The 115343-nt window shown below is 47.4% G+C and carries 109 protein-coding genes and 3 pseudogenes (2 of these 112 cut by a window edge); 62 read left to right on the top strand and 50 right to left on the bottom strand.

The features are described from left to right. A protein-coding gene (dnaK, locus tag NC994_RS00805) for a molecular chaperone DnaK (RefSeq protein ID WP_190427811.1) crosses the window boundary here: on the bottom strand, positions 1-562 show its 5' end (the start). It extends 1397 nt beyond the left edge of the window; only the first 562 of its 1959 coding nucleotides appear in the window; it begins with the start codon at positions 560-562; the stop codon falls past the left edge of the window. 145 nt (positions 563-707) lie between these two features. Further along, entirely contained in the window at positions 708-1487 is a 780-nt protein-coding gene (gene grpE, locus NC994_RS00800; RefSeq protein ID WP_190427797.1) for a nucleotide exchange factor GrpE, read from the bottom strand. An 839-nt stretch (positions 1488-2326) separates the two neighbouring features. Here grpE and NC994_RS00795 point away from each other — a divergent pair. The 4 genes from NC994_RS00795 to NC994_RS00780 all read left to right on the top strand — a co-directional run bounded on the left by NC994_RS00795 (position 2327) and on the right by NC994_RS00780 (position 7657). After that, positions 2327-4318 (top strand): GspE/PulE family protein, encoded by a 1992-nt coding sequence (locus NC994_RS00795; protein WP_190436264.1) that lies wholly within the window; start codon positions 2327-2329, stop codon positions 4316-4318. Positions 4319-4425: 107 nt separating this feature from the next. Then, complete coding sequence (locus NC994_RS00790) at positions 4426-5532, top strand: type IV pilus twitching motility protein PilT (RefSeq protein ID WP_190413828.1); 1107 nt, start codon at positions 4426-4428, stop codon at positions 5530-5532. 184 nt (positions 5533-5716) lie between these two features. Continuing rightward, on the top strand, positions 5717-6943 hold the full coding sequence (locus NC994_RS00785; RefSeq protein WP_190436261.1) for a type II secretion system F family protein: 1227 nt from the start codon (positions 5717-5719) through the stop codon (positions 6941-6943). A 126-nt stretch (positions 6944-7069) separates the two neighbouring features. Beyond that, positions 7070-7657: a hypothetical protein gene (locus NC994_RS00780; protein WP_190436259.1), complete on the top strand. Its 588-nt coding sequence runs from the start codon at positions 7070-7072 to the stop codon at positions 7655-7657. Positions 7658-7716: 59 nt separating this feature from the next. Here NC994_RS00780 and NC994_RS00775 read toward each other — a convergent pair whose 3' ends face one another. After that, a complete protein-coding gene (locus NC994_RS00775) occupies positions 7717-8739 on the bottom strand; it encodes a saccharopine dehydrogenase-like oxidoreductase (RefSeq protein WP_190436256.1) in 1023 nt (340 codons plus the stop codon). Between the two features lie 365 nt (positions 8740-9104). Here NC994_RS00775 and NC994_RS00770 point away from each other — a divergent pair, with 365 nt between their 5' ends. Genes NC994_RS00770 through NC994_RS00760 form a run of 3 tightly spaced genes read left to right on the top strand, consistent with a single transcriptional unit; the run spans position 9105 to position 10206 of the window. Further along, positions 9105-9314 (top strand): DUF2997 domain-containing protein, encoded by a 210-nt coding sequence (locus NC994_RS00770; RefSeq protein ID WP_190413832.1) that lies wholly within the window; start codon positions 9105-9107, stop codon positions 9312-9314. Positions 9315-9361: 47 nt separating this feature from the next. After that, positions 9362-9748, top strand: coding sequence for a DUF1257 domain-containing protein (locus NC994_RS00765; protein ID WP_190413833.1), 387 nt, complete (start codon positions 9362-9364; stop codon positions 9746-9748). Further along, on the top strand, positions 9748-10206 hold the full coding sequence (locus NC994_RS00760; protein ID WP_190436254.1) for a ferredoxin: 459 nt from the start codon (positions 9748-9750) through the stop codon (positions 10204-10206). Before NC994_RS00765 ends, NC994_RS00760 begins: the two co-directional genes overlap by 1 nt. 105 nt (positions 10207-10311) lie before the next feature. Here the strand turns inward: NC994_RS00760 and NC994_RS00755 are convergent, their stop codons facing one another. Beyond that, on the bottom strand, positions 10312-12900 hold the full coding sequence (locus NC994_RS00755; RefSeq protein WP_190436251.1) for a DUF3769 domain-containing protein: 2589 nt from the start codon (positions 12898-12900) through the stop codon (positions 10312-10314). 120 nt (positions 12901-13020) lie between these two features. After that, positions 13021-13137 (bottom strand): photosystem II reaction center protein I, encoded by a 117-nt coding sequence (locus NC994_RS00750; RefSeq protein ID WP_190413836.1) that lies wholly within the window; start codon positions 13135-13137, stop codon positions 13021-13023. Positions 13138-13781: 644 nt separating this feature from the next. Here NC994_RS00750 and glgP point away from each other — a divergent pair. Next, a complete protein-coding gene (gene glgP, locus NC994_RS00745) occupies positions 13782-16415 on the top strand; it encodes an alpha-glucan family phosphorylase (RefSeq protein ID WP_190436248.1) in 2634 nt (877 codons plus the stop codon). A 33-nt stretch (positions 16416-16448) separates the two neighbouring features. Here the strand turns inward: glgP and NC994_RS00740 are convergent, their stop codons facing one another. Continuing rightward, a complete protein-coding gene (locus NC994_RS00740; RefSeq protein ID WP_190436603.1) occupies positions 16449-17219 on the bottom strand; it encodes a DUF429 domain-containing protein in 771 nt (256 codons plus the stop codon). Between the two features lie 425 nt (positions 17220-17644). Here NC994_RS00740 and NC994_RS00735 point away from each other — a divergent pair, with 425 nt between their 5' ends. The 7 genes from NC994_RS00735 to NC994_RS00705 all read left to right on the top strand — a co-directional run bounded on the left by NC994_RS00735 (position 17645) and on the right by NC994_RS00705 (position 25989). Beyond that, positions 17645-18388, top strand: coding sequence for an O-acetyl-ADP-ribose deacetylase (locus tag NC994_RS00735; RefSeq protein WP_347276599.1), 744 nt, complete (start codon positions 17645-17647; stop codon positions 18386-18388). A gap of 410 nt (positions 18389-18798) precedes the next feature. Then, positions 18799-19806 carry a tryptophan--tRNA ligase gene (trpS, locus tag NC994_RS00730; protein ID WP_190436245.1) on the top strand — a complete coding sequence of 336 codons (1008 nt, stop codon included), beginning with the start codon at positions 18799-18801 and terminating at the stop codon, positions 19804-19806. A gap of 50 nt (positions 19807-19856) precedes the next feature. Then, positions 19857-20864: a methylenetetrahydrofolate reductase gene (locus NC994_RS00725; RefSeq protein WP_190436244.1), complete on the top strand. Its 1008-nt coding sequence runs from the start codon at positions 19857-19859 to the stop codon at positions 20862-20864. Further along, positions 20818-21876, top strand: a complete 1059-nt coding sequence (locus NC994_RS00720) for a cysteine hydrolase family protein (protein WP_190436241.1) — start codon at positions 20818-20820, stop codon at positions 21874-21876. Before NC994_RS00725 ends, NC994_RS00720 begins: the two co-directional genes overlap by 47 nt. 129 nt (positions 21877-22005) lie before the next feature. Then, a complete protein-coding gene (locus NC994_RS00715) occupies positions 22006-23352 on the top strand; it encodes an ATP-binding protein (RefSeq protein ID WP_190436236.1) in 1347 nt (448 codons plus the stop codon). Continuing rightward, complete coding sequence (locus tag NC994_RS00710) at positions 23352-24608, top strand: tetratricopeptide repeat protein (RefSeq protein ID WP_190436234.1); 1257 nt, start codon at positions 23352-23354, stop codon at positions 24606-24608. The genes NC994_RS00715 and NC994_RS00710 overlap by 1 nt, the downstream gene beginning before the upstream one ends. A gap of 109 nt (positions 24609-24717) precedes the next feature. Next, entirely contained in the window at positions 24718-25989 is a 1272-nt protein-coding gene (locus NC994_RS00705) for a tetratricopeptide repeat protein (RefSeq protein WP_190436231.1), read from the top strand. A gap of 198 nt (positions 25990-26187) precedes the next feature. On the opposite strand, the gene NC994_RS00700 is transcribed toward NC994_RS00705, so the two are convergent. Both NC994_RS00700 and NC994_RS00695 read right to left on the bottom strand, forming a co-directional pair. Next, a complete protein-coding gene (locus NC994_RS00700) occupies positions 26188-26958 on the bottom strand; it encodes an anti-sigma factor (RefSeq protein ID WP_190436228.1) in 771 nt (256 codons plus the stop codon). 7 nt (positions 26959-26965) lie between these two features. Next, positions 26966-27556, bottom strand: coding sequence for a sigma-70 family RNA polymerase sigma factor (locus tag NC994_RS00695; RefSeq protein ID WP_190413845.1), 591 nt, complete (start codon positions 27554-27556; stop codon positions 26966-26968). A 288-nt stretch (positions 27557-27844) separates the two neighbouring features. Between NC994_RS00695 and NC994_RS00690 the strand changes: the two genes are divergently transcribed. The 4 genes from NC994_RS00690 to NC994_RS00675 all read left to right on the top strand — a co-directional run bounded on the left by NC994_RS00690 (position 27845) and on the right by NC994_RS00675 (position 31010). Next, positions 27845-27982 carry a hypothetical protein gene (locus tag NC994_RS00690; RefSeq protein WP_190668214.1) on the top strand — a complete coding sequence of 46 codons (138 nt, stop codon included), beginning with the start codon at positions 27845-27847 and terminating at the stop codon, positions 27980-27982. A gap of 111 nt (positions 27983-28093) precedes the next feature. Then, positions 28094-28996: a poly(R)-hydroxyalkanoic acid synthase subunit PhaE gene (locus tag NC994_RS00685; protein WP_190436225.1), complete on the top strand. Its 903-nt coding sequence runs from the start codon at positions 28094-28096 to the stop codon at positions 28994-28996. Positions 28997-29003: 7 nt separating this feature from the next. Then, entirely contained in the window at positions 29004-30056 is a 1053-nt protein-coding gene (gene phaC, locus NC994_RS00680) for a class III poly(R)-hydroxyalkanoic acid synthase subunit PhaC (RefSeq protein WP_190436222.1), read from the top strand. A 237-nt stretch (positions 30057-30293) separates the two neighbouring features. Further along, entirely contained in the window at positions 30294-31010 is a 717-nt protein-coding gene (locus NC994_RS00675) for a Crp/Fnr family transcriptional regulator (RefSeq protein WP_190436219.1), read from the top strand. A 102-nt stretch (positions 31011-31112) separates the two neighbouring features. Here NC994_RS00675 and NC994_RS00670 read toward each other — a convergent pair whose 3' ends face one another. After that, the gene (locus tag NC994_RS00670) at positions 31113-31301 is read right to left on the bottom strand and encodes a hypothetical protein (protein ID WP_190436216.1); all 189 of its coding nucleotides are present in this window, start codon (positions 31299-31301) and stop codon (positions 31113-31115) included. 453 nt (positions 31302-31754) lie between these two features. Here NC994_RS00670 and NC994_RS00665 point away from each other — a divergent pair, with 453 nt between their 5' ends. Then, entirely contained in the window at positions 31755-32291 is a 537-nt protein-coding gene (locus NC994_RS00665; protein ID WP_190436213.1) for an HAD-IIIA family hydrolase, read from the top strand. Positions 32292-32306: 15 nt separating this feature from the next. Continuing rightward, positions 32307-32552, top strand: coding sequence for a hypothetical protein (locus NC994_RS00660; protein WP_190429206.1), 246 nt, complete (start codon positions 32307-32309; stop codon positions 32550-32552). Between the two features lie 105 nt (positions 32553-32657). Here NC994_RS00660 and NC994_RS00655 read toward each other — a convergent pair whose 3' ends face one another. The 5 genes from NC994_RS00655 to NC994_RS00635 all read right to left on the bottom strand — a co-directional run bounded on the left by NC994_RS00655 (position 32658) and on the right by NC994_RS00635 (position 36542). Beyond that, complete coding sequence (locus NC994_RS00655) at positions 32658-34289, bottom strand: NAD(P)/FAD-dependent oxidoreductase (protein WP_190436210.1); 1632 nt, start codon at positions 34287-34289, stop codon at positions 32658-32660. A 287-nt stretch (positions 34290-34576) separates the two neighbouring features. After that, a complete protein-coding gene (locus NC994_RS00650) occupies positions 34577-35047 on the bottom strand; it encodes a DUF4383 domain-containing protein (protein WP_190436207.1) in 471 nt (156 codons plus the stop codon). Between the two features lie 98 nt (positions 35048-35145). After that, positions 35146-35352 (bottom strand): chlorophyll a/b-binding protein, encoded by a 207-nt coding sequence (locus NC994_RS00645; protein WP_190413854.1) that lies wholly within the window; start codon positions 35350-35352, stop codon positions 35146-35148. A gap of 186 nt (positions 35353-35538) precedes the next feature. Beyond that, complete coding sequence (locus NC994_RS00640) at positions 35539-35919, bottom strand: hypothetical protein (protein WP_190436203.1); 381 nt, start codon at positions 35917-35919, stop codon at positions 35539-35541. Positions 35920-36302: 383 nt separating this feature from the next. After that, positions 36303-36542 (bottom strand): hypothetical protein, encoded by a 240-nt coding sequence (locus NC994_RS00635; RefSeq protein WP_190436200.1) that lies wholly within the window; start codon positions 36540-36542, stop codon positions 36303-36305. Between the two features lie 310 nt (positions 36543-36852). Between NC994_RS00635 and NC994_RS00630 the strand changes: the two genes are divergently transcribed. Further along, positions 36853-37086, top strand: a complete 234-nt coding sequence (locus NC994_RS00630) for a hypothetical protein (RefSeq protein ID WP_190436197.1) — start codon at positions 36853-36855, stop codon at positions 37084-37086. Positions 37087-37133: 47 nt separating this feature from the next. Here NC994_RS00630 and NC994_RS00625 read toward each other — a convergent pair whose 3' ends face one another. Both NC994_RS00625 and NC994_RS00620 read right to left on the bottom strand, forming a co-directional pair. Next, a complete protein-coding gene (locus tag NC994_RS00625; RefSeq protein ID WP_190436195.1) occupies positions 37134-38096 on the bottom strand; it encodes an aldo/keto reductase in 963 nt (320 codons plus the stop codon). 122 nt (positions 38097-38218) lie between these two features. Continuing rightward, positions 38219-38725 (bottom strand): N-acetyltransferase, encoded by a 507-nt coding sequence (locus NC994_RS00620; RefSeq protein ID WP_190436192.1) that lies wholly within the window; start codon positions 38723-38725, stop codon positions 38219-38221. Positions 38726-38846: 121 nt separating this feature from the next. Here NC994_RS00620 and NC994_RS00615 point away from each other — a divergent pair, with 121 nt between their 5' ends. After that, positions 38847-39272 carry a nuclear transport factor 2 family protein gene (locus NC994_RS00615; protein WP_190436189.1) on the top strand — a complete coding sequence of 142 codons (426 nt, stop codon included), beginning with the start codon at positions 38847-38849 and terminating at the stop codon, positions 39270-39272. 208 nt (positions 39273-39480) lie between these two features. Here NC994_RS00615 and NC994_RS00610 read toward each other — a convergent pair whose 3' ends face one another. The 3 genes from NC994_RS00610 to NC994_RS00600 all read right to left on the bottom strand — a co-directional run bounded on the left by NC994_RS00610 (position 39481) and on the right by NC994_RS00600 (position 41742). Further along, entirely contained in the window at positions 39481-40509 is a 1029-nt protein-coding gene (locus tag NC994_RS00610) for a chemotaxis protein CheB (protein ID WP_339380190.1), read from the bottom strand. 408 nt (positions 40510-40917) lie between these two features. Continuing rightward, on the bottom strand, positions 40918-41115 hold the full coding sequence (locus NC994_RS00605; RefSeq protein WP_190436185.1) for a hypothetical protein: 198 nt from the start codon (positions 41113-41115) through the stop codon (positions 40918-40920). 93 nt (positions 41116-41208) lie between these two features. Then, on the bottom strand, positions 41209-41742 hold the full coding sequence (locus NC994_RS00600) for a vitamin K epoxide reductase family protein (protein WP_190430598.1): 534 nt from the start codon (positions 41740-41742) through the stop codon (positions 41209-41211). A gap of 405 nt (positions 41743-42147) precedes the next feature. Between NC994_RS00600 and NC994_RS00595 the strand changes: the two genes are divergently transcribed. Beyond that, positions 42148-42555 (top strand): response regulator, encoded by a 408-nt coding sequence (locus tag NC994_RS00595; RefSeq protein ID WP_190436182.1) that lies wholly within the window; start codon positions 42148-42150, stop codon positions 42553-42555. A 46-nt stretch (positions 42556-42601) separates the two neighbouring features. On the opposite strand, the gene NC994_RS00590 is transcribed toward NC994_RS00595, so the two are convergent. Both NC994_RS00590 and NC994_RS00585 read right to left on the bottom strand, forming a co-directional pair. Beyond that, entirely contained in the window at positions 42602-43828 is a 1227-nt protein-coding gene (locus NC994_RS00590; protein ID WP_190436179.1) for a sensor histidine kinase, read from the bottom strand. 417 nt (positions 43829-44245) lie between these two features. Continuing rightward, on the bottom strand, positions 44246-44527 hold the full coding sequence (locus NC994_RS00585) for a hypothetical protein (RefSeq protein WP_190430600.1): 282 nt from the start codon (positions 44525-44527) through the stop codon (positions 44246-44248). A 364-nt stretch (positions 44528-44891) separates the two neighbouring features. On the opposite strand from NC994_RS00585, the gene phaA reads away from it, so the two are divergent. The 5 genes from phaA to NC994_RS00560 all read left to right on the top strand — a co-directional run bounded on the left by phaA (position 44892) and on the right by NC994_RS00560 (position 50489). Next, positions 44892-46082, top strand: coding sequence for an acetyl-CoA acetyltransferase PhaA (gene phaA, locus NC994_RS00580; RefSeq protein ID WP_190436176.1), 1191 nt, complete (start codon positions 44892-44894; stop codon positions 46080-46082). 336 nt (positions 46083-46418) lie between these two features. Continuing rightward, positions 46419-47456: a hemerythrin domain-containing protein gene (locus tag NC994_RS00575; protein ID WP_190436173.1), complete on the top strand. Its 1038-nt coding sequence runs from the start codon at positions 46419-46421 to the stop codon at positions 47454-47456. Positions 47457-47650: 194 nt separating this feature from the next. Next, the gene (gene phaB / locus NC994_RS00570) at positions 47651-48373 is read left to right on the top strand and encodes an acetoacetyl-CoA reductase PhaB (RefSeq protein WP_190436171.1); all 723 of its coding nucleotides are present in this window, start codon (positions 47651-47653) and stop codon (positions 48371-48373) included. A gap of 83 nt (positions 48374-48456) precedes the next feature. Then, a complete protein-coding gene (locus tag NC994_RS00565) occupies positions 48457-49311 on the top strand; it encodes an alpha/beta fold hydrolase (RefSeq protein ID WP_347276597.1) in 855 nt (284 codons plus the stop codon). Between the two features lie 158 nt (positions 49312-49469). Continuing rightward, positions 49470-50489: an SDR family oxidoreductase gene (locus tag NC994_RS00560; RefSeq protein ID WP_190436165.1), complete on the top strand. Its 1020-nt coding sequence runs from the start codon at positions 49470-49472 to the stop codon at positions 50487-50489. Here NC994_RS00560 and NC994_RS00555 read toward each other — a convergent pair. Continuing rightward, positions 50473-50700 carry a hypothetical protein gene (locus NC994_RS00555; RefSeq protein WP_190436162.1) on the bottom strand — a complete coding sequence of 76 codons (228 nt, stop codon included), beginning with the start codon at positions 50698-50700 and terminating at the stop codon, positions 50473-50475. The genes NC994_RS00560 and NC994_RS00555 overlap by 17 nt on opposite strands. Positions 50701-50812: 112 nt before the next feature. Beyond that, on the bottom strand, positions 50813-51301 hold the full coding sequence (locus NC994_RS00550; RefSeq protein WP_190412138.1) for a DUF6335 family protein: 489 nt from the start codon (positions 51299-51301) through the stop codon (positions 50813-50815). 508 nt (positions 51302-51809) lie between these two features. On the opposite strand from NC994_RS00550, the gene NC994_RS00545 reads away from it, so the two are divergent. Next, complete coding sequence (locus NC994_RS00545; RefSeq protein WP_190436160.1) at positions 51810-52820, top strand: SDR family oxidoreductase; 1011 nt, start codon at positions 51810-51812, stop codon at positions 52818-52820. Positions 52821-52916: 96 nt separating this feature from the next. Here the strand turns inward: NC994_RS00545 and NC994_RS00540 are convergent, their stop codons facing one another. From NC994_RS00540 to NC994_RS00530, 3 genes are all read right to left on the bottom strand, one after another. Continuing rightward, entirely contained in the window at positions 52917-54047 is a 1131-nt protein-coding gene (locus NC994_RS00540) for a CO2 hydration protein (RefSeq protein ID WP_190412140.1), read from the bottom strand. 156 nt (positions 54048-54203) lie between these two features. Next, positions 54204-55715, bottom strand: a complete 1512-nt coding sequence (locus NC994_RS00535; protein WP_190412282.1) for an NADH-quinone oxidoreductase subunit M — start codon at positions 55713-55715, stop codon at positions 54204-54206. Between the two features lie 90 nt (positions 55716-55805). Beyond that, positions 55806-57677 (bottom strand): NAD(P)H-quinone oxidoreductase subunit F, encoded by a 1872-nt coding sequence (locus NC994_RS00530; RefSeq protein WP_190436600.1) that lies wholly within the window; start codon positions 57675-57677, stop codon positions 55806-55808. A 673-nt stretch (positions 57678-58350) separates the two neighbouring features. Here NC994_RS00530 and NC994_RS00525 point away from each other — a divergent pair. From NC994_RS00525 to NC994_RS00490, 8 genes are all read left to right on the top strand, one after another. Next, positions 58351-58659, top strand: coding sequence for a carbon dioxide-concentrating mechanism protein CcmK (locus NC994_RS00525; RefSeq protein WP_190412141.1), 309 nt, complete (start codon positions 58351-58353; stop codon positions 58657-58659). Between the two features lie 132 nt (positions 58660-58791). After that, the gene (locus NC994_RS00520) at positions 58792-59133 is read left to right on the top strand and encodes a BMC domain-containing protein (protein ID WP_190412142.1); all 342 of its coding nucleotides are present in this window, start codon (positions 58792-58794) and stop codon (positions 59131-59133) included. A 101-nt stretch (positions 59134-59234) separates the two neighbouring features. Next, positions 59235-59537, top strand: a complete 303-nt coding sequence (locus NC994_RS00515) for a EutN/CcmL family microcompartment protein (protein ID WP_190412143.1) — start codon at positions 59235-59237, stop codon at positions 59535-59537. A 31-nt stretch (positions 59538-59568) separates the two neighbouring features. Continuing rightward, the gene (locus tag NC994_RS00510; protein ID WP_190436158.1) at positions 59569-61596 is read left to right on the top strand and encodes a ribulose bisphosphate carboxylase small subunit; all 2028 of its coding nucleotides are present in this window, start codon (positions 59569-59571) and stop codon (positions 61594-61596) included. A 29-nt stretch (positions 61597-61625) separates the two neighbouring features. After that, a complete protein-coding gene (locus NC994_RS00505; RefSeq protein WP_242030607.1) occupies positions 61626-62408 on the top strand; it encodes a carbon dioxide concentrating mechanism protein in 783 nt (260 codons plus the stop codon). A 102-nt stretch (positions 62409-62510) separates the two neighbouring features. Then, a complete protein-coding gene (locus NC994_RS00500; protein ID WP_347275941.1) occupies positions 62511-63275 on the top strand; it encodes a BMC domain-containing protein in 765 nt (254 codons plus the stop codon). Positions 63276-63571: 296 nt separating this feature from the next. After that, positions 63572-64495, top strand: coding sequence for a LysR family transcriptional regulator (locus NC994_RS00495; RefSeq protein ID WP_190412145.1), 924 nt, complete (start codon positions 63572-63574; stop codon positions 64493-64495). A gap of 148 nt (positions 64496-64643) precedes the next feature. Beyond that, entirely contained in the window at positions 64644-65684 is a 1041-nt protein-coding gene (locus NC994_RS00490; protein ID WP_199299638.1) for a leucine-rich repeat domain-containing protein, read from the top strand. A gap of 46 nt (positions 65685-65730) precedes the next feature. On the opposite strand, the gene NC994_RS00485 is transcribed toward NC994_RS00490, so the two are convergent. Next, positions 65731-67263 (bottom strand): mercuric reductase, encoded by a 1533-nt coding sequence (locus tag NC994_RS00485; protein WP_190436155.1) that lies wholly within the window; start codon positions 67261-67263, stop codon positions 65731-65733. Next, a complete protein-coding gene (locus NC994_RS00480; protein ID WP_190436152.1) occupies positions 67263-68006 on the bottom strand; it encodes a TVP38/TMEM64 family protein in 744 nt (247 codons plus the stop codon). The genes NC994_RS00485 and NC994_RS00480 overlap by 1 nt, the downstream gene beginning before the upstream one ends. Before the next feature lie 452 nt (positions 68007-68458). Between NC994_RS00480 and NC994_RS00475 the strand changes: the two genes are divergently transcribed. Together NC994_RS00475 and NC994_RS00470 are read left to right on the top strand one after the other, a co-directional pair. Continuing rightward, on the top strand, positions 68459-68680 hold the full coding sequence (locus NC994_RS00475) for a hypothetical protein (RefSeq protein ID WP_190436149.1): 222 nt from the start codon (positions 68459-68461) through the stop codon (positions 68678-68680). 121 nt (positions 68681-68801) lie between these two features. After that, positions 68802-69503, top strand: coding sequence for a methyltransferase (locus NC994_RS00470; RefSeq protein ID WP_190436146.1), 702 nt, complete (start codon positions 68802-68804; stop codon positions 69501-69503). Between the two features lie 50 nt (positions 69504-69553). Here NC994_RS00470 and NC994_RS00465 read toward each other — a convergent pair whose 3' ends face one another. Together NC994_RS00465 and NC994_RS00460 are read right to left on the bottom strand one after the other, a co-directional pair. Beyond that, positions 69554-70054 carry an ureidoglycolate lyase gene (locus NC994_RS00465; protein WP_190436143.1) on the bottom strand — a complete coding sequence of 167 codons (501 nt, stop codon included), beginning with the start codon at positions 70052-70054 and terminating at the stop codon, positions 69554-69556. 200 nt (positions 70055-70254) lie between these two features. Further along, a complete protein-coding gene (locus NC994_RS00460) occupies positions 70255-70677 on the bottom strand; it encodes a DoxX family protein (RefSeq protein ID WP_190412286.1) in 423 nt (140 codons plus the stop codon). Between the two features lie 198 nt (positions 70678-70875). Between NC994_RS00460 and NC994_RS00455 the strand changes: the two genes are divergently transcribed. The 4 genes from NC994_RS00455 to NC994_RS00440 all read left to right on the top strand — a co-directional run bounded on the left by NC994_RS00455 (position 70876) and on the right by NC994_RS00440 (position 75309). Further along, positions 70876-71940 (top strand): BMP family protein, encoded by a 1065-nt coding sequence (locus NC994_RS00455; protein ID WP_190436141.1) that lies wholly within the window; start codon positions 70876-70878, stop codon positions 71938-71940. An 89-nt stretch (positions 71941-72029) separates the two neighbouring features. Beyond that, positions 72030-73538 carry an ABC transporter ATP-binding protein gene (locus tag NC994_RS00450; protein WP_190436138.1) on the top strand — a complete coding sequence of 503 codons (1509 nt, stop codon included), beginning with the start codon at positions 72030-72032 and terminating at the stop codon, positions 73536-73538. A 62-nt stretch (positions 73539-73600) separates the two neighbouring features. Then, positions 73601-74260, top strand: coding sequence for a DUF1877 family protein (locus NC994_RS00445; protein ID WP_190436136.1), 660 nt, complete (start codon positions 73601-73603; stop codon positions 74258-74260). An 8-nt stretch (positions 74261-74268) separates the two neighbouring features. Continuing rightward, a complete protein-coding gene (locus NC994_RS00440; RefSeq protein ID WP_190436134.1) occupies positions 74269-75309 on the top strand; it encodes an ABC transporter permease in 1041 nt (346 codons plus the stop codon). 7 nt (positions 75310-75316) lie between these two features. On the opposite strand, the gene NC994_RS00435 is transcribed toward NC994_RS00440, so the two are convergent. Next, positions 75317-76513, bottom strand: coding sequence for a histidine kinase (locus tag NC994_RS00435; protein ID WP_190436131.1), 1197 nt, complete (start codon positions 76511-76513; stop codon positions 75317-75319). 114 nt (positions 76514-76627) lie between these two features. Here NC994_RS00435 and NC994_RS00430 point away from each other — a divergent pair, with 114 nt between their 5' ends. The 3 genes from NC994_RS00430 to NC994_RS00420 all read left to right on the top strand — a co-directional run bounded on the left by NC994_RS00430 (position 76628) and on the right by NC994_RS00420 (position 80107). Next, the gene (locus NC994_RS00430) at positions 76628-78340 is read left to right on the top strand and encodes a DUF2079 domain-containing protein (protein ID WP_190436128.1); all 1713 of its coding nucleotides are present in this window, start codon (positions 76628-76630) and stop codon (positions 78338-78340) included. A 9-nt stretch (positions 78341-78349) separates the two neighbouring features. Further along, positions 78350-78472, top strand: a complete 123-nt coding sequence (locus NC994_RS00425) for a hypothetical protein (RefSeq protein WP_277877544.1) — start codon at positions 78350-78352, stop codon at positions 78470-78472. A 444-nt stretch (positions 78473-78916) separates the two neighbouring features. Beyond that, entirely contained in the window at positions 78917-80107 is a 1191-nt protein-coding gene (locus tag NC994_RS00420) for a glycosyltransferase family 4 protein (RefSeq protein ID WP_190412157.1), read from the top strand. Between the two features lie 16 nt (positions 80108-80123). On the opposite strand, the gene NC994_RS00415 is transcribed toward NC994_RS00420, so the two are convergent. From NC994_RS00415 to NC994_RS00400, 4 genes and pseudogenes are all read right to left on the bottom strand, one after another. After that, positions 80124-80276, bottom strand: a complete 153-nt coding sequence (locus tag NC994_RS00415) for a hypothetical protein (protein ID WP_190436125.1) — start codon at positions 80274-80276, stop codon at positions 80124-80126. Further along, a pseudogene (locus NC994_RS00410) lies at positions 80203-80398 on the bottom strand (serine/threonine protein phosphatase); the annotation flags it as partial. The gene NC994_RS00415 and the pseudogene NC994_RS00410, both read right to left, overlap by 74 nt. Positions 80399-80483: 85 nt before the next feature. After that, positions 80484-83186 carry a TIGR03960 family B12-binding radical SAM protein gene (locus NC994_RS00405; protein WP_190436123.1) on the bottom strand — a complete coding sequence of 901 codons (2703 nt, stop codon included), beginning with the start codon at positions 83184-83186 and terminating at the stop codon, positions 80484-80486. 116 nt (positions 83187-83302) lie between these two features. Then, complete coding sequence (locus NC994_RS00400) at positions 83303-83641, bottom strand: STAS domain-containing protein (protein ID WP_190412160.1); 339 nt, start codon at positions 83639-83641, stop codon at positions 83303-83305. Between the two features lie 538 nt (positions 83642-84179). Here NC994_RS00400 and NC994_RS00395 point away from each other — a divergent pair. Continuing rightward, positions 84180-84374 (top strand): hypothetical protein, encoded by a 195-nt coding sequence (locus tag NC994_RS00395; protein WP_190412161.1) that lies wholly within the window; start codon positions 84180-84182, stop codon positions 84372-84374. Positions 84375-84531: 157 nt separating this feature from the next. Next, positions 84532-85286, top strand: a pseudogene (locus NC994_RS00390) (aminotransferase class I/II-fold pyridoxal phosphate-dependent enzyme). Here NC994_RS00390 and NC994_RS00385 read toward each other — a convergent pair. Next, complete coding sequence (locus tag NC994_RS00385) at positions 85274-85657, bottom strand: hypothetical protein (protein WP_190412162.1); 384 nt, start codon at positions 85655-85657, stop codon at positions 85274-85276. The pseudogene NC994_RS00390 and the gene NC994_RS00385 overlap by 13 nt on opposite strands. Positions 85658-85945: 288 nt before the next feature. Here NC994_RS00385 and NC994_RS00380 point away from each other — a divergent pair. After that, a pseudogene (locus NC994_RS00380) lies at positions 85946-86113 on the top strand (tetratricopeptide repeat protein); the annotation flags it as partial. Between the two features lie 10 nt (positions 86114-86123). Continuing rightward, a complete protein-coding gene (locus NC994_RS00375) occupies positions 86124-86552 on the top strand; it encodes a DUF29 family protein (protein ID WP_190436120.1) in 429 nt (142 codons plus the stop codon). Between the two features lie 129 nt (positions 86553-86681). Here NC994_RS00375 and mutY read toward each other — a convergent pair whose 3' ends face one another. The 3 genes from mutY to NC994_RS00360 form a co-directional block, all read right to left on the bottom strand. Further along, positions 86682-87806 (bottom strand): A/G-specific adenine glycosylase, encoded by a 1125-nt coding sequence (gene mutY, locus NC994_RS00370; RefSeq protein WP_190436117.1) that lies wholly within the window; start codon positions 87804-87806, stop codon positions 86682-86684. Positions 87807-87836: 30 nt separating this feature from the next. After that, positions 87837-88184, bottom strand: coding sequence for a DUF760 domain-containing protein (locus NC994_RS00365; protein WP_190412166.1), 348 nt, complete (start codon positions 88182-88184; stop codon positions 87837-87839). A gap of 355 nt (positions 88185-88539) precedes the next feature. Further along, on the bottom strand, positions 88540-89499 hold the full coding sequence (locus tag NC994_RS00360) for an RNA polymerase sigma factor, RpoD/SigA family (RefSeq protein ID WP_190412167.1): 960 nt from the start codon (positions 89497-89499) through the stop codon (positions 88540-88542). A 729-nt stretch (positions 89500-90228) separates the two neighbouring features. On the opposite strand from NC994_RS00360, the gene NC994_RS00355 reads away from it, so the two are divergent. Then, positions 90229-90873: a histidine phosphatase family protein gene (locus NC994_RS00355; RefSeq protein ID WP_190436114.1), complete on the top strand. Its 645-nt coding sequence runs from the start codon at positions 90229-90231 to the stop codon at positions 90871-90873. 4 nt (positions 90874-90877) lie between these two features. Beyond that, a complete protein-coding gene (locus NC994_RS00350; protein WP_190436112.1) occupies positions 90878-91924 on the top strand; it encodes a glucokinase in 1047 nt (348 codons plus the stop codon). 113 nt (positions 91925-92037) lie between these two features. On the opposite strand, the gene NC994_RS00345 is transcribed toward NC994_RS00350, so the two are convergent. Further along, positions 92038-93372: an ABC transporter substrate-binding protein gene (locus NC994_RS00345; protein WP_190436107.1), complete on the bottom strand. Its 1335-nt coding sequence runs from the start codon at positions 93370-93372 to the stop codon at positions 92038-92040. Positions 93373-93807: 435 nt separating this feature from the next. On the opposite strand from NC994_RS00345, the gene NC994_RS00340 reads away from it, so the two are divergent. The 3 genes from NC994_RS00340 (at position 93808) to NC994_RS00330 (ending at position 96981) form a co-directional block, all read left to right on the top strand. Beyond that, positions 93808-94581, top strand: a complete 774-nt coding sequence (locus NC994_RS00340; protein WP_190412171.1) for a YebC/PmpR family DNA-binding transcriptional regulator — start codon at positions 93808-93810, stop codon at positions 94579-94581. A 203-nt stretch (positions 94582-94784) separates the two neighbouring features. After that, complete coding sequence (locus NC994_RS00335; RefSeq protein WP_190412172.1) at positions 94785-95240, top strand: orange carotenoid protein N-terminal domain-containing protein; 456 nt, start codon at positions 94785-94787, stop codon at positions 95238-95240. 394 nt (positions 95241-95634) lie between these two features. Further along, positions 95635-96981 carry an FAD-dependent hydroxylase gene (locus NC994_RS00330; protein WP_190436104.1) on the top strand — a complete coding sequence of 449 codons (1347 nt, stop codon included), beginning with the start codon at positions 95635-95637 and terminating at the stop codon, positions 96979-96981. On the opposite strand, the gene NC994_RS00325 is transcribed toward NC994_RS00330, so the two are convergent. After that, a complete protein-coding gene (locus tag NC994_RS00325; RefSeq protein ID WP_190412174.1) occupies positions 96947-97780 on the bottom strand; it encodes a slipin family protein in 834 nt (277 codons plus the stop codon). The genes NC994_RS00330 and NC994_RS00325 overlap by 35 nt on opposite strands. Positions 97781-98428: 648 nt before the next feature. Between NC994_RS00325 and NC994_RS00320 the strand changes: the two genes are divergently transcribed. Both NC994_RS00320 and NC994_RS00315 read left to right on the top strand, forming a co-directional pair. Next, entirely contained in the window at positions 98429-99838 is a 1410-nt protein-coding gene (locus NC994_RS00320; protein ID WP_190436101.1) for a hypothetical protein, read from the top strand. 356 nt (positions 99839-100194) lie between these two features. Then, entirely contained in the window at positions 100195-101601 is a 1407-nt protein-coding gene (locus tag NC994_RS00315; RefSeq protein WP_190436098.1) for a CHAT domain-containing protein, read from the top strand. Positions 101602-101613: 12 nt separating this feature from the next. Here the strand turns inward: NC994_RS00315 and NC994_RS00310 are convergent, their stop codons facing one another. After that, positions 101614-103203 (bottom strand): glycoside hydrolase family 57 protein, encoded by a 1590-nt coding sequence (locus tag NC994_RS00310; RefSeq protein ID WP_190412177.1) that lies wholly within the window; start codon positions 103201-103203, stop codon positions 101614-101616. Between the two features lie 194 nt (positions 103204-103397). Here NC994_RS00310 and NC994_RS00305 point away from each other — a divergent pair, with 194 nt between their 5' ends. Continuing rightward, on the top strand, positions 103398-104180 hold the full coding sequence (locus NC994_RS00305) for a hypothetical protein (RefSeq protein ID WP_190436095.1): 783 nt from the start codon (positions 103398-103400) through the stop codon (positions 104178-104180). A gap of 210 nt (positions 104181-104390) precedes the next feature. Then, the gene (locus tag NC994_RS00300) at positions 104391-105629 is read left to right on the top strand and encodes an EcsC family protein (protein ID WP_199299635.1); all 1239 of its coding nucleotides are present in this window, start codon (positions 104391-104393) and stop codon (positions 105627-105629) included. A gap of 145 nt (positions 105630-105774) precedes the next feature. On the opposite strand, the gene NC994_RS00295 is transcribed toward NC994_RS00300, so the two are convergent. Next, the gene (locus tag NC994_RS00295; RefSeq protein WP_190412179.1) at positions 105775-105999 is read right to left on the bottom strand and encodes a hypothetical protein; all 225 of its coding nucleotides are present in this window, start codon (positions 105997-105999) and stop codon (positions 105775-105777) included. 235 nt (positions 106000-106234) lie between these two features. Here NC994_RS00295 and NC994_RS00290 point away from each other — a divergent pair, with 235 nt between their 5' ends. Then, the gene (locus tag NC994_RS00290; RefSeq protein ID WP_190428855.1) at positions 106235-107026 is read left to right on the top strand and encodes a cobyrinic acid a,c-diamide synthase; all 792 of its coding nucleotides are present in this window, start codon (positions 106235-106237) and stop codon (positions 107024-107026) included. A gap of 205 nt (positions 107027-107231) precedes the next feature. Here NC994_RS00290 and petA read toward each other — a convergent pair whose 3' ends face one another. Both petA and petC read right to left on the bottom strand, forming a co-directional pair. Continuing rightward, positions 107232-108221: a cytochrome f gene (gene petA, locus NC994_RS00285; RefSeq protein WP_190436093.1), complete on the bottom strand. Its 990-nt coding sequence runs from the start codon at positions 108219-108221 to the stop codon at positions 107232-107234. Between the two features lie 178 nt (positions 108222-108399). Further along, positions 108400-108939: a cytochrome b6-f complex iron-sulfur subunit gene (gene petC, locus NC994_RS00280; RefSeq protein ID WP_190412182.1), complete on the bottom strand. Its 540-nt coding sequence runs from the start codon at positions 108937-108939 to the stop codon at positions 108400-108402. Positions 108940-109175: 236 nt separating this feature from the next. Here petC and NC994_RS00275 point away from each other — a divergent pair, with 236 nt between their 5' ends. Continuing rightward, positions 109176-109493 (top strand): DUF3067 family protein, encoded by a 318-nt coding sequence (locus NC994_RS00275; protein WP_190412183.1) that lies wholly within the window; start codon positions 109176-109178, stop codon positions 109491-109493. 552 nt (positions 109494-110045) lie between these two features. Here the strand turns inward: NC994_RS00275 and tatC are convergent. The 5 genes from tatC to NC994_RS00250 form a co-directional block, all read right to left on the bottom strand. Beyond that, positions 110046-110849 (bottom strand): twin-arginine translocase subunit TatC, encoded by an 804-nt coding sequence (gene tatC / locus NC994_RS00270; RefSeq protein WP_190436090.1) that lies wholly within the window; start codon positions 110847-110849, stop codon positions 110046-110048. A 235-nt stretch (positions 110850-111084) separates the two neighbouring features. After that, entirely contained in the window at positions 111085-113349 is a 2265-nt protein-coding gene (locus NC994_RS00265) for a transglycosylase SLT domain-containing protein (RefSeq protein WP_190436086.1), read from the bottom strand. Then, positions 113346-113555, bottom strand: a complete 210-nt coding sequence (locus tag NC994_RS00260) for a hypothetical protein (RefSeq protein ID WP_190436084.1) — start codon at positions 113553-113555, stop codon at positions 113346-113348. The genes NC994_RS00265 and NC994_RS00260 overlap by 4 nt, the downstream gene beginning before the upstream one ends. Before the next feature lie 72 nt (positions 113556-113627). Then, positions 113628-113750 (bottom strand): hypothetical protein, encoded by a 123-nt coding sequence (locus NC994_RS00255; protein ID WP_277878931.1) that lies wholly within the window; start codon positions 113748-113750, stop codon positions 113628-113630. 560 nt (positions 113751-114310) lie between these two features. Further along, positions 114311-115343, bottom strand: the 3' portion of a protein-coding gene (locus NC994_RS00250; protein WP_190436080.1) for a transglycosylase SLT domain-containing protein. Its footprint extends 1199 nt past the window's final position; the window shows 1033 of its 2232 coding nt (coding positions 1200-2232); its start codon lies off the right edge, out of view — the gene reads right to left on this strand; its stop codon occupies positions 114311-114313.

Here is a 115343-nt window from a genome sequence, read left to right as displayed (position 1 = left end):
TGCACTGCTCTTCATCTTGTTTATCCAAGCCGTAGGCAAGAGCAGCTGCCGTGGGTTCGTTGATGATCCGTAAAACTTCCAGTCCGGCAATGGTACCGGCATCTTTTGTCGCCTGCCTTTGGGCGTCTGTGAAGTAGGCAGGTACGGTGATGACTGCCTGGTCTACCTGTTCGCCAAGAAAGTTTTCTGCATCCTGCTTTAGCTTTTGCAGGATCATCGCTGAGATTTCTTGGGGGGTGTAGTTGCGTCCCCGAATTTGGACATCGACGGTATCATCGCGACCTTTGATACAGGTGTAGGGCACGCGCGATCGCTCTACTTCGGTGTCATCCCAGCGGCGACCGATAAAGCGTTTAATGCTGTATACCGTATTTTCGGCATTGGTGACAGCTTGCCGTTTTGCTAGCTGACCCACTAGGCGATCGCCGCCCTTGCCAAATCCCACGATACTTGGGGTCGTTCTCCCTCCTTCTGTGTTAGAGATGACGATGGGTTGACCCCCCTCTAAAACAGCCACGCAACTATTGGTCGTGCCCAAGTCGATGCCAATGACTTTTCCCATAGCTAGCTGTAGTAAAGGTTTACAGGATTTGTTAAGTAGCCGTCGAATTGCTTGTCCGAAATGGTTCGGACCCGGCACCAGATTTCCATCAATTTGATTGTAATTTCTGACGCCTTCAACCGTCGATGCAGTGCATCAAACTCCATTAACTTTCGCCAGAAAGCGGATGACCTTCCTCTGAGGTTACCACGGGCTCCATACCAGCAGCAACTTTGACTAGGGCGTGGCGCAAGACGCGATCGCCCAAGAAATAGCCGCGCACCAGCTGTTCGATCACGGCTCCTTCTGGATATTCATTCGTTGGTTCCCGCATCACGGCTTCGTGGAGATTGGGATCGAAATCTTGACCCTCCGGACGCATGGGAGATACTCCGATGCGCTTGAGAGCGTCTGCCAGCTGTTTGTAGACACTCTGGTAGCTTTTGTGGATGCTCCATTCTCCATCAGTTTGCGGCTTGATCTGCGATCGCGCTCGCTCAAAATTATCCACTACGGGCAGTAACTCAGTAATGGTTGTGCACTTGATCTGCACCTCCGAGTCTTCCTTCTCTTTGAGAGTCCGCTTGCGGAAATTTTCAAAATCTGCGGCTATCCTCATGTACTGAGTTTTGAAAGAGTCACACTGTTGCGTGCGCTCTTCCACTTGCGCTTTTAAAGCCTCCACTTCCCGCGTCAATGCTTCTACAGCCGCTGTGTTGCTGGCTGCTTCTGCGTTACTTTCGTCTCCGCTGGCTCCGGAGGTTGCACTGGCATCTGATACCGCATCAGATGTTTGGCTTGTGCCATACACTGACGCCTCCCCTAATGGTTCTCCATTCAAGGTTCCCGTTTCAGATAATGGTTCATTCCCCATTTCCTGTGCCACCGCCTGGTTATCAACCATTGGAGGTGAAGTATTGTCTTGCTGATTTTCTTCCTCGTTCATTGGGCTATCATCCCAGCTAAGAGACTGCTCGCGCTCATTTTAATGGGTAGTCCTGTCGATGTCGCCACTACCACCTCCCCTTCTGTATCAGGTTGGTGTCTCACCACTCCCTGAGTTAGGGATGGAGAGAACCGGCGCATTGCCACAAAACTTTCCCCTTTCTAGAATCATAGTGTGCCCAGGCATCCTACCAATACTCTTTAAAGCTTTTGGCTTAACTTTCTGACAAGGCTTGGGTGGGAAAACCGTATCAACACGCCAACCCTACCTTAACCCTACATTGTGCCAAGCTATGCCATCTGCTGGCATTTGCACAGAAATTTCTTTATAGAAGCAATTGCCTACTTTCCGATTGTAACGTCATCTTCACGAATTTCAGGATAGCCATTGAGCGAGTGGGCGTGCCAGACATCAGAATCTAGACAGTAGACGATGTATGAATCGCAAAATAAATTAAGACAATCCTACGCCTAAGACTTGGTTAAGGCTATTATCGTGAATGTTCCCTACCACGTTCAGCCTTACACGCTCCTTGTCATTAACCAAGTCGTGTCCGAGTCTTCTAAGGCTCCGGCAGGTCTTCAATCTTAAAACTTACAGCATCGTTGTACGGATATTACTGCTTGCGGCTAGTGAGGAGCAAATTGGCTTATCGCGTCAATTTTGCCTTTAAAATCGCCACAACGGCTCAACATAAATGATGAAACGGTCTGGTGGTACTGCGGGGGCGCAAGCCCAAGTCGGTTATCTAAACCGTAAAAATTTAGTTTTTGGCTGACGATAGCAATTTTGCTTCATGGTTTTGGGAACAATTTGTAAAGAGGTATTCTCACGGATCTATGACTCAATCCTCACCACGAAATCGCGCCCTTGCTGTCCGCAATGAGTTTTCGCCCTTCGGCAACCAGCTGATTCAGGCAGGCTATGTTGACACCGACCAAATGCGGCAGGCTATGGTAGAAAGCCGCAAGTCTGGTAGACCCTTAACCGAGGTTCTAGAAACGATTACTGGGCGATCGCTTCCCCCAGATTTGCTACGTCAGTATAAAAAACAACAGCTTTTTGAACTCAAAATTCTTTACGGAGTTGAATCTCTAGATCCGGAAATCAGCCAAATTCCCACTTCTCAGATTGGGTCTTTGATTGAAACCCTGATTCCGATCGATATCTGTAGCCGCTATAAACTAGTACCCTTAACGAAAAATGACACCCAGCCCCCCTCGGTACTGGTGGCAATGGTCGATCCAGATAATTTAGCGGCTCAGGACGATCTCAACCGCATCTTGCGACCCCAGGGCATCGCCTTGCAGCGAATGGTGATCACGCTGGAAGACTGTTTGAATCTAATTAACCAATACAAGGATGAGCAAACTAGGAAAGAGGAAGTAGCGCGAATCCAAAAGTCTGTGGATGTCTCAGACGTTCTGGATAATTTGAACGACTTAGGCGATGCGCCTCCTGAAATTGAAGATGACCTGAATGTAGAGGATGCACAGGGCGCTCCCGTCATCAACCTGGTTAACAGAATCCTCCTCAAGGGTCTGCAAGAGCAGGTTTCAGACATTCACATTGAACCCCAAGAAGAATTCTTACGCATTCGCTTCCGGAAGGATGGGGTGCTACAACAAGCCTTCGATCCGTTTCCGAAAAAAATCATCGCAGCCGTCACAGCTCGCTTCAAAATTATGGCTGAGCTAGACATTGCCGAGCGACGGATGCCCCAGGATGGTCGTATCCGGCGGGTGTTTGAAGGGCGTAAGGTTGACTTTCGGGTGAATACCTTACCCAGCCGCTACGGCGAAAAGGTGGTCTTGCGAATTCTCGATAACTCTTCAACCCAGCTAGGTTTGGATAAGTTAATTTCCGATTCAGAATCGCTAGAAATTGTCAGAGAAATGGCAAGCCGTCCCTTTGGCTTGATTTTGGTGACCGGGCCAACTGGGTCTGGTAAATCTACCACCTTGTACTCAGTTCTGGCAGAACGGAACGATCCGGGAATTAATATCAGTACGGCAGAAGACCCGATTGAGTATGCCTTGCCTGGGATTACTCAGGTACAGGTAATTCGAGAGAAAGGAATGGATTTTTCCTCGATCTTAAGAGCCTTCATGCGCCAAGACCCGGATGTGATTCTGGTAGGTGAAACGCGGGACAAAGAAACGGCAAAAACCGCAATTGAAGCAGCACTAACCGGACACTTGGTGCTGACAACCCTGCACACCAACGATGCCGCCGGTGCGATCGCCCGCTTAGATGAAATGGGCATCGAGCCATTCATGGTATCGGGTTCGCTGATTGGCGTTCTGGCACAACGTCTGATGCGGCGTGTTTGTAGCGAGTGTCGCCTTTCCTATTCACCCACTTCACAAGAACTCGGTCGGTTTGGTTTATCAGCTTCTGGGGACGGGGATCTTACCTTCTACAAAGCCAATACTTTACAACCCGATGAAGCGAAGGAAGCCAAAAGCAGAAATGCTCTGTGCCAAAAATGCAATGGCATTGGCTATAAGGGACGTGTAGGTGTTTATGAGGTCATGCGCGTGACCGAACGGTTGCAAAATTTAATCAGCCAAGGTGCCCCCACCGAGCGCATTAAAGAAGCAGCCGTGGAAGAAGGGATGAAGACATTGCTGGCATACAGCTTAGACCTGGTACGCCAAGGTTATACCACTCTCGAAGAAGTAGAACGGGTGACATTTACAGATTCTGGTCTTGAGGCAGAACTCAAAGCCAAGCGTAAGAGCGGTCTAGAATGTGTCACTTGCACTGCTGAGTTAAAACCAGAGTGGCTAGATTGTCCTTACTGCATGACGCCTCGCTTTTCAGAATAAATGTCAATCGTCAATCGTTAATGGCGAATGGCAATCACCCAAGCTACGCCCTTAGTCACGGAAAATTAGCAACTGAGAAATCAAGAATCACCCCAGGAGACAGCCTCATGGAATTAATGATTGAAGACTTGATGGAGCAACTCATTGAAATGGGCGGCTCAGATATGCACATCCAGGCAGGAGCGCCGGTTTACTTCCGCATCAGTGGGAAACTCAATCCCATCGGTGACGAACCGCTTCCTCCCCAGGAGTGTCAGAAACTCATCTTCAGTATGCTGAACAACACGCAGCGTAAGGAATTAGAGCAAAACTGGGAACTTGACTGCTCTTATGGGGTTAAGGGATTGGCTCGCTTCCGCGTCAATGTGTACAAAGAGCGGGGCTACTATGCCGCGTGCTTAAGAGCGTTGTCTTCTAAAATTCCGAACTTCGATCAGTTGGGTCTACCAGACGTCGTGCGGGAATTGACTCACAGACCGAGAGGAATGGTGTTGGTGACGGGGCAAACGGGTTCTGGGAAAACCACCACTCTGGCTGCGATGCTCGACTTGATCAACCGGACGCGGGCAGAACACATCCTGACGGTGGAAGACCCGATTGAATATGTTTACCCAAACATCAAGAGCTTGTTTCACCAGCGTCAAAAAGGCGAAGATACTAAGAGCTTTGCGAATGCGCTGAGAGCCGCGCTCCGAGAAGACCCGGATATTATCCTGGTAGGGGAAATGCGCGACCTAGAAACCATTGGTCTGGCGGTGTCAGCGGCTGAAACGGGTCACTTGGTGTTCGGCACCCTGCACACCAGCTCAGCCGCAGGTACTATCGACCGGATCTTGGACGTGTTTCCTCCAGAGCAACAGCCCCAAATCCGCGCTCAGTTGTCTGGTTCGTTATTGGCAGTCTTTAGCCAATGCTTGGTGCCCAAACATAATCCGAAACCCGGTGAATATGGTCGGGTGATGGCTCAGGAAATCATGTTAGTAACGCCAGCGATCGCTAACTTGATTCGAGAAGGAAAATCTGCTCAAATTTACTCTGCTATCCAGACTGGAGCAAAATTGGGAATGCAGACGATGGAACAGGCTCTAGCTGGCTATGTCAAAGCTGGTGCCATCTCCTTTGAGGCGGCGATGGGCAAATCATCTAAACCTGAAGAATTACAGCGTATCCTGGGGACATCGCCAGCGACAGGGGCAAAAGCTGGCGCTCGGTAGGTTCGAGGCGGTGTAAAACCTATTGCACTAAGCTTGTATGATGCCAGGTAGTCCAGACCGATGTTTCGGTCTGGACTACCTGGCAGCCCTCAGCAGAAATTGTCAAAAACCTCCCCGGAAGACACCTTCCCATTACAAAAATTTTCCTTTTAAAAGCCATTCTTCTTTCACTTAGAGGTGAGGTATGCCTACCTATATTGCTGATGTTCGGGACTCTAAAGGAGCCGCCAAGAAAGACAAAATTGTTGCCGACTCCCTTGGCAGTGCCCGCGACGCCCTGCGCGAAAAATGGGTTTCTGTTGCAAATATCAAAGAAACCCAAACCTTTGACCTGAGCAAATTAAACCTAAAAGACATTCAAACTTCTTTAGCGAAGGTTACAGTCAAGGACAAAGCCGTCTTTTCTCGTCAATTTGCTGCGATGGTCAATGCGGGTGTGGCGATTGTTCGATGCTTGGGTGTGCTTTCCGAGCAATGTACCAATCCCAAGCTCAAAAAAGCGCTTGTGGAAATTAGCTCTGAGGTTCAACAAGGTGTGAATCTCTCAGATGCTATGCGTAAACATCCAGAGTGTTTTGATAATCTCTACGTCAGTATGGTTCAAGCTGGAGAGGTCGGCGGTGTCCTCGATGAGGTACTCAACCGATTAGCCAAAGTCTTAGAGGATATGGCGCGCCTGCAAAACCAAGTCAAAGGGGCAATGGCATACCCTGTGGCGGTGGGCATCTTGGCAATCATTGTCTTTATTTGTATGACGGTGTTTTTGATCCCGATCTTTGCTGGCATTTTCCAAGATTTGGGGACAGAATTGCCGGCTCTAACCCTGTTCATGTTGTGGATCAGCGGTATCCTCAGAAGTTGGAGGATCATCATCCCAATCATCACTTTCATCGTTGCCTCTTTTCTTTACAGGCAGTATTACAAGACGCCAGTTGGTCGTGTAACGATGGATCGCTTTTTCTTAAAAATGCCGCTATTAGGCGACTTGAATGAAAAATCATGTGTTGCTCGCTTTTGCCGCATTTTTGGAACCTTGACTCGTTCTGGAGTGCCCATTCTCACTTGCATGGATATTGTGAGAGATACGGCGGGGAACCAAGTAATTGCCAACGCAGTGGAGGCAGCCAAGCAAGACATTCAACAAGGTGGGATGATGAGCTTAGCTTTGCAAAAAGAGCAAGTTTTCCCAATCCTGGCCATTCAGATGATTAGTATTGGGGAAGAGACAGGTCAGTTAGATGCCATGATGATGAAAGTGGCAGATTTCTATGAAGATGAGGTTGAGCAAGCGGTGAAAGCACTCACCAGCGTTCTTGAACCCATCATGATGGTGGTATTAGCGGGGATGGTAGCGGTAATTTTGCTTTCAATGTATCTCCCTATGTTTGCCGTGTTTGACAAACTAGGCTAATCAATTTCAGGTTTTGGATTTTTCTCATTCCCAGACAAAGCTGGGAATGAGATTTGGGATGTAGGGCTTATGGTACTTAACGATGACCTAATCTCCAATCTAAGATTGAAAATTTAAAATTAAAATATGTTTGTTAAGCAATCCTATTACGAAGCTAGCTTGGCGGAGTACAGTAATCTGCCTGGAGCGATCGCATTGCTCAAGCAGCACCGACCTTATCTGGAGATGATTCCTAGTATGCGCCGGTCTGAGGAGAGCGCGATCGCCATTCCTTTGCCGGTGGTGCGGATTCGCCATGCCTTATCTAAAGCAGAAAGCGCTAGCGTTGTTACATCTAGAGGAGAAGCCATTCGTTTGCCCTGTGATGTGGCAATTTTAATGTGTGACCCCGAATGGAAAATCAAAATGGGGGTGGAGATTTTTGTCTTTATTCACCGTCCCCAAGAAGACTTCTCCGACTTGTTGAGTCGCTGGCGGCAGACCCAAGTGTGGCTGGACAAAGAATATGAGTGGTTAATGCCGCCTCGCCATCAACACATTTTCAGCGAGGGCGCTGACAAGCTATATCCTTTGTTTGTTGTATTTCCAGAGACGCCAGAACGAATTAAGCGAGGCTTAATGGGAGCCTGTCTCCCCTTTGTCATCCAGACCCCAATGTTGGATGTTGAGGAACAGGCACAGGAATCTTTTTTGCCTGAAAGTCCCAACGTTTGACGGTTGAAGCAGGTTGAAGTGTAATCAACCTGCTAACGTACCCATTTTCAACCTGTTAACTACTTGACAAACTGCGGCATGACTTCGGCGGCGGTCAACAAACCGTAGATGCCTCGACGATGGAGTGCGACTCCGGCTTTGAGATAGCCGAAGGCAGGGCCGCAGACATTGGCTGCCATACTGGTTTCATCGCCAAGGGTGAAGGTATGGGTAGAAATCTTGCCTTCAAAGGTGCGACCTGTCACTTGGACATTCGTGCTGAGTGGTTTTTTGGGATTGCGGGTATCAACGACGCCGCCGACCGTAACGCGATCGCGCGGACAAATTCCAGCTAGCTCTAGCATCACATCATCAGCGTGTTCCATATTCTCCAGAGCCAGGATGCCGTTGGTTTGATCCAGCAATGCTTCCACTTCGGCATCACTCATGGCTCTGGCGCGCTCCACATCGTATCCGGGTAGATGGGCAATATCTTCCCGAATCGTCGCTCGGTAGGCTTCCCAATTTGCAATCCCTACCCCAAACGTAATCTTGACGCTATGGATTTCGGCATAACTTTGGGCAGCAAGAGCCGCGGCTGCCGTCAACAACCCAGGCGTCGCCCCACAGCCAGTCAGATAAGTAATTCCTGCTGCAAGAAGTTCCTCTTGCAGATCCAATAGCTGCTCGACAGCGCTGGTACGTTTCAGGGCGTCTACCAGAACCCCCCGCCAGCCAGATTGAATAAATTGCCGCGCGACGGACGCCATAAAGGTGTTGGGCAGATTAGGCAGTGCCAGGAAATATCCATCTACCGGCTTAGCTCGTTCGATTAAGTCTTGGATGCTCTGGCTGCTGAGGGTGCCTGTCGGCTCTAAATAGCCAAGAGAACCCCTTGTTTGGTAAATCGCAATGCTGGCATCTGGATCTAACCCTTGGGCGGCGTAGGTATAGCCTTTCTGGTCAGCAGCTGCAACCCAGATCATCTCGCGTTTTGGCGCAAGCACTCTGGCGGCAGCCTGCCCCAGTCCACCAAAGCCTAAGACGCCCACTCGAATGGGGGTTGGGGAGTTGATTGAACCTGTGACTTGCTCTGCACTCATAGCGTCTTCTTGCAATTGAACAAACTTTAATTATCCAGGCTCCTGGACGCGCCGGTTCGTTCACTTTTGAGAGCTTGAGCGATCGCTCAAGAAGTCTGTTGGCTTTTTTGCTCAATTTCGGATAATTTCTCTATCTTGACGCAGATGTAAAGTTAAGCGACACTGACAAATAATCAAAGTAAGACTCGCCTAATTAATTAAGTTTTGTTACGTTTTAACTCGTTGTGACTCAATTGCTCAACATTTGAGCAACATTAATTTATTAATATCCCAGCGAGTCAGTTCTAAGAAAGATGTCTTATCCGGCAGCATCAGCAGTATGGTTCGTGCCGCCGCCTAACTTGAGCAATCCCTAACCAATGAGCATGGAAACGCTAGAGTTTATCATTTATCCGGATGGTCGGGTGCAGGAGAAAGTCACCGGAATTACTGGGAAATCCTGTGCCGAAGTGACTGCCGCTATTGAAGCCCAATTGGGTCTGGTACTAACTCAGGAACCGACTTCTGAATTTTTTGCCTCAGTGATTCATCAGAGTGCGACGGCGACAGCCGGGGCAACTTATAGCGAGTGGTAAGGTAAGTTTTTTTTTGAGTCCAACTTTATTTATTTGAAAAAATCGTCATGTCACACTTTAGCAACATCAAAACTCAAATCCGCAATCTTGTCTCGTTAGAAGCCGCTTTGACCGACTTAGGAATAGATTGGAAATCTGGCCCGCAAACAGTGCGCGGCTATCGCGGTCAAACCCTTACGGCTGATGTTGCCATTGAGCAAAAAAATGGTTATGACATCGGTTTTCGTTGGAACGGTCAGGAATACGAACTTGTTGCTGACCTACAGTATTGGCAGCAAACGGGTTCTGTAGAGCGGTTTCTCAACCGAGTGACTCAGCGTTATGCTTACCACACGGTTGTCAAAGAATCTGCAATGCAGGGCTTCCAAGTTGCCGAGCAAAAACAGAATGAAGATGGTTCAATCCGCCTAGTAGTGCAGCGCTGGAGTGCCTAATGTCTGATTACCCAACTCCTGAACAGCCAACTCCCGAACGTTCTGGCTTGGAGCCAGAGTTAGGTGGTATTTGGCGGGATGCCCCGGAACGTTCGGGTTTGGAGCCGGAGTTGGGTGGCACCCTGCGGCAAAAAGGCGTCTATGTTGATGAAATAACCTGTATTGGCTGCAAGCACTGTGCCCATGTTGCTCGCAATACTTTTTATATTGAGCCAGATTATGGGCGATCGCGTGTAGTTCGGCAGGATGGAGACTCGGAAGAAGTCATTCAAGAAGCCATTGACACCTGTCCGGTCGATTGTATCCACTGGGTCGATTACACGGAATTGAAAAAGCTTGAACAAGAGCGGCAATATCAGGTGATTCCATTGATCGGATTCCCTGCTGACCATGCGATTACGGCTGTGAAGCAGCGGCAAAAGAAGGTTAAGAGAAAGCAACCGAAACCCATAGACTAAAGGTTCGCTGGTATAAAAAATGCCCGTCTGTACGGGCTAAATAAATAAAACCCCCAACAGCTGCCTGCTATTGGGGGTTTTATTTAAAGCGTTGCACTCTCGCTTCTAACGAGAAACCCCTTGCACGACTGGACGCACACCAGAGCCAGGGAACGGTTCCGGAGTACCCAACCAGTTAAAGTCATTCAGCCGAAAACTGATGGAACCCAGCTGCAAAACAGGGTTGTAACGCAGGACAATGTTGTAGGTGCGGCGGCTGTATTCCAGAAAGTAGTCAGTGCTGATGTTCTCCTTAGTATTTAAATTGACCGAGGTTTGAAAACCCAGGCGAAACGGGCCATAAATCTGTTGGGTAATGCCAGCGGAAAGGACGTTGGTATCCACGAGGCGGTCAAATAAGAAAGGTGATATACCACCACGAGCAACTTGAGAGTAGGTAACATTAAACCCGGTGTAATCTAAAAAAGGTCGGGAGAAATGACCGAATTGCCCTTGCACCCCAATGCTCCCGCTCAGGGATTCCTGGCTATCCCCGCTACTGTAACCACTATAAACGCCGGTGATGCCCGTCGTTAATTGTACATAGGGAACAACTGGCACGGGTGTGTAGCGCAATCCTTCGGTGGGGGTGGCAGGCAAAGCTTTACCCCGCCAAAGTAAAAAGTTGCGGTTGAGGGAGGCACTCGCTTGATAGCGACTGAGACTGACGCGATTGTTGGTTTGCCCTGGTTCGAGCAAGTCTAAACGGTCTGTATCTGCGTTAATGAACTGGGCACCCGCTTGATAAGTGAGGTTGATGCCAGTATTCCCTAAGGGAATGACCGGAGATGTCAGAACTGCGCCTAAACTACTCTGGACGGTTTGATAGCCGAGGGAGCCGTTGAACAGGCGATCGCGGTAGCTATATTCTAAATTCAAGGTATGGGGTAGCCGGGTGCCGATAATCTGGCGCAGTCGCAGGCTCGCTCTTAGCTGGTCGTCTGCGATCTCTTCCGGATCTAGACTGGTGAAAACAGCCGACCCTCTCAGGGTCGTGGTGGGGCTGAGGGTGGCATCTAGTCTAGTCCTGAGACCAAACACAGAGGGATCGATAAAGCTTCCCTCAGAAACGGCTTTTTGAAGAAAATATTGCGGGGTCACGCGCAATCGCACGCGGTTGGTAGAAATCAATTGAAAGGTCCGTTCCGCAAACACACCGCCCCGGTCTTCAGCATCATACCCGAAGGTGACGAGACCCGGTTCGGTTTCGCTCCGGTCAATCACTCTACGATCTTGAAAAATCGGAATTGAAAAACCCTGGTCAAAAACAACGCGAGAGCGGGTGGTGGTAATTTCATCTACCAGGGGCGAAATCCGCCTGAATCTGGCTGTATCTGCCCGTACCTCAAGTTCTGGTGGCGAAAACGGGTCGTTGGTGAGGCGAACATTGGTGGCAAAGGCTCCTTCGGAGTCGAAATCCACCCGATCGGCTTGAAAACGCAGCCGGTTGATTGCGCCCCCTTCCTGAAACGACTGCTGGTTTTGGATGTTCTGACCAGCCCCAAAGACCACTCCGTAGCCGCCGGGACTGGTGATATTCGAGACGGGTTGGTTGGCGGTAATGCGATCGCTTAACGGTCGTACTGAGGCAGCCGCAGCACTGGCATCATTGGGTAAAGGACTCGAAAAATCTGCCCCTGCTGAAGGCTGGTAAATCTCGCCACTGGCATTTAAGAGGAAACCGCTATCCTGGGCAAAATAATACTCAACGCGATCGCCCCGCAGCACTTGTTCGCCTCGCGTCATGGCAACATTCCCGTCGCCCACTACAACGCGATTCGGCAAGTTTACCTGTAGCCGATCGGCATCTACTACCGCACCCTGGTAGCGCAAAACAACATCGCCTTCTGCTGTAACGACTTGTCGATCTACGTCGTATTCTTGCTGGTCAGAAGTTAATTCCACAACGCCTCCCGTACCGCCAGAAGTCGTAGGCGGAGGTGGCGTCGTACCGGGGGCGGGGGCGGGTGCTGGTTGATTTTCTGGGGTGGGAGGTGCGGGTGCTGATGCCGGTGCCGGTGCCAATTCTTCTTCAGGCCAAGGCTCACCCTCCGACACGGGCGCTGGAGGAGCCGATTCTATCGGAGTTTCACTCGGCGAAGATTCCAGAGCTTCCGGAGATTCTGAGGGTTCTGGAGGCTGTTGCTCGACACTCGGCAGCTGCTTTTGCAACATAGGAGTTGCCGTGCGTTCTTTTACGATCGCAGCCTGACTTTCAGCGTTCTCTTCCCTAGGTTCTGACTCTTGATTTTCTACCGACGAAGCATCAAATTCAGCAACGTTCGGAAAATCCTGATCTGGGTATGCGTAAGGGCGAAGCCGTTGTGCTGACAATGCAGGGTCGTCGTCATTCTGGTCTGTCTGCACAGATGCTTCTTCCCTACCACTCCCATTCCTGACGATTGGATGACCCACTGAAATGGGGGCACCAAGGGGGGCAGCTTTTCTGGTGGGGATAGAAATTACAGAGAGCGAGGAAGAAGACTCCGGCGCAAACGTTTCCGGCTGCGTCGGGGCAGCAAGGGTCTCAGGTTGCAGGGTTCGCTGGGAATCCGATGCAATTGTTTGAGCGGAGACAGCTAGAGAAGTGACATCCTCTGGCGGCAACGTGTTGATAATCGCAGGCGGTGGGGGCGGCGGAACTGGTTGGGGCATCTTCTAGCAACAGGAGTTGAGCGGACAGCACCAATGCCTATCCTCAACTGCACTCTGAGTAGGGTGCCTCGCAGTGGACTGCTGCCCCGACATCGGCCTGAGGCATAAAGCGATCGCTGTTTATTCCAGATCCCGGCGTTTTGGGTTACGGGAAGGATCGCTGGACAAAAATCCAAACACAAAGAGCAGGCTGAAGAAGGCAACGACTATATAAACGACAATTTTGAGAGTCACCATACCGATATCTACTCCAGACGGGAAAGGCTGAATGTTGCTGCCTTAAAGGCAGAACAACTTTCTCATAATACCGAAATATTGCTTCATTTTTGCCTTGAGTCTGGAGTGATTGTTGACCTCAAGCGGTCAGTCCAGCCGTCGTTTGAGCTGCTTAAACTGCTCTGACGATTGCCAGAGCGCGAAGTTTCCCTAGCGATCGCTTAGTTGTTATACCACGAGATCGCACCCGGTTCCTGGGTTTTAACTTTTCCCTAGCTCAAAATCAAGGAAATTGGAGAACCTGGGAAATACTGAAATCCTTGCTAGGGTGCGATCCCAGATAGCTAAGGTGTTTGGACGCCAGGAGGATAAACACGCGAATGCCACTAAATGCCACTAATGGTGCCCAAGGGCAGCGTTGCAAGAGACGCGATGTTCACCGCTTTTAGGCGATCGCTCCCGTGCTAGGAGCGCTTTTCTAAACAAATTTTCTCAATATTCCCTGGAAAAACTAGGATTTTAGATTGAAAGCGGCAGCTTGCTAAGGGCAGCTAGCTGGATAAAGGGATCAACATTTCCAGTCCAAAAAAAGAGTATAAAGAGCATCCAACTTGTAGCGGAAGTAAGTACACAATAGCTCTATTAAGACTTTAGAGGCTTTGTCAATGCAGCCGATTCGAACATTTAACGTTTCCCCCGCCTTGCCGTCAAGACTAGAACCCTTACGAAAACTGGCATATAACCTGCATTGGGATTGGAACTTTGAAACTAAAGAGTTATTTCGCCGCCTAGACCGCGATTTGTGGGAATCCAGCCGTCACAATCCAGTGCTAATGCTGGGAACTATTTCTCAAGCGCGGCTACAAGAAGTTGCTGAAGATGAAGGCTTTGTTGCCCACATGGAACGAGCCAGCCGCCAGCTAGACGACTACCTGCAAGAACGGACGTGGTATCGCAAACACAGGAATGAGGTGAACGGTCAGAGGACTGAGAAGAAACAAGAAAATTCTTCTGCTTTCTCGCTCAGTCCTCCGTCCTCCGTCCTCAGCACCCAGGAGTGTTATGCCTATTTCTGCGCGGAATTTGGTCTAACCGACTGCCTGCCCATTTACTCTGGTGGCTTGGGCGTTCTCGCGGGAGACCATCTGAAATCAGCCAGTGACTTAGGCTTACCGCTGGTTGCCGTCGGCTTACTCTATCAGGAAGGGTATTTTGCCCAGTACCTCAATGCCGATGGTTGGCAGCAGGAACGCTATCCGGTTAACGATTTCTACAATATGCCGTTGCACCCGGAGCAAAATCCTGACGGTTCGGAACTGCGGATTTCTGTAGAGTATCCAGGGCGCACCGTCTATGCCCGTGTCTGGCGCGTGCAAGTGGGAACTGTGCCCCTATACCTGCTCGATACCAACATTGAGCCAAACAATCCCTACGACCACGACATCACCGACGAGCTGTATGGTGGTGACTTGGATATGCGGATTCATCAGGAGATGATGTTGGGCATCGGGGGCTTCCGGATGCTGAAGGCGCTGGGATATAAACCCACTGTTTACCATCTGAATGAAGGTCACTCAGCGTTTCTGATTCTGGAACGCATCCGGATGCTGATGCAGGAAGAGAAACTGGATTTTGCCGCCGCTAAACAAGTGGCGCAAGCAAGTCAAGTTTTCACGACTCACACGCCTGTCTCTGCTGGGTTCGATTTGTTCCCCCCGGATAAGGCTCTTTATTACGTGGGGCACTATGCCGATATTTACGGACTTTCCCACGAAGAGTTTCTCGGCTTAGGACGGGAGGACACTGGGGATTTGGCGTCACCGTTTAGCATGGCAGCACTGGCGATGAAGACATCGAGCTTTGTCAATGGGGTTGCTCAGCTGCACGGGTTGGTGTCGCGGAAGATGTTTCAGAGTCTCTGGAAAGATTTTCCACTCAATGAGGTGCCGATTACCGCGATTACGAATGGAGTCCACGCCCGCACTTGTGTAGCGAAGTCAACGCAGGAGCTGTATGACCGCTACCTTGGCCCTCAGTGGTCTGACGCGCCAGTAGACGATCCGTTGTGGGAGCGGGTGCAGTCGATTCCGGATGAGGAGTTGTGGCGCAATCACGAGCGTCAGCGGTCAGAACTGGTGGTGTTTGTGCGCGATCGCCTAGTGAGAAAGTTGCGCGATCGCGGTGCTTCTCCCTCTGAAATTGACCAAGCGCAGGAAGTATTAGATCCAACGGTGCTGACAATCGGGTTTGCGCGTCGTTTTGCGACTTATAAGCGAGCAACTCTGTTTTTGCGGAACCTAGACCGGATCAAGAAAATCTTATTGGGCGATCCAAATCGGCGGGTGCAGTTCGTGATTGCTGGAAAAGCTCATCCCAAGGATATGCCTGGGAAGGAACTGATCCGGGATATCATTCATTTCTCGCGGGAAGAAGGAATGAATGCCAGTGTGGTGTTTATCCCGGACTACGATACTTATGTTGCCCGGTTAATGGTGGCGGGTTGTGATGTTTGGCTGAACACCCCCAGGCGTCCGCGAGAGGCATCTGGCACCAGTGGAATGAAGGCGGCGATGAATGGTTTGCCAAATCTGAGCGTGCTGGATGGCTGGTGGGATGAAGCAGATTATGTCCGCACTGGCTGGCCCATCGGTCACGGGGAAGACTATGAAGACCTCAATTATCAAGATGATGTGGAAGCGAATGCTTTGTACGACTTGCTAGAACAGGAAGTCATGCCGCTGTTCTATAACCGGGATGGAGCTGGAATTCCCCGTAAGTGGACTGCCAAAATGAAGGATTCGATTCGGTTGAATTGTCCGTTCTTCAATACGTCGCGGATGGTGCGGGAGTATGCAGTGCGGGGATATTTCCCGGCAAGCGATCGCTACTCTACAATGACCGCAGACAACTACGCCCCCGCCAAGGATATAGCCGCCTGGAAGCAACGAATCTTCGAGCAATGGTACAACATTAAAATCGAAGAAGTTGATGTCTCAGAACCGGCTGGGATTATGGTCAACCAAACCGTTAGCGTCAAAGCACGGGTTAATCTGGGGGAACTCAGCTCCGATGATGTTCAAGTTGAACTTTATCAGGGTGCAGTTGGTGTCGATGGGGAAATTGTCAACGGCATTCCCGTAGTGATGGATTACCAAGGCAAAGATCAACAAGGATGTAGTATTTACACTGTTGATATTCTTTATACCTCCAGTGGTTTGCAGGGTTTCTCTTTACGGGTTTTGCCAAAACACGACAATCTATCAAGCCCCTACGAATTGGGGCTGATTCTTTGGGCTTAGATAGTTTTGAGTTTTGAGTTATTAATTCAAAATTTAAAACTCAAAATGATTCTTGGGGACGACAATATATCCGGTGGTGTCATCTCCCAGCACCAGATTTCTTTCTAATCCCCAGTACCACCAGTAAGCGCCTACATAGGCACAGATGAGGCTATCTAGCTTATCTTCTAAGGCTTTAAAGGTGGCAAGGGTACTGGGGATTCCTAAGAGAAACGAACCGCCAAGACGCAGAGGACGCAGAGAGGAAGAGGCAGAAGAGACATCTAGTTTTGGTGTCAGGTTGGGTAGGCTATTTACAATATACTGGCGGAGTTTTATGAGTTCTATTTGACGTTCTGCTAGTTTTCCTTTTTTGTATTTAAGAATCCGCTCTAAGCTGAATAAATTTACGATGGCTGGGTGGGGAAATACTTCGATTTGATAGCGTCCCGGTTGTTGGGGTTCGATCGTTGGTGCGTGAGCAAATCCACGGGATTTGAGGCTGAGTCCAAATCCTACGGTGCGTTGGGCGAAGGGGAGTCCTAGATTAGCAGGGTAGCAACCCGCGTGATAACGACCAAAATATTTGTGGGTAAGTTTATCAGGTAGTCGCGTCCCAGTGGTATTAGGAATCAGTGTCGGGGCATCGACGGCAATCATCGCTGGTTCTGCTGCGGGTGCCCAAGTATCAATCCAGTTGAGAATTTCTTCTATTGTTTCGAGTCTATCTAAATCCAGCAGATGCAACAGCCCATCTTCCCAAGCGAGGCAGCATAATCCACTGGGTTGCGATCGCCATCCCAAATCAATGCCTAAAAATTTTATCACGCTGAAATTTTATTATCTATCTTGGTGTTTCGTGCCGCTCATCTTATTCAAATCTGCGAATCAAATTCAAAAATGGTTCAATTCTGTTGCATAGAAACACATAGTTATGAGGTAAATGAAGCGATGCTTTATAGCTTCTGAATTCGTCTCGAAGTCAATAGATTAGCTGTTTGGAATTTACTTTGCAAAATAATTTTAATATAACTTGTTAATAGCCCAAACAAATTAAAGTATTTACAAACCGTGTTGCTGATGCAACTAATAATTCTGTTAAGGAGTCCCTTTTAAGCAGCAACTAGGCTGTTAAATATGCAAAGTATCTGAATTCACATGGCTATGATAATATAGAAATCTAGTTACTGGCATACATTATTATTTTTGACTTTCAATCAAGTAGTATTTATTACACCCAAGTAGTGATTATGAATGATTATAAAGGATGCAATTACTGTCTGCATTATCGCCCTGATGGAACCTGTGTTGCTTTTGACCCTGATTTTATTCCAATAACGATTGCTTCAGGACAAACAAAACATATCCAACCTTTACCAAATCAGGGAAATACAATTGTTTATAAGCCAGCCGGAAAATCTATATTCTCCAGGCTGGATGAGTATCGGATGAATAACAAGCTGATGCGTGAAAGAATAGAGATTATAGAAGGCGACATTACTCAGCAACAAGTGGATGCCATCGTCAATGCTGCGAATGAATCCCTAATGGCTGGTGGTGGGGTTTGTGGAGCTATCCATCGTGCTGCTGGGTTAGGGCTTGAGGAAGAATGTCTACAACTGAAGGTTTGCACGGAAGGCGATGCCAAAATAACAAAGGGCTACAACCTCCCAGCAAAGTGGGTTATTCACACGGTTGGACCAGTATGGGAAGGTGGCAGGTATGAAGAACATAAAGTGCTGGCTCAGTGCTATCGCAATTGCTTTGCTTTGGTAGAGCAATATAAAATTAAAACGGTAGCATTTCCATCTATCAGTACAGGAGCCTATGGCTTCCCGGTAGAGAAAGCAGCAAAAATCGCAGTTTCTGAAGCTAGACGTTTTCTGGAGCGAAACACCTCAGTTGAGAAGATAATGTTTGTTTGCTATGAAAAGCAGACTTATGACCACTACACTACCAATCTAGATGAAATTCTGCCAGCCAAACCCGAGTGAATTACTTCAGAAAAATATTTACAATTGCCATCTAATCGCCTATTTATTTCATAAATAATCAATTTCTTCTAGAGCGGCTACGAGGGGAAAATTATCAAGAGATAACTCGCAGGAAATTCATAGCCAAAAATCTAAACATTTAAGCTAGCTACGTTGTGCAATCAACAAAACTCCTGAAAAGCGCGATCGCATTCTGAGTAGGGTTGGTTATTTTCCATCCCAGCAAAAAAACTGATTATGGGTAAAATGGAGCGTTTAGGTAACGAATAATTGCAAAAGACGCGATCGCTCCTTTACTTCTGGGCTGTTAAAATAACGCCGCGCTGATGCCATAAAATGTCAAACTAGATAAATAAGTTTTGTTAACGCAGCCATCAAAACTGCGCTTCTAGATAGCTAAATTGAAATTCATGGTTAAGCAACGCATTCTCTCTGGGGTTCAACCAACTGGTAATCTGCATCTGGGTAACTACTTGGGAGCAATCCGCAACTGGGTAGAAAGGCAGAGTCAGTACGAAAATTTCTTCTGTGTGGTGGATTTGCACGCGATTACCGCGCCCCACGATGCCAGTACGTTAGCTGAAAATACTTATAAAATTGCTGCTTTGTATTTGGCTTGTGGGATTGATTTGGAAGATTCTAGTATTTTCGTACAATCCCACATCCCGGCTCACAGCGAACTGACTTGGCTGCTTAACTGTATTACTCCCCTCAACTGGCTGGAAGATATGATCCAGTTTAAGGAAAAGGCAGTTAAGCAGGGGGAAAATGTCAATACTGGCTTGCTAGACTATCCAGTGCTGATGGCGGCAGATATTTTGCTCTACCAGGCGGATAAAGTGCCGGTGGGAGAAGACCAGAAGCAGCACTTAGAATTAACCCGCGATATTGCGAATCGGTTTAATTACCAATTTTGCCGGGAAAAGCCGGTGCTGAAACTGCCAGAGCCGCTGATTCGGGCTGAGGGTGCTAGAGTCATGAGTCTGACAGATGGCACTCGGAAGATGTCAAAATCCGATCCTTCGGACATGAGCCGAATTAACCTGCTCGATACCCCAGAGCAAATCCAAAATAAGATTAAACGCTGTAAAACTGACTCAGTACGCGGTCTAACTTTTAATGATTCGGAAAGACCCGAAGCCCGAAATTTGCTGACGCTATACATGGTGCTTTCGGGCAAACCGAAGGAAGAAGTCGCAGCAGAGTGTCAGGATATGGGCTGGGGACAATTCAAGCCATTGCTGACGGAAACCACGATTAACGCCCTGAAACCGATTCAGGAAAGGTATCAAGCGGTGATGGATGACAAAGGCTATTTGGAGTCCGTGTTGCGCGATGGTAGGCAGAAAGCGGAAGCGATCGCGTCCGTTACTCTCGCCCAAGTGAAAGCTGCCCTCGGTTATTCGGTTCCCCTTTAACCAGATATAAGTTATCAAGGATGGAAGCGATTAGTGATTGATGCTTCAGAATGAGTTATTTAATTCAAAATTCAGCAGGAACGCGGGAACCCCGCCCCTACAAGAGCAATTTGCGTACTGCTGTGGAATCGGGTGAATTTTTAGTGACCGCCGAGGTTGCACCCCCCAAGGGCGGCGATCCCTCCGAGATGCTGAAAATGGCGCAAACCCTCGAAGGTCGGGTTCATGCGGTCAATATTACCGATGGCAGTCGGGCGGTGTTGCGGATGTGTTCGATGGCGGCTTCGGTGATATTGCTCCAGCATGGAATCGAGCCGATTTGTCAGATTGCTTGTCGCGATCGCAACCGCATCGGATTGCAAGCTGACTTGATGGGTGCCCATGCGTTGGGAATTCGCAATATCTTAGCTTTGACTGGCGATCCTGTAAAAGCTGGAGATCATGCCGATGCTAAGAGTGTATTTGACCTAGAATCCGTGCGGTTGCTGGGATTAATTAAAAAAATGAATCTCGGCTTCGACTGGAACGACAAACCCTTGAGTGATGGGGCGACTGACTTGTTCGTGGGTGCTGCTATCGATCCGCAATTAGCTAGCTGGTCGGGGTTGCAAAGTCGATTTGAGCGGAAATTAGCAGCAGGGGCGCAGTTTTTCCAAAGCCAGCTGATTTGCGATTTTGACCGCCTAGAAAAATTTATGGATCAAATCGCGGCTGGCTGTGGAAAGCCAATTTTGGCAGGAATTTTTCTGCTTAAATCTGCTAAGAATGCCCAATTTATCAATCGATGCGTACCTGGAGTAAATATTCCCGACCACATTATTGATAGACTCGCCGCTGCTTCAGATCCCTTGCAAGAAGGGATGTTAATTGCCGCCGAACAAGTCAAATTAGCTCGTCAACTCTGCCAAGGGGTTCATATGATGGCAGTGAAACGAGAAGATTTGATTTCGCAAATCCTCGATTTAGCCGGAATTCCACCGCTGACTCCGGTGGCGACAGCAGGAGAAAATAATGAACGCACAAACAACAAAGCAGTTGCCGATTCCGCCTCACTTTGATGCCAAAAAGGTCGGGGAAGTCTGGCGGGTGCCTTATCAGCAACGGGCAGCGGATGCGAGGGAGTGGGCGAAAAAACACCAGATTTCAGCGGCGGCTGAGGACAAAACTCGCATTTGCCTATTGTTAATCGATGTCCAGAATACGTTTTGCATCCCCGATTTTGAATTATTTGTCGGTGGGAGAACGGGTACGGGTGCGGTAGAAGATAATCGGCGGCTGTGTGAATTTATTTATCGGAATTTGGGAGTCATTAGCGCGATCGCTCCCACAATGGATACTCACACGGCAATGCAAATTTTCCACCCCATCTTCTGGATTAACAACGCCGGAGAACATCCCACCGCCGCCGTCACGATGATTACACCGGAGGATGTTCACCAAGGCGTGTGGAAGGTGAATCCAGCCGTTGCTGGAATTGCCGCTGTCGATTACGTCGAACTTTCCTCACACGCTTTGCATTATGTCAAGCATTTGAGTGAAGCGGGTAAATATCCGCTGACGGTGTGGCCTTATCATTCCATGCTGGGTGGAATCGGTCACGCTTTAGTGTCAGCGGTAGAAGAGGCACTCTTTTTCCACTGTATTGCCCGGAATAGCCAAACGCAGTTTGAAATTAAAGGCGACAATCCTTTAACTGAAAATTATTCTGTCCTTCGGGCGGAAGTTTTGGAAAGTACAAATGGACGCCCGATTGCTCAGAAAAATACCAGCTTGATTCAACAGTTACTCGCGTTTGATGCGGTGATTATTGCTGGTCAAGCCAAGAGTCACTGCGTTGCCTGGACAATTGATGATTTGTTATCAGAAATAACAGCAAAAGACGCTAATCTGGCGAAAAAGGTGTACTTGCTAGAAGATTGCACCTCACCTGTTGTCGTTCCTGGAGTGGTGGATTACACGGATGGAGCAGAAGAAGCTTTTGCTAGATTTGCCGCAGCAGGAATGCATCTGGTTCAATCCACTCAACCCCTAGAAACCTGGACTGACTTTCCTAAAATTGGGAATGGGTAAGTGAGTTTTGAGTTTTGAGTAACAAAAGAGTTTTGAGTAACAAGAGAGTTTTTTAATCTGAAAATTAAACCTTAAAAATTATTACCAATTACCGTTCACCAATCGCCAATTACCCCTTACCAATTACCGATGACTAGCAGCAACGATGCAATCCAGGCACTGCGCGAGGCTCTCCGATTTTCTCCGGATAATGTACCCTTGCGACAACATCTTGCAGAGACACTTTTGAGCCTGGGTCAGGCAGAGGAAGCCGAGCAAGAATACCGCCTCGCCTTAGCGCGATCGCCCGAAAATCAGCAGTTGAAATTGGGATTAGCTCGTGCCTTCTATCAACAAGGAAAGCATCCCCAAGCACTGGTTATTGTGGAAGATCAAATAAAGCGCTTGGATTGTCCAGCGGGTGCTTTTCTGCTTCATGCGCGTCTTCTTCTCAACACGGGGGCTGTGGAACAAGCTGTCCGTCAGTATCGCAGGGCAGTCGAAGTCGATCCATCTGTCAAAGATGCTGATTTTGCCGAAAGGTTGGGAATTGGGGCACAGGAGGACGTTCAAGAGGTCGTAGACGGGAAAATTCGGGCAGGGGTGGGAGACTTTCCGAACTCAGAAGAAGATACTCCAGTCGAAAAACCCGCGATCGGATTCCGAGATGTTGGCGGTATGGAAGCGGTCAAAGACGAAATTCGGATGAAAATTATTTATCCCCTGAAACAGCCGGAACTGTACAAAGCATACGGTAAGCCAATTGGGGGCGGAATTTTAATGTACGGCCCTCCGGGTTGCGGTAAAACTTATCTGGCTCGTGCGACAGCTGGCGAAATTAATTCTAGTTTCCTGTCTGTTGGAATTAACGATGTATTAGATATGTGGTTGGGCAACAGCGAACGTAATTTGCACGACCTTTTTGAACAAGCTAGACGCAACCAACCTTGCGTATTATTTTTTGATGAAGTTGATGCTTTAGCTGCCAGTCGTGCGGATTTGCGACAAAATTCTAGCCGCATGGTAATTAACCAATTCCTGTCAGAATTGGACGGCGTGAGGAGTTCTAATGAAGGGGTATTAATCCTAGCTGCAACGAACGCCCCTTGGCACTTAGACTCAGCCTTCCGTCGTCCGGGACGCTTTGACCGCATCTTGTTTGTACCGCCGCCTGATGCAGAAGCAAGGGCGGCGATTTTGCGCTTGCTGTGTCGGGGTAAGCCAGTGGAGGATATTGACTACAACCACTTAGCCAAGAAAACTGAGAATTATTCAGGCGCAGACTTAATGGCAGTGGTGGATGTGGCAGTAGAAAAGAAGTTAGCGGAAGCGATGAAAGTAGGTATCCCGAAGCCACTGACTACCAAAGATTTAGCCTCGGCGGCGGGAAGCGTGAAACCTTCGACAAAAGAATGGTTTTCAACGGCTCGGAACTACGCCTTGTATGCGAATGAGAGCGGTTTGTACGATGACATCCTGAAATATCTGAAACTCTGATGGGCGTACATTTGGAGCGTGCCGAAATCCTCATGGCTCAATCGCGTTATGAGATGGCGGCGCAGGAATTGCAGCAGGAATTAGCAGTCGATCCAGATAGCGCCCAGGCTTATGCGTGGCTAGGCTGGTGCTTGAGGTTTCTCAAGAAGTACGAGGAAGCAATAAAAGAAGCTGAGCAAGCAATTAAGCTGGCACCAGATTGGGAGAATGGTTATTACGTTCTGGGTTGGATTCTCTGCGATCGCAATCAGCTTCTGGAAGCTGAGAACGTAACCAAAGAGGCAATTCGCCTAAATCCTGAAAATGCCAACCATTTCATCCTACTATCAAACATTCGAGTTAAACAAAAGCGATGGCAGGAGGCACTAGAAGCAGCGACGCAGGGGCTTAACATAGAGCCAGAGAATGTTGACTGTTTGAATAACAAAGGGATTGCCCTATTCGAGTTGGGTCGAACAGAGGAGGCAATCGCTACGACTGAGCAAGCGATCGCGCTTGACCCGGAGAATGCCCTCAACTACAACAACTTGGGATGGATGATACTGAATCGGGAAGGAAGCCCCACGAAAGCTTGGGAGTATTTCCGCCAAGCACTCCGACTCAACCCCAATTTGGAATCTGCACAGGATGGACTCATCCAAGCGATCAAGTTAAAAAACCCACTATACAGACCAGTTTACAGGTGTGTAATATTCCCGTACCGCCGTTTAAAACTAGGCAGATTTTTGAGCGGGAAAGCTTTGTTGGGCTTCTTTGCGTGCTTGTGTTTGGGATTCCGTATATTGCTGAATCTTGCTGCAACTAATCCCAATCCTTTGATTTGGTTAGCGCTGATTGTTTTGTTTTGGTTAATCTTTTTGCCTTGGTTTGTAGACCTCTTGATAACCCTATTACTCGAATTGAAGTTTAAGCAATCCTATTGGCTCACGACTTTAGTTTGGGCAATAGTAAGCGCATTTTATTTGTGGTTAATGACCGGAAATTCTAAAACTCTGTTTGCTCCCGTTTTATTCGGATTGTTGCTTCTGCCTGTATCGGCAACGTTCCGATCTTCAGCGGGGTGGCACAGCAGCCTCATGGTGGGATATACAACCATCATGGGGTTAGTTGGGCTGGCAGGGCTAGTTCTTCCATTACCAGGGCTACCTTTTGTAAGTGTTGACGTTTGGTTCTGGTTGACTTGGTTCATCGTTCTCGCATTGGGAACGCTTTTTTCCTTTTTTTTGAGCAGAAGAAGCTCTCCCAAGTTAAAGTAGTGCCTGAAAAAGAATGGTTTTTGATGCTCGTAATGATGCCTTATATGCGAATAAGAGCAGTTTGTACGACGACATCCTGAGATGACATCCTGAAATATCTGAAACTCTGATGGGCATACATTTGGAGCGGGCACAGCTGCTGATTGAGCAGTCGCGGTATGAAATGGCAGAGAAAGAACTGCGACAGGAACTCGCAATGGAGCCAGATAGCGCGATCGCGCATACTCTGCTCGCCCTGTGCTTGAATTATCGCCAAATGTACTCGGAAGCCACCCAGATGGCTCAGCGAGCGATTCGCTTGGCTCCCGATTGGGGGTACGCTCACTACGTCTTGGCCTATATTCTGTGCGATTACAACCAGCTTCTAGAAGCGGAAACGGTACTCAAAGAGGCTTTGCGGCTGAGTCCCGATAACCCCAGCTACTTCGCCCTACTCTCGCGCATCCGATATAATCTACAGCTTTGGCACTCAGCACTTGAAGCGGCAACCCAAGGGCTTGTCGTTGACCCAGAGGACGTGGAGTGCCTAAATTACCGAGCGATGTGTCTGATGCAACTCGGTCGCTTACCAGAAGCTCAGGCGGTTATTGAGAGTGCGATCGCGCTTGACCCAGAATATGCAGGAAGCTATGCCAACCGCGGCTGGATACTCCTGGCGCAGGGAGGATATCCCGCTAAAGCCTTAGAGTGTTTCCGCGAAGCACTACGGCTTCAACCAACCTTTGAGTGGGCGCGACGGGGAATCGTCGAAGCGCTCAAGGCAAAGAACCCGCTCTACAGGCTGATGCTGCGCTACTTCCTGTGGAGTTCTAGGCTGAGTAACGGAGCTAGGTTGGGCTTCAGTATCGGCTTGTACTTCGCTTTCCGCCTGCTAGTGGGCGGCATCGCTGCAAGTAGCAACCCTTTGCTGTGGTTCGTGGTGATTGCCTACTGTCTGTTTGTCCTGCTTACCTGGATTGCTGACCCCTTATTCACCTTATTACTCCGGTTTGACCGCTTCGGGCGATTAACCCTTTCCGAACAAGAGGTTAAAAACTCAAATTTAGTCGGGGCAGTATTTCTAAGCATCTTAATGGCAATTGGTCTGTGGTTGGTGACTAAAAACACCAACATCCTCATCGTCGCCCTCTCACTAGGACTTTTGTTGCTACCGATAACGGCGATGTTAAATTGTCCGGCAGGATGGCCCAGAAAGTTCATGGCAACCTACACGATCGTTTTAGCGATCGCATGGCTGGCGGCTATTGGTCTATCATTAGCCGAGCCGCCTCTGGGAGAAATTGGCGTTCAGTTTGCCGGAATTTCCCTAGCTTTTTTCTGGCTTGGTTCGATACTTTCGAGCTGGTTGGCAACTGTACTGATGGGCGTCAAACCAAAGTAGTGAGTGCGAGCATCTCAAGTATGTTTTCTTTACCTGAAAACCCTTCTCGAAGGTATTCCCCATAGGTTTTTAGAGCGGTTAAAAGGTTAAAAATATTTGCTCAACACTTTTAAGCTCAACACTTTTAAGCTCAACACTTTTAAGCTCAACACTTTTAAAATACCTCCGAATATTCCAGCGCTCGTTGCTTCCCCTCTGCTACAAACTACTTTCGACCATAACTGCGGGACCGACTGGCTGCGGAGGTAGGCTAGAGGGTTCTAAGGTAACAGCTAAGGTTGAGGTTGTAGCACCACAAGCACCGACGGGAATGGAAATTCGCTCTAAAACAGTTCCCCCCTGACTTGCCCCAAAATTTGCACAAGGTATCTTTTTCTCGTCAACAATTGCCCAAAGTCGATAAATTTGACCAGATGGGACAGCCGGAAGATTTTGAAAGGCGATTACCGCTTTCTGTTCGTCCAGATTAACGAGAATACTTCCAGACGCTGTATTTGCTTTTTCTGTACCTGTGAGCGTATATAAACGAGTATTCCGCTGTTGTAGCACCTCAAGGGCATCTTTCTGAGCCTGCACCGTTTGAAGTTCTTGCCGCAGCCGAGATTGCACTATCTTTAGATTTTGGCGCAGACGATAATTGTCAAACGCCAAAGCTAGGGCTAATAGTGCTACCAAACTAGCAAAAAGTTTGCTCCAAGGAAAAGAACCCTGTTTTGGAGCGGGTTCGGGGTTAACTGTCGGATTGGCAGCTTCCAGAATCGTCGAACGCAGATTTGGGGGAGGTGTGACTTCAGGAAGGGCGTAGGGCAAGAGTTCAAGCGATGCCTGCAACCGACTCACTTCTTCAGCCAGTTGCGGATTTTTTTCGAGAATTTGCCTAAATTCTTCCGCTTCTTCAGCGCTAAGATCGCCGAGGACATAACCTGCCATTAATTCTTCTAAGTTTTCGGGATTTAAAGGTTCGGTCATGGTGCAACTATTTTAGAAAATCTTGTAACGTTTGCCTCAATTTCAGTAGTCCCTGACGAGCGCGAGTTTTGACCGTCCCTAAGGGGATATTTAGTTGAGCCGCAATTTCCGATTGACTGAGACCCTGGTAATAGGACATTTCTAAGATTTGACGCTGATTTTCTGAAAGTTGCGCCAAGGCGTCCCGAACTTGCTGCGATCGCTCTCCTAACGAAGCTTGCTCAAAAGGGCTTGCAGAGCTGATTTCAGTCGTCATTGTTTGACGCCAACGCTCTAGAAATTTGTGGGTGGTGCCACGAGAGCGAAGTTTGTCAATCGCACGCGATCGCGTCATTACAGTTAAAAAACTGCTAAGAGAACCACGAGCGGGATCGTAAGTATTAGTACGCCACAGATGCAGAAAAATCTCTTGAGTGAGGTCTTCTGCTTCTTGGGGATTTTGCAAAATTTTTAATGCTAACCCATAGACAAGAGCGCCATAGCGGTCGTAGAGAGTGCCCAGAGCAGAGGATTGACCAGCTTTAAGTGCTTGAAATAGCTCTGTATCCATCCGGGGCGTTGTATTTGTTGATTTGCCATCGAGAGAGTCAGGATGCATGCGTTCTGGAGAGTAGGTCTAAGCCAATCACTCTTCAGAGTCAATTCCAGGACTTGATTGCTCTGCATCTCTCACAGGAGATAAATTCTCTTTTTCTTTAATACGATCTAAAAGATTAATTGGATTTATTTCAACAAAACCGCTGAACGCCTCCGTAATTCTACGAGTAGTGGAATCCAAAATCTCAGTAAAATCATAAGATTTGAAAATACTGTTAATTTGTCAATGAGGTTTCTACTTAATTATGTCGCCGAGCAAGCTTTGAGTTTTTGAGGAGCATCGAATGGAATGGTTCTGGACAATCGCTGGGGTGCTGACTGCGCTCTTGGATGCGATCGCATCCAAGCTTCCAAGAGATACCGCCTTGGTTTCTGGGCTTTTTTGAGTTGGTTCATCATGCCAGAAAACCAGGCAAAGCCTTACTAGCAGTTTTACTTCAACCTCTTTTGGTATACATCTGGGGAATCCATCTTGAGCTAAAAGTACAAGGAATTCAGATGATTGCCCATTAATGTCACCAATCGTTGAGTAAAGGCAATGGAAAGAAACGATACTCCCTGGCTAGAGCAATCCGAGAAGCTGGTGAATATATGGGTTGAGACGGAGAAAATGTGGAAAAGCTGGTTCGATCTCATGAGGTCTGTTACAACTCCGGAAACACTCGTCAATGCTCGCGCAGAGGTCAAGGACGCCCAGCCGCTTTTGGACACTCAGGCGGTCTTTGGGCGTTTCCTGGAGAGATTGACCAGCTCCAGTAAGGACACAAATTTTTTGGTTGAATTGGGCAAGGATTGGCAACCCGTCTTCAACAATTACGCTGATTTGTGGCAAATCTACGAAAAGAATCTGCAAAACTTAGGTCAATTTTGGGCAGAACCACTAGAGATGGCGACTCAGGCAATGAGCGACGACAATGCAACGTCGCCGTCCACCAATCCCTACTGGGACTATCAACAGACCTTTGGCAACTTTCTTTTAAGCCCAAGTTTGGGATATACCCGTGAGTTCAACAACAAACTGCTGAAAAGCTTTGATGCCTGGACAGATTTCTATAAAGCAAGCTTTGACTATCAGTTAGTGCTGCTCGATGTCTGGGTGAAAGCCTGTGAGCAGCTGGTGCGATTGGCATCTTCCCAGGAAAAAGGCGAAACGCTTCAGAACTGGCGGCAGTTTCAGCAAGTCTGGAGTAGGGTATTTGACCAAGCATTCGCACAGACGTTCCGTTCAGAAAATGCCCTTCAGATCCAGGGTAAGTTCTTGAATGCAGCCATGACCTACAGGCTCCATCAGCAACAGCTAATGGAAGTGTTTCTGAAGATGAATGACTTGCCAACTCGCAGCGAAGTCGATGAGATGCACCACAGCATCTACGAACTGCGGAAGGAAATTAAAAGCCTGAAAAAAGCTTTAGCACAATCCCAACGCCGCGAAGTGTCTTGAGGATGCAATGCACGAGTTTACCGAGCTAACCGAAAAACTGTTTAAGGGTGCCCATAACTTAAGTCACCTGCGCGAGGAGGACATTCAGATTGGGGTGACACCCAAGGAAGAGGTTTACCGCGAAGATAAGGTGGTGCTGTACCGCTTCACTCCCAAGGTGGAGCCTTCGCTGAACATCCCCATCCTGATTGTTTACGCTTTAGTCAACCGTCCCTACATCGTCGATTTACAGGAAGGGCGATCGCTTGTTGCTAACTTGCTCAACCTTGGTTTGGATGTTTACCTGATCGACTGGGGTTATCCAAGTCGAGGCGATCGCTGGTTAACCCTTGACGATTACATCAATGGCTATATCAACAACTGTGTGGATGTGATACGCGATCGCTACAATCTAGAGCAAATCAACCTGTTAGGAATTTGTCAGGGAGGCGCTTTCAGTCTCTGCTACAGTTCCATTTACCCAGAGAAGGTGAAAAACCTGATTACTATGGTCACTCCGGTGGATTTTCACACCAATGAGGGACTGCTCAATGTTTGGGGTGGAAGCACTCTGGGGTCACAAGCTCTGGATGTGGATTTAATGGTAGATACTCTGGGGAACATCCCTGGCGACTTCATGAACTTAGAGTTTTTGATGCTAAAGCCCTTTCAGTTAGGAATTCAGAAGTATATTGACTTTCTGGATACTATCGATGAGGACAAGTTGCTCAACTTTCTCCGCATGGAAAAGTGGATTTTTGATAGTCCTGACCAAGCTGGAGAAGCTTATCGACAGTTTATGAAGGATTTCTACCAGGGAAACAAACTCATCAAAGGCGAGATCGAGATAGGCAAGAAGCGAGTAAATCTGGAGAATATCCGCATCCCAGTTTTGAACATTTATGCCGAGCAAGATCATCTAGTTCCCTCGGCTTCTTCCTTGGCTCTTGAGAAGTATATCAGGAGCGAAGACTATACCGTGCGCTCCTTCCCAGTCGGGCATATCGGGATGTATGTGAGCAGTAAGGTGCAGCGAGACCTTCCTCCCACGATTGTCGATTGGCTGAAGGAGCGAGTCTAGAACATTGCATGCGATCGCAACCCTCCATATCCCCCTGTATTACTATTAGGTTTGTGCCGCCTCTCCCGCAAGCGGGAGAGGCGGCACAAAATTTTAATTCGCTAGCATATAAAAAGCCGAGTTTTCATTGCTAGCCATCAAACACCTTGTGACATTCGGACTAAGGTTTAAGTTCTTCTCCTAATGCCGTTAGTTGTTTTTTGTAACGACTTAACCCTAGAACATTCCTAATACCCGATGTCCGAAGCCTCACCCAAGCCAGTCAATCAACTGCTAGCTGCTCTGCCAGATGCTGAGTACCAAGGCCTTGTTCCCAATCTAGAGCACGTCCCGCTCTCTTTTAAACAAGTCCTTTACGAGGTTGGTGAACCAATTAAATACGTCTATTTCCCCGATCGGGCAATCGTTTCTTCCCTCACCACGATGGCAGATGGCTCGATGGTCGAAGTTGCCTTAGTGGGAAATGACGGAGTGGTCGGTCTCCCCGCCGCTTTGGGAGATAACATCGCCACTACAATCGCAATGGTGCAGGTACCAGACTCTGCCATGAGGATGAAGGCAAGCGTGCTGAAAACCGAGTTTCAGCGGGGTGGTTCACTGCAAAGTCTGCTACTGCGCTACATGCAGGCGCTGCACGCCTTCGTTTCCCAAAATGCTGCCTGCAATCGCCTCCATTATCTGGAGGGGAGACTGGCTCGTTGGCTGCTGCTCGTCTGTGACCGTGTAGAGTCAAAGGAGTTGCCCATGACTCATGAATTTATGAGCCAGATGCTGGGTGTACGACGTGCGGGTGTCACGGAGGTGGCTAACGCTCTTCAACAGGCAGAACTGATTCGCTACACTCGTGGCAAAGTTACCATCCTGAATCGGGAAGAATTGGAAGCGGTTTCGTGTGAGTGTTATCAAATCATCCAGGGCGAGTACGTTAGGTTGCTAGGCACTAAGAACGGTTGAGAGTTGTTGTTAGAGGAAGAAGCGATCGCTTCTCTCTAGCTGCTCTCGCAGCTCAATATTGATGAAAGTTGATGAAAGCCGTTGTCTGGCAACCTGTCTAGGCTAGATGAGCTTACTGGTGTTAGACACTGACACCGCCAGTACCGCTAACCCTACAGCTCCCAGTACAGCGATCGCATCCCACCTTGCGGTTAGATGAGTTTCCAGCCTAGTGGAGTAACTGTTCGCCCGTGAGTTCTTGGTGACATCTCCTGCACCAACCTGAGTACAGGTATGGTGTAGGCTTCGCAACCAATCCGGCTATTGCTTTCACTAAATCGTCCCCTTGCTCAAAAGATTTTGCTAATCAACATCAGTTCTGTTCGCTTTACGGGCGAGCGGGTTGCTGTCAATACATCCTCAGCGGAATCAACCAGTACGAATTGCAGTTCGCGCCGCACATCTTCCGTTAACTCAAGTTAACGCTATAGCAAATTATCGATTTCTAACTTTATCTTTAGGATGATTTATCCAATGATTTATAGATAAGTTAGAGAGAACCAAACGTGAGAATTATCACATTTTATAAAAAACAGTTTCCCTCGCCTTTGTATTTTGAATAACACATTAATTTAATATTTCACTTATTTGGAAGATAGGTTGATATGGCGATCGCTCTTACTCAGTGCATACCATTAGCTAGAGGATAAAAAATGAATCGCAGCTTAAGATGTCTGATAACACAGGGAATTTCATCAAGGAACGATGGGCTTATTACTAATAGACATGGATGGCACGCTCCGCGAACCACTCAGCGGACAGCAATACTTCCAACATCCCAAAGATCAACGCATTATTGAAGGTGCTGATATTGCCATTCGCGCCTACAAAGATGATTGGATTATTGTTGGTATCACCAACCAAGGTGGAGTTGCCGCAGGTCATAAGTCTATGCAACGGTGCATCCAGGAACAGCAATACACGCTTGAGTTGTTCCCAGAATTGAGAGAAATCTACTTCTGCCCCGACTTTGAAGGTAAAAAATGTTTCCGCGTCACTCGTCACAATGTTCATAACCACAGCCAAACCAAGTGGTCTGGACAGTATCGCAAACCGCGATCGGGTATGTTGGAACTAGCAATGGTGAGACACAAACATACTCCGCAAAATTCGCTCTATGTAGGCGATCGCCCGGAAGACGAACAAGCTGCCCAACGAATAGGTGTACCCTTTCAATGGGCATGGGACTGGATCGCACAACATCAAGAAGCGATCGCTCCCAACCTGACAGAAGCACGGTAACAAGAGAGGATACTCATGGAACGAGAGATTACAGATAGCGACGGCATTACCTGGACGTGCATTCAAGCCTATTCTGGGCTTGACAACAACGCAGAAAACCGGGATGCGGCGCAGGTTAAAGGGCAGGAGGATACCTACTGGGTCGTTTGTACGCCCAGTGGTGGCGCGAAGTCGGTGCGGCTCAAACTTCAGGGTGAATGGGAAAAATCCTACTCTGACGAGATGTTGCTCGATGAAATTCAAGCACAGCAGGAGGTATGATCGCAGCAAAATTCGCTGTATGTAAGCGATCGCCCGAAAGATGAACAAGCTGCCCAACGAGTAGGTGTACCCTTTCAATGGGCATGGGACTGGACCTGTGCAACATCAAACTCTAGTCTTAAGTATTCTCTTAGCAGCATCGATACCTGATAAAGCAGCACCTTCCATAAAACCTTGCCACTCGTAAAAAGAGTTAGCGTGTTCGCCAGCAAAGTAAATATTTTTAAACGGTTTACCTTCATTACCTGCAATTGTTGTGAAATAACCGGGGTGATTGCCGGTGTAACTGCCCTGGAATAGGGGGTTAGAAGGCCAGTGTTCTAGATGCACTAAAAAATTATTGCCGTTGCGTGTGGCTGCCTTTAAAGCACCAGGAAAAACGCGGTTGAGGTCGTTGAGAAAAGCCCCTGCTTCCTGCTGAACTTGATTAGGATTAATGTTTTTGCCTCGATTTCCACCAGAGTAGTCGGTCAGCACTGCTCTATTATTAGTTGCATTTTGTGGGTTTGTTTCCCAAGTGTTTTGATGATTTGATAAATCTGAATAGGATGAGCCGTCACTACCAAGGGCAACCCAAGGGCGACTATTAAAGCCAAGCATCATCTTAGCGTTGGTTCCATAGCGCAAATTATTAATCGCAAATAGTTTCTCGGCAGGCAGTTGAAGACCTTTTAAATCAACTTGGCGCAAAGTTGAGAAGGGAATCGCAAAGACAACTGCATCATATTTGGCAGATGAGGCATCATTAAATGTTAATTCTACTTTGCCTGCACTATCAAAACGAACTCCTACTAACTGCTTGTTATAGTTAATTTGTCCTTGCAGTCGGTTACGCAGACCTTCAACAATTTGCTGGTTGCCGCCAATAACGTGATAGCGCTCGTCGCTGAAGACACCAAAGGGTGTAAACTTCGAGCGCTTGTCGGCGTGAATGAAAAAGAGAAAATTGAGGCTGCTTTGCTGGTCAATTTCTAAACCGTACTCGGCAGTATAAGCAGCTTTGATAACACCTTTAATTAGGTTTCCAGCATTACGACTATCTAGATAGTCCCGCAGACTGAGCAAGTCGAGCTTTTTGTCAGCATCAGTATAATTGTCGGCGGTTGGCTGTGCAGAAAGCGATCGCAAGTCGGTACGCATAGCGGCAACAAAATTGCGGAATTCATCCACAACTGCTGACTCTGAATAGCGCTGACCGTTGAAATAGTAAAAAACTTCTCCTGGCTGTTTTGATAAATCTTCTGTCTTGAGGTTAAACTCCCGCACGTATCCCAGCATTGTCTTGTGCAAGTTGTCAATAAACTCGCCGCCTCTTTCCACAACCTGACCGGGAAAATTAACACTCCCAGCAAAATCGCCTCCCAGAGAATAACAGCGACCGCCAGTTCTATTGCTTGCTTCAAATACGGTAGCGTTAATCCCGTTTTTCTTCAGTTCGTACCCGCAAGCAAGTCCGGCTAAACCAGCCCCCACAATTCCAACTTTTACATCTGCTGGTACAGGAGCTGCGAGGGTACGGTGAAGCAATCCTGAGCCTACTCCTATTGTCGCGCCGATCGCACTCAGCTTGCCCATATCAGTAAGAAATTCGCGCCGATTCGTGCGCCGTACCGCCATCAATGCCTCTAAAGATGCGATTCGCTCAATTCCCGCGTTGGTGGAGATATTTTGCTCTTGGCAATAGCGAGCAATGCGGATAGCACGTGCTAAGTTGTCGAAGAGTGGGGAACGACTCATGATAGCTTTTTCTCCTCACGCAGAGATTAATTAACGTCCTGTGCAACTTTATACTCAGAACCCTCGTTGTTATCGGGGGCTTTCTTAAAGTTACACGTTGCGCGATCGTCAGTTGAGTGATTCAAGGACGTAAAGTTATCTCTTGCATTGATACTGAAACGAGCGCAAAAAAAGTAGTCCCACAAGGACTACTTTTGCATTACAGAATCAGAGCCAAGGAGGGCAGATGAAATAATTTCCAGCCATAAGCATTAGAACACTATCTCTACTTCGAGAAGGTATTCTGGTTACGCGCTAGGTTGAGCATTCGATGAATTTGGCATAGCGATTTCTGCTGACTTCATAAATCCGAAGTAGAAAGCGATCGCAGCAGTTAGAGCATTGAGCCAGATATTATTTCCAAAAAGTGGTGTAAGCCCAAACAGGGTATTTGCAAAGGGCAGCAATCCTAAAATAGCACCTGCTGCATAAAGGATAGCGAAGATGCGATTGAACACAATTGATCCGCTTATGCTAGTAAATGCTGCAATTCCCCAAACACCCACTAAAACGCCAATTGCATTATGAAAATAGTTGGTGGGGAATACTCCGAATATATAGCCGAAACCTGGTTCGGAGGTAAAGTTCTCAGAAGGAGTGACAAAACCAGGCATAAATCCAGCTAAGCCAAGTGACAAGAAAAGGAGACCTAGGATTAGAGCAGCGTAACGAATTGAAGAAACTGAAGATGTTGATGTTTGCGATGTTGATGTTTGCATGGCAGTATTTTGGTTTTTTAAAATTTTGGGTGTGGGCTAAACAAGTGTTTTGCTGCTGTTGGAGAAATACAGACAGCTTCTAACTGACCATTCAACTTCTAGCGAACCAGGTGGAGTACATCCCGAAGAACGCTATAACCAGCCATATCCCAAAGAAGATAGGCAACAAAACCCAGCATTGCTAGGCGACCGTTCCATAGCTCTTGCTGTGGGTTCCAGCCAAAAATCCAGGCATTGCGATCGGAACCGTTATATGCTGGAGCGACCGTAGGGGTTTTAGCAGTATTGATGGTTGAGTTTTTCATAGTGAATCGTTCTCAATGACGTTGTTTTGATTTCATGCTATCGAGTAGATTTGCTAGTATTGTCTACCGTTAGGATTGCATTCTACCTATATCTAAAGATTCGATTTGTAACGTTCAACTGTTAATATCGGCACAAGAAAAAGCATCCTTATTTACTGATAAAATTTGGAAGAAAAGCCCGAACTTTTATTCCGGATGGTTGACTTCAGGATCGATCGGAAGTTGAATTGGGTCAGTATCGGGTAGCGTTCCTTGAGCATCGCTACCAGGTACGTCGGGATTGTTGTGAAGATTAACGCGACCTTTTTCCGACTGCTCGCCATCTGCCGCATAAGAGCCTGCAATCGTTGAAGCTCCAGCAGTTTTGGCATCGCCTGTGGTCCTGGTTGTGGATGAGAAATTAGAAGCAATGGGATGAGCGATCGCTTCTCCCTCTGGGTTTGTGCTGACTCCTGCTGCAATGTTTGCATCTAAAACAGCACTTCCACCTGCATCGGAGAATGCAAAAACTTGAGCCTGTTGAGATGCGCCAACTTCTTGATTTGGCTCACGTGCTTGATTCGGCATGGATGCATTACTCTTTTCTAATTTCTCGGTGAATCTCTTAGAACAATTATTGTGGTATCAACCTCTCCCCTTCCACTAGCTTCACTCGCGATCGCCATCAGCCACAACTAGGGCGAAATACACAAGCCAGAAGCAGCATTTCAGTCAGAGCAACTAGCACTTCAGTTCGTTGTATAGAGCGGCGAAACTCAACAGACAAACCTTGAGTTGGGTTTCTTCCCTCAACCCAACCTACAAAGTTAGCTGAGATCGCATACGTGTTTGGTTTTGCGATCGCTAAATCTAGCTCTCAACCCAGAATCCTTGGAGCAGCGGGATAGAACCGAGCCGAGCAGTTCATTTTCATCAAAGACTTGCCTAATTTTCAGGAATCTTTAATCTTTTTAACGAGAATCAGTTCCTTGATTCGGAGCGCCTACCACCTTAGGAGAAGCTCCTGGAGCTTCAGGTTCCGCACCGGGACTGGTTTCAGAATCGGCTTGTTGACTCGTCATACGATATCTCTCATCAAGCGGAGTGTCACCCTCTTCTGTGGTTGGTACAGTTGTTTCGCTTCCAGGATTATCTTGAGGGTCATATTTAACCTCATCTTGCCGATTGTCTTGAGGATTTTCTATTGTCATAAACTGCACCTTATAAATCAGGCTATTCTACTAGGATATTCTTTAGTTTCTTAAGGGTTTTCTATCTCCGGTTAGGACTGGCTCTATGACTAATTTAATAGGAGATATTACTGGGTAATTAGCCAAAAAGTATGATAAAGCACAATTAGAGTTAACATTTGCTATTTATTTGAGCGAGAAGCAAGACTTGCCATCAAGCAAATTGTGATTCTTCTAGGAAGGTGTGTAAAATAGCTGCTTTGATGAAAGTCGATCTAAAAGCTATCATTTGCAATAGACGGTTGTAGAGATTGTCATCGATCCTCAAGCGTTGCGATTACAACTGTTTACCCCATTTCGCCGACGTTGGGTACACCTACCCCTGTCCGATGTTCTTCGTATCGAACTGTTCGATGAGAGGTATGTGGTGCTATTGCGCTATCAACATGAGCGGTTGTGTATCATCCGTACCTGTTATCAAGACTATATGATTGGCTCCAGATTACGGCTCGTTGAACAGGAGTGGCTAGGCACAAAATTGTCTGCATTACTGAAACAGATGTAGGGTTGCGATCTTGAGAAATAGCAATAAACTTGCGATCGCGTCTTCGATCACGTTGGCATCAATTGCTGAATGCGCTGTGGTTCCTCTCCCAGCCAATCTAGATGCTGGGCAGTGCTGTCGAAAATTGATGAAGTTTTGAATGGCTCAAACTCGCCGCGCGATGCGGCTTCTGCCGTTTTTGCTAAAAGCGATCGCACCTGCTCGTCATTCATTGGCTGAAATGTCCGCACCGCCTCAAACGCCTGATCCAGAATCTCCATGCTGTCAATTCCCGTAATCACAACCGATGTCGGCAGATTCAATGCATAGTGCAGACACTCAATTGGCGTTACCGTATTTGACCGTAACAGAATCCCGTTTGCCATGCTTTTCATCCCCAGAATGCCGATGTCCTGTTTAACCAGTTCTGGCACAACCAACTTCGCAAAGCTTCGGTAGTGGGCATCCATCACATTCAGCGGCAACTGAGCCGCATCAAACTTAAACCCATAGCTGGCTGCAACTTCCAGCATATGCAGATGAATCTGGGGGTCTTTGTGCCCGGTGAAGCCAATATATCGGACTTTGCCAGCTTCCCTCGCCTCTATCAAAGCGGCATTTGCCCCTTCTGGGTCGAAAACTCGATGCGGGTCCTCGAACCGGAGGATTTCGTGGTGCTGGACGAGATCGATGCAATCAACTTGCAGACGTTCCAGTGATTCGTCTAGCTGTCTTGCAGCTTCTTTCTTGGAGCGACCGTCAATTTTCGTCATCAGGAATACTTTGTCTCGGTAGCCATCGCGCAACGCTTTCCCCATGCGAATCTCGCTGACTCCGCCGTTGTAATCCCAACTGTTATCCATAAAAGTGATGCCACGATCGATCGCAGCGCGAACAATCCGGATACCCAGTTGCTCATCAACGTTCTTCAATCCGATGTGCCAGCCACCGAGTCCGATCGCAGAAACGCGCTCTCCTGTACTGCCGAGAGTTCGATATAGCATTTCTGAGTTTGGCGTACTTTCTGACATCTGTTCTCCTTGGCTGTCACCGATTGCTTAAGTGCATATAGCTATGAGCAAATTCAAACGCAAGGAAAATTTCATAACATCTTGCTAGAGGCACACGAGAGCTGGATCTTGTAATAGCGGTGTTAGCCCTGTACGCTAAATGACTCATGGAATGAGACAACTCCACTGGGTATCCGTGCGCCGAACGAAATCGCTTGGAAGTATTCAGGTGGGACATCGGGGAGAACGAGATTTGGCTGGCTCTTGAAACCAAAACGGTTGTAGTATTTTGGTTCGCCAAGCAATACACATCCACCTGCACCAAGCTCCCGTAGAGTAGTCAACGCCTGCTTCATAAGCTGTGACCCGATTCCAATGCCTTGATGTTCCGGAGCGACAGAGATCGGACCGAGTCCATACCAATCCTGACTCCCATCGGAAATGGAAACCGGGGACACAGCAACATGACCAACGATTTGTCCATTCACCTCGGCAACGAGAGAAACTGTCAAGTTCCCTGAGTTACGCAAGGCATCAACAATCAACTGCTCAGTGTGGCTAGTATGGGGGGCATTGAGAAATGCGGCAGTTGTCAATGCTTTGATGTCCGCCACATCAGAAGTAACTTCTTTTCTGATTGTTAGATTCATTACGGAGGATTACTTGATTGATTGTGTTGCAAAATTCATAAGCGATCGCGGAAGGTAGCTGTTAGGGTTTGCATGGGTGTGTAGCATTCAGTTTCTAATCTCACTCTTAGGAGGGGCAGCGATGTCTTCTATCGAGGACAACAAAATAATTGCTCGGCGCTGGTTTGAACTCATCAACGAACACAAGATTGAGGATATCTGCGAGATGACTGCCCCGACTTGGAGGATGCATGGTGGTCCGCCAGAGCTTATCCCTGGACCGGACGGGGTTCGCGAACTCTTTCGGACAATGGGTCCTATCGAGCAGAAATGGACGATTGAAGACGTAATTGCTGAGGGTGACAAAGTTGCCGTGCGTGCGATCAACACCTGTGTCCAAGACAGTTTCCTTGGTATACCCGGTCGCGGTCAGCCTCAGACATTCACGGCTACGTTCATTCATTGGATTGCTGACGGCAAGATACTGGAAACTTGGCGAAACGCTGACGATCTCGGACGGATTCTTCAGCTAGGGGCACGGATTGAGTCGGGAACGTCTGAGCAGTAGCCTGAGCAGTAGCCGTGGAGGTAGACTCGATAGTTCAAAAGGTGCCTAGCGTATTTTTCAGTACTGCGATCGCGGGCGGTAGCCTGAAGGATGGCGGTTCAAAAGTTATTTGCCTGATTCAATATCTCAGTGAATTGTAGATAGGGCGGTGATTTAATCGTGTCGATTTTTGGCAAACTTGGGCGATTTGTAAGCTTTTGGTTGGTCGCTACTCATACCCATCCAGGTTAATTATCTTCTCCTGACTTAGGGTTTCGTGGCTCATCACCGCCTGCCTAACTAGGCTAGCTCGCCTATTTGCTTGTTCGGATTTTTGCAAAAAGCGTTCCGCCATCTCACTATCGTTCGTTTCGCCCAGATGTTTAGCCATGTGGCTCATTAACATTTCGCTCTCCTCGATCCCGCGAAGTGTTTTCCAAAGTGAGGCTTCAATAGACTCCGTTACTTCTACAAGCAGAGAATTTAGGGAATAGGCATGTCCTGTATGGCAACGGAACCGGATAATGTTGCCTTCTTTCAGTTGCAGAAGCATCCCGTGGCACTCTGGACAGGTATAGGGAGAGAGCTTCCCAAGCTTCATGATGCCGCTCTCAAAAGCATTGTCTTCCCGCGCTACTTTGACTTCAATGTCCATCTGCTCAGACACCAGATGTCCTCCTTTCTTCTCGACGGCTTCGTTTGTCATCTCAATCAATAAAGCGCCCATTTCTGCGACGGGGACGCACCAATCAACCTCTACCGCTTTCATCGCTTGGATAGGCATGGAGGCGTGAAGTGCATCAAAAGGGTCTTGGACAATCGCTTTCCCGCCTTGCTCCTTCACTGCGTACAGCCCAGATGCCCCATCATCAAGCATTCCAGTAAGAACCACCCCGATCGCTTGATTTCCATAGCTCCGGGCGGCAGAGCGGAATAAGACGTCAATCGAGGGACGAAAGCGATTTTCTTTCGGGCCCTTCGTGACTCGGACATACCCCGATTCGACAAGCAGATGGTGATCGGGGGGAGCAACATAAACCCGTCCCGGTTTGATTGCCTCTTTGTCAATTGCATGGGCGACTGGCAGCGAGCAAACCCGATCCAGAATTTGGGGCAAAACACTTGGATACGCTGGGGCAATATGCCAAACAATAAAAATAGCACCGGGAAAATTGGAGGGGAGTTGAGCAAGGAGCTTTTTCAGGGCTTCCATCCCTCCCGCCGATGCTCCAATGACGACGATCTCAGGCTTTATCACTTATCTTCCTTGACTAAAGGCGATTACCTTGCGGAATTCATGATTTTTAGCGAGAGTAGAACGCATCTACTCACTCAAGTCCAGTCGTTTATGAATGGTAAAAATAGTAAGTGGTATCCTCTTGTGACTGCTAACAGCAAAAACTTATAGGCTGCTTGCGCTTGTTCGTTTCTTCCAGCTTATCGAAACTCGCCTTTGTCTAGCAGGGGAAAAATGGTCGCTAAGAGCAACTGTCTGATTGTTGGTCAATCTAGGCAAAATTCTCTTCTCAGGAGGAGAAGACAAAACTAAGCCTGTAATGCTCTTTCTATAAGCATTACAGGCTTAACCAATCGTATCCACTGCTCGTTTAACGCCTTAAATCAGCGATCGCTCAACCACTATCTGATGAAATCTCCTCAATTCCGGTCAAAGTTTAGTGACGGGTTTAAGATTTGCCAGACCCCTATGAAATAGGGCATCCTGTACAATCAATTCCGGCAAAACATCCTTGAACATTTCCACCGTCTGCTGAATCCGCTCGAAATCTTCGGGATTGTCCAAGCGATCGCGTAGCGTCTCCGAAAGAGAATCGCGCACTTCTCGCTCACCAATCGCAACAACCAACTTAATTTATCCCTTACCGATCATTCATGTAGGGGCATACTGCCATGCCCCTAAGCAAGGAATTGAGGGTGCTTCGCGCTTTCCTGGTATCGTTTACTGTGCGTCGTCTGCGGTGTTCTTGTCGCCCTGTCCCAGCAAGGCGCGAGTAGCGGCAATCACTTCAGGCGCTGCCAGCACTAGAGACGTTAACGAGCAAACCGTCGCCACCTGGCAGTACTCGCAAAAGGCTTTGTTCTCGCTCCACTCTTCACGAGCTAGCTCAAGATTAGTCACCACGTCAATCAGGATCTTGATACCCATTGCAATGGGTAAGAGCGGGTTGCGTCTAGCGCGATCGAGACCACCCGCAGCCGCCAGCCAAGCGGTGATGGCGTAAGTAAGGACCATTATCGGGCCATCGGGTGAGTTAAATCGGCTGTAAGCATAGTTAGATGCGTCAACGCGGTCTGCATCGAAAAGCGTTTGTCCGGGAGGATCGGGTAGATGGCTAATAATCCCGGTCTGATATAGGGTAACGAGCTGTCCCATCGAACCCCCTAGCATAGACAAGCCGATAATCGCTCGGCGACGGCTCATGTGAGGGTTTTGTCCTTTCCGCAGTTCCTGACTTAGTTGTTGTGGCTCCATGAAGCGCAATCCTCGATAACGTATGCGTTGACGGTCGCATCAGCTTGCACGGAGTTTTCAACCGACGAATAGAATACGCAGTCTGCATCCAATTCGGCAGCAATCGCGCCCAATGCTGCCGATGCTGATACTCGAATAAATTGCTTACCATTTTCACGAATCGGTTTGATGCCTACCTCTGACGCTGGAGGTAGTTATAAAATGTTACACTTCATCTCTTTTTGTATTCAAAATTACAAATTGGCTTAACATTTAGATTTCTTTTTCTTCTCACGATTTTTCGTTGGTTTAAGTGAAACTCCCCTTAGGTAAGAGGTTAGCTAGTAAGCAAATAACTATTATTTAAAAGATTGGAAAATTTAAAAGCTTTTATAAGCATCTTTCCCCAAATGGAGGGTCGATTTTATGGTATCGTCTCAATCTCAAGCTAAACGCATTTTATTGGTAGATGATCTAGAGGATAATGTATCCCTCCTAGAGGAGATTTTGGCGGAAGAAGGGTATGAGATTGATAGCGCTAGAAATGGTAAGTCAGCGTTAGCCAAGATAGAAGCATCGCCACCGGATTTAGTGTTGATGGATGCCATGATGCCAGGAATGGATGGTTATGAAGTAACTCGGCGGATTCGGGAAAATCCGCAACTCCCTTTTATTCCGATTCTGATGATTACGGCAAGTGAGAGTGCTAATATCCCTCAAGGATTAGAGTTAGGAGCGAATGACTTCATTCGGAAGCCGATTGATTTTGAGGAGTTAATGGCAAGAATTAAAGCATCTTTGCGATTGAAAAGTATCGTTAATCCTTCTCAATAATTTCAAGAATTATACAGTTAAAACAAAAACCAGATAAAACCAAAATTCAAGAAATTGATTCCAGGGTTTTCACTTCTAGGGGCAAGATGACGGTGAAGGTGGAGCCAACGCCAACCTGGGATACCAGCTCGATTTTGCCTTGCATTAGGTTTACCAGTTGGGCGACAATTGCCAAACCTAAGCCAGTGCTATCGGGCATGCGATCGCGAGTTCCAGCTTGAAAGAAGGGGTCAAAAACCCGCGCCTGGTCTTCAGGAGCAATGCCAATACCAGTGTCGCTCACTGCAATAGACCAGCGGTTATCAGATAACATCTGACACGTTAATTGGACACTTCCTGTCTCTGTGTAGCGAATTGCGTTGCTTAAAAGATTCGTGACAATTTGCTGCAATCGCAAGGCGTCTGTCAGCACTTTTTCAGGAGCGCGTGCAGCAGAACTATCGGCACTAGCCGAATCACAATCAACCACCATTTGTAGCTCTTTGGCTGCTGCCAAAGGCTCCAACATTTCAACTACATTGTTGATTAAAGAGCGTACATCTATTAGTTCTGGGTGCAGTTCTATCTTCCCTGCTGAATACCGGGAAATTTCCAGGGTATCGTTGATCAGGCGCAGTAAGTGCCTGCTATTGCGTAGCACGCGCTCAATGTGTTCCAGATTCGGGAAATTGTCTTGAACTTCAACATTCTTTCGTGAAGAGCGTAACATCAGCTCCGAGTAGCCAATAATTGAATTCAGAGGATTTTTCAGTTCGTGGGCTAGTTGAGAGAGATTATCCTGATTCGCTTTTACCAAGCGAGTGAGTTCTTGATTGGTTAACTCTACCTGACTTTGCACCTGCTGTAGTTCTTGCAATCGCTCCTCTACATAACTTTTGAAGCATTGGGCGATCGCTTCGTCGATGGTCGCGTCAATTGCATTGTAGGTTCGCATCACTTCCGGAACCGTACCCTCTAGTAAATCTGCCTCTAAAGTGGAAAAGATCGTCTGGCGCAGTAGACGATACTCTCGCGCAATTTCAGTGGTAGCGAAACCTTGTTCAGCCCGCAGAACACCATGATGCAAACTGTTCTGGACGATGGACTGAATATCGTTTTCTTGGGAGCGGGAAAGTACAGTTGCCATCGCTTTTAGCACATCAGGAATATGATTCCGGATCGCCGATCTGGGTAAATCGTCAGTGCTGGAAATCTGCCTATCCAAGCGGACTGCTTCAACCCAGTTTTTGGCGATCGCGTCTATTTTTCTAACAAGCAATTGGCTAAAATCCATGATGGCAAGAGGCGTGAGGAGGAATCGGTCAAAACCTTCTTGGCATCATTCTACATTGAGCGATCGCGCAGTTTACTTGTCGGGTAACTGGACTTTAGGAAATCTTTCCAAAGTTCAGCTTCGGCCTTTGTATTCAAAAGTACAAGCTTGCTTAACATTATGTCCTTTCTGTAGGTAGAGGATTAAATAAATTAGCAGGTTTATTTTGGTTTGTGGCTTGTTTACTAGATTGAAAGCTTTGATGATAAGAAGCGACTATAAAACTTTTTTCCAAAACTGTTTTATAGTAAAAAAAGCTCCCAAGAAATACATTGGCGAGCTTTATTAATCCTTAGAGGATGTTTGCAAAGTAAATTGTTTTACAAACAAACTCTAAAAAAACTGAAACCACTCGTATCTCAAAAACAACTCTAATAGTCACTCAGATTTTTGGCTTTGTGTACTCCGGATCGTATTAAAATATCCCTCCCACAATTGCTTCTGAGTTTCGATTGACAGACGAGCCAGCAAAGCCTGAAATTGCAGAGAACTTGCCAGCACTTCTTCCTGAAATTTCAAAATTTTCTCGAAATTCTCGCGGTAACTGGGTGTATTGAAACCTTGCATAGTCGGCATGGTAGAAGTCCAGCTCTTGAGAATACCACTCTGCAACTCGCTTAACTGTCTGGTAAACTGCTCAAAATTATTTGCCCAATCCATTAGTGTTACTCCTGTTACTTTCTTATGGAATACCGATGAGTTGTCCACTATCTTAATCAAATAATAATTGGTGCTTAGCTCTAATGGATGATTTATAAATAAACTAAATTTTTTAAGTTAATTGTAAATATAATTTACAAAAAAGCGTCTTTTGAATTTCGGCGTTACGGTCTTGGGAAAAATCCCTCTGTCGCAGAATAGGGGTTAATTTATTTGCGGGAAGCTATCACAATGGCTGGCTTTAGTTCGACTTTATTGTAAATGGTGAAACCTTCCTGCAACTAATGAAAGTAACCTCAAGAAATATCCCGCCTTAAGTTAGTAAAGTTACAAGACCTGACATTGTAAAAAATAATGAGGATGTATGCAAGAAGCCTATATTGTCTCGGCAGTACGGACACCGCTCGGTCGGTTCGGAGGTGCGTTAGCGGGTTTTTCCCCAGTAGAATTAGGTGCCCACGTCATGCAAGCAGCGTTGGATCGGGCGGAAGTTTCGGGGGAAGATTTAGACCTCTATATCTTTGGTAACGTCCTCAGAGCGGGACACGGGCAGTCTTTGCCCCGTCAAGCAGCTTTCAAAACTGGGATTCCCCAGACGGTCAACGGGTATGCAGTGGATATGGTGTGTTCATCGGGCATGATGAGCGTGATGAACGCCGCCACCGCTATCCGCTCTGGCGAAGCGGAAATCATACTTGCTGGCGGCATGGAATCCATGTCCCAGGCAGGGTTTTTCCTGTCGCATCGAGCCAGATGGGGGTATAAAATGCTACTGGGTGCGCCAGAGCAACTCAGCGATATTTTACTTTACGACGGTCTTACCGATTCCACGACCGGCGAAACGATGGGAGAGCAAGCTGAGCGGCTGGCAGCAGCTTACCAAGTGACGCGGAAGGATTTAGACGAAGTAGCGCTATATTCACAAGCTAGGGCAGCGATCGCAACCGAGAACGGCTGGTTCAACAAGGAGATTGCACCAATAAGAATAGAGGGGAAAAAAGGTTTGCAACTCGTGGACAAAGATGAGGGAATTCGCCCCGAAACCACCTTGCAGAGCCTTGCCAAGCTAAAGCCGGCTTTTCGGGAAGATGGGGTGTTCACGGCTGGAAACAGCAGTCAGATATCCGATGGAGCCGCAGCTTTAGTTTTGGCAAGCAAAATGGCGGTAGAACGCTATAACCTCAAACCCTTAGCCCGTATCCTTGGGGGAGCGTCGATAGGTGGAGAAACTTGGCGCTTCCCAGAGGTTCCGATTCTGGCAGTCAACAAGCTTTTAGACAAGCTCAAGATGAGAATCTACGATTTTGACTTGTTCGAGAACAACGAGGCTTTTGCTCTGAGTAGCGTGCTGTTCAACCGGAAGCTGGGCATTCCTTACGAGAAGCTGAATGTCTATGGAGGAGCGATCGCGCTGGGGCATCCCATCGGTGCGTCGGGGGCGCGAATTATCGTCACGCTGCTCAACGCCTTACAGGAGCGAAATGGACAGATGGGACTGGCATCGGTGTGTCATGGAACTGGTGGCGGAACTGCGATCGCAATTGAGCGGCTTTGATAATTGACACTTCCAAGGCTTTTACAACGTATAGCCGTAGAATTCTTGGTTCAGTAACTCAACTCAGCTTTTCGTGGACTAAACCAAAACATCTAACCTGGGCTAGGTGGAAGAGAACTGGATCAACGACAAAATCAAGATATTCAAGGTTTTTTTCGCTTGAAATAACCCATTTCCAGAACTAAGGTAGTGGTGTTCGTTCGGGTTCTCAAAGCAAGGCGTGAACAACGCCTCTAAAAACTCTCTGAGTAATATTTGGGTAACTCGTATTGAGCTACATTACCTTTGCCGTGAAACGGGTATCAATCAAACTATTTTCCTACAGGATAACAAAGCATGGTTACAACAATAGACGATACAAAGCGGATGGCGATCTCTGAAAGATTGGCAGACTTGAAAGCCTTTCTAAATTTAATCATCTCTAACGAGCAAAAACTCATAGATTCTTGCCCTTATGAAGATGTCCGCGAGCGTCTGCAAAATATGCTTTCTGATGACCAGAAACACCTGGGCATCATAGACACTGTAATCGTTCAATACGGCATTCAATCTGAACCGAGTGCTGCAACCAAGATATTTATTCCGCAGTTTGAGCAGATGATGTCAGGTGATGAGTTTACCTATTATCAAAAACTCATTCACCACGAACTGATAAAGCATGGTCAAGCCATGAGTGGAATCATGATCCACAAAGCCGCTCAAGTTGTAGGGGCTGATATTGAACTGGCAATTGGGCCTCTCAATACTGTTAACTTCGAGGGTCGCGCTCACCAAGAACAGCTCAAGGGGATGCTCGAACAGGTGGGAGTCCGCGAAATGACTGGTCAAGACGCGCATCAGGGACTCTGGGCAAGGGTGCAAGATGCAGTTGCTGCCCTATCGGGTGTAGCTGGCAGTGTGGTTACGCAAAACACTGACAAGCAAGATATGAATATCCAGACCCTTATCCGGCTGGATCATGAGAAAGTGAATACACTTTTCACTGAAGTTGGGGCGACGAAAGATCCTCAAAAGCTCCAAGAGTATTTCGGGCAAATCTACAAAGATTTATTAACACACGCTCAAGCGGAAGAAGAAGTCGTGTACCCGAAAGTACGCTCGTTCTACGGCGATGACAATACTCAAGAGCTTTACGACGAGCAAGCGCAAATGAAGCAGATGCTCGATGAAATTAAGGCGATTGACCCTGCTAATGCCGACCATTTCAGATCAAAAATTAAAGACCTAATGGAAGTGGTTGGCGACCACATTCGCCAAGAAGAATTTACGATGTTCACGGCAATTGACAAAAATTGTAGCACTGAGCAGAAAGAGCAAATGGCTACTGAATTCAAAGCTGCCAAGAGCAAGATTCAGCAAGAAATGTCAGCCTAATTGCAATAAAAGTCAGCATCTTGCTGTACTGATTACATACACAATTCGCGATTTGTAGGGGCATGGCAATGCCATGCCCCTACGTAGGAAATTGGGCGTTAATAAATCCATCCTCCCAACCTACAACTGCAAATATTGGCGCTAAGCGGCGAAGACACTGGAATCAGTAATAGAAATAGGGGTGAAAGTGGCTCATGGTGTCTTTGGGACTGGAAGATAAAGTCGTTTTGGTAACGGGTGGTAATCGAGGGATAGGAGCCGCTATCGTCAGTCTCTTGGAGGAGCTGGGAGCTAAGGTAGCTTACACCCACCGCAGCGCTACCAATGGTCAGCATAAAGCGATCGCAATTCCAGCTGATGTAACCGACAAGGCAGCGATGGAAGCAGTAGCAGAACAGGTTGAAGAGAAACTAGGGTCAATTTACGGGATTGTAGCGAATGCGGGGATTACCCAAGACAACTTTTTTCCCAAACTGACGACCCAAGACTGGGATGCCGTAATTGACACTAACTTGAAAGGAGTGTACAACACGCTGATGCCCGTTATCCCCAAGATGTACGAGCGGAAAGAAGGCTCTGTGGTTTGCATTAGCTCGATTTCGGGTGAGCGGGGAAACATCGGTCAAACGAACTACGCCGCAACCAAGGCGGCTGTGATTGGTTTAACCAAGTCCCTCGCTTTAGAGGCGGCTCGTTATGGGGTACGAGTCAACGCTGTATCACCGGGATTTATTGAGACTGATATGGTTAAGTCGGTGCCAGATAAGGTGAAAGAGCGCATTGTGTCCGAGATTCCGCTTCGTCGCTTCGGTAAACCGGAGGAAGTTGCTTGGGCAGTTGCATTCCTGCTTTCACCGAGCGCAAGCAGCTACGTCACTGGCGAAGTTGTGAGAGTCAACGGCGCTCATCACACTTAAGGGCGATAGCGATCGCATTGGGTTGAATGAACATTCAACACTAATAATTAAACTTCATTATTTAGATGGGATTGGAGCCAAGCGTGAAAACAGAGGTTGAAGAGCGGCGAATCAATGTAAGCGGTTTAAGCATCCGGTACTTTAAAGCAGGCGATGATGGTCTACCGTTAGTGCTGCTACATGGAGATAGTGCCAGCGCTCTTGATTGGTCTTGGGTGCTTCCCAACCTGGGAGCTACCTATCGCGTCTATGCGCCGGACTTTCCCGGTTTTGGTGATAGTGCCAAACCATCCCTTGAGTACACGCCAGAGTTTCTTAAGCAGTTCTTGGTTGATTTTCTGGACGCGCTGGGAATTGAGCGGGCGGTGCTAGTGGGCAACTCCCTAGGCGGTCAAGTTGCGTTACGCTTTGCCCTATCCCGTCCCGGACAAGTCGCAGCTTTGGTGCTGGTAGATAGTTCTGGGCTTGGTTACGCTGTCACCCCGTTACTGTCCCAGTTAACTTTACCTGGGTATGGGGATGTAGCGATCGTTGGGTGCCAAACGCCTCTTGGTGCTAAGATGCGGTCTTGGTTACGGGCGACACTGTTTTTCGCCCACCCCGCGCAGGCTCCCGCGGTGTGGATAGCAGAGCAAGAGCGAATGTCTCAGATGCCCGGTTTTCTTCAAGCTACTCTGACCTCCCTGCGCGCCCAGCTGAATGTATTTGGACAGCATCAAGTGTTTCTCGACTCTTTAGGAGAGTTACCGATGCCGACTCTTATCGTCTGGGGGACGGAGGATTTGGTTCTGCCAAAAGAGCAAGCTCACGACGCGGTTAGCCGCCTCAAGCAAGGGCACCTTGCCTTAATCCCTGACTGCGGTCACTTACCCCATGTCGAACGCCCGGAAATTTTCAGTGCCCAGTTGAGCCAGTTTCTCGCTGGAGTTGCTGCTTAGAAAACTGTCAACCCTGCGGCTGATGTAGGCACGCTTGCTCTGGCTTATTTATTGGGTAGAAGTTGAACTCGTAGATTTCAATTAAATCAAGCATTTCTAGATTGACTTCACCTCCAGAGGTGAAGAATTTTTAATGAGGACTTTAAGGAGTAGCATTGATGCAACTGAAGCCAATCAATCAGCAGGTCGTTGCAGTCGTGGGAGCGAGCAGCGGCATCGGGCGGGAAACAGCCCTCCAATTTGCCAAGAAAGGGGCAAAGGTGGTAGTTTCCGCTCGCAGTGAGTCGAAGCTAGCATCCTTGGTGGAAGAGATTCAAAGCTTTGGTGGTGAGGCAACTGCTATCGTTGCCGATGTGACGGTATTCGAGCAGGTCAAAGCGATCGCAGACCGTACTGTAGAGGTGTACGGGCGACTCGATACCTGGGTGCATTGCCCCGCGATTGCCGTTTATGCCGCTTTCGATAAGACAAAACCAGAAGAGTTCAAGCGGGTTATTGATGTCGGACTGATTGGGCAAGCATACGGTGCAATGGCGGCACTCCCCCATCTCAAGCGTGAGGGGCGAGGGGCGCTGATCCATCTGTCTTCAGTCTTGGGCAGGCGAAGTCTCCCGCTTCAAAGTTCCTACTGCACCGCAAAGCACGGTATGGAGGGATTCATCGAAGCCCTGCGTGTCGAACTGCAACATGAGAAAATCCCCATCAGCGTCACGAGTGTCAAACCCGCCGCCGTCAACACACCTCTGTACAACAATGCGCTCACAAGGTTAGGTGTGAAGCCAGCCAGCCTACCGCCTTTTTACGAACCGAGTTTAGTGGCTGATGCGGTTCTCTACGTTGCCGAACATCCAACTCGTGACTTCCTGGTTGGGGATGCGGCTAGAACGCTAGATTTGCTTCAACGGCTTTCACCTGGACTGGTAGATGCCATATTGCAGCGGGTTGCCTTTAAACTCCAGCGCACCGACGAGCCAAAGTCAGACGATGCGCCAAGCAATCTTTATGAATCTATCCCAGCCCATGACCGAGTTAAGGGAGATTTTAGCAACTTAGCAATACCGAGCGTTACCGACTGGCTGGATAAAAATCCCGCTTTCAAGTGGGGTGCCTTGGCAGGTGTGGTCGCACTCGGAGCGGCTCTTTTAACCCTGCCAACAGAAGTCACTCTCCCTCACTAGCTGCTGTTGAGCGTTCGGCATCTTCAGTCTCTTCCTGATAGTCCTTTGCTTCTGCTTCTTCCGACAGTGGCGAAATAATTAGCGGGTTGCTTGCCGAATCGCCTAAATTAACATAGGCATCTGGAGCTGGCATCGATGGTGTATCTGGTGTATCAATGTTTCCAGTGATTTCTAGGTCTATTGGTTTGGTGTCGGGATCTGGGGTTGCCATAAACTGCTCTTAGTTAGGATTAATCTAGATTGATAATTTTTTTCTGGGAGTTCCCTGATTGCAAGGGTTTACTGGAATCTCACTGAAAATGCGATCGCGCTCCACACAATACTCAATGCTCCGGATAATCTTCCGCAGACATGGGGTCTAACTCCCATCGACCAGCGTCCCGTGACTCCAAAATATCGTTTGTCTGAAGAGATACGCCGTCGTCATAATCAAGCCCAACAGCAACTCCGAGTTCGTCAACAACATTCTGATCGGGAGTAGCAACAGTTCCCCCTACTGCTTCGTCACCAACCGCTTCCGCCTGATCCCAACGAGCATCGATATCTCCTCCGGTTAGTTCTGGGCCAGCCGATGTGTACTGCTCCATGCGATCGCGCATGGTTCGCCCACCAATTTCTAGTCCTGGCTCTTGGGCAACACCCGTTCCCAAGGATTCAGTAATTGCCTGGGGTAAATCTGAAATAATTGGTTCGCCAGTATCTTCTACGGGGATATCTGAAACTAGGTCAGTATCTTCAATGGGTATATCTGAAAGATTTCCTTGTTTGCGTGTATTGCCTTCGTTGTCTGCTTTCCTAGTTTTATCAGCCATAATGCTTTATGTGAATCCTGCGAATACCTATAAATGCAACATATCTAAAGATGAGACTAGCAAAATCCACAAATAGGATGAAAATTTATTATTCCTGCAAATAAAAAACTTTATTCATCGTGAATTTAAAGCTCTATGTATCTACGGGCACTTCGTAGCTTAATGCTAAACCATGCTTTGGGTAGAAGCTGAGTGAAGGCATAGTAATTATTCTGCTTAGAAGCACATAAATTTGTCTGAGTAGTTATCAGTAGATTGAGCAAGCGCTCGCGGCTTCCAATATGCCCCTTTTAACTGATGAGGAATCAGGCAAGATCCTAATTTTTGATTTTTACAATATCCAGAGCGCTTTTAACTCTGCTTAAGTACAATGTTTGTTTCTCTATTGCTTAGTATGATGTAATTATTGAAAAGTTGATTTTGTAGATTCCAATTAGACCAAACGTTCTAGAAAAACTTTACCTTTAAGGTGAATTCTTTGGCATAAAAACTTTAAGGAGTAGCATTAATGCAACTAAAACCAATCAATCAGCAGGTTGTTGCCGTCGTTGGGGCGAGCAGCGGCATCGGGCGCGAGACAGCCCTTCAGTTCGCCAAGAAAGGGGCAAAGTTAGTTGTCTCAGCTCGTAGTGAGTCGAAGCTAGCATCCTTGATGGACGAGATTCGTACCCTTGGTGGTGAAGCAACGGCTGTGGTAGCTGATGTGTCAGAATTCGAGCAGGTGAAGGCGATCGCAGATCGTACCGTAGAGGTATACGGGCGGCTCGATACCTGGGTACACCTCCCTGCCGTGGGCATCTTTGCCACATTCGACAACACCACACCAGAAGAGTTTAAGCGCGTTATTGATGTTAGCTTGATGGGGCAGGTATACGGTGCAATGGCGGCGCTACCCCATCTCAAGCGAGAGGGACGGGGGGCGCTAATCCACATTTCTTCAATGGAGGGCGTGCGAAGTCTCCCTTATCAAAGTGCATACTCCGCAGCCAAGCATGGGATTGAGGGATTCCTCGAAGCAATGCGCGTCGAGCTACAACATGAGGGCATCCCCATCAGCGTGACGAGTGTAAAACCAGCGGTCATCAATACACCTTTTTGGAACAATGGTCTCACCAAGCTAGGCGTGAAGCCGTCAGGGATACCGCCCTACTACGACCCCAGGCTGGTCGTAGACGCAATCCTCTATGTTGCCGAACATCCCACTCGTGATTACTTGGTTGGGGATGCAGCGAGAGCGCTAGATGCACTACAGCGGCTCTCGCCGGAACTGGCAGATACCTTGTTGCTACTCATCGGCTTCCAAGCCCAACGAACCAATGAGCCGAAGTCCCCAAGCGATCGCAACAACCTTTATGAGCCTGTCCCCGACGATACTAGAGTGGATGGAGATTTTAGCAATCTGGTGATACCGAGCTTTACTGACTGGCTGGCTAAGAATCCGGCTCTCCAGTTGGGTGCGATCGCTAGTACGGTTGCCTTAGCTTTGCTCGCGACACAAGTTTTCAAAAACGAAGAGTGAATTGAGTGCTGTGTCGATCGTGTTTTAAATATCTGTAAGGGCATGAAACTACCATGCCCCTACTTCTCAAATCAACATTAACCAGTAATCGACTCTTTAACCATTCACGTCATTTAAGCGCGAGGTGATAAACCGATCCATCCATTTCGCTAAATAAGCTTGATTCGCTGCTTGCTCAGAGGGATCGGTGGTGTCAATGGGGTGGGGTGCCAGTCCCAAAATTGCAGCAGTGGTCACGCAAAACATCGACTTTTGGAAACTGATGCAAATTTGCACCCGCAAATCATCTTCTCCCCGAAGGCTGCGACGGTATAAATCGTATAAATATTCGGGTATAAAATGACGCATATCTTGCATCAGTTGCGTCGGTGGAATTCCAGCACCGCCAACCGGCAGTGGATCGGCATAGAGAGCGCCGTATTCAAATCTACTTTGATCGGGAGAAATTTGCTGAGCCTGGGCATTATAGGAAACCGTTCCTAAGAAAGGCGTCCCTCTAAAGAAAATCGTTTCCACATAGGGCACAGCGACATCAGGTAAAAAGGTTAACCCGGCTGATTTGGGAATGATGTCATAAACCTTGTCTTGAATTTTTACTGAGTAAGTAATTGGCGAAGCCGCCGCTGCGACCAAACCCGCCAGGATATGTTCTACCACATCAGGGATTGATTTGATTTCTCCTCGGTCATAGCGGTCAGATAAGGTGAGAAACATTTCGCTCATCACCTCCCAGAATTGACCGAGAGCGCTGTAATAAACTTGCTGACGGACTTGTTCGAGCAAAAACTCTGGAAACAGTTTGTCCAGACCTCTAATGGGCAAGTTTGTTTTAATTTTGGCTTCGATTGCGGTTCTCGCGTGCTGGTAGAACTCCGGTGAATCTAAGTAAGCATCCATACTACCGCCACCGTGCCATAGCATCACCTTCATCACGTACTCGGCGTACTCATAATTAATCCGGTCGTGCCACCAATGGCGCAGCAACTTCTTAAAAGTAATCTCGCCATTGAAGTATTTAAAGAAGGGAAACAGCACTAAGAATTGATGATCGGCAATGTAGAGGAGATTTTTATAATAAGCATCCAGGACGATTCCATAGCTTTTGAGAATGCCGACAACTTCTAATACATTCTCTGGCGTATCCTCAAGTAAAGCTTTTCCAGATTGCAGCCGGTTAATATACGCGGCTAGAGGGTGATTTGAGAATTTTAAAGCGGTGCTTGGCATGAGACTTATTCGTAACCGTAAAATGTGTATGAAAAAATTAAAAGAGGAAATATTTTCAGAACTGCCTGCTGATTGACTCCCCCGACTCCTTCCCTAAGAGGGGAGAGGAGTCATTTTCCCGCTTCCCTGGTCGGGAAGAAGGTTGGGGTATTCGGTCTATTCGGTTTTGATATCCACCGATTTAGCAATCGGAGAAACTTCCGCGACCATACTCGATCGGTTGAGCATGGCTGTCATCGTGGATTCACTCCAACGCACCATCCAGTTAGGCTGTATTCCCAGGATGACAATCAGAACTGCTAAAAGCATCGCCGGGTAGCGATCGCTCCACTGGACGGGTGGCAAATTCATAGCTTTTTCAGACAGGCGTCCGAAAAAGGCGCGGTTAACCAAAAGCAAAAAGTACACGGCGGTTAAACCTGTTCCCACCAGACACAGGAGGGTTTGAACCGGAAACACGGGGAAACTGCCCCGGAATACCAAAAATTCTGAAATAAAACCTACCATGCCGGGAATCCCGGAACTTGCCATGACCCCGACTATCATCAAGCTACCAATTAGGGGCAAGCCGCGCTCTGGATTGAGCAAACCCTTGAGAGTTTCTATATCGCGGGTGCCTGTCTTGTTGTAAACGACACCTACCACCAGAAACAGGAGCGATGAAATTAAGCCGTGGGCAATCATTTGGAAGACGGCTCCCATCAGGCTTAGGGGGGTGGCGGCGGCGGCGGCTAATAGGATGTAACTCATGTGAGCAATGGAGCTATAAGCCACCATTTTTTTCATATCTTTTTGAGCGATCGCATTGAATGCACCATACAACGCGCTCACGACCGCCCAAGTCGCCAACCAAGGTGCCACAACCGCCCACGCTTCGGGAAACAAACCCAATCCAAACCGCAGTAACCCATAGGTTCCTAACTTCAACAACACACCAGCCAACAGGACGGAAACGGGCGTTGAGGCTTCTACGTGAGCGTCCGGCAACCAGGTGTGGAAGGGAACTAAAGGAATTTTGATGCCAAAGCCTACCAAAATTCCTGCCAACAGCAGAAATTGTGTTCCCAAGGGTAGGGACAGGGCATACAATTTTTCAAATTCAAACGTCGAGGCACCACTGAGTAGCACTAACCCAAAGAAAGATGCCAAAATTAGAATTCCAGAGACTGCCGTATAAATAAGAAACTTTGTGGCTGCGTAGCCTCGCCGTTGTCCTCCCCAGATAGCAATCAACAGATACAGCGGAATCAGTTCTACCTCATAAAAGAGGAAAAACAACAGCAAATCCTGCGCTAAAAAGGCACCAGAGACAGCCCCATTCAACAATAAAATTAGAGCGTAATAGAACCGAGGTCTCTGAATAGAGTCATTCGTGCTGTAAAGCGCTATTCCTGTTAAAAGACTATTTAAAACGAGCAAAGGCAAAGACAAGCCATCCACACCGAGATGGTAGGTCAATCCTAAGGTGTCAATCCAAGGGATAAACTCAGAAAACTGTAACAGTCCCTCTGTATATTGAAACTGGCTCACTAGGAAAATAGACCAGATAAAGACACCACTAATAACAGCCAGAGCCACTTTCCGGGGGACTTGCGGGTTCATGGTTCCGGGCAGAAACCCGATTATCGCAGCGCCTATTACCGGCAACCAAATCAAAGCACTGAGCATACTAGGGAACGGGTAATTTTTAATGGGTAGTTGGTAGTTGGTCGTAAGGGTAAGAGGGAATGGATTGGGGATTCCATTACCCATTCTTTCTTACCAATTACCTAAGGACAACTCGGAACTCAAAACACTTAAAATGGGCCAGAGTATGAGAATGCTTAAAACGCTTAATCCTACGAGGATGGTGAGTAAATAAAACTGGGACTGACCTGTAGCGTTGTACTTTAAGCTTTGCCCACTGAAAATTGTGGCAACGCCAACCAAGTTAACGAATCCATCTACTACATAGCGATCGATCCAAGCATTTAACCGGGAAAGTCGGTCAACTGCAAAAACCACACTCACGCGGTAAAGTCGGTCAATATAAAAGTCGTAGGCGAACAAGTCTTGCAGAAATCTGAAGGGAATCCGAACGGATCTAGACCAAGTTCTGGGTAGATAAATCACGCTTCCTAGAACTGTGCCAATTAAGCCGGAAATCACCAGTAGCAGCAACGCTTGTTGGTTGAGATATTCCCAATCAGGCAGCAGTGACAAGCGCTGCATCATCACAGGGACGAGCAGTGTGACTACGATCAAAGACACCATCGGCACAGCCATCGGCCAAGGAACCTCTGGTGCCCTGCGAGTTTTTGCCTGGGGTTCGCCTAAGAAAACCAGACGAAACACGCGAGTCAAATTTACGGCGGTCAGGCAGTTAACTAAGAGCAAGACTGCTACCAGCCAGGGTTGGTTTGTGAAAAAGTCATCAATCCCCAGGCGCAGCGCCCAAAAGCCTCCCAATGGTAAGAGTCCGACTAATCCAGCGCTGCCGACCAAAAAGGCAGTGGTGGTCGCTGGCATCCGCGACCAGAGACCGCCCATTTCCGTAAGGTTTTGGTTGTTGGTGGTGATGATGATGGAACCGATACTCATGAACAATAACGCTTTGGCGATCGCGTGGGCAAACAGCAACATCAGGGCAAAACCCGTCCATTGCAACCCGACGGCGATAAACACCAAACCCAAGTAAGCGCTGGTGGAATGGGATAAAGCTCGTTTAATATCAATTTGCGCGATCGCCACCAACGAAGCACCAATCGCCGTCATTGTGCCAATCGCCACCAAGGTCGCCGAAGCCACCGGGGAAAGGATTAAGATTGGCTGGAGTTTAATCAGCACATAAGCACCACAAGCCACCACGACCGAGTTTCGCAAGATTGAAGCCGGGTTAGGCCCTTCCATCGCCTCATCTAGCCAAAGATGCAGCGGGAATTGGGCACATTTTCCCACCGGCCCAGCAATCAATGCCAATCCTAATAACGTGGATGTTAATGGCGATAAGGTAGCCGTTTCCGCCCACTCATATAAATCGGGAAAATCCAAGGTTCCTGCTACAGTCGATAGCGCTACCACCCCCATCAATAGCAAGATGTCTCCCACCCGCTTGGTTAGGAAGGCATCTCGCGCGGCTGTCACCACTAGCGGCTGAGCATACCAGAACCCTACCAGTAAATAGGTGGAAAGGGTCAGCACTTCCAACAAGGCATAGGTGAGAAACAAAGAGTCGCTAATGGCTAAGCCACTCATCGCCCCTTCAAAAAATCCCATCAAGGCAAAGAAGCGAGCTAATGCCCAGTCTTTCTCCATATACCCCAAGGCAAACAGTTGCGCCAGGAGGCTTAAGCCCGTCACTAGCTCCATTGCCCCAACACTTACGGCTGAGATATCCAAAGCAACGGTCAGATCTAAATCTGCCACCTGTAGCCAATGGAATACAAGCTTTATCGGCTCTTGGTTCCAGGTACTTCTGAAGACAATCGTGCCGTGTACAAACGCCAAGATAGTCATCAACAGGTTAAAGTAAGCTGCTGGGCGTGGGCCTGTCCGACGAATAAATCCAGTTGACCACGGCAGGGTAAGAACTGCCCCCAGTAATCCATAGAAAGGCACCCACCAACTTGTCTGGGTGAGAAACTCTGTCATATTAGGAAAGCCCTTGCTATTTTCTTCATCAATCGACTTGCTCACCAAGAGGCACTCGGAAGTAGTTCCCAGGCAAACTATGGCGATCTTGTAAACGTCAGATTAATAGGTTTATTTTTTTTTCAGTATGACGTTTTTTTGCTGTAAATTAACACTTGAGAACTCCAAAAATTATTTATACTCATCTTGAACTCTCCTCATAGCTATTAAAAACATCGGTATGTTTACCTACTATACCTGTGTTTATAAAGCAAATTTGAAAAATTTATACCTTGAAAAGCTTTCGCTTATTAGTGTCTAATTTTGACACGGACTAAGCCCTAGGAAAGTCTTCATTTTTTTTTGAAAATCCCCCCCAGTGCGGTTTACAGGAGATAATCCTGTAGACTATTCAAAAGTAATAAAGAAATTATAAAACATAAGGAAGCATTCCAGAAACGGATAAGCTTTTATTGAACAGAAACGCCATTTTGACGACCGTTAAGTTTTCTTAAACTCTTTAATATAAAAATATCATAATAGTTTATATTGTCAAGTAAGCCTCGCTTCTCTATGCTTAATGATGCGAGGCTAAGCGATAGTTCTTGAGATGAAAGAATGGGTGTCCTCGTCCAAATTTTACAAGAAGTACAAATTAAGGCGAGTGTAGGTCCCACTAGGTAGGAGATAATAAATGCCAATTGCGGTTGGAATGATTGAGACCAAGGGCTTTCCAGCGATTGTAGAAGCTGCGGATGCGATGGTTAAAGCGGCTCGAGTTACACTGGTAGGCTATGAAAAAATTGGCAGTGCCCGGGTAACGGTAATTGTTCGGGGGGATGTGTCTGAGGTGCAGGCGTCAGTATCCGCCGGAGTGGATGCAGCCAAGCGCGTGAATGGCGGAGAAGTTCTGTCCACTCACATCATTGCGCGTCCTCATGAGAACCTGGAGTATGTGCTACCGATTCGATACACGGAAGTTGTCGAACAGTTCCGGACGTAAGGAGGGTGAAGACGCCAGCAGCGCTCCGGTGGCGGTGTTCCCTTATATATTTTTAGGTCGCGTCTCAACTGGAAACCCCGAAAAGTCCAAATTTTCAAGTCAAAACACTTAAATTAAGCGAAGGAAGAACTGATGGCAATTGCAGTTGGAATGATTGAAACACTAGGCTTTCCTGCCGTTGTGGAAGCTGCGGATGCGATGGTAAAAGCTGCCCGCGTCACGCTAGTGGGTTATGAAAAAATTGGCAGCGGTCGCGTCACCGTGATCGTTCGGGGAGATGTTTCGGAAGTACAGGCTTCTGTATCGGCGGGCGTTGATTCCGTAAAGCGAGTGAATGGCGGTCAAGTACTGTCCACTCACATTATTGCGCGTCCCCACGAGAACCTGGAGTACGTTCTGCCCATTCGTTACACGGAAGCTGTTGAACAATTCCGGGAAAGTGTTAGTGGCATTCGTCCTTTCAATAGGCCGTAAGATTAGGTCATGGGTAAGGGGTAATGGGTCATCGGTAATGGGAAAAGACCTTTTTCCCAATTACCAATTACCTTGTTTCCTTTTTTCCCCAATTACCGATCATGCAAATTGCCAAAGTTCGTGGCACGGTTGTTAGCACCCATAAAGAGCCTGGCCTTCGAGGCGTCAAGCTATTGCTGTTGCAATTTATTGATGAAGAGGGGCAGATCCTACCCCAATACGAGGTAGCTGGCGATCAGGTAGGCGCTGGTATAGATGAGTGGGTTCTGGTTAGCCGTGGGAGTGCTGCCCGGATTGTAGATGGCAGCGAAAAGCGTCCTCTCGATGCGATGGTGGTGGCGATTATTGACACGGTCAGTGTAGACAATCGCCTCCTGTACAGCAAGAAAGAACAATATCGTTAGTTACTTTGTTCAGTTAGTGAGGTTTAGAGATATGGCAGCCCGCAGCTTTGCGGCTCCCCCGACCCCTTGGTCAAAAAGTTTGGCGGAACCGAAGATTGACGCAAGCGCTTACGTGCATTCTTTTTCCAACATTATTGGAGATGTGCGGATTGGCCCTCAGGTGTTAATTGCACCGGGAACTTCGATCCGAGCTGATGAAGGAGCGCCATTCTACATCGGCGAAGGCACGAATATCCAAGATGGTGTCGTGGTTCACGGTTTGGAACAAGGTCGAGTCGTTGGGGATGACAATCAGGAATACTCGGTGTGGGTCGGGAAGAATGCTTCCTTAACCCATATGTCTTTGATTCACGGCCCCGCTTATGTCGGGGATAATTGCTTTATTGGCTTCCGCTCTACGGTATTTAACGCTAGGGTGGGCAAAGGCTGCATTGTGATGATGCACGCCTTGATTCAGGATGTAGAGATTCCTCCAGGAAAGTATGTCCCTTCGGGAGCGGTGATTACCAATCAGCAGCAAGCTGACCGCCTATCGGATGTGCAAGCACAAGATACCGACTTTAGCCGTCATGTCGTTGGGATTAATGAGGCACTAAGAGCTGGCTATCTGTGTGCTGGAGATACTGCGTGTATTACACCTATTCGGGATGAGATGAGTCAACCCAACCAAGGTGGGCGCGATCGCCGTGCAGCTACACCAGCTTCGACGAGTGCCTCTTTTAGCGGTGACTTGGCACAACAAGTGCAAAGCCTGCTGAATCAAGGCTACAAGATTAGTACCGAATATGCGAACGAACGCCGCTTCCGCACGAGTTCCTGGACGAGTGGGAAAGCAATCGAAGCTCGGTCAGCCTCGGAAGCGATCGCAGCTTTAGAAGCAATCGTAGCCGAACACTCAGGGGAATACGTGCGCTTAATTGGCATTGACTCCAAAGCCAAGCGACGGGTGCTAGAGCAAATTATCCAACGTCCCGACGGGCAGGCACCCACACAAGCCAAAGCAACTAAAACTGCTAACACTAAATCTAATAACGGTAGCACCCAATCACCCGCTAACACAGCTAGCTTCCAGGGTGGGGACTTGGCACAACAAGTGCAAAGCCTGCTGAATCAAGGCTACAAGATTAGTACCGAATATGCGAACGAACGCCGCTTCCGTACCAGTTCCTGGACAAGTGGGAAAGCAATCGAAGCTCGGTCGGCATCGGAAGCGATCGCAGCTTTAGAAGCAATCGTAGCCGAACACCCAGGGGAATACGTGCGCTTGATTGGCATTGACTCCAAAGCCAAGCGACGGGTGCTAGAGCAAATTATCCAACGTCCCGGCGGGCAGGCACCCACACAAGCCAAAGCAACTAAAACTGCTAACACTAAATCTAACAACGGTAGCGCCCAATCACCGGCTAACACCGCTAGCGCACAGCTCGGCGGCGACTTGGCACAACAAGTGCAAAGCCTGCTGAATCAAGGCTACAAGATTAGTACCGAATATGCGAACGAACGCCGCTTCCGTACCAGTTCCTGGACAAGTGGGAAAGCAATCGAAGCTCGGTCGGCATCGGAAGCGATCGCAGCTTTAGAAGCAATCGTAGCCGAACACCCAGGGGAATACGTGCGCTTGATTGGCATTGACTCCAAAGCCAAGCGACGGGTGCTAGAGCAAATTATCCAACGTCCCGACGGCGCACCTATGGCGAAGGGTGCCAAAACTGCCCCAGCCAATAGTTCAACAGCCAATAGTTCAACAGCCAGCGCTCCGCAGATTGAAAACAGTTCTCTGTTAAATTCAGAAGCGATTGAGCAGGTGCGAAATATATTGGCTCAAGGCTACAAGATTGGCACGGAACACGCCGATGAGCGCCGCTTCCGCACCAGTTCTTGGCACACTTGCTCTCCGATTGAAACAAATCGGGAAGTAGAAGCGATCGCTGCTTTGGAAGCTTGCATGGCTAGCCACGCCGGAGAGTACGTGCGCTTCTTTGGAATTGACCCCAAAGCCAAGCGTCGCGTCAACAAACCGTTGCTGATTCAACAGCCAGCGAAGAGCGGTAGCCGCTAGAACAAGGATGAAGAATGTAAGGATGAAGAATGAAAAATTTCATTCTTCATCCTTTAGTAGGGATGAAGGGTAAAAAAGAAAAATTCAATTCTTGTTCCTTCAGCCAAAAGTTATTTCGCCACTCCTTACTTTCTAGCCCCATGCACTTGCCGCTACTGCCGCCACTTGGCAACTCTCAAGTTTATGTGAAAGGGGATGTAAGCATTGATGACGGTGCTGCGATCGCTCCGGGAGCGATCCTGCAAGCAGCTCCAGACAGTAAAATTATCATTGCTGCGGGTGTCTGCATCGGCATGGGAACTATTCTTCATGCCTACGAAGGCACCATAGAAGTGGAAACAGGGGCAGTATTGGGAGCTGGCGTCCTTGTCGTCGGCAAAAGCAAGATTGGTGCGAATGCCTGCATCGGTTCCACGACGACGGTTTTTAACAGTAACGTGGAGTCTTGGCAAGTCGTGCCACCGGGTTCTCTGTTCGGAGATAACACTCGTCAAATTGCCGATACTCCAACTGCTGACACTCTAACTGCCGACGCCCCAACTGCCGCTTCCAGCGAGGCTGTTTTAGATCCGCAAGTCAACCAAGAGGACGTCCCCGCAGCATCCACTGGCGAGGAAACTCAAAATGGGCAAGCGATCGCTTCTACTCTCTCCACATCCAGCAGCGAAGACACCCCGAACGAGCTAACGCCGTCATCTCCAACCGCTGGGACTCCAGTCTATGGACAAGCGAACCTCAATCGGCTGCTGACGACTTTGTTTCCTCACTATAAATCCGCCAACCACCCCCCCAAAGACACTCAAAGTTCATAGTTTTGACTTTTGGCAGTTATCAGCACTAGCAATTATCAACTAATCTGTGACTGTGGGCATACTAAAGTTAGGCGCAAGAATAGTTTCTCTGGGAGGTCATCGGTGGAGGTACAACAGCCAGGACTGGCTCGATTTGAGCGGCAAAGTCAATCCAAAAGCTTTAAAGACACTGCTTTGGGCATGGTTTCGACTCAGAGTTTCCCTGCGATCATCGGCTGTGCCGATATGATGCTGAAGTCCGCTGGGGTAACGCTCATCGGGTTTGAGAAAATTGGTAGTGGTTACTGTACTGCGATTGTCCGAGGTGGCATTGCCGATGTCCGTTTAGCCGTCGAAGCGGGTGCCCAGACTGCCGAACAGTTTGGTCAGTATATTTCCTCTTCGGTGATTCCTCGCCCCCTGCCAAATTTGGAAGTCATTTTTCCGCTTGGGAAACACTTATCCCAACTTACCGATAACAACGGTTACAGCCGTCTCAGCAATCAAGCGGTTGGTTTATTAGAAACGCGGGGCTTTCCGGCGATGGTTGGAGCTTGTGACGCCATGCTCAAAGCAGCAGAAGTGTATCTGTCTTCCTACGAAACGATTGGCGGTGGTTTATGTACCGCGATTATTCGGGGTTCCGTGGCAGATGTCGCCGTGGCTGTCGAAGCGGGGATGCAAGAAGCCGAGAGGATTGGGGAATTTAATTCTTTAATGGTGATTCCTCGACCGTTGGACGACCTGGAGCAATGCCTGCCTGCGGCGGCTTGTTGGATAGAGGAGAAACCCCAACCCCTGAAATTGCCAGTCGCTATCAAGGAACAGGAAAAACAGCTGGTGGAATTGCCAGATTTAGCCAAGTTACCAATTCAGGTTCAAGAATAATTTAAATCTTAGATTGTGAATGTAGCACTCAGTAGAGAGGCTGAAAATTTCAGCCATAGGGAAAGCGTTGCACATTTATGACTCTGATGTTTGGGGGAAATCAGCCTGCAAAACACAGGATGAAAATGAATGATAACTTCCCAAACCAAGCATCAAGTAAATGTACAACGCCTTTAGGAAGGAAGACTGTTACTTTGTTCAGTGATTCAATCATAACCTTGAATCTTCATGGATAAAAGGTATTATTTGCGATAGGTACAATAGAGTTTTATCTATAACTGGCAGGAGAAGGGCGTTTGAAGCAGGCAACGCTACACCAGTTGAAGGTTTTTGAGGTGGTTGCTCGCCACGGGAGCTTTACCCGTGCGGCAGAAGAACTATTTCTCACCCAGCCTACTGTCTCTATGCAGGTGAAGCAACTCACCAAGGCTGTTGGGACACCGCTGTTTGAGCAGGTGGGCAAGCGCCTTTATCTTACAGACGCCGGACGCGAACTGATGGTAACGTGCCGGGAAGTCTTCGAGCGATTAGCTCAATTTGAGATGACTCTGGCTGAAATGAAAGGGCTGAAACAGGGAAATTTGCGGCTGAGTGTGATTACAACCACGAAGTATTTTATCCCGCGTTTATTAGGGCCATTTTGCCAGCGTTATCCGGGAATTGATATCGCCCTCCAGGTGACGAATCACGAGCGGATTCTGAGCCGTATGAGCGAGAATCTAGACGATTTGTATATTCTGAGCCAAATACCAGATCATCTGGATATCCGCTGCCACCCGTTTCTAGAAAACCCGTTGGTGGTGTTGGCACCTATCAATCATCCACTGGCTCAGCAAAAAAATATCCCTCTCTCTAGTCTGACGGGTGAGCCGTTTATTATGCGCGAGGCAGGATCGGGGACGCGCTCATCAGTGCAAAATTTATTCGAGCGGCATGAGGTTGCGGTGAAAGTCCGGTTGGAGTTGGGGAGTAATGAAGCGATCAAGCAAGCGATCGCAGGTGGCTTAGGGATCTCTGTCTTATCTCGCCACACGCTAGGGCTGGATGGTGTCAGCAGCGAACTCACTATCCTTGATGTGGAGGGTTTTCCCATTAGCCGTCATTGGTATATCGCTTATCCGGCTGGCAAACAACTCTCCGTTGTTGCTCGCACGTTTTTTGATTATCTCTTGGAAGAAGCGAAGCGAATTGCGGGGGAGACACCGGCAAGTAGTAATTAGATTTTTCAGGAAGCGTTTGCTGTGGAGACTTAGTTGGAATTAAGCCGGTGATAGGTGTATAGAGACACGAATTGCTGAAGTATTGGCGCAGCTTCAGTTATAGGCGACCCAATTGAGCCTATCCAACGCCGCTTAGGTAAAGGATGAAATGATGTCGCAGATGGAAGAAGTTCGACAGCTAATTCTAAATTCTTTAGATGAAACAGAACTCTCTCTGGGAGGCAAACAGCTCGCATCTCTACCAGCAGAAATTGGGCAATTGCATTCTTTGACATATCTCAATCTGAGTGGCAACCAACTGGCATCCTTGCCAGCAGAGATTGGGCAACTACATTCTTTGACATATCTCAATCTGAGCTTAAACCAGCTTGCATCCTTGCCAGCAGAGATTGGGCAACTACATTCTTTGACATATCTCAATCTGAGCTTAAACCAGCTTGCATCCTTGCCAGCAGAAATTGGGCAACTGCATTCTTTGACATATCTCAATCTGAGCTTAAACCAGCTTGCATCCCTACCAGCAAAAATTGGGCAACTGCATTCTTTGACATATCTCGATTTGAAGTACAACCAACTGGCATCCTTGCCAGCAGAAATTGGGCAATTGCATTCCTTGACATATCTCTATCTGGAAGGCAACCAGCTTGCATCCCTACCAGAAAAAATTGGGCAACTGCATTCCTTGAGAGAGCTAGATTTGGGTGACAACCAGTTCGCATCCCTGCCACCAGAGATCGGGCAACTACATTCCTTGACATATCTCAATCTGAGTGACGATTCCATTCAAGATTTATCGCTGTTAGCCAACCATCCCAATCCAGAACTGACGGTTTATTGTTTTGATGTTGAGCTTCCTCGTCGCTATTGGACGCACCTGAGCCAGTGGAAAGCCGAATGGCTGTTGACAGAATCTAATGCGGAAGTCCGGCGAGTATTGATTCAACAGATTGGCTGCGATCGCATTTGTCAGGAGTTGGCGACGCAAACAATCGATACCTGGCGCGAATACACCCTGCTCAAAATTGATGCAGACGTTGATGTCGAACCCATTCATCTGCTGAAAATGACCTGTCCTAGCACAAACCATCTTCACGTCCTGCGGGTTCCACCCACCCTCACTGCTGCTAGAGAGGCGATTTGCTGGGTAAACTGGGACGTTGATCCAGAAGCGTTTGCCGTCGAAACCTAAATCGACTCCTATATTGGAAATTTGCACTTGAACGTGAAATTAACAGCTATCTCGTCCAAGCCAACCAATTAGAAAATAACTTCTTCACAAACGGCGTTAGACGAGTACGGTTATAAGCATCTGCTGCCTTGCGAATCGCTTCGGCTTGCGTGGGATAGGGGTGAATAACCGTGGCAAGTGTTTTCAAGCCAACATTTCCTACCATCGCCAAGGTGACTTCGCTAATCATGTCACCTGCGTGTCTCGCCACAATGGTTGCACCTAAAATTTTATCGGTGCCTTTCTTGACGTGAATTTTAGCAAATCCTTCTTCTTCGCCGTCTGCGATCGCGCGATCCACCTCACTCAATGGAATGAAGTAAGAATCCACCTCAATTCCTTTTTCCAACGCCTCTTTCTCGTACATCCCCACATGGGCAATTTCTGGAGCAGTGTAGGTACACCAAGGCATTGTCAGCGTACTAAGTTTTTTGCGCCCAAAAAACAAACTATTCTGAATAACAATCCGGGCAGCGGCATCAGCAGCATGGGTGAATCTCCATTCCATACAGATATCACCAGCAGCATAAATGCGAGGGTTTGTTGTCTGAAGCTTGTCATTGACAATTACCCCTTTTTTGGTGTCATATTGTACGCCTACCGTCTCAAGATTTAAGCCTTCAACATTAGGCGCTCTCCCAACTCCGGCTAGGATTTCATCAACTGTTACTGAAGCTTCTTTTCCATTCGCTTCGTAATAAATAACTTTTCCAGCACTGTTTGTTTCAACTCGCTTAATTTTGGACTGCAACATTAACTTAATCCCCTCCTGAATAAACGCCTGTTGCACAATTTCGGTTGCATCAGCATCCTCTTTGTCAAGAAGATGGGCATTTTTATGTAACAGCACCACTTCTGAACCAAGCCGCTGGAACGCCTGAGCCAGTTCGCAGCCGATAGGGCCACCGCCAATTACTGCTAGTCGGCTTGGTCGTTCTGTGAGGGAAAATACGGTTTCGTAAGTGAGATAACCTGCCTCTTGTAACCCTTCAATCGGGAGATTAGCTGCACGCGCACCTGTAGCAATAACTGCTTTTTTAAAACGTAACTTCTTTCCCGCGACTTCGATAGTGTCAGAACTAGAAAACCGAGCATCTCCCAAAAATACATCGATACCCAACTTTTGAAATCTTTCCGCAGAATCGTGATGACTAATCCCGGCACGAATTCGCCGCAGCCGCTCCATCACGGCAGAAAAATCGACTTCTGTACCTTCAGGAACACGAACACCAAATCGCTCTGCATCCCGAATATCTGCAACAACACGAGAAGAGCGAATCATGCATTTCGAGGGAACGCAACCCACATTGAGGCAATCTCCACCCATCAAATGCTTTTCAATTAATGCGACTTTAGCTCCTAACCCGGCTGCACCAGCCGCTGTCACCAGTCCCGCAGTACCCGCTCCAATTACAACCAAATTGTAACGAGGTGCAGGTTCGGGATTCACCCAATCGGGCGGATGTACGTGAGCCACCAAAGTTTGGTTATAAACATCCATTGGCGACACAGTCACCCGATCAACTCCTAGCTGTGGCATTATAATTCCTCCTGATTAACGCTTTTTTCTAATGCTTTTCGAGCGATGCGCGTAACATAAATCGTCACAGCAACAGTGGCAATAAATCCAACTACACGAACTACCCATTGGGCTATTTCAGTTTCGGTATTTTTGGGCTGTACTGCTCCAATTGTGGCAATACTACCCGCTAAAGAACCGATATAAACATACATAATCGTTCCTGGAATCATGCCGATAGAGGCTAAAAAATAATCTTTTAGGGAAACTTGGGTGATTCCAAAAGAGTAGTTTAAAAGGTTGAAGGGAAAGATAGGTGAAAGCCGAGTTAAAAGAACAATTTTGAATCCTTCCTTGGCAACAGCTTGGTCGATGACTTTAAATTTGGGATTGTTTTCTATTTGCTTGGAAACCCACCCACGAGCCAAATAACGCCCCACGAGGAATGCAGCAGCGGCTCCTAAAGTGGCTCCGATGAAGACGTAAATTGAACCTAAAATTACACCAAAAACCACACCCGCTCCCAAGGTGAGGATGGAGCCGGGGATGAAGAGTACTGTGGCTAGGATGTAGAGGACAATAAAAGTCAGGGGTGCCCAAAATCCCAGGCTGTCAATCCACGCTAAAGCGCTCTTCAACTGTTCCTGGACATTAAAATATTTAGCTGCAAAGATGAGAGCAGCGATAAGAGCAGCAACTAGAAAAAAACCAAAAATCCGTTTTATCTTTGAACTGGAGGGGCTTTGTACTGATTCATTCTCCATAACCTACCTCAATAACACAGATATGGAAGCTGACTCTTAAAGATTAAGCTAATTTTTATAATAAAATTTGGCTGACAAATGATTTTTAGCTGAGAATTGATAATGATTTTATTAAAAAAATGTTAGATTTTTCTAAAAAGAAGCTTAAAATGTCTCGTAAAAACTATTCCTTTAGAAAGATGTGAAAAAGAAAAAGTAGAACTAGACAAAAGCTAGAATGGATGAAAGCTGAGATGTGTGGGGGAGTAAGGAGGCTACAAAATACTAGCTTCACCCAGATGCGATCGCTTGCGTTGGCGATTTAGTTATACCATTTCCATTTTGATGTACTACATGAAGCTCCTCCTAACCACCCAAGAGAATAAACGGAGAACAGATGTGTAGTATCAGCACCTTGAATTGGAATTGACTGTACGTAAAAAATCTAAGATGTTAACCGGAGACCTAAGGACATGGATGAGGAAATCATTAAACAACTGAATATGGAAGTTGAAGCGATGAGCTTCAACGAGTTAAACGAACTTGGCAATAGAGCAGTTAGTTTAGGGCTGATTTTGGGTCACGGCTATCGAAGTAACCAGTACGAAATCCTTCGCAAAAATGAGGTGGTCATGCTACCACCCAAAGAAGCAGCCGCTTATCTAAAAAAATTGATTGGAGAAGTTGGGGGCTAAATGATAATAGGGAATGGGAGTAAAATTGGGGATAGGAAAAGTGCATCTACCATTTACTTCCTAGTAACAGCTATCAATGACCCGAAATTAGCAATTATCAGTTTTTTATAAATTTGCAGACATGACAAATCAGCAAGTATTTATTTTCGAGGGAGAACGCGCCGGAAATTATGATAAAGACATTCCTTTCTGGGTGCCTGGATATGAGCTGATACACGATTTGTTACAGGTGATGCTTCAAGTGCGCCTCCCGGAAGAGTCCTCACTGTTAATTGCTGGTTCGGGTTCGGGTAAAGAACTTGAGATTCTGGGAAAGGCAAATTCCTCATGGCGGCTGCTGGGGGTAGACCCGTCTCCGGATATGATGACTATTGCTAGCGATCGCATCCAGAAAGCCGGACTCCAAGAGCGCGTCAGCCTGCATCAAGGCATTGTGTCTGACTTACCTGAAGATATTTTGTATAACGCCGCCACGTTGATTCTAGTCATGCATTTTTTCCCCGATGACGGAACCAAGCTAGCAATGCTTCGCAGTATCGCTCAACGGCTCAAGCCAGGTGCTACTTTTGTGCTCGTGGATTCATACGGGGAGTCGAATTCGGGTCAAGTTGAACGAAAGTTTGAAATCCTGAAGAATTACGTTCTCAAAAAAGGTATTCCTCCAGAACAGGTACAGCAGAGGCTGGAAAATATTCCTAAAAATATCCACTTGGTGCCGGAAGAGCGGATCGTTGCGCTGCTTGAAGAGGCTGGTTTTGGGATGGTGGAACGCTTTTATAGTGCCTTACTCGTCGGTGGTTGGATTGCGAAACGTGGGGAATAAATAGCGCGTTCTATTAGTTCATTAGATGAAGGATAAAAGGGACAAATTCCCTAATTAGTGACAATCTCAAACTCTAGCTGATGACTTTCCTGAAAGTTATGGGTGAAATGATCGACTACGTTTGTATCGCTGAGTTCAAGATTGTAGAAATCTACAAATTCATGATCAAAATATGGCCCAGCGTGCCAAGTTCCGACTTCTAACTTGATAAAGCAATTCCCTGGAATACGGAAAGCTGTAATATCTTCTAATGCAGGTTCGTCAGTATTAGGATTCGGAGGCGCAACCGCAATTAACCAGTCTTTCCCTTCCAGCGAACCCAGACATTGAGTGCATTGGACGTGGCGCGTGATTTTGTGAAACTTGCGACCTTTGTGTTGCAGCCGCATAATGTAAAACCGGGGAACTCCATTTTGCAGGTTTAACTGCGCTTCTTCGGAATCATAAAGTTTGCCGTCAACACTTGCAGAGATTACTTGACCATAACACCGAAAATTTTCTGGTGTTATCAATTCGGCGTGTAATTGTTGCACTGTTTTTGATGTATTCATATCAAACTTGTTTGTATTTTCATCATTTTAATGGTCATTTTCATCCGAAAAAACCTAGGAAAGCAAATTACCCACAAACTGGAAGTTTGGGGCTATACAAACCAATTCCGCCTACGCAGACTTAATTTAGCCTGCGGAGGCAGGCTTTGTTTGTGTAGCTTTGTTTGTGTAGCCGCGATTTCAATTGCCAGGTATTTTGCTTACTCAGTTTTGGGTTTGTATGGAATAATTGAAGCTTGCTTCTCCCCATCACTGGGTCTTGTATACCACCAAGCCCAAGCAATTAAGACTGCTTGGAAGGGAAGTCTTATTGCTTGGAACCAAGGTGAGTTTGGAATAGGATTGAGGTCGATACTATTCACTGCCATATTGATATTTGCAGGGAAAACAAAGATAAAAAGAGTAAGCAATCCCCAAGCAGCCGCATGACTTACGGGAGGGACTAATAATCCAATCCCACCCAGGATTTCAAAAAAGCCGCTGATATATACCAGTTCCAGAGGGTAAGGAAGTTGCGACGGCACGAGTTTAACAAATGGTGCTGGGATGGCAAAGTGCGCTATGCCGACGCCGATGATACACACACACAGAATCACTCGCAACAGTTCTTTGTTCTTTTTGATGTATTCCATCTCACCCTATACAGACTAACGATTAGAATTTGCTGACAAATTTTGTCGCTTCTTCAGTTTATTCAGTTTGATGTTACTTTGTTTTCAGCCAACAGTTGGAAAAATAGACTGGCGTTAGCATAGCGATCGCGTCACCGAATCGCTCAAAATAAGTAACTACATTAAAACTATTTATCTGAGGGCGATCGCATGATGGAATATAGTCGGCGCAAATTTCTCCTGTATGGTTCAGCTACCTTGGGTACCAGTCTATTGCTGAAGGCTTGCAATAGCAGTCCTACCCCGACAGAAACAGCAGCTAGTGGGGATACTTCTGCTAAAACGGGTAAGGATTTCAAAGTTGCTATCGTTTTGCCAGGGATTATCACAGATAAAGCTTGGAACCAGGCTGGCTATGAAGGCGTGACAACTGCCAAAGAAAAGCTGGGAGTTGAAATTGCTCACGTTGAGAAGGTGGAACAAGCGGATCAGGCAGAAGCTTTGTCAGACTTTGCGCGTCGTGGCTATAACTTAGTGTATGCCCACGGGGGACAATTTGATGCAGCAATTGAGCAGGTAGCAGCGCAATTTCCGAAGACGTTCTTTGTCGGTGTCAATGGTACGGTGAAAGGCGATAACATGGCGTCTTTGCGAATCGATCATTTGCAAACCAGTTATCTGTGCGGCATCATAGGTGCCTTGATGACAAAATCAAATAAAATGGCTTATCTAGCGGCTCAATCTTTTCAAGCAACTGATGAAGAATTGCGGGGATTAGAGTTAGGCGCGAAGTCTGTTAAACCAGATATTAAAATCGCTGCCAGTTACACAGGCGATTGGAATGATGCGGCTAAGGCGAAGGAAGCGACGCAAGCGTTGATTTCTTCAGGCGTTGATGTGATTTATCAGTGGCTGGATAATGCTTCTCCTGCGGTGCTGCAAACCGCCGATGAGAAGGGAGTTTTTGCTTTCGGCAATACCACAGATCAACTGGATGTTGCGCCAAAGGCAGTATTAACCAGTGCGGTGAAGCGAATTGACTTAGCGATCGCATACTTAGCCGATCTTGCTGTGAAAGGCAATCTAAAAGGTGAGATTTATACAATTGGTTTGGAAAATCCTGAGATTCTCTATCTTGGTAAATTTGGGGCAATGGTGCCAAAAAATGTAGAGGAAAAAGCACTTAATACGAAGCAGGCAATATTAGCTAAGAAAGTTACATTTGAGGCGTGTAAAGAGGGGGGAAAGGATACTCGGTGTGTGAAGCAAGCTTAATTCAGTTGATATCTCTTCGCTTATCACCCGTCGGGGAATCAATTCCCCAGCGGTATATTGGCTAAGCCAATTAGCAAAAAATATTAAAAATGACTTATTTACGTCTTGAAGGTATTACCAAACACTTTGGCACCTTTATCGCTAATAACAACATAAATTTGAGCGTTAGTTGCGGATCTATTCATGCTCTGCTGGGCGAGAACGGAGCTGGTAAAACTACTTTAATGAATATCCTTTGCGGACTTTATCAGCCAGATTCCGGTCAAATCTACTTGCAAGGCAATCCTGTGCAAATTGCTTCAGCAAGTGACGCGATCGCGCATGGAATTGGCATGATTCACCAGCATTTTATGTTGGTACCGCAACTGTCAGTAACCGAGAATATTATTCTTGGAACCAGCTTCGATTTGCGGCTAAATATAAAAGAGAAATCGCAGGCGATCGCGCAACTCGCTCAGTCTTATGGTTTAGATGTAAATCCATTCGCAAAAGTGGGGGATTTACCTGTAGGAGTTCAGCAACGGGTAGAGATTCTCAAGGCACTTTACCGCAACGCCAAGTTGCTGATATTAGATGAACCGACAGCGGTGCTGACGCCGCCAGAGGTAAAGATATTAGCGGCTATCTTGCGCCAACTTGCTAAAGAGGGACATACGATTATTTTTATCAGTCACAAGCTAGAAGAAGTGATGAATCTCTGCGATACTGTCACCGTGTTGCGGCGGGGTGCGGTGGTGACGACAACTAAAAATGCAGATACGAACACTCAAGAATTAGCACGTTTGATGGTAGGGAGAGAAATCTTACTTCATCTAAATAAATCTGCTCGTTCTTCTAGTGAAGTAGTGCTAGAAGTACAAAAGTTGCAGGTTGAGGATGAGCGGAATTTGCTGGTTGTAAAAGATATATCTTTTGAACTCCACGCAGGCGAAATACTAGGAGTTGCGGGTGTTGATGGTAATGGACAGCGAGATTTAGCAGATGCGATTGCGGGTTTTCGTGCTATTAATTCGGGAACCATCCGGAGATCCCCCTCTAACTCCCTCTTTTTAAGGGAGAGGACAGGAAGAATTACAGCTTATATTCCAGAGGATAGGCAGAAAATGGGTTTGGTGATGGGGTTTAGTATTGCCAGAAATCTCATTCTCAAAGCTTTTATGTTTCTGCCATTTTGCCGCCGTTGGTTCCTCCAGTATGAGGTAATTAATCATCATGCGACTGAGACGATGGAAAACTTTGATATTCGCGCTGAAAATCCATCGGTTAAAGTTAGCCAATTGTCTGGCGGTAATCAACAAAAAGTAGTGTTAGCACGAGAACTTTCTGGCAACCCAGCTTTAATTGTGGCAATGCAACCGACACGCGGTTTAGATGTCGGTGCGACTGAATACGTGCAGCAACGCTTATTAGCTGAACGAGAACGAGGTGCGGCAATTTTGTATATTTCTACCGAATTAGAAGAGATTATGGCAATGAGCGATCGCATTGCCGTCATGTATGAAGGACAATTCGTGGATATCTTAGATGCTGCCACTGCCACAGTGGAACAAATCGGTTATTTGATGACTGGTGGCATCTCGGCGGGTATTGAAGGGTAGCGATCGCAATCAGTTAATATAGTACAAACTTACTAGATTGCGTTTCTAGGGGATAGCCAACTATGGGCATAGAGGCAAAATTCAAGCAAGTGTCTCCATATCTGTTAGAGAAGCTAAAAGAATACCCAGACTTTGCAGAGGTGTTCTTTTATGCAGAATTGCTACCCGACTCTGATTACTGGCGAGAGTATCCGATTGATCTAAATAATCCTAGCGAGGTTGCGGATTATGAAGATTTCATAAATTGGGTTGGAGAGACGTTGCAAAAATTAGAGGAGGAAAAGCCAGAAGAGTCTGAAAAAATGAAAATAGAAATTCCTTTAATTATTGCAGAGGGGAAAACATTACCTTTAGATATAGGTAGAAAGTGGCGTGAGTTACATTTTGTACTCACAGGAAAAGATTACTCTATTACTCTGCCTTTTTTAATAAGTAAAAATGAAGAAGATAATTTACATTCAATTAATGCAATTTGGGGCGGCAAAGAAATAGAATACAACTTTGATTATGGATTATTACGATACTTGACAGATGATGAAGTTAAGCAAGTAGCAAAGGCTTTATCAAAGTTTTCCCCTGCAATGATCGGGGAAAGATTCAAACTTAGAGGCTGGAAAGAAGATTTTTTTGATTATTTATTCCAGTATACGTACAATCCGCTAGTGAAGTATTACCAAGATGCTGCTGAGAAGGGAAATGCGATGTTTCTCTACTTAACATAGGTAATTTTATGCAAACTAATCGGATTCAACCTGTACTGCTGCCAATTTTATCGCCAGTAGTAGCGATCGCATCCGCCCTCATCGTCGGCGCTATCCTCATCTTGCTGGCAAAGGCGAACCCCATCACCGCCTACGGCATTCTCTTTAAAGAATCTCTCGCAGACTACTACGGCTTTGCCAATACCATTGCAAAAACCGCACCGTTGCTGTTAGCGAGTTTGGGGGTGCTGGTGCCGTTGAAGGCGGGTTTATTTAATATTGGCGCTGAAGGGCAAATATACATGGGGGGACTCGGTAGCGCCTTGGTGGGGCTGTCTCTGCATGGATTACCCGCATTAATTCACGTACCGCTGGCGCTGCTGGGGGGATTTTTATTGGGGGGAATTTGGGGATTAATTCCGGGTTATCTGAAAGCAGTGCGCGGTGTAAATGAAGTGATTACCACGCTGCTACTCAATTATGTGGCGCTGAACTTTGTCGGATATCTGGTGAATAATCCTTTGAAGGCACCAGGTGCGCCGAGTGCCTTTTCTCCTTTAATCGCAGAATCCGCCCGATTACCGATTATTTTGCCGCAAACTCAAGCTCATGCGGGGATTTTTATCGGATTACTCGCTACAGGAATATTGTGGGTGGTACTGACGCGATCGCCTTTAGGATACCAAATCGAAGCCGTCGGGCAAAATCCCACAGCCGCCCGTTACGCCGGGATGTCGGTAGAACGCACTATCATCGCTGTAATGGCATTTGCTGGAGGATTAGCAGGACTGGCGGGTGCGGGTGAAGTCATGGGCTTGAAATATCGACTATTCGACCGTTTTTCTCCCGGCTATGGATTTGATGCGATCGCGATCGCACTCCTGAGTCGTGGTAATCTCGCCGGTATCGTCCTTACTTCCCTATTCTTCGGTATCCTCCGCAGCGGCGCAAACGTCATGCAACGCAGCGCCAACGTCCCAGTCACCGTCGTTTACGCCATCCAGGGTTTAACCGTTTTATTTATTGCGATTAGTTTTGCAGTTGAACGTCAAATGAAGCTCAAGACTTAATTTTTAATTATCTGTAAACCGGCAGCGTGAAGTGAAAAATACTGCCCTTATCGAGATTTGAGTCTACCCAAATCTGCCCATAATGCGCCCGAATAATCCGCTGGCATAAGCCAAGACCAATCCCATACCCGTCTCTTTCTTGATCTCGCTCTAGGCGATAGCGATCTTCAAAGATGCGCTCTTGATTCTCCGCAGGGATACCAAAACCCGTGTCGCCAACGCTCACCTGAATTTTCTGAGTCGTGCGGTGCAGCATTGCAACTTGAATCCTGCCACCTTCCGGCGTGTACTTAATCGCGTTATCCAGAAGGTTGACTATCACTTGGCGCACCCGTTCTTCATCCGCATAGACATAGGGCAAATCCTGGGGAATATCGGTTTCCAAACATTGAGATTTCCCCTGACACCGAGCTTTCAGTGAATTAATGACCTCATGACAAAGTGCCCCCAAGTCCAACTTATGCGGTTGAATATGCAATTGGGCACTCGTACCCCTGGCGGCTTGCAGAATATCTGCGATCATCCGATCCATCACGCGGATTTGGGTACGAGCCTGCTTGCTTAACTGCTCGGTCAGTGCTGGTGTTAGCTTAGCGTGTCTGTTGCTATTGTTTGAATTTAAGCTTAATTCCAAGGTTTCCATTGCTAGAGAGGCGGCTGTGAGGGGACTCCGCAGGTCGTGAGCTAACATAGCGAGTACCCGGTCTTTGAACTGTAGCTGCTCCAGCAGTTCTTCTTTTTCTTTCTTGAGGCGAAAAATTTCGTCAGACAGTTGAATCAGTTCTGCGGAATGAGCAACAGACCGAATCGCTGAGGTTTCTGCAGTGGTCGGTGAATCTGTCTCCCGGTCCTGTGCTAAAGTCTCCTGATATTCTTCGGCACACAGCTGCCAGCGAGGCCAACAATTCTTCAATTGAGCGATCAAATTACTCCCAGCTAGCGTCTGTCGGGGTTCCGGATGAATCTTGATCAAAGCTGGGGTTGCCACCAGTTTAAAGTGTTCGGCTAAATACGGCTGCTCTCCGACCTCGACCATCTGAAGTTCAAAAGGAACCTCGGTCTTTAAGCTCTCCAGATACGTTTGGATTTGCTGGATCTGTTTACGCGAACTCGGACGCTCATCGACAAACAGCAGTAGCTGTAGCGATGCTTCAGAATGGGTAGGTTTTTCAAGAGCTGCCTTTATGTAATCTGGTTTCAGCACTGGGAACCAACCGATGACACTTTAATTCTTAGGGGTATTGACTGAGAGTGGACGAGAAGCGAAGATCCGCTTTCAATTTAATATCTATTTAACATTTATAAACGATTGTGAGTGATGTTGTTGAAATTACACAAGCAGCCAGCGTTACGGATGGTGATGGGTGCAGCGATCGCATTTTTTTTGTTTGCTCTCTTTTTCACCCTGCATCGGCACTTCACCTTTTATTCCTCCTACGATCAAGGCATCTTTAACCAAGTCTTCTGGAACGGCATTCACGGTCGCTTCTTTCAGAGTTCCCTTTCTTCGCAGCTTTCTACCAACGTCGTCCACAATGGCGAAGTCCCAGAAGTTTTTTATCACCGCTTAGGGCAACATTTCACCCCAGCCCTTTTGCTGTGGCTACCCTTGTATGCCCTGTTTCCTTCACCCGCAACGCTCACTGTTTTGCAAGTTACGCTCGTAACCGCTGCCGGTTTGGTTCTATACGTCCTTGCTCGACAGCATCTGGAACCGGGGATTTCTGCCCTAATTACTATCAGCTTTTATGGCGCTAACGCCGTTCTTGGCCCTACCTTAGCTAATTTCCACGATATTTGCCAAATTCCCCTCTTTACCTTTGGATTGCTCCTGGCAATGGAAAAGCGCTGGTGGTGGCTATTTTGGGTGCTGGCGGTTTTGATTCTGGCGGTTCGGGAAGATTCGGGTGTGAGTCTGTTTAGTATCGGGTTTTACATGATCCTGAGCAAACGCTATCCCAAGGCGGGTCTTGCGGTCTGTACTCTCAGTTTTGCTTACATGATTGTCCTCACCAATCTGATCATGCCGCTGTTCTCCGAGGATATTTCTCAGCGGTTTATGATGGAGCGGTTTGGGCAATATGCGGATGGCGAAGAAGCTTCTACGCTGGAAATTATCTGGGGAATGGTAAGCAACCCTTGGCGGCTTATCGTCGAGCTGTTTTCACCCTTCTTTGGCACGATTAAGTATTTATTAGGTCAATGGTTGCCCTTGGCTTTTGTGCCAGCACTTTCTCCTGCTTCTTGGATGGTTGCGGGATTTCCTCTATTGAAACTTTTATTAGGGAAGGGACAATCGGTTCTCGCTATTAATATTCGCTATGCGATGACAATTGTGCCGGGGCTATTTTACGGGGCGATTCTCTGGTGGGCAGGGCAAAGCGACTTTAGAATTTGGATAAGAGATTTTAAAGGGGGGCGAAAAGCTCAGACATCAGAGAGGGATGAGGCTGAGAGGGATGAGGCTGAGGTTGCAGATAATTATCCCAAATCGGTTTCGCCGTCGTTTCGGCGTTTTTGGATCGTCTGTCTCTGCCTTTCAATATTTTTTACGTTCACTTCAAACCCTAATCGGACTTTTTACTTCCTGATCCCAGAGTCGATTCAGCCTTTGGTTTATATTCCCGTGACGCGGCAGTGGGAACACGTCAGCCAAGTTCGCCCTTTATTGGCTCAGATTCCGCCTGACGCTAGTGTAGCGACTACCACCTATCTTGTACCCCATCTTTCGGGTCGCCGCGAAATCATCCGCTTTCCGTCTTTGCAACTCCGCAATGATGCTGGTGAAGTGGTCAATGTGGATTACATTATTGCTGATTTGTGGCAAGCACAGCAGTATCAAGCTGCGTTCAACGAAGAACGGGGATTATTGCAACAGAGTGTTCCCGCGATCGATCGGCTATCTGGTAGTGGGGAGTACGGCATCATTGACTTCAAAGATGGCGTTATCTTAATGCAAAAAGGAGTTGTCTCGAACGCGCAAGCGATCGCGGCTTGGCAGGCATTTCGCCAACAGATTTCTCTAACTTAAATTCGTCTCTTGTCCCATCTAGCGGCAGACTATGCGATCGCACGTACCGAGCAATTCCATATCAACCCGGCAACATCCGCATTCCCACGGAAGTCAGAGATGTTCCCAAATGGCAATATAGATGGCAAATAATGCCTTCTTTTTCACTATTAAACCAATGAGTAAGAGCATCGGTTTGGGGTGCTTAATTAATCTGAGGATTATTGTGGAAAAACCGGATAGGCAATTGAAGTGTCTTTTAGAGTTTATTTAGGGACAAATTTTGTTATTGAAATTTCTATTTGCCGTACATCAAGAGCTAGCGGTAGGCTGAAAGCGATTGAGGTATAGAGCCAGAAAAAGGATAAATTCTAGGCTTCACATTTCATAATTTATTCTTTTCTTACTTCTTATTGTATTAACTGTTTATCCCTCAAATAAAAGCAACAATAGAAATAGATTGAGTGTTTATGTTTGCTCAGGGTTAAAAGATTATTTAAATCTATCACATCCTCATTGTCCCAACTAGGAGACTATAATTTTTAGAACTATGTCGATCTGTAGCGATTTGTAACTGAATTGAGGGGATTGGGGGAAATGAAGATTCTAGTGCTGACTTGGGAATTTCCGCCGCGCATTGTCGGAGGAATTGCCCGCCATGTAGGGGAGTTATATCCAGAACTGATAAAACTAGGGCATGAAGTCCACTTGCTAACAGTGGAGTTTGGTCACGCGCCGCTGTACGAGGTGGTAGATGGCGTCCACGTGCATCGGGTGCCAGTGGGCTACGGTTATGACTTCTTTCACTGGGTCGTGAATTTGAACCAGAGCATGGGGATTCACGGCGGGAAGCTGATGATGGAAGATGGCCCGTTTGATTTGATCCATGCCCACGATTGGCTGGTGGGAGATGCCGCGATCGCTCTCAAGCACAATTTTAAAGTGCCGCTGATTACTACGATTCACGCCACAGAATTTGGTCGTTACAACGGCATCTACAACGACGACCACCGCTACATTAGCGGCAAAGAAAAACTTCTCGCCTATAACTCTTGGCGGATTATTGTTTGTACCAACTATATGCGCCAAGAAGGAGAACGAGCGCTAGAAACTCCTTGGGACAAAATGGATGTAATTTACAACGGCATCCGACCGGAAAAGAAACCGCGTTGGCACGAGTTTGATGCGTTGAACTTCCGTCGCCAGTTTGCCGACGATCGGGAGAAAATTGTCTACTATGTGGGTCGAATGTCCCACGAAAAGGGCGTTTCCGTGTTGTTGAATGCTGCCCCTAAAGTCCTTTGGGAAATGGGGGGCAATGTCAAATTTGTGATTATTGGCGGCGGCAATACTGACCCCTTGAAGCAGCAAGCTTGGAATTTAGGCATTTGGGACGACTGCTATTTCACCGGCTTTATGTCAGATGCCGACCTAGATAAATTCCAAACGGTTGCCGACTGCGCCGTATTTCCCAGCCTCTACGAACCTTTTGGCATTGTTGCCCTAGAAAGCTTTGCCGCCCGCGTGCCCGTTGTGGTATCGGACACGGGGGGTTTACCGGAAGTCGTGCAACACACGAAGACTGGGGTTGTTACCCAGACGAACAACTGGGATTCTCTCGCCTGGGGCATTTTAGAAGTGCTAAAAAATCCAGGTTACGCCCAGTGGCTAGTTGACAACGCTTATGAAGATTTAGAGCGTCGGTTCAGTTGGTCGAAGATAGCGAAACAAACTGAAGCAGTTTATCAAAGAGTAGTGCAAGAGCGATCGCACACTCACTGGGCTTAATCATCATTGGACTTAATCAAAAGTTGAAGGTTTGTTCTTCGTTCCCAAACTTAGCCAGAGAACCAGAATTTGGATACTCTGGATCGCAACTATCGCTAAAATTCAACAATTCCAGCCATCCGAAGCTGACCGGCTTGATTTGCCTGCCAGACTTTCCCGCTGGTTCCATCCAGGCAAATCAGCCAACCTTCATCGTAAACTCAGGTATCGATACAGACAGATGGCGTAACCGAGATTGACTGGCACGCTACTTCTTTGGCTGGTGTGTCCGCCAGCAACCATCGTTTTGCCAAACGTTCCCAAGAACAACATAAACTCAGGTTGTTCGGATAGCGGTAGGGGAATGTCGCCAATGGCAGGAATCCCGATTCGGCAATCAATCCTTCAGAAGCAGCTGACGTCGGTGAGCGTGCAACATCTGAAACTCCCGCCCCGTCACTTGCTCCAACATCAAGACGATATGCTCTGGTCTTAGTACAGTTCCATCATTTTGACAACTGCCCAAATAACGCAGAACAACGCCTTCTGCCGCTTTTTCTTGGCAGACTAATGGGATATTGCCCTTCGCTTCGCTGGCGCTTCTTTGAGGTTCATTGACCTCTAATTCAAACAAGCGATCGCGCAGATTTATCTGTTTCTTCTTCCCAGACTTCGTCGTTTGCTCAATTAAAATGCTCTCAGTGGCTTTAATCGCCTCTACCCAGCTTTCCCACTCCTCTGGTGACGCAGACTCAACCGCTGCCACCGCAATCAAATACTCGGCTTTTTCCAACAACTGAGTCGCGGAAGGAGCCTTCAAATCAACATCTGCCACCCGATAAACCGGGATATCAGACGGCAACTGGGCAGCTAACTTCTCCTGGAATGTCGCCACATCCATCGCCTGGGTTAGCTCAAAGTCCACAATTTCACCTTCACTGGTTGATCCCAATGACAGCGCACTCGCTGGAGAAATGCGGGGACTGGGATGAAACCCGCCCGTAAAAGCAACTGGCAATGCCGCCCGACGCACAGCACGGTCAAACAGGCGCACCAAATCTAGATGACTCACCAGCGCCATATCGCCCAGCTTACCCAACCAAACCCGCAACCGCTGCACCCTATCTGTATTCGGCGTGAAGTGTCCGGCAAATTCTGGAATCGGCAGCGGCTTGATAACAATATTGTGCCCAAAGTCAGACCCGCAAATGCCACAGTGAGAACAGCCTTCAAACGAGCAATCCGGCACTATCGCAGCTTCTAAAGCCCGTTTCAGGTCAGCGATTAGCCAGTTCTTATCAATTCCCGTATCGATATGATCCCAAGGCAACGGCGCATCGAATTGGGGATTGGGAATTGCGGATTGGGAATCGTCAATGGGTAGCGGTTGATTCCGATTCTCCACCCAGTTCCATTCGCCATTTTCAACAAGGCGGTATTTCCAGGTTAAGCCTGATTCTGCGATCGCGTCTCCCCAAGCCGCAAAAGCCCGCTCCACACTATCAAACCAGGCATCCATCCCCGCACCCAGTTCCCAAGCACGACGCAGCACTGATGCCAGACGCCTATCGCCCCGTCCAATAAAATCTTCCATCGCCGAAAGTCGCACATCGGTGAAGTTTACCTTCACCCCCCTCATCCCGCGAAACTCGTCGCGGAGAAGTTTCTGCTTCTGTTGAAACTCAGTTGTAGACACAGAGTGCCACTGGAAAGGCGTGTGAGGCTTCGGCGTAAAGTTAGAAATCGTCAGGTTGAAATGCAGACGCTTTCTGCCTTCAGTCCGACATTCTTGGTGTAGCCAACGGATAGTTTCGGCAATGCCGATCACGTCTACATCCGTCTCTCCAGGCAGACCAATCATAAAATACAGCTTAATTTTTTCCCAGCCCTGCTCGTAGGCGGTTTTCACCCCTCGCAGCAATTCTGCGTTCGTCAACCCCTTGTTGATAATGTCCCGCATCCGCTGGGTTCCCGCTTCCGGCGCGAAAGTCAGCCCACTTTGTCGCGTCCCGCCCAGAATATTCGCGATATCTTCATCAAATCGGTCTACCCGTTGACTGGGTAAAGAGAGAGAAATATTTTCATCTTTGAGGCGATTTTTGATTTCCATCCCCACCGCCGGTAGAGATAGATAATCCGAACAACTCAAGGAGAGTAGGGAAAACTCGTTATATCCCGTCGCCCGCATTCCCTTTTCAATTGCCTCTACGACTTCCTGCGGTTCCACATCCCGCGCCGGACGAGTCAGCATTCCAGGCTGGCAGAAGCGACAACCGCGAGTACAGCCGCGCCGCACTTCAATGGTCAGTCGGTCGTGGACTGTCTCTACATAAGGCACTAGCCCGATGGAATAAGCTGGCAGGGGTGCAGCAACTCGTCGTAAAATCCGCTGGGGTACATCCGGGCGATTGGGATGGACTGAGCCATCTTCTGCCATGTCGTAGAACTGCGGCACATATACGCCGGGTACTTGTGCCAAATTCAGCAATAGTTGTTCTCGACTGAGGTGAGCTTTTTTGGCTTTTTCCACTACCCAGCCAATCTCTGGTAGCACTTCCTCGCCATCTCCCAGAGCCAAGAAATCGAAAAAGTCTGCGTAAGGTTCGGGATTCGAGGTTGCGGTCTGCCCCCCAGCAAAAATCAGGGGATAATTCCAGAGAAATTCTTCACTTTCCCCTGCGTCTGTGCTGGTGAGCCTTTCTCGCCACGTCAGAGGAATCCCGGCCAAATCAAGCATTTCCAGGATATTGGTGGCTCCTAGCTCGTAGCTGAGACTAAAGCCCAAAATGTCAAAATCTGTAAGACTTCGCCGCGATTCCACGGCAAATAGGGGCGTCTGTGTTTCTCGGAGTTTCGCCGCTAAATCTGGGGCTGGTAGATATGCGCGATCGCACAGCTGCCCCAATTGAGCATTCAATATGTTGTAGAGAATAATATGCCCAAGATTCGATGCACCCACTTCATAGATTTCTGGGTATGTCAGAACCCAGCGTACTGCCGCCGCTTCCCAAGGTTTGTGGACGGCTCCTAGCTCGTTTCCCAAATAACGAGCTGGTTTCTGTATCTCTGCTGTAAGTAGTTTCTCAACTGCGATCGCCACTGCAAAACGCTCCCTGCTTCCAGTGCCTCAGATTCAACCCTAGCACCAATTCAGGATTAGCACTCAGCAACAGCGCTCAACCTCTCAGTTTTTCCTTTAGAAGTATTTCCTTGTTCCTATACTCCAATGTTTGCTTCCAAGGCGGCAGGACTTTCTAAAATTTCAAAGACTCCGTCAAGTTGAGCCAGTTCAAAAATCATCCGAATGGAGGGCGACACTGAAGAGAGGCTAAACCGCCGTCCTAGACTGTGTGCTAAACGGTGAGCCGAAACAAACGCCATCAAGCCAGCACTATCGAGGAACTCTACTTGCGCCATATCAACTAGCACAATGGATTGCTCGGGTGAAGAAACAGCTGCTGTCAGTTGACCTTGGAACTCAACCGCATTCGATGCATTGATATGACCTTGGGGGCGAATAACTGCAACGTTGGGGCGAACTAGCGTATTTTGCATGACAATATCCTGTTTCAACTCTAAACAAAAATTTGTGTAATAGCTTCGACAATAAACGGTAAATATGATATTGCCTACCCCCTTTTAGGTAATTTGCTAAATCTTCATTAGTTACCTCCTTTTATATAAAGTTTTCAATAAGATTGCCTGAGAACGTGTTCTCTAATACGGACTTTCTAGAAGTTCTATATTAAGAAAATCCTTCTATTCATCTTTTACAATCGCTGCATCTAACCAAAGACAGATGTATTCTTTGTATAATCCTATGCGAAGCGCATTTCTGCAAGGCAGGGGCTTAGGTCTTCAAACAGACATCTGCGGCTATTCTTCACAAGATTAAAACTCATCAACGATAATATTATTGCTATAAAGCATCAACTCCGAAGCTTCATGGAGTTGTCGGAAATTATTTAAAAAATCAGCTGCAATTGGGGCGAAACTCACAGTGATTTAGATCACTTTACAGTCTAGTTTTAGATCACTGGTTCATCTATATATTCAAACGATAATTTTTAAATGCGGAGTTCTATCGGTTTTTATGAGAACTACATACGCGATTCGTCAACTGGTAGAAAAAGCTCTCTATATTAAGAAATTAACTCCAGATATAGAGAACGAAATAAATTATGAATTGACCAGAATGGGTCACATTTCTGACGTTGATTATGAGGCACTGGAATTACTCATGTCAGAGATGGATGCCGGTCGAATTCAACTGGTACCAAGTGCATAAAAGACATTAAAAATTCAAGGTAGATTTAGTCGATGGCACGAGACAATATTTGTGCCGTCGGAATCTTTCTAAATCAATCTTCTCATCCGTTTGACTCACCTGGCGGTCAACTGTCTAATTGTTTCCACTTGCTCTTTTTTTCAGTTGTTAAATCGTCGTGCAGTTTGCCAAACGTTTAGAAAAGACCCCGTCCTACCTATTTGCCAAGATTAATCGCAACCAGCATGAAACGGTCACCAAAGGGGTGAACATCATCAACATTGGAGTTGGCGATCCAGACCGTCCGACGCCAGCGCATATTGTCCAGGCGATGCATGAGGCGATTAACGAGCTTTCGACTCATAATTATCCCCCCGATTGGAGAACTAAAGAATACCGCAAAGCTGCTGCGGATTGGATGGAACGCCGCTTTGGTGTCGCTGGCTTAAATATAGAATTTCAAAGTTTATCTAAGTCTTACAAGATGACCGTCGGGCGGGTTGGTTTTGTTGTGGGGAATCCTACCGAAATTAAGGGGCTGGGACAAGTTAACACCAATGTAGATTCTGGCATCTTTAAGGCAATTAACGAGCAGCGATCGCTGCCTATGAAACCTCAGAAGAAGAACGCCAAGCGGTGATGTCAGTTTACCAAAACCGTCGTAATATCATCGTCGAAGGATTGCAATCTTTAGGATGGCCTATTGAGCCTCCCAAAGCAATCCTCTATATTTGGGTACCCGTCCCCAAAGGTTATACTTCAACGGAATTTGTCACCCTGTTACTGGAGAAATGCGGTCCGATCGTGCCCCCTGGAAACGGGTCTGGTGCTGCTGGGGAAAGCTTTTTTCGGATTGCTCTCACCGTGGCAGATGAACGGATGCACGAAGCGATTCAACGCATCAGAGATGCTGAAATTCGCTACGAAGCCTGAAAATCACTCTGATTGGCTTGCCAAACTTGGCGGACAAACCAACTGAGTTGCCGATGGGCCTCAGAGGCGTCCGCTGTCGCATCTGGGGCGTCCAGTTGCATTAACAGGGGAATCACCTCGGTATCCAGTGCTGGTCGAAACAACGTTACAGGCCATACTAAATCGGCACCCTGACGCAAATCGTACAGCGTTGGTAACACGTTGGCATTATCGTCTGAAACGATAGTAAGCATCAAAGGACGCACCCAGCATATCTGCCGTGAATCGACAACTTGTATCACGTCAGCGTACAGACGAGTATTTTCATGGTCTAAACAAACAATCTGACAAGGCTGAAAGTTAGGGGCGGAACCGCTTGAGGCTTGCTTCACAATCAAGAATGGCTAGTGCGAGTTGCTTCTTTATTGTACGAAGTTGGTTGGGTGGTCTCAGAAGCACCGGCGATTATAAATCGCGGCTATACAAACGAAACCCGCCGTCGCGGGTTAAGAGGGCGATCGCTTTGACTTTAGTTCGGTTGATTTACCTCTGAAGGTGATGAGAAAGCCGAACCGTTATACAAGCAAGCATTGGAAATGCGGAAACGCCTGGATGGAGAGAAGCATCCTGATGTAGCTAAAACCCTCAACCACCTAGCTTAGCTCTGCGAATTTCAAGAGCGATATGATAAGGCTGACACCTTTTACAACCAATCCTTAGAGATTTTTGAGGGATGCTTAGGGACAGAGCATCCAAGAACTATTAAGGTGAGTGAAAAGCTGGAACGTTGCCACGCCCAAGCAGATGAGCGATCGCTTCAAAATCCCATAGAAACAACTGAGGATTAAATCAGCCGTTATGGAAGAACTATTAGACCTTAAAGAATTGCTACTAAAGGGTGACATCCAAGGATCGTTAGCGATTGTAGAAGAACTCGAAGAAATGAGCCGAAACGATATAGTTAAGACGATTCGTAGTTATGCAGTGATTCTGCTACTGCATCTAATTAAACAGCAAGCTGAAAGTCTCACAACTCGTTCTTGGGAAGTCTCGATTCGCAATTCTGTTCGAGAAATTCAGAGGGAAAATAAGCGTCGTAAAGCAGGAGGTCACTACCTAGCGCCAGAAGAGTTGGTTGAAACCCTAGAAGAAGCCTACTTGAATGCTATTGATGAGGCTTCCCTAGAGGTAGAAGAAGGACGTTATGAGCCAGAAGAATTAGAACAACTCATTAATAAAAAAGAGATTCTAAATCGTGCCTTGGCTTTAATCTTACCGCCAGCGTAAAGTCGTCTGGAAGTCAGAATGATACTAAAAATTTTATAAAAAAGATTGAGTGCGATCGCACTCTTCCCTATTCCCTCTTTTCTTTGCGTCCTTTGCGTCTTTGCGGTTCGTAAATCGAATTAGAAATTTCTAAGCCTGCCGCAGGGCATCGATAATTTGGATATTCGCTTTAGGAAAGGGAAACTGATCGATTTCGTCCAGTGTCACCCAGCGGATTTCATCGGATTCGATCGGTTGGGGAATGCCTGTGAGGTGGCGACAGTGATGGACGTTGAGGGTGACGCGGAAGTGGGTATAGGTGTGGTCAATGGTGATGAGATGTTTGCCCACTTCAATTTCAATGCCCAATTCCTCCTGAATTTCTCTTTTAATGCATTCCTCGACGGTTTCACCAGGCTCTAATTTGCCGCCAGGGAATTCCCAAAGACCGCCCAGAAGACCGTTCTGGGGTCTACGATCGATAAGAATTTCTTTCTGCTCGTTCCAGATAACGGCAACGCCAATGTTTTTGTGGGGGATGGGGGAGGAGGTTTCGCGCATGGGTAAAGTTGACTGAATATTCAAATTGTATGCGCGACAGTGGGACATCCAGGGACATCTGTTGCACGCTGGGTTGTGGGGAGTGCAGATAGTGGCTCCCAAATCCATCAGCGCCTGATTAAAATCTCTGGGCTGTTCGGGGTCGAGGAGGCTCTCTGAGAGCTGCCAGAGCGGTTTTATTGCTTTTGTTGGTGGCATTGGCAATGCTACCAGCCGCGCTAAAACCCGCTTGACGTTGCCATCTAGAATCGCCACGGGTTGATTGAAGGCGGCGCTGAGGATGCCCCCGGCGGTGGTGCGTCCAATCCCGGATAAAGCTAAAACGTCTGATAGGTGGGTAGGAAAAATTCCGTTGTGACGTTGGATAATTTCCTGAGAGGCTTTGTGTAGATTACGGGCACGGGCGTAGTAACCGAGTCCCTGCCAAGCTTTGAGGACTTGCTGCAAGTCAGCAGCGGCGAGGGTTTCAATTGTGGGAAATTGGGCTAACCACCGCTGGTAGTAAGGAATAACTGTTTTTACCTGGGTCTGCTGGAGCATGATTTCCGATACCCAGATGGCGTAGGGGTCGGGGTGGTGACGCCAGGGGAGGTCTCGACCGTTTTGGGAGTACCAGGCTAGAAGCGATCGCCTAAACTCCAAAATAGCAGAACTCGGCAGACTGACTTCCCAGTCTGCCGAGCCGCTTTGTTGCTGCAATTGCAGTACAATCATCGGAACTGGCGCTGATGCCGCTCAATTTGCCTATTCAGCATCAGATACATTGACTTCAGTAGCACCTGTCAAGGCATTTTCAAAGGTCATTCTTTGTTCGGCGTTCCGCAAGAAATAGCCGCTAATCATCGCCGAAGCCAGCATACGCCCTAAGTTTTCACGATTGGTGGTGATCGTTACACCAAAATGTTCTGGTGGTAGGTGCCCCAACAGCCCAACAATATTGCGTTCCATCACCTGAAATACTTCCTGAGACGCGGGTTTGGAAAGCTGAGTAATCGTCTCTGGACTCATGGATTGGACGTATTGCCAAAGCAAGTTGCCGCCTTCCGACTCACCTTCAAAGAACTCTGAGACTCGATTTGACGGGTTGTTCACTTTGTTTCTCCGTACTTTCTAGAGGCAGCTACTCTCAAATCCTTGTACCAGGGTAGATCGCTGCTCAATACTTGTTCTATCGATCGACTCGGAAACGGGTTCCGAGAGTTGTAAATCCTTCTAATACCCTTAATTTAGCAGGCTCCTTCCGGGGTCACAGTGGGCAGAACCGAACTTTAAACGGCGGATTCTTTTACCTTTATTAAGTGCTGAGAAAGTTCATACTCAAAACTTAAAACTGGCTACTCAGTCCTCAGTCCTCAGCCCTAACTCCTCAGCCCTGACTCCTAATCCCTGACTCCTCAGTCCTCAGCCCTCAGTCCTCAGTCCTAACTCCTCAGTCCTGACTCCTCAATTAGCTAGCCGCAATATATTCCCGCATATCGGCTTTGCGCTTGCGAAGCTTGGAGAGGGCTTCCCGTTCGATTTGCCGTACTCGTTCCCGACTGATGTTGAGAAGTTCGCCAATTTTTGCCAGCGTCATGGCTTGTCCATCGGCTAAACCAAACCGTAGCGCTAATACCTCGCGTTGTTGAGGAGTTAAGTCTGACATTAGTTTTTCTAAGTCAACTTGGAGGGAAGATTGAGTTGCGAAGTCTTCTGGGGAAGGGCCGGTGTCTTCCAGTAGTTCTACCAGTTCTGTATCCTGATTATCTCCGACACGCAGATCCAAAGAAAGAGGCTGACGCGCCCGCTCTAGGTACTCCCGAACTTGCTTGGGGGTCAATTCTAGTTCGGCGGCGAGTTCGCCGACTGTAGCAGCTCGTCCCAGGTTTTGAGCAAGTTGGCGCTGAGCTTTCTTAATTTTGTTGAGTTTTTCGGTGATGTGAATGGGGAGGCGAATGGTGCGTCCTTTTTCTGCGATCGCGCGAGTAATCGCCTGCCGAATCCACCAATAAGCATAAGTGGAAAATCGGTAGCCTTTGGTGGGATCAAATTTTTCGACGCCCCGTTGCATTCCCATTGTGCCTTCCTGGATCAAGTCCAAGAGGTCTACGTTACGTTTGATGTACTTTTTGGCAACCGAGACGACGAGCCGCAAGTTGGCTTCGACCATCTTGCGCTTGGCGATTTCACCCACTGCGATCGCCTGCTGTAACTCTTTCTCTGACAACCCAGTTGAAGAAGCCCACGCCTCGTCGGTTGGCTCGTGTCCTAACTGCAACAAGAGTGAATTTTTTACTTCCTGCAAGGTGGCTAAGCGCTGTACTTGTTTTCCATAAAGGATTTCCTGCTCGTGAGTAAGCAGGGGAACGCGCCCAATTTCTCGCAAGTAAGCACGGACGGTATCTGTAGAGGTCTGAGCAGTTTTCATAGCGCTGAGTCTTGAATCAGAGCGATAATTTAAAGCGATCGCAATTGTAAACTATTGTAACCTTTCTGAAAGGAGCTGTGTCTATCCCAAGAGGGGGGTTCCCGTGCCGTTTCCTTCAACATCAGCTAGTAAAAGGGTACCCACGAATCCATCGGATAATTGCATCTTGAGAAACAAAATGAGAAAAATCTTGCAGATGCTTACTGACACTCAGCGACATTGATAGGTGGGGGTAGGAAGATGCTCGCGGCACCTTGGTCTCCAGGAAAAAGTATTACGAAGCGTTAGCAACTCCAATTGAGCAATTGCTCTCATCAGTGAGGGACGCGATCGCGGTATTACATTATTGCACCAGGTCTGAGAGCGAAAAGCCGAAAAATAGGGATTTTCTTAAGCAAAAGGATGACTTTCTGGGCGCAAAGTGCCAGAAAACCCGGTAATCGCAGTTTGAGGAGAATCCGGTCTGTCTATTCCGCCTGGAAAACTTGGGAGAAACGACTGAGATTGATTTTGCAGAGTATATTAAATTGGCAGCTTGCTCAAGAGGCTGCGATCGCCATCGCCTTATACCATTTTGGATTTTAGATTATAGAAGACGAGCTAGCGATAGCGAAGCGCTGACTTGTCAGTTCGCGTCTGAAGCCAGCAGCCACTTCCAACAATTGATTGGCGGCGGCCTTTAGGTAAAATCGTATCCGGCTTGCTCTTTGCTCATTATTCCCTAAACCGATGACTCAAACCGTCTGGATTGCAAGACACGCCAACCGCCTCGACTTCGTGAACCCCGACTGGTTTTTAACCGCCGAACGTCCCTACGATCCACCCCTGTCTGAGGACGGCGTAGAGCAAGCCAAACAACTAGCGCAGCGCCTGAAGGGAGAAAAGATTGCCCATATTTTTGCCTCACCCTTCCTGCGAACGGTACAAACGGCGCACCAAGTTGCACAAGTGCTGAATTTACCCATCAAACTTGAGTCTGGCTTAAGCGAATGGTTAAATCCTCACTGGATGCCAGCGATGCCTGAAAGAATGTCAATGGAAGCATTGCACGAGCAATTTCCCCAAATTGACCTCAGTTACACTTCTCGCGTAATCGCGAATTATCCCGAAACTGGGGAAGAAGTAATGGAACGCTCTGGGGAAGTCGCAAGACGCCTTGCATCTGAGTTTTCCGAAGATATCTTATTGGTGGGTCACGGTGCATCAGTGCTGGGTGCAACTCTCGGTATCCGGGGGGGTACAGCCGAAACTGAAGTAAACGCCGCGCTGTGTTGTTTGGTTAAGCTGGTGCGCGATGGTGAAGAATGGGTGATGGAACTCAATGGAGATGTTTCTCACTTGAGTCAAACTGAAAAAGTCATCCGGTTTAATTAAGGTCATGGGATTGTTATTAGCAGGGGATATCGGGGGTACTAAGACGATTCTGCGCTTGGTAGAAGCGTCTGATTCTGGGGAATTATTGCAAACTCTGTATGAGGAGATTTTCCCCAGTGGCAATTTTCCCGATTTAGTGCCAATGGTGCGGCAGTTTTTGACGGCGGCGGCGGAACAACTAGGCGAGACGCCGAAACCGGAAAAAGCGTGTTTTGCGATCGCGGGTCCTGTTGTCAACAACACCTCTATCCTGACAAATCTATCTTGGTCGCTTGATAGCAAACGGCTGGAGCAACAATTGGGAATCGCTGCGGTTGGGTTAATCAACGATTTCGCTGCGGTTGGCTATGGTGTCCTCGGTTTAACTGAATCAGACTTGTACACTTTGCAAGCTGGCAAGCATCAGGAAGACGCCCCGATTGGGGTGATTGGTGCGGGTACCGGCTTGGGACAAGGGTTTTTAATCCGCTTAGCATCCAACGCCCATAAAGTTTTCCCCTCGGAAGGCGGACACGCTGACTTTGCACCTCGCTCGGAGTTAGAATTTCAGCTGTTGAAATATCTGCTCGATAAGCACAATATTCAGCGAATTTCAGTCGAGCGAGTGGTTTCCGGTCTAGGCATCGTCTCAATTTACCAGTTCCTAAGAGATCGGAAAATTGCTGAGGAATCGTCAGAAATTGGGCAGATGATTAGAAACTGGGAACAAGAGATCGGGCAGAAAGACAAGACGATCGATCCCGCGGCGATTATTGGTAAAGCTGCTTTGGAAAAGCGCGATCGCTTGTGCGAACAAACGATGCAAATCTTCGTGGAAGCTTACGGTGCCGAAGCCGGGAATCTTGCCATCAAACTATTACCTTATGGCGGTCTTTACGTTGCTGGTGGCATCGCCGCCAAAATCCTGCCGTTGATTCAAGAAGGCAGTTTCCTCCATGCCTTTCTGAACAAAGGTCGCGTGAGTCCGTTACTCGAAAGAATGCCGGTGCATATTGTGCTAAATCCGCGAGTGGGACTGATTGGAGCCGCCGTCTGTGCTGCTAGATTGTAGCCAGTGTCAATAATGGGAAACGCTTTCGGATTGCGAAGGGAATCGCTTTCGGATTGGCAAGAGAGGATACTTTGGCGTCTTTACAAATTTGCTGTCCCGAAAGCGTTTAATTATTATTTAAAAATCAAATCTAGCCGCTGCTGGGCGTTTTTGAGTGCTTCCTGGGGCGAACTTTTGCCGAGTAAGACAGATTCCAGCGCTCTGCCGACATTTTCGGAAACCCGATTATAACCCGTGAAGATAGGACGCGATCGCCCGTACTTTGCTTGCTCTAAAAACACTTTCACTGCCGGTTGTTCCGCGACAAATGCTTGATATTTAGCACTTTGCCGCGCCTTCAGATTCACGGGTAGGTAGCCGGTACCGAGTGCCCATTCGGTCTGAAATTCCTCTCCGGCAACATATTCAGCAAAAGTCCATGCCGCTTGCTCTCGTTCCGGAGTCGTTTTTAAAATGAACAGATTCTCGCCCCCCGTCGCCGTAGCTTGTTCTTTTTGTGCTGGGATGGGGAAAACGCCAAAATCAACGCCAGTGGCTTTCAGTTGCCCCAGCGTCCAAGGGCCAGTCAGTTGCATTGCGACCTTTCCGGCAAGGAAGTTATCGGTTTCATAGCCTCGTTCTGGTAGAGACAAAATGGTTGAGCCGTCTTCAATTAAATTGCGCCAAAATTGAAGGGCAGCGATCGCGCCTTGATTGTTGGCTAAAGCGATCGCAGAAGCTTCTTGCCCTTGAGCATTTCCCAACTCACCGCCGCCACTCCACATAAATGGCAACCAAAGGAATACTGCAAATTCTCCCTTTCCTAAGGGCAAAAACATCCCGTGTTGGTCGATGCGCTTGTCGCCATTTGTATCGCGGGTTAAAGTACGAGCAACTTGCCGCAATTCGTCCCAAGTTTTGGGCAACTCGGTGATTCCCGCTGCCTTAAACAAACTGGGACGATAAAAAACTCCGACATTATTCGTCCCAAACGGCACCGACCAAGTATGACCCGCGTACTGCATTGATTCAAACAAGGCGGGGTCAATTTCGTCGCGGACGGGGGATTGCGCCAGCCAATTTTCCATAGGCGCGATCGCATCCAATTCTACTAACTGACCCGTCAGCGTTGCGTTAAACCACAACAAATCCGGCGGCGCATTTCCCACTACCGCTGCCAAAATTTTTGGTAACTGCTGATCCGCTTGTCCCACATAAAGGGATTCCACCTGAATCTTCGGATGCGCCTGGTTGAACTTGTCTACCAGCGACTGCAACACATCCCGATTCGGCGGCGGATTCACCCCTTGCCACAACGTCAGTCGGATGACATCCGCGGCTTCCGAACGCCCCGACTGTAGCTGACATCCTGCCAATCCTAACAGAACAATGCTTAATAGCAACCCCCGGCTCAAAAAAATCCACAGTTTTTGGAAAAAATTACTAGACCCGTTAAATCCAACTGACATAATTGAATGCCCAATTTTGAACCGAAACAGCTTTAAAATACTCATCATCAGCGACTAAAAGCCATCTTTTTGCTTAAAAACAATTGGTTTTTGCAAATATTTTTTACACTTATAATTTTCTTGCTTAAACTAAAACATCTGCTTGATTGATTTAAAGTAAAGCTTTAGCTATTGGCTACGCAGGGTATAGAAACAAGATTAAGAGGATGTCTGAGAAGTGTCAAAAGTTGATTTTATCCTCCCAGTCCCCCTTAAAAAGAAGGGATAAGTTTCTCAAAGACCCCCAATTTATCGGGAGATTTAGGGGGATCTCTACCGTTTAAGCGTCTCGATTATGACTTTTCAGACATCCTCCTAAGCGGATAGGCTTGGTATGAAGTACGGTTGATTTTTGTTTATCCTATGTTTGGACGATCGTATAAATAATTTCAGTCTATGGCTGGACATAGTAAGTGGGCAAATATTAAGCGTCAGAAGGCGAGAGTGGATGCAGTGAAGGGCAAAACCTTCACCCAGCTAGCTCGCGCGATTATTGTGGCAGCTCGCAGTGGTATACCAGACCCAGCAGGTAATTTTCAACTCCGCACGGCGATTGATAAGGCGAAGGCGGCTGGGATTCCGAATGAGAATATTGAACGAGCGATCGCAAAAGGTGCGGGGACTTGGGGAGCGGATGGCGCTCAGCTAGAAGAAATTCGCTACGAAGGTTATGGTTCCGGCGGCGTGGCGATTTTGGTGGAAGCGCTCACCGATAATCGCAATCGTACTGCCGCTGATTTGAGAGCGGCTTTTAGCAAAAATGGCGGTAATCTCGGTGAAACCGGCTGCGTCTCGTGGATGTTTGAGCAGAAAGGTGTCTGTATCCTGCAAGGAGTGGTTGACGAAGAGGAGCTATTGGAGTCGTCCCTGGAAGGGGGTGCTGAGTCCTACGAACTGACACAGGAGGAGGATACGGAGGGAGCCGACGTGTTTACCTCTGTGGCAAATTTGGAGAACCTAGAGCGAACCTTAAAGGAGAAAGGCTTTAAAGTCACCGAGGTGGAACTGCGCTGGATTCCTAACAATACGGTGGAAGTTGGCGATTCACAGCAGGCGCGATCGCTCCTCAAATTGATTGACACCCTAGAAGGACTCGATGATGTGCAAAACGTTACCGCTAACTTCGAGATGGCGGATGAGCTGATGTCTCTGAGTTTAGTGAATGGCTAATTGATGGGAATTCTGTTTTCCCTGCCTTAAGAGCGATCGCGTGTATCTACATCCGTCTTCAGGCGCGATCGCTATCTCTGTCTTAAGCGAGGTTAATCTCCGGTCGCCAGCTTATTAAATCTTAATATTGAGGCAAAACGAACTTGTTTCAGCGGCTCAGTTCCCTGAGCTGTCATTAAAGCAAAACAATCGGAGATTCATAAATGACATTTACTACCAACGACACCAGCAAACAAGCCTTACAAAAGTTTCAGGGCTTTGATGTAGATACTCAGCTTGCCATCCTGTGGTTCGGCTACCTCGACATCAAAGACCAACTGACACCAGCAAATGCCACTTCTGCCCAAGAAGAAGCTGCCGCCTTATACCATGCAATCCTGGCAATGCCCAAGGAAGAACAGCTACAGGCGCAACGCGACATCGCTTCACGAGCCGATACTGATATTAGCCGTGCCTATAAAGCTGTAAGTTCTAGCTCTAAGCTGGATGTGTGGCTCCGGTTAGCACAAGGCATGGACAAAGGTGAAATCATTACGGTGCCTTCTGACTATCAACTGCCCGAAGAAACCAACGATTTTGTTGCTCAAATCAAGCAACTGGACTTTGAAGAGCGGATTAATTTCACCCGCAGTGCTGTAATCGAAATGGGTGCTAAGTAGTCTGAAGTTGTGCCCTTTGAGAGTATGAAATCAGTCTTAAACATTGCACCGATTTTCAAAACATCTCTTCTAGAGACCGCTAATAAGAAAGAGGAAGCTACTTCAGATGCCTAACCTTTAGCAAGCTTCCTCGTTATGCATCCCCCACTAAGTGCAAAGCAATTAGTGGGGTAATTTTTTATTCTACCAAACTGCATCCAGAGCATCGGTATGTTGTCCTCTCCCTAACCCAATACTTGTTGGCGTCCAAAAACCGAATCCCCAGCCACCAAGGGCAAGGAAAGAGCCTGGGGATTCGGTTGTTTACTAGACATCGCGCTTCTCAACTTGATTGCTCCATCTGTTCGCGTCACAATAGTAAATATTCTTATTGTTTTGACTAATTTTGTTAACAATGGCGCTGGAACAGACCGTTCAAACAATTTCGTCGCCGCAGACATCGGCAGCTCCACAAGGCTTTGACTACGACTTAGCAATTGTGGGCGGTGGAATTATTGGGGCAACTCTTGCTTGTGCCTTAAAAGATTCTGGGCTGCGGGTAGCGTTAATTGAGCGATCGCCCCAGTCTGCTGCTGTTGCCATCGGACGCGCTTATGCCATCTCCCTCATGTCGGGGCGCATTTTCGAGGGTATGGGGGTTTGGGATAAAATACTGCCTCAAATCAATGCATTTCAACAAATTCGCTTATCTGACGCCGATTATCCTGGCATCGTACAATTTTCTCCCCAAGATTTAGGGACAGAAAGGCTAGGGTATGGGGCGGAACATCGGGTGCTGCTGACGGCTTTGCAGGATAGCTTGAGAGATTGCCCGAATGTGTCTTGGTTGTGTCCGGCGGAAGTGGTAAGTGCAGACTATCAAGCTGACGCGGTAGAGATCGAAATTGCTGTCAGAGGGGAGATCCCCCACTCTAAAATTCAATCTTCTCAAGCCTCGGAGATCCCCCCCAATCCCCCCTCAAACAGCGGGGGCGATCAGGGGAAGCAAACATCCAAAATCAGAACGCGCTTGCTGGTAGCGGCGGATGGGGCGCGATCGCCCATCCGCGAAGCCGCTGGTATCCGCACTCAAGGATGGCATTACTGGCAATCCTGTGTGGTGGCAACGATTAAACCGGAAAAACCCCACCAGAATATCGCCTACGAACGCTTTTGGCCGAGTGGCCCGATGGGGGTTCTACCGCTACCGGGGAACCGCTGTCAGGTTGTTTGGACTGCCCCGCATACAGAAGCGAAAGCTTTGAAGGAAATTGACGAAAAAGAGTTTTTGGCGGAACTGGAACGACGCACTGCTGGACTGTTGGGGCGTCTAGAACTAGAAGGCGATCGCTATGTTTTCCCGGTGCAATTGATGCAAAGCGATCGCTACACGCTTCCCCGACTCGCCCTGATTGGCGATGCTGCCCATTGTTGCCATCCGGTAGCGGGACAAGGCATGAATTTGGGGATTCGGGATGCAGCAGCGATCGCCCAAGTTTTAAAATCTGCCCATAATTTAGGGGAAGATATCGGGGATATACAGGTACTTAAACGTTACGAACGCTGGCGTAAACAAGAAAACCTAACAATTTTAGGCTTTACCGATTTCTTAGATCGGATGTTTTCTAATAATTGGTTGCCAGTGGTAGCAATTCGCCGCTTGGGTTTATGGATGCTGCGGCGAATTCGTCCTGTTAAGACCTTTGCTTTGCAGCTAATGACAGGGCTTAGAGGGCGTCATCCTGAACTGGCTTCTCGGTAAAAATTACCTCCGGTTGAAAAGGACGTACCTCGGATTGATTGCCATTCGAGATCCCGGCAGTCAAATTCTTTGCCGCTTGCATGATATCGGACGGCATCATAATTACTGTCGTCGTGTTATTTTCCGCCCCAATTTCTGTCAGCATTTGTAGACGCCGCAGCTCCAATACAGCGGGGTTTTTCATAATCATTTGCGAAGCTTCTGCTAGCTTAATTGAAGCTTCCTGTTCTGCCGCTGCTTTAATGAGCCTGGCTCGTTTTTCTCGAATTGCTTCCGCTTCTTTCGCCATTGCCCGCTGCATCGCCAGGGGAATTTCTACGTCTTTCATTTCCACCCGTTCAATCACAATCCCCCAAGGTTCTGTGATTTCATCGACTATTTCTTGGACTTTAGTATTAATTTTATCCCGGCTTTGTAAGACATCATCCAGGATATTTTGACCTACTACATTCCGTAAAGTCGTCAATGCGATTTGGTAAACCGCCATATTGTAATCTTCAACCCGGTTGATAGCCTTTGACGGGTCAAGAATTCGGTAATAAAGAACAGCATTTACTTTAATCGTCACGCTGTCCGCCGTAACAGTTTCTTGGGGTTCAATATTCACCGTTTTGGTACGGACATCGATCTGCATTTTTTGATCGATCCAGGGAATAATCCAATACATCCCTGGCCCCATAACGCCCTTTGTTCTACCCAGTCGAAAGATGACGCCGCGTTCGTATTCTCGATCTAGTTTAAGTCCAGAAGCTGCTAGAACGAAAAAGAAAACTAAAAGTGTGCCTAGAGTGGTGCCCATATTTGGCAAAAGGAAATCGTTACTAAGCCCATTCTAGACTCGCTGACAGAGTTATAGCAGGATACCGATTACCAGCCGGATCTAGCAAACCAAAGCAGCAGTATGGATGCCACGCTAAGAGTAATAAATTGCAAAACAATTATTTGAACTAACCACCGAATTGTTAAGATAATTTTCATAACCTTCTCCTCACTTATAACTGGCTGAAAAATCGCGGATGTCTCCAATATTAGCGATTGATTAATGGAGACTTGTGATGAAAGGGTTGCCCAAATGTGACAACTTTTGTCCAGGTTTGTGATGATTGTCACTTCCGCCTCTTCTCAGCCACTGAATTTGGCTGTGTCGAAAACAGGAATTCCCAAAAGCAGGAGCGTTTCGGCATAGACCTTCCTGCGAACAATCCTTCCCGTACACTACCACTGCATTATCACAATTTTCTTTTTTAGCACGATGGTTGCCTTTTCCCCTAATCCCCTAATCATCATGGATTTATGAGGAATTCTAAGTAAAATAAAATCTGGCGAACCGGATTGGTCTTGCCTGGTTGCAGCCATATTACCGATTCGTCAACTTGCTTAGTATAGATTGCGAGTTTTTCCAGAGAATTCCATACTTTTTTAAGGAATAGACTCATCTGACAGACTTATGGAATCAAAACTCGCTATCAGAAAGCCTCCCGTCCGCCACCGCTGGTTTGAGAGATTGATGGCAATCATTGCCACGATCAACTTTGCTTTTGTGTTGTTTGACCTCAGTTATATACCCTGGCGTGATTTCTACCTTCGGGAAATTCCCAGTCTGATTCAGGTGTACGATCCAATTAAAGGAATTGAACCGCATCGAGAAACACAGGCTTATCTCAATCGGGTGAACGAACTGGAACAGCAAGTGATGCAGACTGGGCTAGAGTCAGCAGAGGTAGAAAGCTTGCTACAGGACTTGCGTAGCCGCAGTAATGAAATGATTGAGGATAATCCATTTGCGCTGGCGAAGAAAAGCGGTGCTTTAGAAAAAATTAAGAATCAAGTGCGCGATCGCGTGGGGAAAGAATCTGCCCATCAAGCCTTTAATGAATTTTGGAGTCAAGCTTATCTTTCCCAAGCCGGTTGGCAGCAAGAACTCAACTTCTTTAATACAGAAACTCGCCCTTTGATTCAGACTAACTACTATCGCAGTTTGGGAATCAATGGAAAATTTTTTGATGAATTTTGGTTGCTTGACTTACCGTTTACAATTTTATTCGCTCTAGAATTTTTGGTTCGCACTTTCTATATCAGACGCCAATATCCTAACTTTAGTTGGCTACAGGGAATGCTGCGGCGATGGTATGACCTGTTTTTGCTGCTACCCTTGTGGCGGTGGCTGCGAGTCATTCCGGTAATGGTTCGCCTCTATCAATCTGAATTACTAAATTTTGAGCCTGTACGGCAGCAAATTAACCATGATTTTGTAGCTAACTTCGCTGAAGAATTGACTGAAATTATGGGGATACAGGTAATTAACCAAATGCAAGGAGCGATTCAACGCGGCGATCTCGCACGCAGGCTGTTTCATCCGGGGAATAGCCGCCCCTATATTAATATCAATAACACTAATGAGGTGCAAGCGATCGCAACCCGCCTGATTAACCTCAGTGTCCATAATGTTCTCCCCAAAATTCAGCCTGATTTAGAAGCTTTAGTACATCACAGTCTAGAAAGTAGTCTCAAGCAATTTCCGGTTTTTCAGCAATTTCAAAATGTTCCGGGTTTGAGCCGTTTACCTAGCCAGATTAGTGAAAATCTCGCTAAAAATTTATCTCAAACTGCTTACAGCAACGCCCTGAAAGCAGTTGAAGATCCAGTCGGGACAGAATTAACGACTCGGTTAATTGATAACTTTGGAAAAGCTTTAGAGGTGGAATTACAGAAAAAAGACAACTTTAAGGAAATCGAATCTTTACTGGTAGATATGTTAGAAGAAATCAAAATTAACTACGTTAAAGGCATTGCCGAAGCCGGAATGGATAAAATCTTAGATGAAGTGGAACAATTGCACCAAATTGTTCGGCGATAGATTAAGAATTTACCAGTTTTTTTCAAACTTAGCCTGGAATGAGCTAGGGATACGGTATTGCCGTGTCCCGGAGAGTGGCATCTACGCAACTCAGATGTTGCTATATTTCTTATCTTCTCTCCGGAAAACGAGGGAATAGAGAGAGAAGGGAAGGGAGAAATCCTATTTCCGATGCTTAAAGAGAGGATAGAACCCCTTCTATGTAAATTTTTACAATTGAAATGCTCCCAAATAGTAGAACTTTGGCTGTCTTTGCTGTTACTCGAAAAAATATGCGCTAACACTATCTATATCCACCCGTGAAGTGCATCGCTTAAGCTTAATCTTCCAGTCATCTCAAAATTAGCGAGGCCGCTATGAAATCAATCGTGAGTAGTGTTAGCTTGTTGCTAGCAGGACTACACCTGGTAGGAATTAGCACAGAACGGGTACAGGCACAAGCAATCATTCCAGCACCCAATACTACTGCCACCGTATCTGGTGCGGAAGGGAAGATTCTTCTGGCACAAGCTGCTACCCCCACCAAATTAGACAATGCTTTCGACCGAGAAAATTTAACGGAGATAGTGCCCCAAATTGAGCAAACGTGGGAAAAACAATATGAAGATTACTTTCGGCTCAATTTCTCCGACGAGTCAATTACAGCAAAGGATGTCGCCGATACTCTAGGCCAAATCGCGGTTCAAACGGGTCAAAAGCCTGCTCTAATTTATGTAGTGCCTAGAGCAAAACAACTAGAACTGGTGTTGATTACTCCGGGGAATCAACCGATTCACAAGCGCATCCCGGAAGCGAAGAGTGAAATCCTGCTCAAAGAAGCGGCAAAATTTAGAGAAAATATCGTAGATCCCAGACATCTGAATAGTACCCGCTATCTGCCAGCAGCGCAGCAGTTATATCAGTGGATTATTGCGCCACTGGAGGCAGATTTAAAAACAAATAAGATAGACACGCTAATCTTTTGTGTGGGTGCTGGTCTGCGGACTATACCGCTGGCAGCTTTCCATGATGGGCAAAAGTTTCTGGTGGAAAAGTATAATATTGGGCGTATTCCTGCCTTCAAACTGACGGATACCCTCTATGTCTCTCTAAAGAATTCGCAAGTTCTGGCGATGGGTGCGTCAAAATTCAAGGAGCAAACTCCCTTACCTGCGGTGCCAGTGGAGTTATCTGCGATCGCGCAAAAGCTATGGCAGGGTAAATTCTTCTTAAACCAACAATTCACCCTGGCGAATCTGCAATCGCAACGCGCTTCAGAACCCTATAAAATTATTCACCTGGCGACTCATGCTTTCTTCGAGCCGGGAGAACCGAGCAACTCCTACGTTCAGTTATGGGACGCGAAACTAACACTGGATAAGATGCGGCAATTACGGTGGAACTCTCCACCCGTGGAACTGTTAGTCCTGAGTGCTTGTAGAACTGCTCTCGGCGATAAACAAGCAGAATTAGGCTTTGCGGGGTTAGCCGTTAACTCTGGAGCGAAGTCTGCTGTCGCCAGTTTGTGGTCTGTTAGCGATGAAGGAACCTTAGCGCTGATGACAGAGTTTTATCGGCAACTGAAAACTGCGCCGATTAAAGCAGAGGCGCTCAGGCAAGCTCAGATAGGGATGGTGCAAGGGAAGGTACGCTTGCAAGATGGTCAGTTGCACAGTTCCAGAGGGGAGATATCCCTGCCGCCAGAACTGGCAGGAATTCAGAACGTGAATCTATCGCACCCCTACTATTGGGCTGCCTTTACCTTAGTCGGCAGCCCCTGGTAATTTTTAATTGAATTAAAGAGGTCGATAGACGCGATAGTTGATTTCGGGGAAGATGTTGTCAATTTCCTCCACTTTTTCTAACCAACCGCTGTCGATTTTGCCATCTTTGATCTCGTCGTAGAGTTTGTGGAAGCGCATCAAGTGCGATCGCGTTCTTCTCACCGCATAAGGCACCATCGTTCCGGTTCGCATAATAAACGCCCAGTCAGAAGATTGTGCCAGCAGCACTTCCCGCGCCGCTTGATTGAGCGCTTTCCACTCCAGCTCATCCGCTGGTTCCCGCCGCGCCAGCTCGATCATCCGCTCTGCTGCCTTATGCAAGTGCGGGTAAATCCATGCGTTCGTTTCATTCAGCCAATACTCGTGGAAGCCTTTATAACCCCAACTCGACTGAGAAGGACGGCAGACTTGCTGCGTAGGATTCTCTTGTAAATAATCAGCCAAATGCGTCATCCGATACGTGCCTTGGTCATACCAAGACTTGCGGAACAGATAATCAATAAACCAAGGACCTTCGTACCACCAGTGACCAAACAATTCCGCATCGTAAGGCGAAACGATGATTGGCGGACGCTGCATAATGTGGTGCAAATGCTCAACTTGCCGCTCTCGGTTATAGGTAAAGTTAGCAGCGTGTTCAGCAGCCTTTTCCCGCGCCCAATAAGGGTCATAAAGTTGCTTATCGCCCAACCCTAAACCGCGCCCAGTAATCTTGTGATATTTGATGCCCGTATTCTTTCGCTGACCGTTGGGCATGATGTAGGGCTTGATGTATTCGTATTCCGCTTCCCAGCCCAAATCTTTGTAAAATTCCCGATATTCCGCCGCACCGGGATAGCCTACTTCCGAAGACCACACCTGTTGCGAAGACTCGTGATCTCGACCAAAGGCAGCAACTCCGGTTTCTGTAAAGATGGGTGCATAAGAGCCAAAGCGGGGACGGGGACGGGCGTAGAGAATACCATGTCCATCCGTCAGGAAGTAGCGCAATCCCGCATCAGCGAGCATCCGCTCTAACCCTTCATAATAGGCGCATTCCGGCAACCAAATCCCTTTAGGAGGACGCCCAAAGTTTTGCTCGTAGTGTTCTACTGCGACCTGAATTTGTGCCCAGACTGCCTGAGGATACATCTTCATCAGCGGCAGGTAGCCGTGCGTTGCGCCGCAGGTGATGATCTCCAGGTTATTACTATCTAAAAATTGCTTAAACGCCGTTACCAAGTCGCCGTCATAGCGTTCCCAGGTTTGACGAATCTCGCTAAATTCATGAACGTAATGTTCGGCAAGATAGCGAATATGACCGTTATTCGCATTATGCTCAACTTCTAGTTCAACGAGTTCTTCCAGTTTCGCTAAGTGGTCATCGTAGCGCTCTTGCAGTAGCGGATCGCGCAGCATCGACACCAAAGGCGGTGTCATGCTCATGGTGATCTTGAAGTCAATGCCGTCCCGCTTTAAGCCTTCAAATACGTGCAGCAGAGGAATGTAGGTTTCGGTGATGGCTTCAAACAGCCACTCTTCTTCCAGAACGTAGTCACTTTCAGGATGCCGCACGAAGGGCAGGTGGGCATGGAGAACAAGAGCAAGATAGCCGATGGGCATAGTAATTCTGGGGTCTTAGATGGACATGAAATTGAAGCAGGCTGGGCAAAATTGAATTTATTTTAAGATTTTACGGCGAAAGCGAGTCAGCATTCGGCGGGTATCCCCAATAAGTTCCGGTGGTGGTTCGCCTATCCTGGTAATTGACGATCGATTTGCCTGCTCTGTTTTGAAATCAGCGTAAAGTTCAACCTGTGCTAAAAAAAGTAACTTTGACACTTAGCCTGTTAACCGGCGCTCTTTGCGTTGGTGGCTCTTTTCAATCTACGTTCGCCACTCCCCTTATTGTTGCCCAAGAAGCACCTGTCCAAACACCCGCCCCAGAACCAAAAGTCGCTCCATCCGCACCAGCTTCAGAAGCCTCCCCGGCAGCCTCCCCAGCACCGACCACTCAACCAGCGTCGTCTGAGGTAAAGCTGACTTTAGAAGATTTGCCTGCTGGGTTTCAGGAACTCCCACCGGATGTAGCCGTTGAGATTGCCTCCAAATTGGATGTTCTCAGACAACAACTAACGCAAGCGAACATGAAGCCGGAGAACTTCTTTGCTTTCGTTAATCCGGAGAACTACCAAATCGTTTTGGGCTTCACTGGAAATATGCCAAATCAGCCCGAACAAGCTAATTTTGATGCGGGTCTGCAAGAAATGCAGAACCCTCAGAAGCAACAACAGATGTTGAGCCTACTGCGGGAGAGACTCAAAGCATACCAGGGACTAGAAGTTGTAGAATACAAACCCCTGCCGGAACTGAATAACTTGGGGAATGCTTCTAGTGGGATGACGCTGGCTCTGAAGATACAACAGCAACCTGTGCGGATGGATATCGCTGCTTTTCGCCGAAATTCGACAGGAGCGTTAACAGCGGTGATGTACGTCAATGGGAAAAAGCCTGCGGTGCAGGTAGGAGATGTGGTTCGCAAGCTAGATAGCCGGATTTTGCAGGTGTCTCCTGCTGCCAATCTGCCTCGCGCCCGCTAAAGATCGATAGAAGGCGATCGCGCTGAGCTTTCTCTCTTCTGCCATAGAGGGGGATTGAAGGCGATCGCGTTGCCCAACCAGATTTAAATCCCTTTCGGGGACTTAAATCTGGTTGAAAGTTCGCGGTTTTTCTTTCCCCCGATACAGGCGGAATCGAATTTGAGTGAGATATGCTCGCAGATAAACCCACCGGGCAATAGGAATTAAACGATGGATGACAAGCCGGGAATCGTGTCTGAAGAGACAGAAGCAAACTCCTCAACTTCTGTCTTAAAAACAGACCATGCGGAATCTTTAACGCAATCCACGGATGTCAAGAAGCCATCGTTCTTCGATTCAGTTGCGACTGCTGGGCAAGCAGTGGCGAAAACAGTAGCCGGAGTCGGCATGGCAGTTGGTAACACTGCCTTCCAGACAGGGAAAGCTGTGGCGACAACGACGACTGGGGTAGCCCAAGCGGCGGGAAAACAAGCGCAAAAATTGCTCGAACAAACCACACAAGGCGCAGGGCGTGCAGTGACTTTTGTGGGCGACAACTCATTTTTGCGGCACGTCACGAAGGCGTTACCCACGAATTGGTTGCTGGGAATTATCAATCAAGTTGATGTCGTAAAAGCTGAAGCGGATGTTCAAAAGCTACAGCAAAAGTATCCCGACGAAAAACCGAATCAGATTGCCCATCGTCTGATGATGGAGAAAGCGGTTTATGGAGGCGGGATGGGACTGGCGACTAGCTTGTTGCCGGGAGCAGCATTGGCGTTGCTGACGGTTGATTTGGCAGCAACGACGCTATTGCAGTCGGAGATGGTTTATCAGATTGCGGCGGCTTATGGATTAGATTTGAAAGATCCCGCGCGTAAGGGTGAAGTGCTGGGAATCTTTGGTTTGTCTTTGGGCGGTTCTCGTGCAATTAAGGCGGGTTTGGGTTTGTTAAAAGCGACGCCAGTAGCAGGTGCGGCAATCGGTGCTAGCGCGAATGCGACGATGATCTATGCGTTGGGATATGCGGCTTGTCGCTTTTATGAGGCACAGCTGCATTCTGAGGCATCGACGGAAAAGCTGGTAGAGTCTCAGGCAGCAAGTGAGAAGTATTTAGAAACTGCGATCGCGCAACAAGCGATTATGGATCGGATTCTGGTTCATATCATCGTGGCAAGTCATCCTGGCAAATCTTGGGAAGATATCTTACCGTCGTTACAAGCTGCCAAACTTAGCCCCGCTTCTCTCGAAGCGATCGCCAATAACATCAATCAACAACAGCCTTTAGATACGCTTCTAGATCAACTCAATCGGGACTATGCGTTGCCGCTGTTAGCTCAGTGCCATACAATCTCCCAACTAGATAGCGCAGTAACGCCAGCAGAATCCCAAGTCATTGAAAAAATTACCCAAAAATTTGATGTTGACGTAGAAGCAATTAAAAAAATTGCCAGTTCGATACAAGGCTGACAGACTCTACTAACGCTTGTGCGCGATCGCTCTCATCGCCCCAGTCTGCTTCAAAAAGCGAAGATTGGGGAACGAATCTCGTGCGTTTTTGTCTGTTGAGTGTTAGTCAGGCTTTTGATCTGGGAATCCTAGGAGGGAGACGATACTAAATTTCTCTCCTGCGATCGCTGCTAGCCATGACGAAACAGTGGAATTTTCGAGAACAAACCAGCGCCGGGGAAGAAGCACGCACTAGCGTTGCAGCTTTGATGAACAACAAGGCGTGCAACCAGGGGTACGACTTCTCTGCTCGGACTGGATTCTGTAGCGCTACGTCAGCATCAATAAGTTTAAGTTTGATTGCCTCATCTCTTGCATCTGAAAAACTCACCCCTCAGCTTCTTTCCCTTGTAATCAAAGCAGAGAATTACTTCTCTTTCCTGGCAGGATAAACATTGCAGGAAACGCTTCCTGGTACAAGAGATGAGATTTAGGAACTCCAAGTAACTAAATAGGCAGGTAAAAATAAATTTAAAAAATTAATTCTCAACTCAACTTAAGAAGTGTTCGGTTGTTTGAATTTTTTGATGATTAGGTTTGTATACTTACTGATATTTTTTTTGGTTATGACTGAACAAATCTCTCAAATAGCGGCGATGTTTGAACTTGGAGAATCAGAAAGTATTCTTGATAAACTCCCTCCAGAAGCAAAAAAATGGGCGGAAAGCTTGCCTTGGAGTCAGCGCCGTTATGTGCTGTCATTGTGTCATCTAATGTGTGCGGCTACTCCAGAAATGCAAGCCGAATTTCTGGATGATTATACGGCTACTGGCTTAGTTGCCAAAAGACTTCAAGACAAAAATACTCAGCAACGAGTCCAAGACTATTTAACACAATTTCACCTTAAGTTAGACTTAAATGAATCAGTTTTAAGAAGTTATATTAGACAGTTTTATATTCATTCAGCTCAAGATGTAAGTAGGCAACCCGAATTGTACTTAGAATCAGCTCTGCGGCTGGTTCTAAGTTCAGAAGAACGCAACAACGTATTTAACTACATCTTGGGGTTTGAACTGATTAAAATGATGTTTAAAATGAGCTGGTTGCAGCATGAAAGACTCTACCAGCTACAAATTAATCAAGAAGAGTTTTTAAATACTTATATAAAACCAATTCAACATGCTCATCGAATTAATGCAATCGTCGTTCCTAGTCCTAATAATCGTTTTTTTGACAAACGTAATTATTTTGTACAAAAACCTGTAATTACGGAGAAGAAGTTAATACAGCTAGTTATCGCTACTTTTAATACGGATTTAGTTACTCATTTTGGTTTTACAATTATTCGACATCTCAACTCTTTAGTTTTTGACTATGAATATATCTTTGAGGATGAACAAGAAGGTGTATTTAAATAATCCTAATTTGCTTTGGGCTTAAAACTTTATTAGGTTGATCGCGTTAGCCAAGCACAGGGTATGCAGTGCTATAGCCTGGGATGACTGAAACCTCCCTACTCCATAAAGTTGCAAAGGTAGAGGAGGCTTGCAAGTACGTTATTTTTGAGCGCAAAAAAAGACAGGCATTTTGCCTGTCTCATAATGATTCAGTACAACGCCAAACTTAGAAATTCATCTCAGCAGCTTGCACTCTTTCAACTTGCTTCTTCTTCAAGACTAGCAACACTTGACACAACATGATTGCAGCAATAAATGCCATCAACCACTTGATCCGGGTGGGGCTTTGCAAAACGATTTCGGCGTCCATTTGACCAAATCCACCGACGTTCGGATTGGAGGTCAGCGCTTCGCCAGCTTTAACTTCCTGTCCTTCGGAGACAACTAGCTCTGGACCTGCGGGAATTGTATCAACAACTGCATTGCCTTCTGCTGGTTGAATGGTGACTTCAGAGCCACCTTCTTCAGCTTGGGTAATGGAAGTGATGCGACCCGCTACAGAAGCGCTATAGACGGAATTGTTGCTCTTTTCACCTGTGGGGTAAACCTGACCGCGACCCCGGTTGCCACCTACGTGAATCGCGTATTTACCGAAGAAAACTTTCTTATCGGTCTGTGGATTGGGAGACAGAACGGGGAAGATAATTTCCTGATATTGATCGCCTGGAATCGGACCAACGATGACAATATTTTCTTTGTCTTCACTGTAGGGTTGGTAGTAGAGTTCCCCGATTTTTTCCTTCATTTCTTCAGGAATTCTATCTTCGGGGGCAATTTTGAAGCCTTCTGGCAACATTAACACAGCACCCACGTTCAAGGGACCTTTGCTACCATCCGCTTGCACTTGCTGCGTGTTGGTGTCGTAGGGAACTTTTACGACGGCTTCAAAAACGGTGTCTGGGAGAACCGATTGAGGAACTTCGATTTGTGTGGGTTTGGCACCGAGGTGACAGTTGGCACACACAATCCGCCCCGTTGCTTCGCGAGGGGTTTCAGGATAGGTTTGCTGCGCCCAGAAGGGATAGGCACTCGCTGATTGGGGAAGGGCTAGATCGCTGGCGAGGAGTAGTGACACGGTGGCGATCGCAACCAGGACGGTTTTGATCATCGCCTGTTTGCTTATTCTGAATATCGCCGATAAAGAAACTTTTCTCATCTCTCAAGAAGGGATTCTGGGTCGAATTTCAAACAATATCTATCAGTTCTTTGTCCTTAGTTTTCGTTCTTAGTTTTTGTCCTTCGTTTTTATCCTTCGTTTTTGGTCGGTTACAAACAACCGATGACCCATGACGACTAACTGATGACTGATAACTAAGCACCGATGACTAATGACCTTATGTCCACCAAGGATTTTCGCCGGTACGGAAGTCGGTTTCCGTCCAAGGCGTTAATGTAACCTTGTCCTCCGCCACAGTAGCGTGAACCAGTGCCAGAGACAGCGGTGCTGGTCCCCGTACCACCTTGCCGGTGCTGTCATACTGGGAACCGTGGCAGGGACACATAAACTTGTTCTCACCAGAATTCCAAGGAACAACGCAACCCAAGTGGGTGCAGACGGCGTTTAAGCCGTAATTGTCAATGGTTTTCTCCTCGGTCACGACAATGTAGGTGGGGTCGCCTCTGAAGCCTTGAACCAAGGTGCGATCGCCTGGATTATGATTAGCTAAAAAATCACTCACAATGACATCGTTGCCGATGGCATCTTTGGCAGTTAGACCACCACCCGTTCCACCACTCGAAGGGGGGACAAAATACTTAATAACGGGATACAGTGCCCCCAGAGCTGTTCCTGTAATGGTCCCAAAAGTGAGCAAATTCATAAATTGACGACGCCCCATATCGGGAACGTCTGACGAGCTAGAAAGTTGAGCCATGAGTAACGTCTGAGTGTATAGCTATGTGAACAACCCTGGGCTAAGTCCCAGATTTTGTTAAAACTTGCCCAATAAATATATACCAAGCAAGTCGCAAGCCTGTTCGCCACAAACCCTTTTGTAGAAAGGTTTACAGCCTTGCTAAGGGTATTATTACATTCTTTTGCACCGTATCATTAATTTAAGAAGCGCTCCATTTATGACGAAATGTAAAGAAAAGTAATTGCGATAAAACTATGACAGGACAAGACCTTCGCCAACTCCTGATCGACAAGTGGGGACGCTCATACGATATCCAGATCAGGCGGACTCAGGGCAAAATTTTCCTCCAGGTAATGTGGAAATACTTAGAACAGGCGTCTTTTCCGCTGTCGGAGGCAGACTACATAGCGCACTTGGAGACTGTCGCCGAGTATCTTCATGCTTGGGGTGGAGCTGACCAAGTACAACATTATATTGAACAAACGCGCGATCGCCCTCGACTCGGTAAAGCAGTCAGCATCCCCCTAGACCTGGGCGAGCGAGCCTCGGAGTGGATGCTCGAACAGTTTTAGGAGCTGTGCGTGCGATTCTCACTCAATAGAACGACAGCTTCCTGTTGGCACTATTGTCGCATTCACTGCATACCTAAACTATCTTTTGATTCGCAATAGCGGCACCTGTTGCCGAGTGCTTTGTCAATTATTTTTTAAAAGATTTTGATGTATGGGGTTTTTGGGTTGGGAAGCTTCTACTTCTCAAATCAACGTTGACGAACTTATTGCAGAATGGGTAAATTTCTGAATGGAAATTTATTTACCACAGCACCACAATTATCCACGGGCAAGGTGTAAAACGAACCCTCTTGCAAGCTCGCTTCAGCCAAGACAAGGCAAAGCCAAGGGTTTCAATTCGCCCTCGTCTTTGTAAGGTATTTTCGTCTGAAAAGGTTTCTCAAGACAAAATTGAAAATGTTCAGCTCAGCCATTTCACCCTTGAGGTTCGTCGAGTGCAACGATTCAGGGCAATTCCCAATACAGCAGCACTCCAGAGAGTCGAATATGAGGCAGTTCAAAAATTAACCCGTCCAGGTTGCATAGTCCAGGTTGCATAGTATTTTGACGACCTCAGCGCCCTACGAGCTTAACCAAGCCAATCCCGCTGTAGTAGAGTCCCAAGACGGCACCTGCGAGCAGGCTTTGGGTGAGGGGGTCGGTAGAAGGCGTCAGGATGGCACCCAAAATAGCTGCCCCTAGAATCACAAACCGCCAGCCAGATAGCATTTGCCCAGAAGAGACAATTCCCAAAAAGCCGAGTAGCAGCTGGATAATTGGAATTTGAAATGCCAATCCGGTGCTAAACATCAGCAGCAGCACAAATTCAAAATATCGGTCAATTGACCACAGCTGCTCGACGACATCTGCCCCGTAACTGATAAAGAAATTCAGAGCGGCTGGAATTAATGCTACATAGGCAAATGCCAGTCCCCCCACAAACAAGACACCCGACCCTAACACAACGGGTCCCACTAAGCGGCGTTCGCGGCGAGTGAGTCCTGGGAGAACAAACAAGATGAGCTGGTACAGGATAAAGGGGCTAGCTACCAGCAAGCCACTGTAACCAGCAACCTTAATGGAGACAAAGAAGTATTCTCCGGGTGCCAGCTGGAGGAACTTGACGCCCTGCGCCGGTACTTCCAGCAGTTGGACAATTGGCTTGACAAACAGGAAGCAGCCAACAACACCGAAGGCAACTGCAATCAGTGCATAGAAAATTCGCCGCCGCAATTCCTCCAGATGGTCGAATAGAGACATCTCGATCTCAGCGGGCAGCTCATCAAGGTATTCATCTTCTAGATTGCGGTTCGCTGATTCCGGCTCCAGGTCTGGATTTAGCTGGGATGCGGCATCGACTTCTGAAGGAAGCGTCATCGGTCAAGTTTGATTTGAAGATTTCTTGACTATTGTATCCGGGTCATCCGTACCGTGCGATCGCGCATGGCTCACCGACCCTTAAAAATTGAACAAAGCACAGAAATGGAAATCAACGCCACTCTTAAAAGCTGGTAATGGGGAATCGGTCATCGAAAATGGGTTTTTACCAATTTCCAATTCCCAATTCCCTAAAAAGCGATCTTTAATCGCGCCTAAGTGCAAATTCCAATTTTTAATTTTTGAATGCGGTTGGCTGACCTTCGGAGTATTTTGCTACCTGCTGGGAGATTTTCGGATTGTACAGGCGTAAGTAATTCCAGTAGTTGCCAAACACATTTTTGACATAACCCTGCGTTTCATCAAAGGGAATGGCTTCGACGAATTCATCTGGATCGCTGACTTTTTTGCCTTGGAGCCACTTTGACAGATTACCAGAACCGGCATTGTAACTTGCGATCGCTAACATGGAGTTATTTTTGTAGCGATCGTGAATTTCATCCAGATACCAGGTGCCTAGTTTAACGTTGTCGTTGGGATTTTCCAGGCTATATTTCTTGAGGCCAATGTTTTCGGCAACCCATTTACTGGTTTCCGGCATCACCTGCATTAAGCCAACCGCACCGGCAGTGGAACGGATTTTTGGCTCAAAGCGGGATTCCTGTCGGATGACAGAGATCACGAGCAAGGGATTGAGTTGACGTTGTTGAGACCAGTTTTCAATCGCTTCGACATAAAGCGTCGGATACAAAGCCTGCCAGTAAGCAATTTGTTGTGTTAGAGCTTTGTACTGTGCTTGCTCCTCCGGGTTCTCACGGTCTTCTAAGCTGGAGATTTTAGCAATTCCTTGCAAGTGGTCTCCCATATTGAGCCGAAGCAAACCATCGGTAAATTGTTCTGCCACCGTTGGGTTGACCCGGTTTTCAAACTCCGCTTGCCAGAGCCTCCAGGCATCTTTGCCTTGACCCATTTGGTAAAGTTCTTGTAAAGCAGCAGAACCCACGGGCAATGACGGTCGCTTGGCAGGCCATTCTACTTTCGGATCTCGCTGACGCACGCTGTTAAAGTCTCCCACATCCCAGCCCAGCATGACGGCAGACCGCCAAGCATAGTAAGACTGGGGATACTTCGCCACGACGTTCTCAAAAGCTGCTTTCGCCTCCTGCTTGCGTCCCAGCTTGTTTGACCATTTACCCACCCAAAAAGCCGCCCGACGAGCTAATTCGCTATCAGGATTCTGAGTGGCGATCGGCTTGGCGATTTGCAGCGCCTCTTGGTAATTTCCACCCCGCGCCTTCGATTGAGCTAATTTCCACCGATATTCTGCCGCGGCATCGGTATTGCCATACTTGGTGAGTAATGATTGACGCGCTTCGGCTGCGGACTCAGAACTTTTAAGACTATCGAGAATTTTTGCTTCTAATAGGATGGCTTCGCCAGCTCGGTCGGGGAATTGACTGATAACTTGGTCGAGATAAGGAACCGCCTCGATAGCGGGACCGATTTTGGCGATCTGGATGAGCGCGGTTGCACTTTCGTTCGCATTGGGGAAGTCTTGCACCACCTCTTTATAAGCGCGGAGGGCTTTAACTTTCTTCTCGGCGAGATCGAGTCCCCTAGCGACCCGGTAGGCGTTGTGGGGGGTGCGGGGGGCTTTGGCATAAGCAGTACTGGCTTGACCGTATTTCCGGTTTCCCCAGTAGCCTAAAGCGATCGCTTCCCATACTTCTGGCTTGAGTTGCTCTGCTGGCAAACCTATCAACTTATCTAGCACTGAAGTAATTCCTGGAGTGTCAAAGGCATACTTTGCCAGCGACACCATCAATTTTGCTTGGTTGGGATTGTCTTTGAGTAAGGCGCGGGCGATTTCCAGACTGCGGGGATGACTGGGAAATTTCTCAACGGCTTCTTCCCAATATTTCGGTTCCGTCTTCCCCAGCACATATAAAGCTTCGACTGACACGGGATCTTGAGAATGGTGTTTTAACAAACCTTCCCAAGCTGCCTTGGCTTTTCGGGTGTTGCCAATCAGTTCGTAAGCTTGCGCTCTCCGAAGAGCAATGTGTCCGTCTAGGACGCGATATTCAAACTCTAATCCTTTTAACCATTCCAGTGCTTTTTCTCCCTGTTTGGAGGCAATCAGATCGCTTGCTAGGAGATAACGGGCGCGGCTGCGGTCGAGGGATCTTGGCCCTGTCGCGATCGCTTCTAGTTGTGATGCCCGCTTTTGTGGGGGTAGCGAGATTAAAGACACAATCGCAGAGTTGTCGATCTGATTTCCCGACATCAAGAAACTGCCGTACCCATGCATCGGCACCCAGCCAACTACTTTTTCCAGCCAGACGCCATACTTAGTTGGCAAAAAGGTGGCTCCCAACAGGATTGCGCTTAGTCCCACTCCCGCAGCGATCGCGACTTTGTTTCTCCGTCTAGATTGATAGGGACGAGAAAAACTAAACTGTGACTTTCTCCGAGCAAAAATCGAGCGTGACTTCCTCATGTAACCTCCTGGCGGCGGACATTGCTCTCTCCATCTGGCATTTCAGTAACGTCGATTTCGTTATTTGCTTTTTCCAGATGGAAGACCAAACTGGTCGTATTATTGACAAGCCATCCTTCTAATAACTGGCGGCTCGTTGACTCTTTATCGCTAATAGGTAAAAATCCTTTAGAGAAAAAAGAATGGAAGGAAAGCGTGACTGACACGCCGCGTTTGCACTTGAGGGAGATCCCCTGACATTTGGATGATTTAAGGAAGCGATGGAATTGACCAGCATTCTAAATTTGAGCGATGAGAAGATCGCGAGTATTTTGCAGCCCCTGATTTGAGAGCCTAATTTTAAAGTTGGTAGCCGTGCCATCATACGCTTGGGTTCCGGTAGCCTGATTCGCGGTCATCATGCTTATGGAACTAAACAATAAACGTTGAAATTAGACAGCTCTTACAAAGCAGTCGCTGCTGGTGCCCGATTAATGAATGAAGCACAAGCGCAAAACTCTTTGAATTCGCTGGTTATTGGGTCATACAAGCTCCCGCGCTGACTGCTTCACTCAGCAGCCATTGACATGGAACTCTATCTAAACCAGGATAATCGATTTAAGCGAACAGCCGAAGATTAGTGATCCCCGTCAGTGGGCGCGAGGAAATTTTAGGCAGCAAGCGATCGCTTCTATGAGAACAACAGTGTTCAAAATTGATTAACACAAATTCATGAAAAATTTATATTATCCCCTCACATCTGGGAGAAAATCCCCCAACAGAGAGTAGACACGCGGATGTTTCAGCAATCACTGGATAGCCGCAGATATTACCTGCTAGAAGCTGCCCAGAAATGCTTAAAAATTCTTCAAGTTTTCAGGATATATGAAACTTCTTGCAAAAATGACAAAGCCAGACGAGAGCAGGCTAAATAAAATTGTGCTTTTACACGATTTAAAAGATTTTTGCAAGAAGTCTTTGATTAATTTTTGAGTGCAGTTGGCTGACCATCCGAATATTTGGCGACCAACTGGGCAACCTGTGGATTGTACAATCTAAGGTAATTCCAGTAGTTCCCAAACACCTGTCTGACGTAGCCTTTAGTTTCCTCAAAGGGAATTTCTTCGACAAATTCATCAGGATCGATAGATGGCCCTTTCTCTTTTAGCCATTTCGATACATTACCGGGACCCGCATTGTAACTGGCAACCGCTAACAAGGAATTATTGTTGTATTCCTTGTGGGTAAAATCTAAAAACCAGGTGCCCAGCTTCACGTTATCGTTGGGATTTTCGGTGTTAAATTGTTTGACACCAATTTTATCCGCCACCCATTTGCCGGTTCCGGGCATGACCTGCATTAAGCCAACTGCACCCGCAACCGAACGAATTTTTGGCTCAAATCGGGACTCTTGCCGAATCAGGGCGGTGACAAGCAGGGGATTGAGCTGGCGCTGTTGCGACCAGTTTTCGATAATTTCCAAGAACGGGAACGGATACAAGGTGTGCCAGTAAACTGGTTGTTTGCGGATTGCTTTGTATTCAGCTTGCTCTTCGGGTGTTTCTCGGTCTTCTAGAGTCGAGACCAGGTTCATTCCTTTCAGGTGGTTGCCCAATCCCACCTGCATGATGCCGTTAGTAAATTGTTCGGCAACGGTTGGCTGCATCCGGTTCTGAAATTCTGCCTGCCAGAGCGTCCAAGCATCCCATTTTTGACCGAGCTGGTACAATTCCTTCAACGTTTCAGACCCAGAGGGTAAGATGGGATGCTCGTCGGGTCGCACCACCTGCGGGGACAATTGACGGACGGTGGTAAAGTCTCCGACGTCCCAGCCCAACAAGACGGCAGATCGCCACGCATAGTAAGACTGGGGGTATTTCGCCAGGACGTGTTCGTAAGCGGCTTTCGCATCTTGCTGACGCCCTAGTTTGGCAGCCCATTTGCCGACCCAAAAGCCAGCTCTGGGAGCCAAAATATGATCGGGGTTTTGGTTGGCGATTGGCTGCGCCCATTGC

The organism is Trichocoleus sp. AS-A1 (genome assembly GCF_039962015.1).
Classification (GTDB): Bacteria; Cyanobacteriota; Cyanobacteriia; order Cyanobacteriales; family FACHB-T130; genus FACHB-T130.
This window is presented reverse-complemented; position numbering and strand designations above follow the sequence as displayed.

Excerpts from the sequence above, each read along its gene's own strand:
- petA (WP_190436093.1), bottom strand. The coding sequence starts at position 108,221 with ATGAGAAAAGTTTCTTTATCGGCGATATTCAGAATAAGCAAACAGGCG.
- NC994_RS00545 (WP_190436160.1), top strand. The coding sequence starts at position 51,810 with ATGCAACTAAAACCAATCAATCAGCAGGTTGTTGCCGTCGTTGGGGCG.
- NC994_RS00640 (WP_190436203.1), bottom strand. The coding sequence starts at position 35,919 with ATGCCGAATCAAGCACGTGAGCCAAATCAAGAAGTTGGCGCATCTCAA.
- NC994_RS00455 (WP_190436141.1), top strand. The coding sequence starts at position 70,876 with ATGATGGAATATAGTCGGCGCAAATTTCTCCTGTATGGTTCAGCTACC.
- NC994_RS00470 (WP_190436146.1), top strand. The coding sequence starts at position 68,802 with ATGACAAATCAGCAAGTATTTATTTTCGAGGGAGAACGCGCCGGAAAT.
- tatC (WP_190436090.1), bottom strand. The coding sequence starts at position 110,849 with ATGACGCTTCCTTCAGAAGTCGATGCCGCATCCCAGCTAAATCCAGAC.
- NC994_RS00555 (WP_190436162.1), bottom strand. The coding sequence starts at position 50,700 with ATGGCAACCCCAGATCCCGACACCAAACCAATAGACCTAGAAATCACT.
- NC994_RS00590 (WP_190436179.1), bottom strand. The coding sequence starts at position 43,828 with ATGGATTTTAGCCAATTGCTTGTTAGAAAAATAGACGCGATCGCCAAA.
- NC994_RS00465 (WP_190436143.1), bottom strand. The coding sequence starts at position 70,054 with ATGAATACATCAAAAACAGTGCAACAATTACACGCCGAATTGATAACA.
- NC994_RS00715 (WP_190436236.1), top strand. The coding sequence starts at position 22,006 with ATGACTAGCAGCAACGATGCAATCCAGGCACTGCGCGAGGCTCTCCGA.
- NC994_RS00355 (WP_190436114.1), top strand. The coding sequence starts at position 90,229 with ATGACTCAAACCGTCTGGATTGCAAGACACGCCAACCGCCTCGACTTC.
- NC994_RS00540 (WP_190412140.1), bottom strand. The coding sequence starts at position 54,047 with ATGCCAAGCACCGCTTTAAAATTCTCAAATCACCCTCTAGCCGCGTAT.
- NC994_RS00415 (WP_190436125.1), bottom strand. The coding sequence starts at position 80,276 with ATGGAACCAGCGGGAAAGTCTGGCAGGCAAATCAAGCCGGTCAGCTTC.
- NC994_RS00700 (WP_190436228.1), bottom strand. The coding sequence starts at position 26,958 with ATGACCGAACCTTTAAATCCCGAAAACTTAGAAGAATTAATGGCAGGT.
- NC994_RS00300 (WP_199299635.1), top strand. The coding sequence starts at position 104,391 with ATGGATGACAAGCCGGGAATCGTGTCTGAAGAGACAGAAGCAAACTCC.
- NC994_RS00725 (WP_190436244.1), top strand. The coding sequence starts at position 19,857 with ATGAGTTATTTAATTCAAAATTCAGCAGGAACGCGGGAACCCCGCCCC.
- NC994_RS00660 (WP_190429206.1), top strand. The coding sequence starts at position 32,307 with ATGGAACGAGAGATTACAGATAGCGACGGCATTACCTGGACGTGCATT.
- NC994_RS00485 (WP_190436155.1), bottom strand. The coding sequence starts at position 67,263 with ATGCCACAGCTAGGAGTTGATCGGGTGACTGTGTCGCCAATGGATGTT.
- NC994_RS00480 (WP_190436152.1), bottom strand. The coding sequence starts at position 68,006 with ATGGAGAATGAATCAGTACAAAGCCCCTCCAGTTCAAAGATAAAACGG.
- NC994_RS00690 (WP_190668214.1), top strand. The coding sequence starts at position 27,845 with ATGGTTCTGGACAATCGCTGGGGTGCTGACTGCGCTCTTGGATGCGAT.
- NC994_RS00775 (WP_190436256.1), bottom strand. The coding sequence starts at position 8,739 with ATGAGTGCAGAGCAAGTCACAGGTTCAATCAACTCCCCAACCCCCATT.
- NC994_RS00510 (WP_190436158.1), top strand. The coding sequence starts at position 59,569 with ATGGCAGCCCGCAGCTTTGCGGCTCCCCCGACCCCTTGGTCAAAAAGT.
- NC994_RS00675 (WP_190436219.1), top strand. The coding sequence starts at position 30,294 with ATGTCCGAAGCCTCACCCAAGCCAGTCAATCAACTGCTAGCTGCTCTG.
- NC994_RS00760 (WP_190436254.1), top strand. The coding sequence starts at position 9,748 with ATGTCTGATTACCCAACTCCTGAACAGCCAACTCCCGAACGTTCTGGC.
- NC994_RS00395 (WP_190412161.1), top strand. The coding sequence starts at position 84,180 with ATGAGAACTACATACGCGATTCGTCAACTGGTAGAAAAAGCTCTCTAT.
- NC994_RS00575 (WP_190436173.1), top strand. The coding sequence starts at position 46,419 with ATGGTTACAACAATAGACGATACAAAGCGGATGGCGATCTCTGAAAGA.
- NC994_RS00440 (WP_190436134.1), top strand. The coding sequence starts at position 74,269 with ATGCAAACTAATCGGATTCAACCTGTACTGCTGCCAATTTTATCGCCA.
- NC994_RS00665 (WP_190436213.1), top strand. The coding sequence starts at position 31,755 with ATGGGCTTATTACTAATAGACATGGATGGCACGCTCCGCGAACCACTC.
- mutY (WP_190436117.1), bottom strand. The coding sequence starts at position 87,806 with ATGATTGTACTGCAATTGCAGCAACAAAGCGGCTCGGCAGACTGGGAA.
- NC994_RS00750 (WP_190413836.1), bottom strand. The coding sequence starts at position 13,137 with ATGGTGACTCTCAAAATTGTCGTTTATATAGTCGTTGCCTTCTTCAGC.
- NC994_RS00325 (WP_190412174.1), bottom strand. The coding sequence starts at position 97,780 with ATGGGCACCACTCTAGGCACACTTTTAGTTTTCTTTTTCGTTCTAGCA.
- NC994_RS00320 (WP_190436101.1), top strand. The coding sequence starts at position 98,429 with ATGGAATCAAAACTCGCTATCAGAAAGCCTCCCGTCCGCCACCGCTGG.
- NC994_RS00290 (WP_190428855.1), top strand. The coding sequence starts at position 106,235 with ATGACTGAACAAATCTCTCAAATAGCGGCGATGTTTGAACTTGGAGAA.
- NC994_RS00450 (WP_190436138.1), top strand. The coding sequence starts at position 72,030 with ATGACTTATTTACGTCTTGAAGGTATTACCAAACACTTTGGCACCTTT.
- NC994_RS00560 (WP_190436165.1), top strand. The coding sequence starts at position 49,470 with ATGCAACTGAAGCCAATCAATCAGCAGGTCGTTGCAGTCGTGGGAGCG.
- NC994_RS00795 (WP_190436264.1), top strand. The coding sequence starts at position 2,327 with ATGACTCAATCCTCACCACGAAATCGCGCCCTTGCTGTCCGCAATGAG.
- glgP (WP_190436248.1), top strand. The coding sequence starts at position 13,782 with ATGCAGCCGATTCGAACATTTAACGTTTCCCCCGCCTTGCCGTCAAGA.
- NC994_RS00505 (WP_242030607.1), top strand. The coding sequence starts at position 61,626 with ATGAAAAATTTCATTCTTCATCCTTTAGTAGGGATGAAGGGTAAAAAA.
- NC994_RS00720 (WP_190436241.1), top strand. The coding sequence starts at position 20,818 with ATGAACGCACAAACAACAAAGCAGTTGCCGATTCCGCCTCACTTTGAT.
- NC994_RS00650 (WP_190436207.1), bottom strand. The coding sequence starts at position 35,047 with ATGCAAACATCAACATCGCAAACATCAACATCTTCAGTTTCTTCAATT.
- petC (WP_190412182.1), bottom strand. The coding sequence starts at position 108,939 with ATGGCTCAACTTTCTAGCTCGTCAGACGTTCCCGATATGGGGCGTCGT.
- NC994_RS00705 (WP_190436231.1), top strand. The coding sequence starts at position 24,718 with ATGGGCATACATTTGGAGCGGGCACAGCTGCTGATTGAGCAGTCGCGG.
- NC994_RS00770 (WP_190413832.1), top strand. The coding sequence starts at position 9,105 with ATGGAAACGCTAGAGTTTATCATTTATCCGGATGGTCGGGTGCAGGAG.
- NC994_RS00265 (WP_190436086.1), bottom strand. The coding sequence starts at position 113,349 with ATGAGGAAGTCACGCTCGATTTTTGCTCGGAGAAAGTCACAGTTTAGT.
- NC994_RS00785 (WP_190436261.1), top strand. The coding sequence starts at position 5,717 with ATGCCTACCTATATTGCTGATGTTCGGGACTCTAAAGGAGCCGCCAAG.
- NC994_RS00765 (WP_190413833.1), top strand. The coding sequence starts at position 9,362 with ATGTCACACTTTAGCAACATCAAAACTCAAATCCGCAATCTTGTCTCG.
- NC994_RS00475 (WP_190436149.1), top strand. The coding sequence starts at position 68,459 with ATGGATGAGGAAATCATTAAACAACTGAATATGGAAGTTGAAGCGATG.
- NC994_RS00520 (WP_190412142.1), top strand. The coding sequence starts at position 58,792 with ATGGCAATTGCAGTTGGAATGATTGAAACACTAGGCTTTCCTGCCGTT.
- NC994_RS00255 (WP_277878931.1), bottom strand. The coding sequence starts at position 113,750 with ATGATGACCGCGAATCAGGCTACCGGAACCCAAGCGTATGATGGCACG.
- phaB (WP_190436171.1), top strand. The coding sequence starts at position 47,651 with ATGGTGTCTTTGGGACTGGAAGATAAAGTCGTTTTGGTAACGGGTGGT.
- grpE (WP_190427797.1), bottom strand. The coding sequence starts at position 1,487 with ATGAACGAGGAAGAAAATCAGCAAGACAATACTTCACCTCCAATGGTT.
- NC994_RS00625 (WP_190436195.1), bottom strand. The coding sequence starts at position 38,096 with ATGTCAGAAAGTACGCCAAACTCAGAAATGCTATATCGAACTCTCGGC.
- NC994_RS00655 (WP_190436210.1), bottom strand. The coding sequence starts at position 34,289 with ATGAGTCGTTCCCCACTCTTCGACAACTTAGCACGTGCTATCCGCATT.
- NC994_RS00340 (WP_190412171.1), top strand. The coding sequence starts at position 93,808 with ATGGCTGGACATAGTAAGTGGGCAAATATTAAGCGTCAGAAGGCGAGA.
- NC994_RS00755 (WP_190436251.1), bottom strand. The coding sequence starts at position 12,900 with ATGCCCCAACCAGTTCCGCCGCCCCCACCGCCTGCGATTATCAACACG.
- NC994_RS00695 (WP_190413845.1), bottom strand. The coding sequence starts at position 27,556 with ATGCATCCTGACTCTCTCGATGGCAAATCAACAAATACAACGCCCCGG.
- NC994_RS00375 (WP_190436120.1), top strand. The coding sequence starts at position 86,124 with ATGGAAGAACTATTAGACCTTAAAGAATTGCTACTAAAGGGTGACATC.
- NC994_RS00615 (WP_190436189.1), top strand. The coding sequence starts at position 38,847 with ATGTCTTCTATCGAGGACAACAAAATAATTGCTCGGCGCTGGTTTGAA.
- NC994_RS00360 (WP_190412167.1), bottom strand. The coding sequence starts at position 89,499 with ATGAAAACTGCTCAGACCTCTACAGATACCGTCCGTGCTTACTTGCGA.
- NC994_RS00645 (WP_190413854.1), bottom strand. The coding sequence starts at position 35,352 with ATGAAAAACTCAACCATCAATACTGCTAAAACCCCTACGGTCGCTCCA.
- NC994_RS00420 (WP_190412157.1), top strand. The coding sequence starts at position 78,917 with ATGAAGATTCTAGTGCTGACTTGGGAATTTCCGCCGCGCATTGTCGGA.
- NC994_RS00710 (WP_190436234.1), top strand. The coding sequence starts at position 23,352 with ATGGGCGTACATTTGGAGCGTGCCGAAATCCTCATGGCTCAATCGCGT.
- NC994_RS00790 (WP_190413828.1), top strand. The coding sequence starts at position 4,426 with ATGGAATTAATGATTGAAGACTTGATGGAGCAACTCATTGAAATGGGC.
- NC994_RS00525 (WP_190412141.1), top strand. The coding sequence starts at position 58,351 with ATGCCAATTGCGGTTGGAATGATTGAGACCAAGGGCTTTCCAGCGATT.
- NC994_RS00530 (WP_190436600.1), bottom strand. The coding sequence starts at position 57,677 with ATGACAGAGTTTCTCACCCAGACAAGTTGGTGGGTGCCTTTCTATGGA.
- NC994_RS00335 (WP_190412172.1), top strand. The coding sequence starts at position 94,785 with ATGACATTTACTACCAACGACACCAGCAAACAAGCCTTACAAAAGTTT.
- NC994_RS00595 (WP_190436182.1), top strand. The coding sequence starts at position 42,148 with ATGGTATCGTCTCAATCTCAAGCTAAACGCATTTTATTGGTAGATGAT.
- NC994_RS00310 (WP_190412177.1), bottom strand. The coding sequence starts at position 103,203 with ATGCCCATCGGCTATCTTGCTCTTGTTCTCCATGCCCACCTGCCCTTC.
- NC994_RS00585 (WP_190430600.1), bottom strand. The coding sequence starts at position 44,527 with ATGGATTGGGCAAATAATTTTGAGCAGTTTACCAGACAGTTAAGCGAG.
- NC994_RS00635 (WP_190436200.1), bottom strand. The coding sequence starts at position 36,542 with ATGACAATAGAAAATCCTCAAGACAATCGGCAAGATGAGGTTAAATAT.
- NC994_RS00550 (WP_190412138.1), bottom strand. The coding sequence starts at position 51,301 with ATGGCTGATAAAACTAGGAAAGCAGACAACGAAGGCAATACACGCAAA.
- NC994_RS00445 (WP_190436136.1), top strand. The coding sequence starts at position 73,601 with ATGGGCATAGAGGCAAAATTCAAGCAAGTGTCTCCATATCTGTTAGAG.
- NC994_RS00330 (WP_190436104.1), top strand. The coding sequence starts at position 95,635 with ATGGCGCTGGAACAGACCGTTCAAACAATTTCGTCGCCGCAGACATCG.
- phaA (WP_190436176.1), top strand. The coding sequence starts at position 44,892 with ATGCAAGAAGCCTATATTGTCTCGGCAGTACGGACACCGCTCGGTCGG.
- NC994_RS00780 (WP_190436259.1), top strand. The coding sequence starts at position 7,070 with ATGTTTGTTAAGCAATCCTATTACGAAGCTAGCTTGGCGGAGTACAGT.
- phaC (WP_190436222.1), top strand. The coding sequence starts at position 29,004 with ATGCACGAGTTTACCGAGCTAACCGAAAAACTGTTTAAGGGTGCCCAT.
- NC994_RS00275 (WP_190412183.1), top strand. The coding sequence starts at position 109,176 with ATGACAGGACAAGACCTTCGCCAACTCCTGATCGACAAGTGGGGACGC.
- NC994_RS00685 (WP_190436225.1), top strand. The coding sequence starts at position 28,094 with ATGGAAAGAAACGATACTCCCTGGCTAGAGCAATCCGAGAAGCTGGTG.
- NC994_RS00315 (WP_190436098.1), top strand. The coding sequence starts at position 100,195 with ATGAAATCAATCGTGAGTAGTGTTAGCTTGTTGCTAGCAGGACTACAC.
- NC994_RS00735 (WP_347276599.1), top strand. The coding sequence starts at position 17,645 with ATGAATGATTATAAAGGATGCAATTACTGTCTGCATTATCGCCCTGAT.
- NC994_RS00430 (WP_190436128.1), top strand. The coding sequence starts at position 76,628 with ATGTTGTTGAAATTACACAAGCAGCCAGCGTTACGGATGGTGATGGGT.
- NC994_RS00345 (WP_190436107.1), bottom strand. The coding sequence starts at position 93,372 with ATGTCAGTTGGATTTAACGGGTCTAGTAATTTTTTCCAAAAACTGTGG.
- NC994_RS00490 (WP_199299638.1), top strand. The coding sequence starts at position 64,644 with ATGATGTCGCAGATGGAAGAAGTTCGACAGCTAATTCTAAATTCTTTA.
- NC994_RS00350 (WP_190436112.1), top strand. The coding sequence starts at position 90,878 with ATGGGATTGTTATTAGCAGGGGATATCGGGGGTACTAAGACGATTCTG.
- NC994_RS00600 (WP_190430598.1), bottom strand. The coding sequence starts at position 41,742 with ATGGAGCCACAACAACTAAGTCAGGAACTGCGGAAAGGACAAAACCCT.
- NC994_RS00535 (WP_190412282.1), bottom strand. The coding sequence starts at position 55,715 with ATGCTCAGTGCTTTGATTTGGTTGCCGGTAATAGGCGCTGCGATAATC.
- NC994_RS00515 (WP_190412143.1), top strand. The coding sequence starts at position 59,235 with ATGCAAATTGCCAAAGTTCGTGGCACGGTTGTTAGCACCCATAAAGAG.
- trpS (WP_190436245.1), top strand. The coding sequence starts at position 18,799 with ATGGTTAAGCAACGCATTCTCTCTGGGGTTCAACCAACTGGTAATCTG.
- NC994_RS00620 (WP_190436192.1), bottom strand. The coding sequence starts at position 38,725 with ATGAATCTAACAATCAGAAAAGAAGTTACTTCTGATGTGGCGGACATC.
- NC994_RS00400 (WP_190412160.1), bottom strand. The coding sequence starts at position 83,641 with ATGCAAAATACGCTAGTTCGCCCCAACGTTGCAGTTATTCGCCCCCAA.